General features: G+C 62.7%; 83 protein-coding genes, 1 tRNA gene, 3 other RNA genes and 13 pseudogenes (2 of these 100 only partly in view). 58 read left to right on the top strand and 42 right to left on the bottom strand.

Features of this window, described 5'->3' with window-relative positions:
- Positions 1-244, bottom strand: partial view of a biotin synthase BioB gene (bioB, locus tag PD885_RS01860; protein WP_002804542.1) — the start only. It extends 791 nt beyond the left edge of the window; 244 of the gene's 1,035 nt are visible here — the first part of the coding sequence; its start codon is at positions 242-244; its stop codon lies off the left edge, out of view.
- A gap of 49 nt (positions 245-293) precedes the next feature.
- Between bioB and PD885_RS01865 the strand changes: the two genes are divergently transcribed.
- Positions 294-1,019: a ComF family protein gene (locus PD885_RS01865; protein WP_172404488.1), complete on the top strand. Its 726-nt coding sequence runs from the start codon at positions 294-296 to the stop codon at positions 1,017-1,019.
- 228 nt (positions 1,020-1,247) lie between these two features.
- Here PD885_RS01865 and ubiA read toward each other — a convergent pair whose 3' ends face one another.
- Positions 1,248-2,153 (bottom strand): 4-hydroxybenzoate octaprenyltransferase, encoded by a 906-nt coding sequence (ubiA, locus tag PD885_RS01870; protein ID WP_002804547.1) that lies wholly within the window; start codon positions 2,151-2,153, stop codon positions 1,248-1,250.
- A 357-nt stretch (positions 2,154-2,510) separates the two neighbouring features.
- Between ubiA and PD885_RS01875 the strand changes: the two genes are divergently transcribed.
- A tRNA-Arg gene (locus PD885_RS01875) sits at positions 2,511-2,587 on the top strand.
- A gap of 251 nt (positions 2,588-2,838) precedes the next feature.
- Here the strand turns inward: PD885_RS01875 and PD885_RS01880 are convergent.
- Positions 2,839-3,180, bottom strand: coding sequence for an HPF/RaiA family ribosome-associated protein (locus tag PD885_RS01880; protein ID WP_002804548.1), 342 nt, complete (start codon positions 3,178-3,180; stop codon positions 2,839-2,841).
- Positions 3,181-3,537: 357 nt separating this feature from the next.
- On the opposite strand from PD885_RS01880, the gene PD885_RS01885 reads away from it, so the two are divergent.
- The gene (locus PD885_RS01885; protein WP_040762384.1) at positions 3,538-5,964 is read left to right on the top strand and encodes a DUF3772 domain-containing protein; all 2,427 of its coding nucleotides are present in this window, start codon (positions 3,538-3,540) and stop codon (positions 5,962-5,964) included.
- 184 nt (positions 5,965-6,148) lie between these two features.
- On the opposite strand, the gene PD885_RS01890 is transcribed toward PD885_RS01885, so the two are convergent.
- The gene (locus tag PD885_RS01890) at positions 6,149-7,873 is read right to left on the bottom strand and encodes an ABC1 kinase family protein (protein ID WP_002804552.1); all 1,725 of its coding nucleotides are present in this window, start codon (positions 7,871-7,873) and stop codon (positions 6,149-6,151) included.
- A 242-nt stretch (positions 7,874-8,115) separates the two neighbouring features.
- On the opposite strand from PD885_RS01890, the gene PD885_RS01895 reads away from it, so the two are divergent.
- On the top strand, positions 8,116-9,054 hold the full coding sequence (locus tag PD885_RS01895; RefSeq protein WP_002804553.1) for a DUF808 domain-containing protein: 939 nt from the start codon (positions 8,116-8,118) through the stop codon (positions 9,052-9,054).
- Positions 9,055-9,512: 458 nt separating this feature from the next.
- Positions 9,513-10,826 (top strand): glycoside hydrolase family 10-like protein, encoded by a 1,314-nt coding sequence (locus tag PD885_RS01900; protein ID WP_162138779.1) that lies wholly within the window; start codon positions 9,513-9,515, stop codon positions 10,824-10,826.
- Between the two features lie 104 nt (positions 10,827-10,930).
- Here PD885_RS01900 and PD885_RS01905 read toward each other — a convergent pair whose 3' ends face one another.
- On the bottom strand, positions 10,931-12,559 hold the full coding sequence (locus tag PD885_RS01905) for a GGDEF domain-containing protein (RefSeq protein WP_002804557.1): 1,629 nt from the start codon (positions 12,557-12,559) through the stop codon (positions 10,931-10,933).
- A 490-nt stretch (positions 12,560-13,049) separates the two neighbouring features.
- Here PD885_RS01905 and glgA point away from each other — a divergent pair, with 490 nt between their 5' ends.
- The 12 genes from glgA (at position 13,050) to PD885_RS20325 (ending at position 30,909) form a co-directional block, all read left to right on the top strand.
- Complete coding sequence (gene glgA / locus PD885_RS01910) at positions 13,050-14,633, top strand: glycogen synthase GlgA (protein WP_040762358.1); 1,584 nt, start codon at positions 13,050-13,052, stop codon at positions 14,631-14,633.
- Complete coding sequence (locus PD885_RS01915; protein ID WP_002804560.1) at positions 14,630-16,861, top strand: 1,4-alpha-glucan branching enzyme; 2,232 nt, start codon at positions 14,630-14,632, stop codon at positions 16,859-16,861. The genes glgA and PD885_RS01915 overlap by 4 nt, the downstream gene beginning before the upstream one ends.
- A gap of 2 nt (positions 16,862-16,863) precedes the next feature.
- The gene (gene treZ, locus PD885_RS01920; protein WP_002804561.1) at positions 16,864-18,621 is read left to right on the top strand and encodes a malto-oligosyltrehalose trehalohydrolase; all 1,758 of its coding nucleotides are present in this window, start codon (positions 16,864-16,866) and stop codon (positions 18,619-18,621) included.
- The gene (gene malQ / locus PD885_RS01925; protein WP_002804562.1) at positions 18,618-20,552 is read left to right on the top strand and encodes a 4-alpha-glucanotransferase; all 1,935 of its coding nucleotides are present in this window, start codon (positions 18,618-18,620) and stop codon (positions 20,550-20,552) included. The genes treZ and malQ overlap by 4 nt, the downstream gene beginning before the upstream one ends.
- Complete coding sequence (treY, locus tag PD885_RS01930) at positions 20,549-23,152, top strand: malto-oligosyltrehalose synthase (RefSeq protein WP_002804563.1); 2,604 nt, start codon at positions 20,549-20,551, stop codon at positions 23,150-23,152. The genes malQ and treY overlap by 4 nt, the downstream gene beginning before the upstream one ends.
- A gap of 13 nt (positions 23,153-23,165) precedes the next feature.
- Positions 23,166-23,351, top strand: coding sequence for a DUF2934 domain-containing protein (locus tag PD885_RS01935; RefSeq protein ID WP_002804564.1), 186 nt, complete (start codon positions 23,166-23,168; stop codon positions 23,349-23,351).
- A gap of 251 nt (positions 23,352-23,602) precedes the next feature.
- Positions 23,603-25,765: a glycogen debranching protein GlgX gene (gene glgX / locus PD885_RS01940; protein WP_002804565.1), complete on the top strand. Its 2,163-nt coding sequence runs from the start codon at positions 23,603-23,605 to the stop codon at positions 25,763-25,765.
- Positions 25,766-25,781: 16 nt separating this feature from the next.
- Positions 25,782-26,414: an NAD(P)H-binding protein gene (locus PD885_RS01945; RefSeq protein WP_040762385.1), complete on the top strand. Its 633-nt coding sequence runs from the start codon at positions 25,782-25,784 to the stop codon at positions 26,412-26,414.
- A 135-nt stretch (positions 26,415-26,549) separates the two neighbouring features.
- A protein-coding gene (locus PD885_RS01950) for an IS3 family transposase (protein ID WP_088056617.1) occupies positions 26,550-27,694 on the top strand; the annotation gives its coding sequence in 2 pieces (ribosomal slippage) (positions 26,550-26,787 and positions 26,787-27,694; 1,146 coding nt in all).
- A gap of 106 nt (positions 27,695-27,800) precedes the next feature.
- Positions 27,801-29,705, top strand: coding sequence for an RHS repeat-associated core domain-containing protein (locus PD885_RS01955; protein ID WP_231895764.1), 1,905 nt, complete (start codon positions 27,801-27,803; stop codon positions 29,703-29,705).
- Entirely contained in the window at positions 29,692-30,498 is an 807-nt protein-coding gene (locus PD885_RS01960) for an IS5 family transposase (protein ID WP_002801519.1), read from the top strand. The genes PD885_RS01955 and PD885_RS01960 overlap by 14 nt, the downstream gene beginning before the upstream one ends.
- A 21-nt stretch (positions 30,499-30,519) precedes the next feature.
- Complete coding sequence (locus PD885_RS20325) at positions 30,520-30,909, top strand: hypothetical protein (RefSeq protein WP_108772804.1); 390 nt, start codon at positions 30,520-30,522, stop codon at positions 30,907-30,909.
- Positions 30,910-31,345: 436 nt separating this feature from the next.
- On the opposite strand, the gene PD885_RS01965 is transcribed toward PD885_RS20325, so the two are convergent.
- The gene (locus tag PD885_RS01965) at positions 31,346-32,713 is read right to left on the bottom strand and encodes an IS5 family transposase (protein ID WP_088056618.1); all 1,368 of its coding nucleotides are present in this window, start codon (positions 32,711-32,713) and stop codon (positions 31,346-31,348) included.
- Between the two features lie 143 nt (positions 32,714-32,856).
- On the opposite strand from PD885_RS01965, the pseudogene PD885_RS01970 reads away from it, so the two are divergent.
- Both PD885_RS01970 and PD885_RS01975 read left to right on the top strand, forming a co-directional pair.
- Positions 32,857-33,948: pseudogene (locus tag PD885_RS01970) on the top strand (IS3 family transposase).
- A gap of 205 nt (positions 33,949-34,153) precedes the next feature.
- Positions 34,154-34,229: non-coding RNA, sX9 sRNA (locus tag PD885_RS01975), on the top strand.
- A gap of 89 nt (positions 34,230-34,318) precedes the next feature.
- On the opposite strand, the gene PD885_RS01980 is transcribed toward PD885_RS01975, so the two are convergent.
- Entirely contained in the window at positions 34,319-36,652 is a 2,334-nt protein-coding gene (locus tag PD885_RS01980) for a protein-disulfide reductase DsbD family protein (RefSeq protein WP_088056619.1), read from the bottom strand.
- 5 nt (positions 36,653-36,657) lie between these two features.
- Positions 36,658-36,990: a divalent-cation tolerance protein CutA gene (cutA, locus tag PD885_RS01985; RefSeq protein WP_002804280.1), complete on the bottom strand. Its 333-nt coding sequence runs from the start codon at positions 36,988-36,990 to the stop codon at positions 36,658-36,660.
- 197 nt (positions 36,991-37,187) lie between these two features.
- On the opposite strand from cutA, the gene PD885_RS20330 reads away from it, so the two are divergent.
- On the top strand, positions 37,188-37,607 hold the full coding sequence (locus PD885_RS20330; protein ID WP_108817064.1) for a hypothetical protein: 420 nt from the start codon (positions 37,188-37,190) through the stop codon (positions 37,605-37,607).
- A 75-nt stretch (positions 37,608-37,682) separates the two neighbouring features.
- Here PD885_RS20330 and PD885_RS01995 read toward each other — a convergent pair.
- A pseudogene (locus tag PD885_RS01995) lies at positions 37,683-39,365 on the bottom strand (endonuclease).
- Here PD885_RS01995 and PD885_RS21260 point away from each other — a divergent pair.
- The 4 genes and pseudogenes from PD885_RS21260 to PD885_RS02010 form a co-directional block, all read left to right on the top strand.
- A complete protein-coding gene (locus PD885_RS21260) occupies positions 39,268-39,633 on the top strand; it encodes a hypothetical protein (protein ID WP_002804277.1) in 366 nt (121 codons plus the stop codon). The pseudogene PD885_RS01995 and the gene PD885_RS21260 overlap by 98 nt on opposite strands.
- Positions 39,634-39,773: 140 nt before the next feature.
- Entirely contained in the window at positions 39,774-40,061 is a 288-nt protein-coding gene (locus tag PD885_RS02000; RefSeq protein ID WP_002804275.1) for a co-chaperone GroES, read from the top strand.
- Between the two features lie 141 nt (positions 40,062-40,202).
- Positions 40,203-41,843, top strand: a complete 1,641-nt coding sequence (gene groL, locus PD885_RS02005; protein WP_002804273.1) for a chaperonin GroEL — start codon at positions 40,203-40,205, stop codon at positions 41,841-41,843.
- 197 nt (positions 41,844-42,040) lie between these two features.
- Positions 42,041-42,436 (top strand): annotated as a pseudogene (locus PD885_RS02010) (IS4 family transposase); the annotation flags it as partial.
- 86 nt (positions 42,437-42,522) lie between these two features.
- On the opposite strand, the gene xopX (PD885_RS02015) reads toward PD885_RS02010, so the two are convergent.
- Positions 42,523-44,658 (bottom strand): XopX family type III secretion system effector, encoded by a 2,136-nt coding sequence (xopX, locus tag PD885_RS02015; RefSeq protein WP_065975441.1) that lies wholly within the window; start codon positions 44,656-44,658, stop codon positions 42,523-42,525.
- A gap of 259 nt (positions 44,659-44,917) precedes the next feature.
- A complete protein-coding gene (xopX, locus tag PD885_RS02020) occupies positions 44,918-47,038 on the bottom strand; it encodes a XopX family type III secretion system effector (RefSeq protein WP_065975440.1) in 2,121 nt (706 codons plus the stop codon).
- Between the two features lie 234 nt (positions 47,039-47,272).
- Here xopX (PD885_RS02020) and PD885_RS02025 point away from each other — a divergent pair.
- The 4 genes and pseudogenes from PD885_RS02025 to PD885_RS02035 form a co-directional block, all read left to right on the top strand.
- Positions 47,273-47,507, top strand: a pseudogene (locus tag PD885_RS02025) (TonB-dependent receptor plug domain-containing protein); the annotation flags it as partial.
- 341 nt (positions 47,508-47,848) lie between these two features.
- Positions 47,849-48,064, top strand: coding sequence for a hypothetical protein (locus PD885_RS20335; RefSeq protein WP_134656574.1), 216 nt, complete (start codon positions 47,849-47,851; stop codon positions 48,062-48,064).
- A 22-nt stretch (positions 48,065-48,086) separates the two neighbouring features.
- Positions 48,087-49,160: a 3-deoxy-7-phosphoheptulonate synthase gene (locus tag PD885_RS02030; protein ID WP_002804263.1), complete on the top strand. Its 1,074-nt coding sequence runs from the start codon at positions 48,087-48,089 to the stop codon at positions 49,158-49,160.
- A 280-nt stretch (positions 49,161-49,440) separates the two neighbouring features.
- A non-coding RNA gene (locus PD885_RS02035) (sX9 sRNA) lies at positions 49,441-49,516 on the top strand.
- Positions 49,517-49,537: 21 nt separating this feature from the next.
- Here PD885_RS02035 and scpC read toward each other — a convergent pair.
- Positions 49,538-51,052 carry a succinyl-CoA:acetate CoA-transferase ScpC gene (gene scpC, locus PD885_RS02040; RefSeq protein ID WP_002804262.1) on the bottom strand — a complete coding sequence of 505 codons (1,515 nt, stop codon included), beginning with the start codon at positions 51,050-51,052 and terminating at the stop codon, positions 49,538-49,540.
- 231 nt (positions 51,053-51,283) lie between these two features.
- Here scpC and PD885_RS02045 point away from each other — a divergent pair, with 231 nt between their 5' ends.
- Complete coding sequence (locus PD885_RS02045) at positions 51,284-53,491, top strand: hypothetical protein (protein WP_002804261.1); 2,208 nt, start codon at positions 51,284-51,286, stop codon at positions 53,489-53,491.
- Between the two features lie 223 nt (positions 53,492-53,714).
- On the opposite strand, the gene PD885_RS02050 is transcribed toward PD885_RS02045, so the two are convergent.
- On the bottom strand, positions 53,715-54,632 hold the full coding sequence (locus PD885_RS02050) for an SMP-30/gluconolactonase/LRE family protein (protein ID WP_002804254.1): 918 nt from the start codon (positions 54,630-54,632) through the stop codon (positions 53,715-53,717).
- A complete protein-coding gene (locus tag PD885_RS02055; protein ID WP_002804250.1) occupies positions 54,632-55,150 on the bottom strand; it encodes a cupin domain-containing protein in 519 nt (172 codons plus the stop codon). The genes PD885_RS02050 and PD885_RS02055 overlap by 1 nt, the downstream gene beginning before the upstream one ends.
- 163 nt (positions 55,151-55,313) lie before the next feature.
- Here PD885_RS02055 and glnE point away from each other — a divergent pair, with 163 nt between their 5' ends.
- Positions 55,314-58,130: a bifunctional [glutamate--ammonia ligase]-adenylyl-L-tyrosine phosphorylase/[glutamate--ammonia-ligase] adenylyltransferase gene (gene glnE / locus PD885_RS02060; RefSeq protein WP_002804248.1), complete on the top strand. Its 2,817-nt coding sequence runs from the start codon at positions 55,314-55,316 to the stop codon at positions 58,128-58,130.
- Between the two features lie 104 nt (positions 58,131-58,234).
- Here glnE and PD885_RS02065 read toward each other — a convergent pair whose 3' ends face one another.
- Together PD885_RS02065 and PD885_RS02070 are read right to left on the bottom strand one after the other, a co-directional pair.
- Positions 58,235-58,741 (bottom strand): queuosine precursor transporter, encoded by a 507-nt coding sequence (locus PD885_RS02065; RefSeq protein WP_052032101.1) that lies wholly within the window; start codon positions 58,739-58,741, stop codon positions 58,235-58,237.
- 182 nt (positions 58,742-58,923) lie between these two features.
- Positions 58,924-59,871 (bottom strand): mitochondrial fission ELM1 family protein, encoded by a 948-nt coding sequence (locus tag PD885_RS02070; protein ID WP_002804243.1) that lies wholly within the window; start codon positions 59,869-59,871, stop codon positions 58,924-58,926.
- Between the two features lie 136 nt (positions 59,872-60,007).
- Between PD885_RS02070 and PD885_RS02075 the strand changes: the two genes are divergently transcribed.
- The gene (locus PD885_RS02075) at positions 60,008-60,598 is read left to right on the top strand and encodes a malonic semialdehyde reductase (RefSeq protein WP_088056620.1); all 591 of its coding nucleotides are present in this window, start codon (positions 60,008-60,010) and stop codon (positions 60,596-60,598) included.
- Positions 60,599-60,825: 227 nt separating this feature from the next.
- Positions 60,826-61,554 carry a YceI family protein gene (locus PD885_RS02080; RefSeq protein WP_088056621.1) on the top strand — a complete coding sequence of 243 codons (729 nt, stop codon included), beginning with the start codon at positions 60,826-60,828 and terminating at the stop codon, positions 61,552-61,554.
- An 82-nt stretch (positions 61,555-61,636) separates the two neighbouring features.
- Here PD885_RS02080 and PD885_RS02085 read toward each other — a convergent pair.
- Positions 61,637-62,032: pseudogene (locus PD885_RS02085) on the bottom strand (IS4 family transposase); the annotation flags it as partial.
- A 479-nt stretch (positions 62,033-62,511) separates the two neighbouring features.
- Positions 62,512-63,300, bottom strand: coding sequence for a siderophore-interacting protein (locus PD885_RS02090; protein WP_002805850.1), 789 nt, complete (start codon positions 63,298-63,300; stop codon positions 62,512-62,514).
- A gap of 178 nt (positions 63,301-63,478) precedes the next feature.
- Here PD885_RS02090 and mdcA point away from each other — a divergent pair.
- The 9 genes and pseudogenes from mdcA (at position 63,479) to PD885_RS02135 (ending at position 71,869) form a co-directional block, all read left to right on the top strand.
- Positions 63,479-65,100: pseudogene (mdcA, locus tag PD885_RS02095) on the top strand (malonate decarboxylase subunit alpha).
- A gap of 9 nt (positions 65,101-65,109) precedes the next feature.
- The gene (gene mdcC, locus PD885_RS02100) at positions 65,110-65,427 is read left to right on the top strand and encodes a malonate decarboxylase acyl carrier protein (protein WP_002805848.1); all 318 of its coding nucleotides are present in this window, start codon (positions 65,110-65,112) and stop codon (positions 65,425-65,427) included.
- Between the two features lie 154 nt (positions 65,428-65,581).
- A complete protein-coding gene (locus PD885_RS02105; RefSeq protein ID WP_172402142.1) occupies positions 65,582-66,484 on the top strand; it encodes a biotin-independent malonate decarboxylase subunit beta in 903 nt (300 codons plus the stop codon).
- Positions 66,475-67,179, top strand: coding sequence for a biotin-independent malonate decarboxylase subunit gamma (gene mdcE, locus PD885_RS02110; protein WP_088056623.1), 705 nt, complete (start codon positions 66,475-66,477; stop codon positions 67,177-67,179). Before PD885_RS02105 ends, mdcE begins: the two co-directional genes overlap by 10 nt.
- Positions 67,180-67,181: 2 nt before the next feature.
- Positions 67,182-67,823 (top strand): malonate decarboxylase holo-[acyl-carrier-protein] synthase, encoded by a 642-nt coding sequence (gene mdcG / locus PD885_RS02115; RefSeq protein WP_002805842.1) that lies wholly within the window; start codon positions 67,182-67,184, stop codon positions 67,821-67,823.
- Between the two features lie 161 nt (positions 67,824-67,984).
- A complete protein-coding gene (gene mdcB, locus PD885_RS02120; RefSeq protein WP_040762536.1) occupies positions 67,985-68,821 on the top strand; it encodes a triphosphoribosyl-dephospho-CoA synthase MdcB in 837 nt (278 codons plus the stop codon).
- A gap of 259 nt (positions 68,822-69,080) precedes the next feature.
- Entirely contained in the window at positions 69,081-70,001 is a 921-nt protein-coding gene (gene mdcH / locus PD885_RS02125; protein ID WP_088056624.1) for a malonate decarboxylase subunit epsilon, read from the top strand.
- A gap of 87 nt (positions 70,002-70,088) precedes the next feature.
- Positions 70,089-71,354, top strand: coding sequence for an SLC13 family permease (locus PD885_RS02130; protein ID WP_002805837.1), 1,266 nt, complete (start codon positions 70,089-70,091; stop codon positions 71,352-71,354).
- 42 nt (positions 71,355-71,396) lie between these two features.
- Positions 71,397-71,869, top strand: a pseudogene (locus tag PD885_RS02135) (GntR family transcriptional regulator).
- A 266-nt stretch (positions 71,870-72,135) separates the two neighbouring features.
- Here PD885_RS02135 and PD885_RS02140 read toward each other — a convergent pair.
- Genes PD885_RS02140 through PD885_RS02150 form a run of 3 tightly spaced genes read right to left on the bottom strand, consistent with a single transcriptional unit; the run spans position 72,136 to position 75,061 of the window.
- On the bottom strand, positions 72,136-72,555 hold the full coding sequence (locus tag PD885_RS02140; protein WP_002805834.1) for an STAS domain-containing protein: 420 nt from the start codon (positions 72,553-72,555) through the stop codon (positions 72,136-72,138).
- Positions 72,552-72,983: an ATP-binding protein gene (locus tag PD885_RS02145; protein ID WP_002805832.1), complete on the bottom strand. Its 432-nt coding sequence runs from the start codon at positions 72,981-72,983 to the stop codon at positions 72,552-72,554. Before PD885_RS02145 ends, PD885_RS02140 begins: the two co-directional genes overlap by 4 nt.
- On the bottom strand, positions 72,980-75,061 hold the full coding sequence (locus PD885_RS02150; RefSeq protein ID WP_002805830.1) for a SpoIIE family protein phosphatase: 2,082 nt from the start codon (positions 75,059-75,061) through the stop codon (positions 72,980-72,982). The genes PD885_RS02145 and PD885_RS02150 overlap by 4 nt, the downstream gene beginning before the upstream one ends.
- Positions 75,062-75,226: 165 nt before the next feature.
- Between PD885_RS02150 and PD885_RS02155 the strand changes: the two genes are divergently transcribed.
- On the top strand, positions 75,227-75,826 hold the full coding sequence (locus tag PD885_RS02155; RefSeq protein WP_172404505.1) for a hypothetical protein: 600 nt from the start codon (positions 75,227-75,229) through the stop codon (positions 75,824-75,826).
- A 66-nt stretch (positions 75,827-75,892) separates the two neighbouring features.
- Here PD885_RS02155 and PD885_RS02160 read toward each other — a convergent pair whose 3' ends face one another.
- Positions 75,893-76,699, bottom strand: coding sequence for an IS5 family transposase (locus tag PD885_RS02160; RefSeq protein ID WP_002802516.1), 807 nt, complete (start codon positions 76,697-76,699; stop codon positions 75,893-75,895).
- A 39-nt stretch (positions 76,700-76,738) separates the two neighbouring features.
- Between PD885_RS02160 and PD885_RS02165 the strand changes: the two are divergent.
- The 4 genes and pseudogenes from PD885_RS02165 to PD885_RS02180 form a co-directional block, all read left to right on the top strand.
- Positions 76,739-78,004 (top strand): annotated as a pseudogene (locus tag PD885_RS02165) (XVIPCD domain-containing protein); the annotation flags it as partial.
- A gap of 463 nt (positions 78,005-78,467) precedes the next feature.
- Positions 78,468-81,155 (top strand): pyruvate dehydrogenase (acetyl-transferring), homodimeric type, encoded by a 2,688-nt coding sequence (gene aceE / locus PD885_RS02170; protein ID WP_040762529.1) that lies wholly within the window; start codon positions 78,468-78,470, stop codon positions 81,153-81,155.
- A gap of 440 nt (positions 81,156-81,595) precedes the next feature.
- Positions 81,596-83,032 (top strand): AAA family ATPase, encoded by a 1,437-nt coding sequence (locus PD885_RS02175; protein WP_157276294.1) that lies wholly within the window; start codon positions 81,596-81,598, stop codon positions 83,030-83,032.
- Positions 83,032-83,892 carry an HNH endonuclease gene (locus tag PD885_RS02180; protein ID WP_002805822.1) on the top strand — a complete coding sequence of 287 codons (861 nt, stop codon included), beginning with the start codon at positions 83,032-83,034 and terminating at the stop codon, positions 83,890-83,892. Before PD885_RS02175 ends, PD885_RS02180 begins: the two co-directional genes overlap by 1 nt.
- A 154-nt stretch (positions 83,893-84,046) precedes the next feature.
- On the opposite strand, the pseudogene PD885_RS02185 reads toward PD885_RS02180, so the two are convergent.
- From PD885_RS02185 to PD885_RS02200, 5 genes and pseudogenes are all read right to left on the bottom strand, one after another.
- A pseudogene (locus PD885_RS02185) lies at positions 84,047-85,172 on the bottom strand (IS3 family transposase).
- Positions 85,173-85,220: 48 nt separating this feature from the next.
- Positions 85,221-85,979, bottom strand: coding sequence for a hypothetical protein (locus PD885_RS20345; protein WP_145954074.1), 759 nt, complete (start codon positions 85,977-85,979; stop codon positions 85,221-85,223).
- A gap of 359 nt (positions 85,980-86,338) precedes the next feature.
- Positions 86,339-86,770 (bottom strand): hypothetical protein, encoded by a 432-nt coding sequence (locus PD885_RS02195; protein WP_002804036.1) that lies wholly within the window; start codon positions 86,768-86,770, stop codon positions 86,339-86,341.
- Positions 86,771-86,872: 102 nt separating this feature from the next.
- Positions 86,873-87,001, bottom strand: a complete 129-nt coding sequence (locus PD885_RS22375; RefSeq protein ID WP_257784593.1) for a hypothetical protein — start codon at positions 86,999-87,001, stop codon at positions 86,873-86,875.
- Between the two features lie 18 nt (positions 87,002-87,019).
- Positions 87,020-87,496 carry a transposase gene (locus tag PD885_RS02200; RefSeq protein ID WP_002804040.1) on the bottom strand — a complete coding sequence of 159 codons (477 nt, stop codon included), beginning with the start codon at positions 87,494-87,496 and terminating at the stop codon, positions 87,020-87,022.
- 344 nt (positions 87,497-87,840) lie between these two features.
- Here PD885_RS02200 and PD885_RS02205 point away from each other — a divergent pair.
- Both PD885_RS02205 and PD885_RS02210 read left to right on the top strand, forming a co-directional pair.
- Positions 87,841-89,625 (top strand): annotated as a pseudogene (locus PD885_RS02205) (chloride channel protein).
- Positions 89,626-89,859: 234 nt separating this feature from the next.
- The gene (locus PD885_RS02210; protein WP_002804044.1) at positions 89,860-91,338 is read left to right on the top strand and encodes a SulP family inorganic anion transporter; all 1,479 of its coding nucleotides are present in this window, start codon (positions 89,860-89,862) and stop codon (positions 91,336-91,338) included.
- On the opposite strand, the gene PD885_RS02215 is transcribed toward PD885_RS02210, so the two are convergent.
- The gene (locus PD885_RS02215; RefSeq protein WP_087946413.1) at positions 91,291-91,533 is read right to left on the bottom strand and encodes a hypothetical protein; all 243 of its coding nucleotides are present in this window, start codon (positions 91,531-91,533) and stop codon (positions 91,291-91,293) included. The two genes, PD885_RS02210 and PD885_RS02215, sit on opposite strands and share 48 nt — an antisense overlap.
- Before the next feature lie 203 nt (positions 91,534-91,736).
- On the opposite strand from PD885_RS02215, the gene PD885_RS02220 reads away from it, so the two are divergent.
- Positions 91,737-91,949 (top strand): hypothetical protein, encoded by a 213-nt coding sequence (locus tag PD885_RS02220; protein ID WP_002804047.1) that lies wholly within the window; start codon positions 91,737-91,739, stop codon positions 91,947-91,949.
- A gap of 89 nt (positions 91,950-92,038) precedes the next feature.
- A non-coding RNA gene (locus tag PD885_RS02225) (sX9 sRNA) lies at positions 92,039-92,115 on the top strand.
- Between the two features lie 17 nt (positions 92,116-92,132).
- On the opposite strand, the gene PD885_RS02230 is transcribed toward PD885_RS02225, so the two are convergent.
- A complete protein-coding gene (locus tag PD885_RS02230) occupies positions 92,133-92,321 on the bottom strand; it encodes a hypothetical protein (protein ID WP_065975429.1) in 189 nt (62 codons plus the stop codon).
- Positions 92,296-92,720, bottom strand: a pseudogene (locus PD885_RS02235) (M14 family zinc carboxypeptidase); the annotation flags it as partial. The gene PD885_RS02230 and the pseudogene PD885_RS02235, both read right to left, overlap by 26 nt.
- Before the next feature lie 314 nt (positions 92,721-93,034).
- On the opposite strand from PD885_RS02235, the gene PD885_RS02240 reads away from it, so the two are divergent.
- The 4 genes from PD885_RS02240 to PD885_RS02255 all read left to right on the top strand — a co-directional run bounded on the left by PD885_RS02240 (position 93,035) and on the right by PD885_RS02255 (position 98,686).
- Positions 93,035-93,757 carry an ABC transporter ATP-binding protein gene (locus PD885_RS02240; protein ID WP_040762254.1) on the top strand — a complete coding sequence of 241 codons (723 nt, stop codon included), beginning with the start codon at positions 93,035-93,037 and terminating at the stop codon, positions 93,755-93,757.
- Positions 93,754-95,190 (top strand): ABC transporter permease, encoded by a 1,437-nt coding sequence (locus tag PD885_RS02245; protein ID WP_002804052.1) that lies wholly within the window; start codon positions 93,754-93,756, stop codon positions 95,188-95,190. Before PD885_RS02240 ends, PD885_RS02245 begins: the two co-directional genes overlap by 4 nt.
- The gene (locus PD885_RS02250; RefSeq protein ID WP_002804053.1) at positions 95,190-96,458 is read left to right on the top strand and encodes a DUF3526 domain-containing protein; all 1,269 of its coding nucleotides are present in this window, start codon (positions 95,190-95,192) and stop codon (positions 96,456-96,458) included. The genes PD885_RS02245 and PD885_RS02250 overlap by 1 nt, the downstream gene beginning before the upstream one ends.
- Positions 96,459-96,541: 83 nt before the next feature.
- Positions 96,542-98,686 (top strand): TonB-dependent siderophore receptor, encoded by a 2,145-nt coding sequence (locus PD885_RS02255; RefSeq protein ID WP_002804055.1) that lies wholly within the window; start codon positions 96,542-96,544, stop codon positions 98,684-98,686.
- 172 nt (positions 98,687-98,858) lie between these two features.
- On the opposite strand, the gene PD885_RS02260 is transcribed toward PD885_RS02255, so the two are convergent.
- The 6 genes from PD885_RS02260 to PD885_RS02290 all read right to left on the bottom strand — a co-directional run bounded on the left by PD885_RS02260 (position 98,859) and on the right by PD885_RS02290 (position 105,161).
- The gene (locus PD885_RS02260) at positions 98,859-99,530 is read right to left on the bottom strand and encodes a DUF2894 domain-containing protein (RefSeq protein ID WP_002804057.1); all 672 of its coding nucleotides are present in this window, start codon (positions 99,528-99,530) and stop codon (positions 98,859-98,861) included.
- The gene (locus PD885_RS02265) at positions 99,527-100,201 is read right to left on the bottom strand and encodes an OmpA family protein (RefSeq protein ID WP_002804059.1); all 675 of its coding nucleotides are present in this window, start codon (positions 100,199-100,201) and stop codon (positions 99,527-99,529) included. The genes PD885_RS02260 and PD885_RS02265 overlap by 4 nt, the downstream gene beginning before the upstream one ends.
- Positions 100,198-102,669 carry a DUF802 domain-containing protein gene (locus tag PD885_RS02270; RefSeq protein ID WP_002804061.1) on the bottom strand — a complete coding sequence of 824 codons (2,472 nt, stop codon included), beginning with the start codon at positions 102,667-102,669 and terminating at the stop codon, positions 100,198-100,200. The genes PD885_RS02265 and PD885_RS02270 overlap by 4 nt, the downstream gene beginning before the upstream one ends.
- A gap of 10 nt (positions 102,670-102,679) precedes the next feature.
- Positions 102,680-103,417 (bottom strand): DUF3348 domain-containing protein, encoded by a 738-nt coding sequence (locus PD885_RS02275; RefSeq protein WP_002804063.1) that lies wholly within the window; start codon positions 103,415-103,417, stop codon positions 102,680-102,682.
- A 1,267-nt stretch (positions 103,418-104,684) separates the two neighbouring features.
- Positions 104,685-104,900 carry a hypothetical protein gene (locus PD885_RS02285; RefSeq protein ID WP_002804065.1) on the bottom strand — a complete coding sequence of 72 codons (216 nt, stop codon included), beginning with the start codon at positions 104,898-104,900 and terminating at the stop codon, positions 104,685-104,687.
- Positions 104,901-104,909: 9 nt separating this feature from the next.
- Positions 104,910-105,161 (bottom strand): YkgJ family cysteine cluster protein, encoded by a 252-nt coding sequence (locus PD885_RS02290; protein ID WP_002804067.1) that lies wholly within the window; start codon positions 105,159-105,161, stop codon positions 104,910-104,912.
- 242 nt (positions 105,162-105,403) lie between these two features.
- On the opposite strand from PD885_RS02290, the pseudogene PD885_RS21860 reads away from it, so the two are divergent.
- Positions 105,404-105,768 (top strand): annotated as a pseudogene (locus tag PD885_RS21860) (transposase family protein); the annotation flags it as partial.
- A gap of 92 nt (positions 105,769-105,860) precedes the next feature.
- Here PD885_RS21860 and PD885_RS02295 read toward each other — a convergent pair.
- Positions 105,861-107,303 carry a hypothetical protein gene (locus PD885_RS02295; protein WP_065975427.1) on the bottom strand — a complete coding sequence of 481 codons (1,443 nt, stop codon included), beginning with the start codon at positions 107,301-107,303 and terminating at the stop codon, positions 105,861-105,863.
- Positions 107,304-108,187: 884 nt separating this feature from the next.
- Between PD885_RS02295 and PD885_RS21265 the strand changes: the two genes are divergently transcribed.
- Complete coding sequence (locus tag PD885_RS21265) at positions 108,188-108,355, top strand: hypothetical protein (RefSeq protein WP_002803050.1); 168 nt, start codon at positions 108,188-108,190, stop codon at positions 108,353-108,355.
- Between the two features lie 87 nt (positions 108,356-108,442).
- Here the strand turns inward: PD885_RS21265 and PD885_RS02300 are convergent, their stop codons facing one another.
- Positions 108,443-109,606: a zinc-dependent alcohol dehydrogenase gene (locus PD885_RS02300; RefSeq protein ID WP_002803052.1), complete on the bottom strand. Its 1,164-nt coding sequence runs from the start codon at positions 109,604-109,606 to the stop codon at positions 108,443-108,445.
- 259 nt (positions 109,607-109,865) lie between these two features.
- Here PD885_RS02300 and PD885_RS02305 point away from each other — a divergent pair, with 259 nt between their 5' ends.
- Both PD885_RS02305 and PD885_RS02310 read left to right on the top strand, forming a co-directional pair.
- Complete coding sequence (locus PD885_RS02305; protein ID WP_002803054.1) at positions 109,866-110,498, top strand: DUF4142 domain-containing protein; 633 nt, start codon at positions 109,866-109,868, stop codon at positions 110,496-110,498.
- A 46-nt stretch (positions 110,499-110,544) separates the two neighbouring features.
- Positions 110,545-110,741: pseudogene (locus PD885_RS02310) on the top strand (DUF3606 domain-containing protein).
- Between the two features lie 141 nt (positions 110,742-110,882).
- On the opposite strand, the gene PD885_RS02315 reads toward PD885_RS02310, so the two are convergent.
- From PD885_RS02315 to PD885_RS02330, 4 genes are all read right to left on the bottom strand, one after another.
- Entirely contained in the window at positions 110,883-112,634 is a 1,752-nt protein-coding gene (locus PD885_RS02315) for an ABC transporter ATP-binding protein (protein WP_040762130.1), read from the bottom strand.
- A 23-nt stretch (positions 112,635-112,657) separates the two neighbouring features.
- A complete protein-coding gene (locus PD885_RS02320; protein ID WP_002803059.1) occupies positions 112,658-113,809 on the bottom strand; it encodes a glycoside hydrolase family 1 protein in 1,152 nt (383 codons plus the stop codon).
- A 93-nt stretch (positions 113,810-113,902) separates the two neighbouring features.
- Positions 113,903-115,090, bottom strand: a complete 1,188-nt coding sequence (gene glf / locus PD885_RS02325; RefSeq protein ID WP_002803060.1) for a UDP-galactopyranose mutase — start codon at positions 115,088-115,090, stop codon at positions 113,903-113,905.
- Positions 115,087-115,343 carry the end of a glycosyltransferase family 1 protein gene (locus PD885_RS02330; protein ID WP_002803061.1) on the bottom strand. 928 nt of this gene lie beyond the right edge of the window, so the window shows 257 of its 1,185 coding nt (coding positions 929-1,185); its start codon lies off the right edge, out of view — the gene reads right to left on this strand; it ends in the stop codon at positions 115,087-115,089. The genes glf and PD885_RS02330 overlap by 4 nt, the downstream gene beginning before the upstream one ends.

Consider the following 115,343-nt stretch of genomic DNA (forward strand, 5'->3'; position numbering starts at 1 on the left):
CTTCGGTTTCCATCAATTTCTGCGCGGTCACGCCGGTGTCGTAGCGCTGCGCCTGCGGGCAGTAAGCGCAGTCTTCCGGGCAGCCGCCGGTCTTGACCGACAGCAGCGTGGACACTTGCACCTCGGCTGGATCGAAGTGGGCGCGGTGCACGCTGGCGGCGCGGTGCAGCAGCTCCGGGAACGGCAGATCGAACAGTGCCTGCAGCTCTTCGCGATCCCAGTCATGGCGGACGACAACAGACATCGGAGTTTCCTGACGGTCAGCGGCTTGGAAGCCAGGCAGTCTGGTGAGCATGGAAGATGCTGTCAACTTCAAAGAGGTGCGATCGGTTTACAAGTGGCCGCGACGGGTGTTGCGGCTGCTGCTACCGAGCTTGTGCCTGGTCTGCGCAGAAGCCGGCACTGCCGATTACGATCTGTGCCTCTGGTGTCGTGCCGCCTTGCCGGATCACGGTCACGCCTGCCCGCGCTGCGCCACCCAGCTGTATGCCCCTGATGGGGTGGCGCTGTGCGGGCAATGCCTGCAGCATCCGCCGCCGCTGCAGCATGTGCATGCGTGCTTTACCTATCGCTGGCCGGTGGACGGTTTGCTGCGGCGTTTCAAGTTTCATCAGGACCTGGCGGCGGGCCTCCTGCTCAGCGAGTTGATGGCCAGACGCTGTGCGGGCCTGCCACGCCCGCAGGCGCTGGTGCCGGTGAGCCTGCATCGGCAGCGCTTGCGTCAGCGTGGTTACGACCAGGCGCTGGAACTGGCCAAGCCGCTCGGTCGCGCGCTGCAACTGCCCTGCCTGCCATTGCTGCAACGCGTGCGCGCGACCGCGCCGCAATCCGAATTGGATGCGGCCGAGCGCCAGCGCAATCTGCGCGATGCCTTCGTCGTGCGCGGCGCATTGCCGGCGCACGTGGCGTTGGTGGATGACGTGATGACCACCGGCGCGACCTTGCATGCTGCTGCGCAGGCATTGCGTCGTGCGGGTGTGCAGCGGGTGGATGCGTGGGTGTGCGCACGGGTGCCGTGAGGATGACGACGAGGCTTCGCCTGTACACTCACCGCAACCCCTTATCCTCTACATTCTCTTTGCGATGTGTCAGATGCGGTGTCGATAGCCGACGTGGTCTACCGATGACCCACCGGACTGAGCGGCCGCGGAAGAGCGAGGTTGCCACGCCGGACTCTCCTGGCAAACGCCCGAACAGTTGCTGGAATTGGCACGCGTGATGCACACGTGCCGGCGATGATGGCGCACCTAGCGCAACGCCAGCGAGGCAGCGATGCTGACGAAGATTGCCAGACCAACCCAGTTGTTGTGCAGGAAAGCGCGGAAGCAGGGGCCGCGTTCGCGATGGCGGGCGATGTGGAATTCATAGATCACCAGCAGCGCTGCGACGCCCAGGCCGGCCCAATACGCCGCGGTGAGGCCGGCACGCACACCTACCAGTGCCAAGGTTGCAAACATCAGCGCATACAGCACGCCTTGTGCGACCAGGTCGAACTCGCCGAACAGGATGGCGGTGGATTTGCTGCCCATGCGAATGTCGTCTTCGCGGTCGACCATGGCGTACCAGGTATCGTATGCAGTCGCCCACAGGATATTTGCCGCGTACAGCAGCCACGCAAGCAGCGGCACGCTGCCTTGCACTGCGGCAAAACCCATCGGGATGCCCCAGCCGAATGCCATGCCCAGATAGACCTGAGGCAGGTGGGTGTGGCGTTTGAGATAAGGATAGCTGGCGGCCAGGAACACGCCGGGCACGCTCAGCGCCACGGTCAGCCAGTTGAGGGTGAGCACCAGCGCGAACGCCACCAGCATCAGTAGGACGAACAACCATAGCGCTTCGCGTCCGGAAACCGCGCCAACGGCCAGCGGACGCGACTTGGTACGCTCCACGTGCGGGTCCAGCCAGCGGTCGGCGTAGTCGTTGATCACGCAGCCGGCCGAGCGGGTCAGCCAGACCCCGGCGGTGAACACCAACAGCGTCCACAATGGCGGCATGCCGTCTGCGGCCAGCCACAATGCCCACCAGGTGGGCCAGAGCAGCAACAGGCTGCCGATCGGGCGGTCGCCACGCACCAGCTTCCAGTATTGCCCCAGTCGCTGCTGCCACGTCAGCGCGGACGCTGCGGGTATTTGTTCAACACCATGCTTGCTCATGCTGCGAAGGGTAGCAGCGCGGCTCGGCTGTGGTCATGCGTAGCCTGGAGATTGCGCCGTGCCGTTGACCTCCAAAGGTACTTAAGCAGCCTTGCCGGTGAATTGCTCCATCAACAACAAACGACATCGATGTCCGTGCCGTAAAGTGTTTTCACCGATTGCGATATCGGCATAAAGCTTGAGCAATCTGCGGCGAATGTGCGATCAACGTCGACCTGATGCCACGCATCCAATAACCGCAGTCCGCGCAAGCCCCAAGCTACGGCACGCTACTGCCTATTGCACCTGTGTGGCACGCCCAGCGTCGCCAAGCGCAGTCACGCGCGCGACGGCTGTTCTGGCATAATGCGCGGCCAGGCGCTCGTAGCTCAGCCGGATAGAGTAGTGGCTTCCGAAGCCATTGGTCGGGGGTTCGAATCCCTCCGGGCGCACCAGATTGAAGCAGTCGGCCTGCTGCCACGCATTCCCATGGCAGTGGGCCGAAGTCGTTTCTGGGCTGTGACGGCGAGAGCATCAACACGGTCGACGTGCATTGCAGGCGCCTGCCGTGCAGGCCGTCGGATGGGGGTCTCGCGAATCTGGGTGATTCACACCGGCGGCGTGTTGATCTTGGCGCTGCTGGCGATCACGGCCTGGATGAGCGCCAGCGGGCGAGCAGCCGCGGCGCCACCTTGCCAGGGGCCAATCAGATGTGTTCCGGCGGCGGGGCAGCCGCTTTGGACTGTTGCTTGCCGCGTGCGTGTTCGATGGCCGCGCGCAGCTTGCGGGCGGCTCCAGTGACGGCAGAGGCGGTGGTTTCGGCACTGTTGGTGGCCGCGATCGGCGGCAGGCCGGCGATGTGGGCTTCGATGCTGCAGGTTCGATCCGCTGCGCCGCCGCGCTGACCGTTCTCATCGCGTAAGTGCACTTCAACGCGGGTGATGTCGCTGGCGAAATGCGCCAGCTGGGCGGAGCAGGTCTTCTCGACATGCTGCACGACAGAGGGATCGTGCGGCACGTGCTTGTCGGTTTGGATCTGAATCTGCATAGAAGTGTCTCCTTCGCGGTCATCCGCTGCGTCTGCCGTAGCGGTAGCTGGATTCTGCGACAGCGGCGTGTTTTCGCAAAGTGACAAACGCTCGTCCCCATTCATGCGTAACTTGGGGTAGGGAGGCGAAGTAGGGACACCGCCGATGCGAGCGCGTCGTTGGATGTCGAAGACCAGTCACACTGCGCGTGCCGCCATCGGCTCACGCATGCCTGCCGTGGCTGAATCGTTGGTGCCGGTTGCTCGGCTCGACCGCGAGCGGTGGCTTAAGATGCCCGCACCCGCGGCGGTCCCGCGCCTGTCCGATGCCTGCCTGTGTCCGAATTTCGATGTGTCTTGGGTGCCCATCGTGGCGTGTTGCGGCGTGTGCTGCTGATTGCCGCGCTGTGGATGGTGAGCGTGGGCGCTGCGGTGGCGCAGGACCAGGACACGCTGCTGGAGGATGCGCAGACCCAGCTGGACAGTATGCAGAAGGTGCTGACTCAGGCCGAAGCGGGGATGGACGAATCCGACACCGACCAGCTGCGTAAGCTGGCCGACGACGTCATAGGCGCGCAACGGCAGGCGCAAGATCTTGCGCGCACGCTGGAGCCGCCGCTCAAAGAGCTCAGCGTACGACTGGAAGGGCTTGGGGTCGAACAGAAAAATGAACCGCCCGACTTACATGACCAGCGCCAGTCACTGACCAAAGAGCGCGATCGGCTGGATGCCGAGTTCAAACGCGCCAACCTGTTGGCATTGGAAGCCAAGGATCTGGCCGATCGGCTCGAGAGCGAGCGCGCGCACCGCTTCAGCGAGCTGTTGTCCACGCGGGTGGCTTCGCCGCTGTCGCCAAAGCTGTGGAACCAGATCGCACAGCAATGGCCCGACGACCGCGCACGCCTGCAGGGACTTTCCGACAAGGCGGTGCAGGTGGTGCGCACGGGAGCACCGGCCAACGGCATCGCAGGTCTGGTGACCGGTACGCTGGTGGCGCTATTGCTGGCGTTTCCGCTGCGCATCTTCCTGCGGCATCTGGGGCGGCGTTATGCGGCTTCGCGTGCGCCCGGCGGGCGCTTGCGACGCTCCGGGCTCGCCCTTTGGTTCCTGCTGGTCGGCACGCTGAGCCTGGGTACGGCCGTATGGGCGCTGGCCGAAAGCGTGCGTGCGCTAAGCGAGCTCCCTGCGGATCTGGAGCAGTTGCTGAGTGCGGTTGTGGTAATCAGTTATGTCGCTGCCTTCGTCGGTTCGCTCACCGCCAGCCTGTTGATGAAGCATCAGCCCACCTGGCGGCTGTTCCCGCTGGACGATGCCACGGTGGATCGTTTGCGTGTGCATTGCCTGGCCACGGCGGCGGTGAGCTGGTGCAGTGGCATGGCGATCAGGATCAACGATGTGGCACGCAGCAGTAGCGCGTTGACCACCGCCACCGATGCGGTCGCGGCACTGCTGTATGCCGGGTTGATCCTGTCTGCCTTGGCTGGTTTGAGTCTTTCATTACGCGCGCACGCCGCCAATGTGGGCGCAGCCGATCCCGGCAGCAGCGCGCCGCCGCCGGTGGTCTCGCGCGGCGGTGGTTACATCGTGCTGATCCGTCTGCTTGGCCATCTGGCAGTGATCGTGGCGCTGGTGGCGGCCTTGTTCGGCTACATCAATCTGGCGCTGTTCGTGGAACAGCAGATCATCTGGATCACCTTGGTGTGCAGCGTGCTCGGGTTGCTGGTGATGTTTGCCGATGATCTGACCACCTGGGTGTTCAAGCCGGAGAGCCGTTTCAGCCGTGCCCTGTCGCATGCGTTGAGCATCAGCAGCAGCCGGCTGGTGCAGGTGGGATTGCTGATGTCCGCGGCGGTGCGTGTGCTGCTCGTGCTGCTGGGCATTGCAGCGTTGGTGACGCCGTACGGTGCCAACCTAGCCGCCGTGACCGGCTGGCTGGAGAACGTCTCGCACGGCATCACTATCGGTAAGGAGCTGATCATCACGCCCAGCGACGTGGCCAGGGCGCTGTGCGTGTTCCTGCTCGGCATGGGCCTGGTGCACGTGGTGCAGAAGTGGTTGCTCAACACCTATCTGCCCAAGACCGAGCTCGATGCCGGCGCGCGCAATTCGATTAGCACGGTGGCGCGATATCTGGGATGGTTGATCGTGGTGGTGTGGGGTCTGACCGCGTTGGGACTGGACTTGAAACGGCTTGCGCTGGTGTTGAGCGCACTGTCGGTGGGTATCGGTTTCGGTCTGCAGGCGATCACGCAGAACTTCGTGTCGGGGCTGATTCTGCTGGCAGAGCGGCCGGTGAAGATCGGCGACTGGGTCCGTATCGGCGACCAAGAAGGCGACGTGCGCAAGATCAGCGTACGTGCGACCGAAATTCAAGTGGGCGACCGCTCTACCTTGATCGTGCCGAATTCGGAATTGATCACCAAGAGCGTGCGCAACATGACGCTGTCCAATCCGATGGGCCGGGTGCAGCTGCAGTTTTCGGTGCCCCTGGAAACCGACGTGGCCAAGGTGCGCGACATGCTGCTGGCATTATTCTCCGAGCATGCGAAGGTGTTGGCCGATCCGGTGCCGTTGGTGTTCATCGATTCGGTGGCCGGCGGGCACGTCAACTTCAATTCGTTTGCCTACGTCAGCAGTCCGCGCGATTCGTATGGCGTACGTAGCGAGTTGTTCTTCACGCTGCTGCAGCGGATGGGCGCCATGGGAATTGCGTTGCAGTCGCCCCAGGAGATCCGCTTCAGTCGTGCGGGCGCGGCAGTGGCGCGCGATGCCGGAGATGGGGAGTCTTCGACGTCCTCGCAGTGACGCTGCCGGATACGCGAGGCGACCAGGCACTGACGACGTTGAGAGCGCCTGCTGCGTATACGCCTGCGACGCGTACTATGGCGCGTATCAATAACGCCACGTTGCACGATCGCACTTAAGCGCCTTATTGAAGCGGTATCGTCAAGCGATACCGCCTTGCGTCGTGCTACCTCTGCCAACGCATCTATCGATGCCCACGCTCTTCGCGCGCACGCACGCGGCGGTCGAACAACAATGCGCTGAGCACGATGCCCAAGCCAAGCACGACGCCGAGCAGGAACAGCGCTAGCGCTATCGCCGGATAGCCCCACAGCTGCAAGCCGGTTTCGATACGCATCATCTGCGCCGAGGCCATGATCAGCGCTGCAGTCACGATGCCGGCCGCAACGCGGTTGGCGATCTTTTGCAGGCTTTCCATGAGGTGCGACTCTTCAAGGCCGGTGACGCGCATCTGCAATCGGTTTTCCGCGGCCAGCGAAAGAATTTCGGACATGCGGCGCGGCCCTTCGCGCACAAGATGCTGCAGTTCCATCGCTTCGCTGGCCAGGTTGGCAGCGGACAGCGATTTTTTCAGGCGCGCGCGCATCACGTGTTGCAGGTGGCGCTCCACGACGCGACGTGTATCCAGAGTTGGCGACAACGCGCGACAGACGCCTTCCAGATTCAACAGCGTCTTGCCAAGCAGACTTAGTTCTGGTGGCGTGCGCAAACCGTTGGAGGTGGCGATGCGCACCAGGTCCAGCACTATGCGGCCTTCGGATGTCGTGTCATGCGCGGCGTAGCGCGCGATCATCTGCCCGGTTTCGCGCTGATGGCGGTCTTCGTCGTAATCCTCCAGACGCGTGCTAAGTGCGATGGTCTCTTCGGCGACTTCCTCGCCGCGGCCATCGACAGCCGCAAACAACAGCTTGAGCAGGCGCTCGCGCAAGCGCGGCGGGACGTGCGCGACCATGCCCAGGTCGAAGATCGCCAGGCGCCCGTCTTGCAGGACGCGCAGGTTGCCCGGATGCGGGTCGGCATGAATTTCGCCATGCACAAACATCTGGTCCAGATAGCCCTTGACCAACTCGGCCGCCAGCTTGTCCATCGGTTGTTCGGTACGGCGCAGGCCCGAAATCCTGTCCACGCGCACGCCTTCAGCCAGCTGCATGGTCAGCACCTCGCGGCTGCTCAGGTCCCAGACCGGTTGCGGAACCCACAGCAGCGGGAATGGCTTGAGATGTTGACCGAAGCGCAACAAGGTTTCCGCTTCGTCTTCGTAGTTGAGTTCGGCGCGCAGGGTCTTGCCGAATTCGCCCAACCAATCGGCAAAGCGCACGCGCCGCCCGATGCCGGTCAGCCGATCGGCAGCGGTGGCAAAACTCTTGAGCACGTCCAGATCCGAGCGCACCTGCGCAGCGACCTCGGGTTTTTGTACCTTGATCGCCACCGGCGTGCCATCGCGCAACGCAGCGCGATGCACCTGCGCCAGCGAGGCGCAGCCCAGCGGCACCGGATCGAAAAACGAGAACGCTTTTTTGACCGACACGCCCAGCTCTTCTTCGATGATCTGGCGGATGCGTTCCACGGCTACCGAGCTGGTGTTTTCCTGCATGCGCTCAAGCGCGGTGGCGAACTCCGGCGGCACGATGTCCGGGCGCGTTGACAACATCTGACCCAATTTGACGAAGGTGGGGCCGAGCGATTCCAGGTCGGAGACGAACTGGTCCGGCGTACCTTCTGCGGGGACTTCGTACTCGTTGATCGCTGCCGGATCCAGACTCATGCCGGCAAATACGCCCGACCCGCGATACCGCAGCAACAGGCGCAGGATCTGCGTCCGCCGGCTCATGCCGCCTACCACGGAAGTATCTGCCGGGCTCGCGGGCTGGGCCGGTGCGCGGTACGGGTCGTTCGGACTCAAGGCCATCTCCGGTACGTCTTGCAAGAGGCGAGTTTGGCCAGCGCCGGGTCGTTGCGTGGTGAATCCAACCGCTCCAGCGTGGTGCATGCGAGCCCTGCCGGAACCAGCCACCACCGGGCGCAAGTGTTGCTACGCCGATGCCCGCATCACCCCTGTAACAGCGGTCAAACGCCGTGCAATGGCCGGTCATCACCCCACACAAGCGCTGGATCGGCGAGACTTCACAGCCACCAACGAAGGAACTCCGCATGGCCGGTGCCAGCCTGTTCACCCTGCTCGACGACATCGCCGCGCTGCTGGACGACGTTTCCGTCCTTACCAAGGTTGCGGCCAAAAAGACCGCTGGCGTGCTCGGCGACGATCTAGCGCTCAACGCGCAGCAGGTGACCGGCGTCAGCGCGGACCGCGAATTGCCGGTGGTGTGGGCCGTGGCTAAGGGCTCGCTGGTCAACAAGGTGATCCTGGTGCCGGCGGCGCTGGCGATCAGTGCTTTGGAAGCCTGGCTAAGCGGACGCGGTTACAGCGTCCCGTTGGTGATGCCGCTGATGATGATCGGCGGCGCCTATCTGTGCTTTGAAGGTGTGGAGAAACTCGCGCACAAGGCCATGCACGACGAGGAAGAACAAGCGCAGCGGCATGCCGAACGCACCCGCGCGCTTGCCGACCAGAACGTGGACTTGGTGGCGCTGGAAAAGGACAAGGTCAAGGGCGCGATCCGCACCGACTTCATCCTGTCGGCAGAGATCATCGTGCTGTCGTTGGGCGTGGTGGCCGGCGTGTCGTTCGGGCAGCAGATCGCGGTGCTGGTGGCGATCGCGCTGGCGATGACCATCGGCGTATATGGCTTGGTCGCGGCGATCGTGAAGCTGGACGACCTGGGCCTATACCTGGCCAAGAAGGGCGCCGCGCTTGCCGCGTTCGGTCGCGGTATCCTGGTGGCCGCACCATGGCTGATGAAGTTCCTGTCGGTGGCCGGCACGCTGGCCATGTTCCTGGTCGGCGGCGGTATCCTGGTGCACAACATCCCGGCGCTGCATCACCTGGCGGTGGATCTGGCCACCTCGTCCGGCAGCCTGGGCTGGTTAGTCGAGGCGCTGAGCAACATGTCGGTTGGCGTCGTTGCCGGTGCGCTCGTGCTGGGCGCGGTGACGCTTTTCCAGAAGCTGCGTGGGAAGAAGCCTCATTGAATAGTGATTGGGCTTTATCGGGGTCATGAGGGCAGTGGGTAGCCTCGGCTCGATGTGGCTGTCGATTGGGCGCCTCCGGGCGGAGTGACAGGACGCGCAAGCAGTTGTCAGCGATGCGCGAACAGTGCGCGGGTCTCCTCGGGTGGCCGCACCGCCGTTTCTCCGCCTGCACCACGGCGGCACCTTGGCGGCACCTTGCGAAGTGGCGTCCCCAATTCCGATCCTGCCTCCTTGAGCGACTATCGCGCTTGTTAAGCTGGCTGCGAGGCCATAAACGGATTGCTGCTCATGCCAAACCTGCTGGCAACCAAGTCTGACCGGGCGCGCAGACTATGCAATGACCTCGCCCCTCGCTTGTGCGACGTAGGTCAATGCGCATGAAGAAGACGACTGAAAATCTCGATCTTGCGCAGACCACCCAGGCCGCCTCGCAGCCACCGTGCGACGAGCAGCTGGCGATGCGAGCGCCGCATGAACCGACTGCTTCCAGCGCAGGGCGCTATGGCATCGGTAGACGGCGCTTTCTTGGTTTGGGCTCGGCAGCGGTGGCGGCCGGGATCGTGGGTTCTCCGGCATGCGCGGCGATTCCCTTCGTTGGCCAGATGCGCGCAACCTGGGTGACCAGCGCTTTCAATCTCGATTGGCCAAGTGCCGCGTCTGTCCAGATTGTCGACCCTGCCGAGCGCGTCAGGGTGCAGCAGCAGGAACTGCTGGCAATCGTCGACCAGGCCCAGGCGATGCATTTGAATACCCTGGTCTTTCAGGTCAAACCCTGTGCCGACGCGTTGTACCGCTCGCGCATTCTGCCGTGGTCGCCGGTGTTGACAGGCGTGCTTGGAAAGCACCCAGGTTTCGATCCGCTGGCATTCCTGCTGCGGCATGCGCATGCGCGCGGCATCCACGTGCATGCCTGGCTCAATCCCTACCACGTGTCGACTCGCCTGGATCAGGCCACGCTCAATGCATTCACGACCGCATCGAATGATTCGCCGCAGAGCGTCTATGTGCGGCATCCGGACTGGGTTGGCGTTGCTGCTGATCGGCTGATGCTCAATCCGGGACTTCCGGCCGTGCGCCGCTGGATCTGCAAAGTGGTTGCTGAACTGGTGGCCTGCTACAACGTCGATGGCGTGCAGTTCGACGACTACTTCTACACCGAATCGGCGCAGTCCCCATTCGACGACGCGCAGACTTACGCCACGTATGGGTCCGGGTTCGCCGACAAAGGCGATTGGCGTCGGCACAACACCTATCGTTTGATGCGCGAGGTGGCCGGGACCATTCGCGCGATCAGGCCGGGTGTGGCATTCGGGGTCAGCCCGGCTGGCGTATGGCGCAATCGGCAGGATGATCCGCTGGGGTCGGACACGCAGGCAGGTGGGCCCGCGTTCGATACCGTGTACGCCGATACTCGCCGTTGGGTACGCGAAGAAATCGTCGACTACATCGTGCCACAGATCTACTGGCCGCTCGCCCGCCAAGCAGTGCGCTACGACACCCTCGCACGCTGGTGGGCGGACACCGTGCGCGGTCGTCGCGTGCAGCTTTACATCGGCATGGCGTTGTACAAAGTCGGGACTGCCAGTGCGCTGGAGCCAGATTGGACAGTCGACGGCGGCGTGCCGGAGATTGCCCGCCAGTTGGATGTGAATGCATCACTGCCGGAGGTTGGTGGGTGCATGCTGTTTCGACAGGGATTTCTCGCTGCAACCCAGACCCAACAGGTCGTGGACTATCTCAAGCTGCGTTGGCAAGATCCTTCGCGCAACTGACCAGACGGGCGCCGCTGCCGAGTGGTTGTGCTAGCTACGCCAAGTTGTCGTGTCTCCATGCGTGCTCCGGGTTCTAGCGGTGTCCGCACCCTGGGGGCCGGCCTCTAGTCGGCGCTGATCACGCGATTCTTGCCGGCCGCCTTGGCGTCGTACATGGCGCGGTCGGCGCGGCGGATCAGCTCGTCCTGAGCTTCGTCGATGTGCCGTAGCGCCACGCCAGCACTGAAGCTGATGAACACGCGCGCATCGTCGTACAACAGCGAGCGCTGCGACAAAGCGCGTTGCAGGCGGATCACCGCTGCGCTGGCCTCGAAAATGGTCGAGTCCGGCAGCAACAACACGAACTCCTCGCCGCCAAAACGGGCGATGGCGTCGGTGGTGCGCAACACCGCTTTAGCCACGTCCACGGTGTGGCGCAGCGCGGCGTCGCCACCGGCATGGCCATGGGTCTCGTTGAGGCGGCGGAAGTCGTCCAGGTCCAGCATCGCCACGCACAGCGGTTGGCCGCTGCGCTGGGTACGTACGGCTTCGCGCTGGAACAGTTCTTCAAAGCCGCGCCGGTTGAGCGCGCTGGTGAGCTGGTCTTCGCGCACGAGGCCGGCGACGTCTTTGAGCTCTTGTTGGAGCGAGGCGATGCGCTGTTCGGACTCTTCGACCTGACGGCGTGCCGAAAGCAGTTCATCGCGGGCGGCCAATGCCTGCGCCTGCACGCCGGCGGTGTCCTGCAGCAGATCCTGCAATAGCCGGTTGAGGTCAGGAATGCCGCGAGCGTCGCCGATCGCTTGCGAATACCCGGCAACGCGATCATGGTATTCGCCGGTGCTGGTGGCCATCCCATCGAGCCGGTCGACGAAGGACACCATCATCTCGCGCATGGCGGTCTTGGAATCGGCGATGCCTTGCTTGAGCACGCCTTGCTTGTAGATGACCCCGCGCAAGGTGCCGCGTGCCTGTTCGATCGAGCTGACGTCCAGCGGGCCGGAGATCAGCTGCCGCACCACCGAAATCTGACCCTGCAACCAGCTGCGATCGTCCAGAAGTTCGCCGACGTTTTCCAATAATAGATCGAACAAGCCGAACAACAGGTTCTGCTGTTCGCTGGCGTCTTCGGCACACAGCCCGATCTGATGGCTCAGCTCGCGCAGCCGTTGTTCCAGCGTGATCAGCTCAAGCCCCGGGCGCCAATGGCGCAGCGCCGATGCCAGCGTCTGCGCCTCTGCGGCCAGCTCCGGGCTGCGTTGCAGCAGGGTGGCTAGCGCATTGCCCAGCGCATGACGCAGCAGGTCGCGCAATTGCTCGGCTTCGGTGCGTCCTTCGGCCAGCGAATCGCCGATATCGACGGTGCGGATGTATTTGTCGATCAATTGACGCAGTGCGCGACCGTAGCCGGGCCAGTCGCCGGCCGCATACGCCGCGCTCAGGCGCCCCCCCATGTCGCCGAGTTCACCGTGCAGGCTGGTGATGCCTTCGGCAAACGCCAGCAGCAGCGCTTCCGGGTGGGCGGCATGCGAAAACAGATGCATCAATAGTGCCGTGGCAGCAGCTGGATCGTGCGTGCCGGACTTGGCCTTGGCCGGGACCAACTGATGCGCCGCTAAATCTTGCCCGTCGCGCCCGCTGTTCATTACGCTGGGCATCGCAGCGGCAGGGCGCGCGGTATCCCCGCCGCCCCAAGACAGCAGGCGACGCAGCCCGCTACGCGGGCGGCTTGGGTGTTCAGGCTGGTCCGCCATCCGCCAGGGTCTCAAAAGATCGTAGTGCTGACTTTTGTTATCGGCGCGCATGCGGGTCGCTTGAGCAAGCCGAGCCATACCGCGCAGCAAAAGTATGCAGACAATGAGCAACGCAACGTTGCGACTGACGACGCGAAAGCGCGAATGAACAAGTTATACAGGTGAGAACGAATGCAGCTCCAATCTCCCGCATTCGGTGCGTTTCACTCCTGACGCACCAATAGAGGGATGTCATCGCCCTGCTAATGTCTGGCGCATGCCTGCCTGTATGCGCTGTTGTGCATCAGCGAATGCGGGCTGTCTCAGAAAAGTCAGCACGTGTTCACGCGTATTTTATTTGGTCGGGGTGTAGATTCACCGGCAAGGGCAACAGTGGGACACGCGCGTTGCCTCCGCTCCTCATTCGTAGCAGGTTGTCTGGCTGAATTGGCAGACGATGGTTTTCGCTTCGCTGTTTTCCGTCTCCATCCACTTTACGACGGGCGTTTAGATGGTTGCCACGATGCCGCTTCACGCTACCACCGCACGCTTAGAGCGCAGCACGATGCTCCCTACTCTGAACAAGAGCGGGCGACCGCGTGATGCACGCGGACGTTTCATCCGTCACCACGAGCGGTTGCCGGTGTCGCTGGCCGACACGCGCGGTGCCTTGTTCGTGGTATCGGAGATGGCCGACTTCATCAAGGCCGGTGGTCTGGGCGATGTGGCGGCCGCGCTGCCACGCGCGCTGCGCCATCGCTACGACGTGCGGGTGTTGATCCCCGGTTACCGTGCGGTGCTCGAGCGCGCCGGCAAGGTGGAAATCGTTGGTCGCGTGTTGGCGCATGCTGCGCTGCCGGCCTGCGACATCGGTCGCATCGTGCAGTCCGACGGCCTACCGATCTACATCCTGTTGTCCAAGGAACTGTTCGAACGGGACGGCTCGCCATACGTGAGCACCAGCGGGTCGGAGTTCGAAGACAACGCGATTCGCTTCGCCACCTTGTCGCATGCTGCCGCGCAGATCGCCGCCGGCCATGCCGGGCTGGGCTGGAAGCCGCGCCTGCTGCATCTCAACGATTGGCCATGCGCTTTGGCGGCGGCGTATGTGCGTTGGTCCGGTGGCACCACGCCGTGCCTGCTCACCATCCACAACCTGGCCTATCAGGGCCTGGTGCCGTATTCGATGGCCGCTGCGCTGGGCATTCCCGCCGAGCATGTGGCCGACCTGGAGTTTTACGGGCAGATGTCATTTCTGCGCGGCGGCATCGTCAATGCCGACCATGTCAACACGGTCAGTGTCAGCTACGCCAAGCAGATCATCGGCCCGGCGCAGGGTTGCGGGCTGGATCGTTTGCTGGCCGCTCGTGCGGCCAAGGGCACACTCACCGGCATCGTCAACGGTATCGATGCCAGCTGGGACCCGCGGACCGACCAATACCTGGATTCGCATTTCAGCGTGAACCAGTGGCATGGCCGTCAGGCCAATGCTGCGCAGGTGCGCAAGGCGTTCGGGCTACGCGAGAGCACCGGCCCGTTGTTTGCGGTGGTGTCGCGGCTGGTGCATCAGAAGGGCCTGGACCTGATCTGCGAGGTCGCGCCGCAGATTGTGGCGGCCGGTGGCCAGATCGCAGTGATCGGCGGCGGCGAGCCGGAGATCGAACAACGTGTTGCCGAGCTGACCCGGCGCTATCCTGGCCAGGTCGGTGCCTTCATCGGTTTCGAGGAAGGTCTGGCGCGGCGTATGTTTGCCGGTGCCGACTTCCTGCTGATGCCCTCGCGTTTCGAGCCCTGCGGCCTGAGCCAGATGTACGCGCAGCGCTTCGGCTGCCTGCCGATTGCGCACGCCACCGGTGGACTGATCGACACCGTGGACGATGGCGTCACCGGTTTCCTGTTCCAGCACGCCAGCGTGGAAGCGTTGCGCCGCTGCCTGGAGCGCGCGTTCCGCACCTTCCGTCTGCCCAGCCTGCTGGCGGCGATGCGGCGTGCGGCGATGCTGCGTCCCAGTGGCTGGGATGTGGCCGGCAAGAAGTATCTGTCTCTCTACGAACGCACCGCCGCAACCGCGCCCGCGTTTGCGACGGTGTCATGAGCGAACGGCTGGGCGTGCAGGGGCGGGACACGGAAGCAGACGGTGGGACCACGGCAGACATGTCCGAGATCTCGCAGACCTTGCAGGCACTGGCCGATGGACTGCCCGCCGACGCGTTCGCGGTGCTGGGCCCGCACCCACAGGCCGACGGTCGCCGCCACGTGTGCGTGCTGGCCCCGGGTGCCGAGGCGATGGGCCTGATTGATCCGCGCGGCAAGCTGCTGGCGCGTATGCAGGCCAGCCCGATCGAAGGAGTGTTTGAAGGCACGCTGGCGGTCGAAGGGCCGTACCGGCTGCGAATCGTCTGGCCGGACGTGGTACAGGAGATCGAAGACCCCTACGCGTTTGCGGCCAGCCTCGACGAATCGACCTTTCTGCAGATCGCTGCAGGCGATGGTCAGGCATTGCGCAGCGCCTTGGGCGCGCAGCATCTACGCTGCAACGGGGTGCCGGGCGTGCGCTTCGCGGTCTGGGCGCCGCATGCACAACGCGTCGCGGTGGTCGGCGATTTCAATGGCTGGGACGTGCGACGGCATCCGATGGGTCAGCGCATCGGTGGCTTCTGGGAACTGTTCCTGCCCCGCGTGGAGGCCGGCGCCCGCTACAAGTACGCCGTCACTGCCGCCGATGGTCGGATCCTGCTCAAGGCCGACCCGGTGGCGCGTCAAAGCGAACTGCCGCCGGCCACCGCTTCGGTGGTGCCGGGTGCCGCCGCGTTCGCGTGGACCGATGCTGCCTGGATGGCCAATCGCGATGCGAGCGCGGTGCCGGCGCCGCTGTCGATCTACGAGGTGCATGCCGCCTCCTGGCGGCGCGATGAGCACAACCAGCCGCTGGACTGGCCGACTCTGGCCGAACAACTGATCTCGTACGTGCAGCAACTCGGCTTCACCCATATCGAATTGCTGCCGATCACAGAGCATCCGTTCGGCGGCTCGTGGGGCTATCAACCGCTGGGCCTGTATGCGCCCACCGCGCGCCATGGCAGCCCGGACGGTTTTGCGCAGTTCGTCGATGCCTGCCATCGCGCCGGCATCGGCGTGATTCTGGATTGGGTCAGCGCGCACTTCCCCGATGATGCGCATGGCCTCGCGCAGTTCGACGGCGGCGCCCTGTACGAACATGCCGACCCGCGCGAAGGCAGGCATCGCGACTGGAATACGCTGATCTACAACTACGGTCGGCCCGAAGTGACCGCCTACCTAATGGGCAGCGCGCTGGAGTGGATCGACCATTACCATCTCGACGGCCTGCGCGTGGATGCGGTGGCCTCGATGCTGTATCGCGACTACGGTCGCGCCGAGGGCGAGTGGTTGCCCAATGCGCATGGCGGCCGCGAAAATCTCGAAGCAGTGGCGTTTTTGCGCCAGCTCAATCACAAGATCGCTGCGCGCTTTCCCGGCGTGATGACGATTGCCGAAGAATCCACCGCCTGGCCGGGTGTGACCGCGCCGATCGGCGACGGCGGCCTGGGCTTCACGCACAAGTGGAACATGGGCTGGATGCACGACACGCTGAGCTACATGCAGCGTGATCCGGTCGAGCGCGCGCAGCACCACAGCCAGCTCACCTTCGGCCTGGTGTACGCGTTCTCCGAACGGTTCGTGTTGCCGATGTCGCACGACGAAGTGGTGCACGGTACCGGCGGCCTGCTCGGTCAGATGCCGGGCGACGACTGGCGGCGTTTCGCCAATTTGCGCGCCTATCTGGCGCTGATGTGGGCGCACCCGGGCGACAAATTGCTGTTCATGGGCGCCGAATTCGGCCAGTGGAGCGATTGGAATCACGATCAGTCGCTGGACTGGCATTTGCTCGATGGCGCGCCGCATCGTGGTGTGCAGCAACTGGTGGGCGATCTCAACGCCGCACTGCGTCGTGTGCCGGCGTTGTATCGCGGCACCCATCGCGCCGACGGTTTCGACTGGAGCGTGGCCGACGATGCGCGCAACAGCGTACTGGCTTTCATTCGCTACGATCCCGATGGCGGCGCGCCACTGCTTGTGGTGAGCAACCTCACTCCGCAACCGCATCACGACTATCGCGTGGGGGTGCCGCGTGCCGGCAACTGGCGCGAGATCCTCAACACCGACAGTGCCCACTACGGCGGCAGCAACCTCGGTAACAGCGGTCGTCTTGCGACCGAGCCGATGGGCATGTATGGGCATGCGCAACGCCTGCGCCTGACCCTACCGCCGCTGGCCACAACCTATCTGCAAGCGGAGAAATAACAATGAACGAGCGCAACGTAACCACACCGGCCTGGGGCGCCTGGCCGGCGGGTGAGGGACAGGTGCGCTTCGCGCTCTGGGCACCGGATGCCAACAGCGTGGATGTGGTTTTCGACGATGCCGCGCGGGTCGCGCTGCAAGCGGGACAAGACGGTTTTTTCAGCGCAGTGATCGACTGCGCGGCAGATGCGCGTTATCGCTACAGCGTCGATGGCGGCGAGCCGGTGCCGGATCCGGCCTCGCGCTGGCAGCCCGACGGCGTGCATGGCTCCAGCGCAGTGCAGCGCACTGACGGCTACCGCTGGAACAACACCCAGTGGCAAGGACGACCATGGGATGAGGCGGTGATCTACGAATTGCATGTGGGCACCTGCGGCGGCTATGCCGGTGTGCAGGCGCAGTTGCCGCAGCTGGCGGCGATGGGCATTACCGCAATCGAGTTGATGCCGTTGAGCGCGTTTCCCGGCGCGCACAACTGGGGCTACGACGGCGTGCTGCCGTACGCACCGGTCCAAGCCTATGGCACCCCGGACGAACTGAAGGCGCTGATCGACGCCGCACACGGGCATGGCCTGATGGTGTTGCTGGATGTGGTCTACAACCACTTCGGCCCGGACGGTAATTACCTGCACAGCTACGCCGCTGCGTTTTTCAACGAAGACAAGCCCACTCCGTGGGGCGCGGCGATCGATTTCCGCAAGCTTCCGGTGCAGCGTTATTTCCTCGACAACGCGCTGATGTGGCTGCACGAATACGGCTTGGACGGCCTGCGCATGGACGCAGTGCATGCCATCTCGCCGAACGCATTCCTGGACATCTTGCGCGAGACCGTGGAGGCCAGCCGGCCGCCCGGCCGGCATGTGCATCTGGTGCTGGAAAACGAGGCAAATCAGGCGTCGCAGCTGCAACTCGGCTACACCGCGCAATGGGACGATGACTTCCACAACGCCTTGCATGTGTTGCTGACCGGCGAAGAAGAAGGTTATTACGCCGCGTTCGCCGATCAACCGACCCAGCATCTGGCGCGTGTGCTCGGTGAGGGCTTTGCGTATCAAGGCCAGCTGGATCCGCGCGGACATGTGCGTGGCGAACCGAGCGGCGCGTTGCCGCCGTACAAGTTCGTGGTGTTTGCACAGAACCACGACCAGATCGGTAACCGTGCGCGTGGCGAACGCTTGAGCGTGTTGGTATCGCAACAACGGCTGCGCGCCGCGTTGGCGTTGACCGCGTTGACCCCGATGATTCCGCTGTTTTTCATGGGCGAACCATGGGGTGCCAAACAGCCGTTCCTGTTCTTCACCGACTTTGGCCCGCCGTTGGACGATGCGGTGCGTGAAGGTCGCCGCCGCGAGTTCTCCCATTTCGCTGCGTTCGCCGATGAGGCCCAGCGCGCCACCATTCCCGACCCGAACAGCCAGGCCACCTTCGCGGCCTCGCGTTCGCCAATCGACGATGCTGCGCATGGCGATGGCGCGCAGTGGACGGCGTGGTTCACTGCACTGTTGGCTGTGCGTCGCCAGTGGTTGGTGCCGGGTCTTGCGCAAGCGCGCGCCGTGCGTGCCAGCGTGCTGGCCGATGGCGCGGTGACGGCCACGTGGGAGTTGCCGGACGGGCTGTGGCATATCGCCTTCAACGTGGGCAAGGTGGCAGTGCCGCTGCCGCCGTTGCGCGGGTGTGTGGCGCATGCCGAAAACGTCGATGCCGATGCGCAGCAATTGCCGGTCGATGGCTTTATCGCCTGGCACGAGGATCGGGCATGAGCGCGGACGCATTGCACGCCCTGGCCGCTGCGGCCGGGGTGATGGTGGATTGGGTGGACGCCAGCGACCAGCCGCGTCAGGTCTCCGAGCAGTCGATACATGCGGTGCTCACCGCGTTGGAGTTGCCTGCTGCGACCGCGGCACAATGCGAAGACAGCCTGCGCCGCCGCAAGGCGCAAGCCGCCGAGCCGGTCCCGCTGCTGACCGTGCAAGTGAGCGAACGCTTGCCGCTGCGCGTTGCTGCCGATGCCAGCGGCCGCTGGACTGACGACAGCGGCGCCAGCGAGCAAGCGCGTGCAGATGCGCAAGGACAGCTGCGCGCGCCGCAGCGCTATGGTTACTGGACGCTGCAGATCGGCAATGTCGTTCAGCAGGTCGCGGTCGCACCGCAACGCTGCTTCAGCGTGGCCGATGCCTGTGGGCAGCCGTCGCCGCGTGCCTGGGGCATGGCGTTGCAGGTGTATTCGGCGCGTAGCCCGGATGATGGGGGCATCGGCGATGCCGCCGGCACCGTCGAATGGTTGCGGCAAGCGGCATTGGCCGGCGCCGATGCCTTGGCATTGAGCCCGGTGCATGCCTCGCGTCCGGTCACCGGCGCTTACAGCCCGTATTCGCCCAGCGATCGGCGCTTTCTGGACCCGTTGCATGCTGCGCCGGTGCGCATCATTGGCGAGTTGGCGCTGGACGCGATCAACGAGGTGCCCGGCCTGCGCGAACGCTTCGACACGTTGCACACCGGTGCATTGATCGATTGGCCTGCGTCCGCGCAAGCCAAGTGGGCGTTGCTGCGGCATCTGTACACCCGCGTGCCGTCCGATCACGCCGATCTGGTTGCCTTCCGTACCCAGGCCGGCAATGCGCTGGATGGCTTTGCACGTTTTGCCGCGCAGGATTTCGGCGACAACGATCCGCAGTTGCATGTGTTCACGCAATGGCTGGCGGCGCGTAGTTGGTCCGATGCGCAACGCGAGGCGCACCAGCGCGGCATGAAGATCGGTTTGATCGCCGATCTGGCGGTTGGTTTCGATCCCAATGGCGCCGAAGCCGCGGCCGCGGCAGACACCGTATTGCGTGGGCTGGTGCTGGGCGCGCCGCCGGATGCCTTCAATGCCGATGGTCAGCATTGGGGCATCGGTGCGTATTCGCCCACCGCGTTGCGACGTAGCGGCTATGCGCCGTATATCGCGCTGTTGCGTGCAGTGCTGCGCGATCGCGGCGGCATTCGTATCGACCATATTCTTGGCCTGATGCGGCTATGGGTGGTGCCGGAAGGGGCCAGCTCCAATGAAGGCGCGTACCTGGCCTATCCGCTGCACGATCTGCTCAATCTGCTCGCGCTGGAATCGTGGCGGCATCGCGCCATCGTGATCGGCGAAGACCTGGGCGTGGTGCCGCCGGGCATTCGCGAAGAACTGTCGCGACGCGGGGTGATGGGCATCGATGTGTTGATGTTTACCCGCGACGAAGACGGTGCATTCGTATCGCCAGCCTTATGGCGCCCGGATGCGATCGCCACTACCACTACGCACGACCTGCCGACGCTGACCGGCTGGCGGCAAGGCCGTGACATCGCGTGGCGACGCAAGCTGGAATTGATCCAGCCCGACCAGGCAACCGACGACGCCAAGGCCCGTACCAAGGACTTGGCGCGTCTGGATGCCGCAGTCGAACGCGCCGGTCTGACCAGTGCCGACGATCCGCTGCTGGGCGCGCTGCGTTTCATCGCCACCAGCATCTCGCCACTTGCCTTGTTGCCGGTGGAAGACGCGTTGGCGCTGGAAGAACAACCCAATCTGCCGGGCACCGTCGAGGTCCATCCCAACTGGCGTCGACGCCTGCCCGACCCCTTGCCGCATGCGCGCCTGAGCACGGCGCTGCAGGGCGTTGCCGAGGCGCGTCGCGTCGCGGCCGTATCGGAACCGCATCCATGATCGATCTACGTGCCACCGCCCGCCTGCAACTGCATGCCGGCTTTACCCTGCACGCTGCGCTTGCGCAGGTGCCGTATTACGCCGGGCTCGGCATCAGCCATCTCTACCTGTCGCCAATCGGCACGGCGGTGCCCGGCTCCACGCACGGGTACGACAATATCGACCCGACCGTGGTCAATCCCGAGCTCGGTGGCGAAGCGGCGTTGATCGCCTTGTCGCAGGCAGTACGCGAACACGGCATGGGCCTGATCGCCGACATCGTGCCCAACCACATGGCCACGCATGCCCAAAACGCGTGGTGGTGGGATGTGCTGCGCAATGGCCGCAGCGCCAAGCATGCCGATTGGTTCGATATCGATTGGCGCGCCCCGGGGCGCGACGGCAAGTTGTGGCTGGCGGTGCTGGATCGCCCATATGCGACTGCGCTTGCCGAAGGCCTGATCACCCTGGTGGTCGAAGACGATGGCAGCGCGGCACTGGCCCATTACGACCAGCGTTACCCGATCCGTCTGCAGACGCTGGAGATACCGGAAACATCCGCGCGTGCGCAATGGTTGCGCGACTACAACGACGGCGCCAAGCGTGGCGATGGCCGTCTGCACAAGTTGATCGAACGTCAGCCGTATCGGTTGAACTGGTGGCGCGTAGGCAACGACATGCTCAACTACCGCCGCTTCTTCGACATCACCTCGTTGGTGGCGTTGCGCGTGGAACTGCCGGCAGTGTTCGATGCCGTGCATGCATTGCCGCTGCGGCTGGTGGCCGAAGGCCATCTGGATGGTCTGCGCATCGACCACGTGGACGGGCTCACCGACCCCACCGGCTACGTGCGCAAGCTGCGCAGCCGGCTGGATGCGGCTGGCCGCACGCGCGGGCTCAAGCCCGGCACGCTCGGCCTGTATCTGGAAAAGATTCTCGCACCGGGCGAGCACCTGCCGGCCGACTGGCCCTGCGATGGCACCACCGGATACGACTTCATGGACCAGGTCGGCGGCCTCCTGCATGACGCGACCGGCTTCAAGCCGTTGGCGCGTGCCTGGCAGCGCGTAAGTGGGCGCAGTGGCGACTTTGCACAGGAAGAACGCGCCGCGCGCGACGAGATGTTGCGCGGCCCGTTGCAGACTGAGTTCAATCGCGCCGTTGGTGCGTTGTCGGCATTGGCGCGACTGGAACCGCCGACGCGCGAGTTCAGCCCGCAGATGCTGGCGCGCGGCCTGTGCGTGTTGCTGCGCTGGTTCCCGATGTACCGCACCTATGCCGGCGCCAAGGGCGTGGCCGGCAGCGAGGCAGAACGCTTGCGCGCCACCGCCGCGCGTGCCCGCGAGAGCATGCCGGAGACCATCGTGGCGGCAGTGGATGCGATCGAGCGCTGGTTGCTCGACGACGCGGGTGCCGACCGCGCACAGATCGCCTTGCGTCGCATCCTGCGTCGCCGCGTGGAGCAGTTGTCCGCACCGTTGAATGCCAAGGCAGTGGAAGACACCGCCTTCTATCGACATGGTGTGCTGTTGTCGCGCAATGAGGTCGGCAGCCATCCGACCCATTTCGCCAACGAAGCTGCCGAGTTCCATGCGCAGAATCAGGAGCGCGCCAAGCACTACCCGCGCGCGCTGCTGGCGACTGCAACCCATGATCACAAGCGTGGCGAAGACCTGCGCATGCGGTTGGCGGTGCTGTCCGAGCAGCCGCGGTGGTGGATCGAGCAGAGCACCCAGTTCGATGCGCTGACCGAGACACTGGAATCGCCGGCCCTGGCTGGTGGCGACCAGCAGATGCTGTGGCAGACGTTGGTGGCAGCCTGGCCGATCGGCCTGGGCGCCGATCAGCCCGAGCCGCTCGCCGCCTACGCCGAGCGCGTCTGGCAATGGCTGCTCAAGGCGGTGCGCGAAGCCAAGCTGCACACCAGCTGGACTGATGGTTCGCCGGCCTATGAACATGCCGTAGAAGCCACCGTGGAGCAGGTGCTGTGCAGCCGCGCCGGACTGCCGCTGCGACGCGCGCTGCTGCGCGCCAGCAATCACATTGCCGCTGCCGGCGCGCGTAATGCGCTGGTGCAAACCACACTGCGCCTGACCGTGCCCGGCGTGCCCGATCTGTACCAGGGCACCGAAGGCTGGGATCTGTCGCTGGTGGATCCGGACAACCGCCGCCCGGTCGATTACGCGCAGCGCCAACAGTGGCTGGAACAGGCACGCGACTGGAATACCCTGCTGCGCAGCTGGCGCGATGGTGCGGTCAAGGCACGTCTCACTGCGCTGCTGTTGCAGCTACGCGCCGAATATCCGTCGCTGTTTGCAAAGGGCGACTATCAGCCGTTGAACGCGGCCGTCCGTGGCGATGCGCAGGTGCTGGCGTTCCGTCGGCAGTACCGCGGGCAGTCGCTGGTGGTCGCAGTGACGCGGCTGGGTGCCGGCGATGAGAGCGACGGCGATCTGCCGCTGCTGGTGCCGTCGGCGACCTGGGGTCAGGCGTCGTTGGCGTTGCCGGAGGGCACGTATCGTAATGTGCTCGATGGCAGCACGCTGCAGCCGCAGCGAGGCCGCGTGGCGGTATCCACGCTGTTTGCACGTGCGCCAGTGGCAGTGTTGTTGACCCCCTGAGAGAACCTAAGCAATGAACGACACGGAACGGCAGGCGCGGCTTCGCCAGTTGGCACAGGAGATCTGGGAGGCCGAAGGGCGCCCGGATGGGCATGCAGACCGCCACTGGGCCATGGCCGAGCGGTTGGTGGATGCCGAAGAACGCGCAGCCGAGCAAGCCGCCGAGCATGCTGTCACGCCGATCACTGCACGCCAGTAACGGTGCCGTTGTCACCTTGTACAGCTTAAGAGCGGCTAGCAACGACAGCGGTCACTATCAGGCGGGCGCGGTCGGTACTCGGAATCGCCATTACCTCCGTACACTCCTGTTCCGAGCGCGCCATCCGCACATGCCTGGCGACCGCCCGCCATGTGTTGTCAGCCACTGTTAGCCGCAGGCCGATCCATGCAAGCGTGGACAGGCATCCGCAATCGCACATCGTTTGAGTTCAATGTTCTGAGGAGTTATTGATGGCCACTCGCAAGTTCACGCAGCGCTCGCGCATCCGCGAAGGCCGTCCCAATCCGCTCGGCGCCACCTGGGATGGCCTAGGCGTCAACTTCGCGCTGTATTCGCGCAACGCCACCCGCGTGGAACTGTGTCTGTTCGACGAACGGGGCCGTGAGCAGGAGCGTCTGGTGCTACCCGAATACACCGACGAGGTCTGGCACGGCTATCTGCCCGACGCGCGCCTCGGCCAGCTGTACGGCTATCGCGTGCATGGGCCATACGCGCCCGACGCCGGTCATCGTTTCAATCACAACAAGTTGTTGCTGGACCCGTACGCCAAGCAGATCGTCGGTGAGCTCAAATGGGCGCCGCATCTGTTCGGTTACACCATCGGTCATCGCGATAAGGACCTGAGCTTCGATCGCCGCGACAGTGCCGCGTTCATGCCCAAATCTGCGGTGATCGATCCGGCGTTTACCTGGGGCCAGGATCGCCCACCGCAGACGCCTTGGAATCGCACGGTGATCTACGAAGCCCACGTACGCGGATTGAGCATGCTGCACCCGGCGGTGCCGCCGGAAAATCGCGGCACCTTCTCGGCATTGAAGACCGACGAGCTGATCGACCACATCAGCTCACTGGGCGTCACCGCGGTGGAACTGTTGCCGGTACACGCCTTTGTCGACGATCAATATCTACTGGAAAAAGGCCTGCGCAATTACTGGGGCTACAACACGCTCGGCTTCTTCGCGCCGCAGGCGCGCTACATGTCAACGCGCAAAGTGGCCGAGTTCAAACAGATGGTGGCGCGTCTGCACCACGCCGGGCTGGAAGTGCTGCTGGACGTGGTCTATAACCACACCGCCGAAGGCAACGAACTCGGGCCCACACTGTCGTTCAAGGGAATCGACAACGCCAGCTATTACCGTCTGGCCGACGATCGCCGCTTCTACATCAACGACACCGGCACCGGTAACACCTTCGATCTGACCAATGCCGGTGCGCTGCGCATGGTGATGGATTCGCTGCGCTACTGGGTGCAGGAAATGCACGTGGACGGCTTCCGCTTCGACTTGGCCAGCATCCTCGGCCGCGAGCGTTATGGCTTCGATCCGTCGGGCAGCTTTCTCGATGCGGTGCGCCAGGACCCTGTGTTGAGTCAGACCAAGTTGATCGCCGAGCCCTGGGATATCGGCCCGGGCGGCTATCAGGTCGGCAATTTCCCGCCCGGTTGGGTGGAGTGGAACGACAAATTCCGCGACAACGTGCGGGCGTTCTGGCGTGGCGATGGTGGCCAACTGGCCGAGTTGGCCACGCGCCTGACCGGCTCGGCGGACCTGTTCAACCACAGCGGTCGCCGTCCGACAGCATCGGTCAACTTCGTTACTGCGCATGATGGCTTCACGCTGCGCGATCTGGTCAGTTACGCAGGTAAGCACAACCTGGCCAACGGCGAAGAGGGCAGGGACGGCAGCGACCACAATATCTCGGCCAATTACGGCGTCGAAGGCGACACCGAGGACCCGACCATCAAGCAGCTGCGCCGTCAGCAGATGCGCAATCTGCTCGCCACGTTGCTGCTATCGCAGGGCACGCCGATGCTGCTGGCCGGTGATGAATTCGGCCATAGCCAAAATGGCAACAACAACGCGTATTGCCAGGACAACGCGCTGACCTGGATCGACTGGACGGCGGTCACCAAGGCTGCGGCCGCCGATCAAGCGGCGTTCGTGCGGCGATTGATCCGCATCCGTCAGCGCTACCCGTTGCTGCATCGTGCGCGTTTTTTCGACGGCAAGTTCGATGAAACGCTGGGCCTGAAGGATCTCACCTGGCTGGCGCCGAACGGCAACGAAATGGACGAAGCCGGCTGGCACGACCCGGAAGCACGCGCACTGATGCTGCGTCTGGACGGCCGCGCGCCAGCCACCGGCCTGCGCGAGATCGCCGCCAACGTCACCCTACTGATGCTGATCAATGCCGCCTCCATCAGCGTGTCGTTCACGCTGCCGACGATGCACGATGAGCATTGGCGCGTCCTGGTGGATACCGCGCGGCATGGCGGCCGTGTGGTGGCCGGCGGCAGCGAATGGAAGGCGCCTGCGCATTCGCTGACATTGCTGGCGGTAGAGCGCGATCGCATCGCCAGCAGTGCGCGCATCGTCTCCGACGGTGCGCGCTGATGGCGGGGGTGGTCTGATGGATGTGTTGTTGGCAGGCGCAACAGGCCTGGTCGGCAAACATGTCTTGCAACAGCTACTGGCCGATACACGCTGCACCGGCGTGGTGGCGATCACACGTCGGCCTCTGACGCAGTTCCATCCCAAACTGCGCAACCAGGTGATCGATTTCGATCGCCTGGACAGCTGGACCGCACCGCGCATGGAAGCGGCCATCTGTGCGCTGGGCAGCACGATGAAACAAGCTGGCTCGCGCGAGGTGTTCTATCGCATCGATCACGATTATCCGATAGCGCTGGCCCGCGCGGCCTGCGCACAGGGTACTTCGGTGTTCGTGCTGAATTCGGCGGCCCGTGCGAATGCGCAATCACGCATCTTCTACAACCGCGTCAAAGGCGAACTGGAACGTGACCTGCGCACGGTCGGCTTCCCCTCGCTCACCTTCGTGCGCCCCGGCCTGATCGGCGGCAAACGCGAAGAACGCCGCAGCGGCGAGCACATCGCCAGCCTCGTGCTGGGTGCGCTAGCTCCGGTTCTGCCGCACCGCTTCCGCATCAATCCTGCCGCAGGTATCGCCGCAGCGATAGTGAAAGCCGCGCTGGCGCCGGCGCGCGGCGAGCACAGCGTTGAGGCGGCGGAGCTGGTTGAATAACGCTAGGTTGCCTACCCAAGTCAGCTAACGCCTCTGGTTCCTGATAACCTTGCGTCGTCCGCGACAGGTTCGTGATAAGCCCAGGGTTTCCTAGACATCTCAAGGCCATGGAAAATGGTCAATTCGGAGGTGTCTATGAGCAGCAAGCGGTATACGGATGAATTCAAGATTGGGGCGGTCCGGCAAGTGACCGATCGTGGTTTCAAGGTGGCAGAAGTCGCGGAGCGACTGGGTGTCACCACGCACAGCCTCTACGCCTGGCTGCGCAAGTTCGGCAAGCCTGGCGTGGTGCAGCGCGCCGAGGTGGACCAGAGCGCCGAGGTTCGGCGGCTGAAGGCAGAGTTGCGTCGAGTGACCGAGGAGCGCGACATCCTAAAAAAGGCCGCCGCGTACTTTGCCAAGGGGTAAGGGCAAAGTACGCCTTCATGCAAGCCCACTGTGGGGAATTCAGGGTGTGTGCGATGTGCCGGGTATTGCGGGTCAACCGGTCGGGCTATTACGCCTGGTTGTGCTCGCCCAACAGTGAGCGCGCCAAGGAAGATGAGCGCTTGCTTGGACTGATCAAGCACCACTGGCTGGCCAGCGGCAGTGTCTATGGGCATCGCAAGATCACCAGGGATCTGCGCGATCTGGGTGAGCGTTGCAGTCGCCATCGGGTGCATCGGCTGATGCGCACCGAGGGACTGCGTGCCCAGGTGGGCTATGGTCGCAAACCGCGCTTCCATGGAGGAATGCAGTGCAAGGCGGCGGCCAACCTGCTTGACCGACAGTTCGACGTGACTGAGCCGGACACGGCCTGGGCGAGCGATTTCACCTTCATCCGCACGCATGAAGGCTGGATGTACCTGGCTGTTGTGATCGATCTGTTTTCCCGGCAGGTCGTCGGCTGGGCGATGCGCGATCGGGCCGACACCGAGTTGGTCGTGCAGGCCTTGTTGTCTGCGGTGTGGCGGCGCAAACCCAACGCTGGTTGCTTGGTTCATTCGGACCAAGGGTCTGTCTACACCAGCGATGACTGGCGCAGTTTCCTGGCGTCCCATAGCGTGGTGTGCAGCATGAGTCGGCGTGGCAACTGCCACGACAACGCACCCGTGGAGAGCTTCTTCGGACTGCTCAAACGCGAGCGGATCAGGCGGCGGACCTATTCCACCAAGGACGCCGCTCGCGCCGAGGTATTCGACTACATCGAGATGTTCTACAACCCCAACCGCCGCCACGATTCAACTGGCGACCTGTCCCCTGTAGAGTTTGAACGGCGCTACGCGCAACGAGGGTCTTGAGGGTCTACGGAACCCTGGGCGTATCAGATCACCAGGCCGGACGGTAGCAAACGACGGGTGGTGTTTGATCCAGCGACCCGTTATCCGAAGACCGATACTGCCGCCTATGGCACGCCGCGCCCAAATCGACCCGCTCGGGTGGCGTACCGACTATGCCTACGATGGCAGCGGTCGTCAGACGCAGATCAAGGCGATGGCAGGCACCAGCGAGGCGCGCACCACCACATTGGTTTACAACGCCGATGGCGATGTTGCGTCGATGACCGACCCGCTCAACCGCACGACCCGTTTTGGTTACACGGCCTGCTGTCTGACCTCGGTGACCGACCCCCTGGGCAACGTGACCAACGCCACCTGCAACGCTGCAGGGCAACGCCTCACACTGACCGATGCTCTGAATCACACCACCACCTTCATTTGGACCGGCGAAGACCTGACCCAGATCAGCGATCCACTCGAGCGCAATGTGTATTTCCGCTACGACGTGCTGGGGCGGATGATTGCTGCCCAGGACGTGCAGGGCAACCTCTCGCGCCTGGAGTACGACGTGCTGGGTCGGGCGGTAAAGTCGATCGATCCGTTGGGCAATACCGTGCAGACGGGCTTCGATGCCAACGGCAATGTAGCGGCAATCCTGTTGCCGCATGGCAACGGCGTGACGTCTACCTACGACGCGCGTGATCGTCGCGTAACCCGCACCGACGCACTGGGCCAGGTGGAGCGTTGGACCTACGACAAGATGGACCGTGTCACCCACTACACGGACCGGCGCAACCGTGTCACCACCTATGCTTACGACGCGCTGGGCCGGTCGACCACGACCACGTTCCCAGGCATGGGCGGCAGCGTGACGGCTAGCTACGACGCCGGTAACCGGATGGTGGCGTTGGCCGACAGCGTGTCCGGCACGCTGGGCTGGAGCTACGACAGCTTCGATCAGATCACGGCCGCCAACAGCCCGCAAGGGACGATCACCTACGGCTACGACGCAGCGGGCCGTCGCACGAAGATGCAGGCGGCCACCCAGGCGCAAGTCGTCTATGGTTACGACACCGCCGACCGCCTGACGGAGATTACCCAAGGCACCGAGAAGGTGAGCTTCGCCTACGACCCCGCCAACCGACGCATCACCCAAACCCTGCCCAACCACGTGCAAACGGCCTACACCTACAACAACGCCAATCAGGTCACCGGCCTGGCCTGGGGCAAGGCCGGGCAGGCGGCGCTGGGCAGTTTGGGTTATGGCTATAACACCGTGGGCCAATTGGTTGCGCAGACCGGCACGCATGTACCGCAGTCACTCCCAACGGCGAGCAGTGGCAACAGCTTCGACGACAATAACCGGCAGACCAAGGCCAACAACGTTGCGTTGAGTTATGACGAAAGCGGCCACCTGCTCAACGACGGCAGCCGCAGCTACATCTGGGACGACCGCGACCGGTTGAGCAAGATCCAGCAAAGCGGCACAACGATCGCCAGCTTCAGCTATGACGCGCTGGGACGGCGGACGGTCAAGACGGAAGGCGGCACGAGCACGCAGTATCTGTATGACGGCCAAGACCCCGTGCAGGAAACACAAGGCAGCACGGTGAATCCGATCCTGACCGGTCTTGGCATCGACCAGCGCTATGCACGCAACGACACGGGCGGCAGGACGTACTTCCTGACCGACCACCTTGGCAGTACGCGCCTGCTGACGAATGCAGCGGGCAATGTCGTGCAGCGGTACGAGTATGATCCGTATGGTGCGACGACGCAGAGCAGTACGGCTTATACCAACCCATATCAGTACACGGGGCGGGAGAAGGATCTGAGTGGCCTGTATTACTACCGGGCGAGGTATTATCGGCCGCAGTGGGGGCGGTTTATTAGTGAGGATCCGATTAAGCTAGCTGGAGGAGTAAACGGATATATCTATGTCAAGGATAGTCCGCTGCAATACAATGATCCATTAGAGCGTGTTATGAACTTTGCCCTTGTCACGCTAACGTATACGGATGAAGCCTCGTAAGCCTTATTCCACCGATATTTCCGACGAAGAATGGGCCTTTGCGGCTCCCTATTTGACGCTGATGGACGTGCAGGCACCGCAGCGCAAGTATGAGCTACGCGCGATGTTCAACGCACTGCGGTGGATCGCGCGCGCCGGCGCACCATGGCGATTGCTTCCCAACGATTTTCCGCCCTGGGAAGCGGTGTATCAGCAAACACAGCGCTGGCTGCAAGCGGGCTGCTTTGAGGCCATGGTCAGTGATCTGCGCTCACTCTTGCGTGTGGCGCAAGGGAAAAAAGGCCAGCCGAGCGCGGTCATTTTCGATGCTCGCACGCTGCAGTCCACCTGCGAAAGCGGGCCGCGTGCTGGATACGATGGCTATAAACGCAAGAAAGGCAGCAAGGTACACATGGCGGTCGATACGCTTGGACATCTGCTCGCTGTCCAGGTGACGCCGGCTAATGAGCAGGAGCGCGCGCAAGTCCGATCGTTGGCACAAGAGGTACAACACGTGACCGGTGAAACGGTCAAGATCGCCTTTGTTGATCAGGGCTACACCGGTCAAGAACCGGCGCAGGCGGCCACGGAAGAAGGCATTGAGTTGCACGTGATCAAGCTGCAAGAAGCGAAAAAAGGCTTTGTCTTGCTGCCGCGCCGTTGGGTTGTCGAGCGCAGCTTCGGATGGGCCAATCGTTTCAGACGGCTGGCACGCGACTACGAGCGATTGCCGGAAACCTTGGCCGGTTTGCACTTCGTCGTCTTCACGATCCTGATGCTTGGAAATGCAGCCACCCTCTTTCAAAGTTCATAACACGCTCTAGGGCTCTGGAAAGTGACTATATCAATATTTGATTTTTTTGGAGGAGCTCTTTTCTTTGGTAAGGATGAAAATTCCGGTGGTTTTATTGGCATACGTGCCGGTGTCGGTATAGGCGGTGGTATTTCATTTGAACCTCTTGGAAATGCGTCAGGATCAAATCCCTGTAGCAATGGAGGCTTTGGCCTTGGTGGGTACGGTGAAGTCGGTTTTCATGCACTCTTTATACAAGCAGGAATTGAGCTATATGGAGGAGGGAAGTGGACGCCGTCAGACAAATCGAAATTGACACCATATGGTGATTTTCAGCCATCTGGCTCTCTGGGAGATAGCGGAGGAATAAATGCAGAAGCTTCCGCAGGCGTCGAGTTAACTCTACATGGCGGGCGCCCTTACAGACATTAAAGGTTAATTATGAAGAAAAAATAAAAATATTTTACTTAATTTCGGTACTTATAATATTTTTCGCGGGGGTTTTGATTGTAATAATTAATGGAAGGGCGGCAGAAACTTCCATTAATTATATTAAAAATGAATCTTTGGCAATATGTGGCAGTGGAGGGGCGACCTCTGTCCGTGTCAAAATATTTCCCGTTCGTATCAAAGTTATCGGAGATAGCGGGTACGCCGAATTTCATCTATCTGCGGAATGTAGTAAAAGTCACTCCGTCGCGGTTAAAATAACTTTAAAAAAGAAAGTTGGGCGATGGTGCGTCACTGATTCATCTGTCGATGGTTCTGTGATTCATCTGTCGATGGTTCTGTAAAAAGAAATTTAGATTTCTGCGAAAGGTGAATTTTACAAATTTTGTTCTGATTAGTCGTCCCTGAAAAATCCCCGTCAAGCGCCAAGTGCCGTCGGTGACAGCGGCACGGCACTCAAGGATGACCATCCCATCGCCCGCATCCAGGCACGCAAAAACGCGATCCAGCGCAGCAGCCAGCGCAGGTTGTAGCCGGCCGCGCAGCCGAGCACGTGCAGCGCATCGCCTTGGGCACCTTTCAGCCTGCAGCGACGCAACCGGCAGTCGTCTTTCAGATGTCCGATCACCGGCTCCACCGCCTGCCGTCGCTTGATCCAGCGCCATTGCCGTCGCGTCAGCGTCTTGGCCTTGCCGCGATGCAGGACCTGCACGCCATCGACTTCGCGCCCGCGATCGCCCAGGTCCACGATCGCCACCGTCGGTTCTACGCTCACATCCTGCAGCAACCCGCGTGTCTGCTCCAGCTGCTCGGCCAAGGTATCGCCGTCGTACGGGTTGCCCGGGAAGCTGCGCGCACCCACGACCAATCCCTTGCAGGCGGTGACCGCAATGCCGACCTTGACGCCGAATTCGTACGCTTGACGCGCCTTGCCCTTGCCGATGCATTCCACTTCCGGGGCATGCAATGCGTAGAGTTTTTGTTTGTCCTTCGGACGCTGCGTGTACAGCCGTTGCGCACGTTCCAGCCAGACAGCGATGCGCTCGCGCACGCCGGTGTTTACCTGATCGAGTTTGCGTTGGATGTCGCGCACGAGCCGTCCCAGCACTGTGCGTTGACGTCGCAGGACGCGCCGCATCCGCTTGAACTGGCACGCATGCGCATACCGACCTGCCTTGCGGCTCAGGGCCGGGCCTTGCCGCGCGTAGCTCTGCCGCAATCCGATGCTGTGCCGCTTGGCCAGTAACACCAGCTTCTTGCGTGCCACCTCCAGCAAACGGCTGTCGGTCGGATAGGCGATCGCCTTTTCCTGCACCGTGGTGTCCACGATCACCCGCGACAACTCGCGTGCGTCCACCGCCTGCATCGCATGCGCGGCGTTGATGGTGTGCGCCAGCAGCTCTTCCATCCCGGCCTCACCCAGGCGCTGCCGCCAGCGCGTCAGCGAGCTGGCATCGCACGGCAAACGCGTCTGGAACACGACCTCACCGGTGAAAAACTGCCAGTACGGATTCTCCAGCCAGCGCTCGCACACCGCTTCATCGGACAGGTCGTAGGCGTGTTTGAGGTAGAGCAAACCGGCAATCAGCCGCACCGGCAATGCCGGCCGACCGCCACCGGCCTGGGTGGCCGGCAAGCGCGATGAAAGTGCTTGCTCCAACGCCGTCCACGGCATCCGTTGGCGCAGCCGCGCCAGCGGATGACGCAGATCGATCTGGTTCTCCAGCCACGAACGAAACAACTCGGCGGCGGGTCTGTCTTCGGCAGCAGGACGGCGTGTACGCATGAGTGAAAATTGCCAGAAACCAGCCTTCAGCGTAGCGAACACTGGTAGTTTTGGCACGCCGGTGCAGACATCAAGGCCTTGCGGTCGTTGGGTGGTTGGGGTTTTTCAGGGGCGACCAATTCCCTACCCCGAGGAGATTGGACGTGAAGAAGCGCTTTACCGAAGAGCAGATCATTGGCTTCCTGCGCGAAGCCGAAGCAGGCGTGGCGATCAAAGACCTGTGCCGGCGCCATGGCTTCAGTGAGGCCTCGTACTGCCTGTGGCGCAGCAAGTTCGGCGGGATGAGCGTGAAACGCGCGGCTGAAGAAGTTGTTGGCCGAGCAGCTGTTCGAAAACGACCTGATCAAGGATGCACTGCGAAAAAAGTGGTGAGCGCACCCGCGCGTCGTGCGCTGGTGCGCGAGTGGATCGGGTGCGGTGCCAGCGAGCGTCGCGCCTTGGCGGCGATCGGCATGAGCGCCAGTGCGCTGCGCTACTGCCCGCGCGAAGACCGCAACGTTGAGCTACGCGAGCGCATTCTTGCGCTGGCGCATCGCCATCGCCGCTATGGCGTGGGGATGATCTATCTCAAACTGCGACAGGAAGGGCGCATCGTGAACTACAAGCGCGTGGAGCGGTTGTATCGCGAGCAGCAGCTGCAGGTCCGGCGCCGCCAAGCGCAAAAAAGTACCGGTGGGCGAGCGTCAACCGCTGCTGCGGCCATCGCAGGCCAACCAGGTGTGGTCGATGGACTTCGTGTTCGACCGCACCGCCGAAGGCCGGGTGATCAAGTGTCTGGTGATCGTGGACGACGCAACCCACGAAGCGGTCGCCATCGACGTGGAGCGCGCGATCTCGGGACACGGCGTTGCGCGCGTGCTGGACCGACTGGCACACAGCCGTGGCCTGCCGCAGGTGATCCGCACTGAGCGCGAAGCCTGCCCTCGGGGCACAACGGCAAGGAGTTTTGCGGCAGGGCGATGGTCGCCTGGGCGCACGCCCGTGGTGTGCAGCTACGGCTCATCCAGCCGGGCAAACCGAACCAGAACGCCTACGTTGAATCCTTCAACGGCCGGCTGCGCGACGAATGCCTCAACGAACACTGGTTCCCGACGTTGCTGCATGCACGCACCGAGATCGAGCGATTGCGACGCGAATACAACGAGGACCGACCCAAGAAAGCAATCGGCGGCATGACACCAGCTGCGTATGCCCAACATCTGGCCAACACCGATATCATTACCCCCGGACTCTAAACCCGGCTGCCACTCAGGGCGGGGGGGACGTCGTGGCTTCTGAATTTCTCAGCATACGCAGCGCGCATGAAGGTCCCAAGCTCTGATCCAGGATGACACTTTTAGATAACGAAACCCCGTCCTAACCGGCGGGGTTTTTGTTTAGATTAGCTAACAAAACTACTGCGCAGCCGCCAAGTGGGCGTGGTCGGTGCTCGGAATCGGCATGTATCACGCGGACACTCCCGCTCGTGCGGGCCGTCTGTACCCACCCGACGGCCGCCTGTTACCTGGTGTGAGTCGCTCTTAGCCGGGCTTGTCTCTGGCGACGCGGCGTGATTGCCGTAGCCAATTGCCGTATCCAAAATTTGCACTCGGGCAATGCGTACAATCAACGCGCAGCGCGCAGCAACGCATCTTCGGTGATGGCGTTGGTCAGTACCGTTGGCAGCACCGCCGGTGGTGCGCCGGGGCCGTATACCACGTAGAGCGGGACGCCGACGGCCTGGTGCTGGTCGAGGAAGGTGCTGATCTTGGGGTCGACGTTGGTCCAGTCGCCTTTCATGTAGACCGCATCGACCCGGCGCAGCGCGTCGCGGAAGTCGGCGCCGCTCAGCACGTTCTTTTCGTTGGCCTTGCAGGTCACGCACCAGTCGGCGGTCATATTGACGAAGACCACGCGGTTGTCGGCGCGCAGGCGGTCCAGCAGCTGCGGCGAGAATGCGACTACGCCTTCGGCAGCGGTGGTGACTGGCAGGCTGAGGCGGGTCACCGCGATCACCGGCACCAGGGTCAGCACCAGCATCACGCTGGCCAGGCGCATGCCCAGACGATTGCTCTTCCAGCGGCTGCGCTCGAAACACCACAGGCCCAGGGCAAGCAAGGTGGCGCCGACCAGCATCAACGCCAGCGCATCCACGCCGCGTTGTTTGCCCAGCACCCACAACAGCCAGATCGCGGTGAGATACATCGGAAACGCCAGCACCTGCTTGAGCGTTTCCATCCACGCACCGGGCGTGGGCAGGCGGCGCGCCAGCGAAGGGATGAAGCCGATCAGCAGGAACGGCAGCGCCAGACCCAGGCCCAACGCCAGGAACACCAGCATCGCCAGCAGCGCGGGCGCGGTGAATGCGTAGGCCAGCGCGGTGCCCATGAACGGGGCGATGCAGGGGCTGGCGACCACGCAGGCCAGCACGCCGGTGAAGAAGTCGCCCAGCGGCCCGTTACGTGCAGCCAACGATTGGCCGATGCCGCCCAGGTTGCTGCCGAGCGTAAACACGCCCGACAGGCTCAAGCCAACCGCAAACATCAGATACGCCAGCGCGGCCACGAACCATGGCTGCTGCAGCTGGAAGCCCCAGCCGGCAGCCTGGCCGGCCGCACGCAGACCAATCACCAATCCGCCAATGGCGGCGAACGACACCAGCACGCCTAGCGAATACCAGATGGCATGGCTGCGCGCGTGGCCGCGGCTTTCGCCGCTGTGGGCCAGGCCCAGCACCTTCAGCGACAGGATCGGCAGCACGCAGGGCATCAGGTTCAGCACCAATCCGCCCAGCAGGGCCAGCGCTAGCATCGCCAGCAGGCCCTTGTCGGTATGCGGTGGCTGGGTGCGCTGCGGATTGTCTGCCGAAGCGTCTGCGGCGAGGTTGGCGTTGGTGCCACGCGTCGGCACAGGCGCAGGTTCGGTCGGCGCCTGCCCGGCTGCCAGCGGTGAAATCATCAGCGGTGCTGCCTGCGCCTGGTTCTGTGGCGACACCGTGCCGGCCGGCAGGTCCAGCGCCACACGGCGGGTCATCGGCGGATAGCAGATGCCATCGGTCTGGCAGCCCTGGAAGGTGGCCACCAACGTCACATGGGCTGGGTCGGCGTGGTCGCGCAGCAGTGGCAGAGTGACTTCTGCCTGGCCGAAATACACCACCACATCGCCGAAATGTTTGTCGCGATGCGACTCGCCTTGCGGCCAGCGCGGTAGGCCGGTGCGTACGCCACCGACGCCTTCCAGTGCCAGCGAGGTGCGGTCGCGGTAGATGTAGTAGCCGGGCGCCGGAGTGAAGCGCAGCAACAGGCGGTTGCCGTCGCCGACGATGGCCTCGAAGGTGAAGGCCTGCTCGGCCGGTAGCGGCAATGCGTCCACGCCGGCGGCCCGCCCGGGGCTGCCGAACAGGCGCGGGCCTGCTGGAGCGCGCGGCACCAACGCCCCCAGGTTTTCGCGCTGTTGACCGAGGTTAGAGGTTGCAGCCGACGCCCTGGCGGCGGCACCGCCGCCTTGCGCATTGGGCAAGCTCACGCGGATCTCGCGCCGCTGCGGCGGGTAGCACACGCCGGCATCGGCGCAGCCCTGGTATTGCACCTGCAAAACAGCGGTCTGCAAGGAAGGTTCGGCCTTGCCCGCCAGCGTGGCCTGCAGCTGCTTGCGGTAGATCTGCACCTGGCCGAAGAACTCGTCGTGCTTGCTCTCGCCTTCCGGCAGCGCCAGCTCACCGGCGGTAAAGCCTTGCCCGGATTTGACGCTGATGCGGTGGCGATACAGGTAATAGCCCGGCGCGATTTTCCAGCTCAGCGCGATACTCTCGCGGCTGTTTGCCGTCGCGCTCGGCGTAAAAGCCTGGTCCACCGGCAGCAGGTCGGCCTCGGTCACCGCGGCCTGTGCCGGGGGGGGCGCCACGAACAAGGGGGCGGTCAGTAGAGCGCAGCGGGCGATCCAGCGGGACAGAGACTTCATGGATGTCAGGATTCCTTGCGGGTTTCAGCCCGGACCCAATCGAGATACGCCGACAGCCCGGCGCTGGCTTGGACAGCGACCGCTTCCGGCAGTTCATACGGATGCAATGCTTGCAGCCGCGCAATGGCGTCGTGCAGGCGGTCTTCACAGGTCTTGATCAGCAACTGCACTTCCTGGCTGCGCTCGATCGCCCCGTTCCAGCGATACAGCGACTGCGCGCCGGGGAGCTGGGTGACGCAGGCAGCCAGCCGCTCGTCCAGCAACGCATGCGCGATGTGATCGGCGCTGTCGGCATCCGGACAGGTGCTGAACAACAAATGGAGGGGAGAGGCATTCATCGGGCCGATCAGTGTAATCCCCTGCCTGCTGGGGATCGACCACCGATTCCGGAACACGCCGTTACCTTTTGTTGCCCCTACTGTCTGGCAACCGGTGCCAACAGCGCACCGGCATCATTGGTCAGTGAAAGAATCAGCATGTCGACATTCAGGATGCAGTGGTTGGGCGTGATCGCAGGCGTGGTAATGGTGGCGTCATGGCGCAGGCACAAAGCGATCGGGACGTGGGCGGGCAGGCGTTGGCGATGTCGGCGCGGATCTGCCCGGCGCATTCCACCGAACGAACGCGCCCGGCGGTGCGCACGTTGCCTGTCGGTGCGCTACGGGTGCTGGTGCAGCGCGATGGACACGCTATGCCCGGACCGGTGTTTGCCCGCCGAGATACCGGTGGCGTGGTACGGCCAAGTCGGGGTGCTCGCTTGAAATCCCGATGCGCCCAACGTGGTGAAGCTACTGACCACAAGGTCGGCGTGATGACCCGTAGCGAGGAATTCCACACCGCAACGGTGGTCTGGGACGCGAACGGGGAGCCGGCCAAGAACGTCGCCGTGCCGGCCTTCGAGCCGCGTGCAAGGCCGGTCGGTCGATACGCCGAACCTGCCGTCCCGACGCACTGAGCGTCGGGACGGAGAGGATCAATTGGCCAGCTGGCAGCTGGCCGGCTTGGCCGAGGTGAACAGGCTCGAGCTCGTTCACACGGGGTGATCGACGAACGGGTTGCGGTTGCCCTGGAAGCTGAAGATCACTTGGTTACGGGCGCGCTCGGCATCGTCCGGTGGGTCGGCCTGGTGCCAGGCCAGCAGCGTGGACGGCAGGCCCATGTAGGCTGGCGAGGACGAGGTCTGCACGATCTTGCTGCGGTCCTCCTTGCTGCGGTCGTCGGTGAGCTCCAGGTCTGGTTCGGACTGCCCGGTGGCCGCGTCGGTGCCGCCTTCGAAGCGAATTGCCATGTACATTACCGCACGCGCCATGTCGCCCTTGCGACGTGGCCACACTTCGAACGTGCCCCTGTTGCCGACAGGCGTGCGCACCCAGTTGGAATTGCCCGGGTACCGCGCGCTGCCGCCGCCAGTGCCGTTTTGATCTCGGTCACCCGCTCGCCGCAGCTGCTGGTGCAGGCGGCGTAGGGCTTGTTGCCGCGGTCGGCGTTGAAGGTGGTGTCGGTCAGATACAGCATGTGGGTGTCTGTGTAGGGCGCATACGGCAGTCCCTTGTCGCCGCTGGCGCTACCGAAGCCCAGCGAGTCGGGCCAGGTGTGCTCGCGGTTGTAGGTCAACCCGCTGCCGGTGCCGGCTCGGTCGCTGACTTTGGCGTAGCTGCGGTTGCGGTAGGCGTCCAGGATCCGGCCGCTTTTGTTGGGATCCTCGTCGGCCATTTCCAGGATGGTCCAGGTGTTGGTGCCGGTGCCGCTGTGCGGGTATACCGTGTGGCTTTTGATGAGGGTGTGCAGTGAGCAACGCAACTGACTGGCGTTGGCGGTGTTGACGCGCGTGTAGTAGCCAGTGCCGCCGCTGGTCGAGGCCACGGTGAAGACGAGGGACTGGTTGGCGGCCGGGCTCAACCCGGCGGCATCGCGGATGGCACTGGCGGTGATTGCCAGGGTGCAGTGTTCGCCACCGACCAGTGCGGTGTTGCTGGACAGGGTGAAGCGGGTGCCGTTGGTCGGATAGCTCAACGCCACCGTGCCGGAGCTGGCACAACTCAACGCGAAGGCGCCGCTGCTCAGCGTCACCGCCTCGCTGAAGCCGACTGCCAGATCGCCCGCAGCCGGGAAGCCGGTGGCGCCTTGAGTTGGCGCGCCGCCGGTTTCACCGCCACTGCCGTTGAAGGTCTGGCCGCGGTTGCAGGCATCGAAGGTCTGCGCCGACGAGCCGGCCCAGCTGAAGTTGGCTGGGCTGCTGCCGGTACCTGTCAATTGCAACGAACTGCCGACCGCGCTGCTGTTGCTCTCGCTGACCGGCAGATTCTGGCTGGTGACGCCGGCCGCCGGGCCGTCGCCGCCGGTGATGGCGCCTTCGTAACTGAGAAACTGCACCAGCTGCCCGTTGGGATCGACCAGCGCCACCCAGTCGTCTGGTCCGTTCTGGACACCATTGCTGGTGTAGCGCACGATCGCGACGCGCACCTGATCTGCCGCAGGTGATCAGGCTGCCGGCCGGCACCGTCGTCGTTGCGTAGACCGTGGCCGCGCTCGGCGCGCTGCCGTTGTACAGATAAATGCGGTAGTCGCTCAGCGATTCGTCGGCGGCGCTTGCGTCGTCATAATGCAGTTCGTTGATGAACACCGTCGCGTTGGCGGAGGTGGCGGTCAGCGCAAGCGCGCAGGCCAGCGGAAGCCAGCAGCTCAGGGCAACACCACCGGACGTCAACCTCATCAACAGTTCCTTTTGGTCGGGGAATGCATGCCTGACTCTAGAGCCTGTGCATGACAAGTGGTGGAACCTGGTTCCATTTTTAGGGCGCCAGCAAAACGGCTGCGCTCACCGCCAGGCGGGCACGGTCGGTGCGGTATCCCGCACAAAAACCATTAGTGCTGAGCGCACGATGCGCATTCACCCGACCACCAGGCCGCACGGTTTTGGCAGCCTCTATGGTCTCCGGATGCAACCGTCAAAGCGAAAAAATTTTGCCCTCAGCCCTTGAAAGTCGCCCACCCAGCACAATCTTTGGCCCGCACCCGTTCTGTCGGGTTTTCCGCGCGCTGTGCTGGCAGTCGTCACATACGAGTGCTAACATCGCCGATAATTTCCAGACTAATCAATCATTTAAGAGGGTCTTTCTCTATGAGCATCAAGCCGCTTCACGACCGCGTTGTAGTCAAGCCGATCGAAGCCGACGAAGTTTCCGCCGGTGGCATCGTGATTCCGGATTCGGCTAAGGAAAAGTCCACCAAGGGCGAAGTCGTCGCTGTTGGCGCCGGCAAGCCGCTGGACAACGGCAGCCTGCGTGCGCCGGTGGTCAAGGTGGGTGACAAGGTCATCTACGGCCAATACGCCGGCAGCAGCTACAAGGCCGAAGGCACCGAGTACAAGGTGCTGCGCGAAGACGACATTCTGGCGGTCATCGGCTAATCAGGCGCTACGCGCCGGAATCGGGAGTGGGAATCGGCAGGGCGGCTAACGCTCTCACCATCCGATCCCGTCCCGATATCCGCCCTTGCTCTACCGATTTTCCTTATCCCCCTAATCCCCTAATTTCCGGAGTAATAACTAATGGCTGCTAAAGACATTCGTTTCGGTGAAGACGCACGTACCCGTATGGTTCGTGGCGTCAACGTTCTTGCCAATGCCGTGAAGGCCACCCTGGGCCCGAAGGGCCGCAACGTCGTGCTCGAGAAGAGCTTCGGCGCACCGACCATCACCAAGGACGGCGTCTCGGTCGCCAAGGAAATCGAACTGGCCGACAAGTTCGAGAACATGGGCGCGCAGATGGTCAAGGAAGTCGCTTCCAAGACCAACGACAACGCTGGCGACGGCACCACCACCGCGACCGTGCTCGCCCAGGCCCTGATCCGCGAAGGCGCCAAGGCTGTGGCCGCCGGCATGAACCCGATGGACCTCAAGCGCGGTATCGACCAAGCCGTCAAGGCCGCTGTCATCGAGCTGAAGAACATCTCCAAGCCCACTACCGACGACAAGGCGATCGCTCAGGTCGGCACCATTTCGGCCAACTCGGACGAATCGATCGGCAATATCATTGCCGAAGCGATGCAGAAGGTCGGCAAGGAAGGCGTGATCACCGTTGAAGAAGGTTCGGGCCTGGAAAACGAGCTGGACGTTGTCGAGGGCATGCAGTTCGATCGCGGCTACCTCTCCCCGTACTTCATCAACAACCAGCAGAGCCAGTCGGCCGATCTGGACGATCCGTTCATCCTGCTGCATGACAAGAAGATCTCCAACGTGCGCGACCTGCTGCCCGTGCTGGAGGGTGTCGCCAAGGCCGGCAAGCCGCTGCTGATCGTGGCTGAAGAAGTCGAAGGCGAAGCGCTGGCCACCCTGGTGGTCAACACCATCCGTGGCATCGTCAAGGTCGTGGCCGTCAAGGCGCCTGGCTTCGGCGATCGTCGCAAGGCGATGCTGGAAGACATGGCCGTGCTGACTGGCGGCACCGTGATCTCCGAGGAAGTGGGTCTGGCGCTGGAGAAGGCGACGATCAAGGATCTGGGCCGCGCGAAGAAGGTACAGGTCTCTAAGGAGAACACCACCATCATCGACGGCGCCGGCGATTCGGCCACGATCCAGGCCCGCGTTGGCCAGATCAAGACCCAAATCGAAGACACCTCGTCCGATTACGACCGCGAGAAGCTGCAGGAGCGCGTGGCCAAGCTGGCTGGTGGCGTTGCAGTGATCAAGGTCGGCGCCTCGACCGAAATCGAAATGAAGGAAAAGAAGGCACGCGTCGAAGACGCCCTGCACGCCACCCGTGCAGCCGTCGAAGAAGGCGTGGTCCCGGGCGGCGGTGTGGCCCTGGTGCGTGCGCTGGTGGCCGTCGGTAACCTGACCGGTGCCAACGAAGACCAGACCCACGGCATCCAAATCGCCTTGCGCGCCATGGAAGCCCCGCTGCGCGAAATCGTGGCCAATGCCGGCGAAGAGCCGTCCGTGATCTTGAACAAGGTCAAGGAAGGCACCGGCAACTACGGTTACAACGCGGCCAACGGCGAGTTCGGCGACATGGTCGAGTTCGGCATCCTGGACCCGACCAAGGTCACCCGTTCGGCGCTGCAGAACGCAGCCTCGATCGCCGGCCTGATGATCACCACCGAAGCCATGGTGGCCGATGCACCGAAGAAGGACGAGCCGGCTCTGCCGAGCGGCGGTGGCATGGGTGGCATGGGCGGCATGGATTTCTGATGTAAGCCAGCAGCTGTTGCAGCAGAAAAACCCCGGCGAATGCCGTAATGCTGCTCACTTAAGCAATTGAGTCACCGAAAATCCGATACCAGACTTCTGGTATCGGATTTTTTTGTGTCCCTTCACCAGCAGCTGTTTGACCTTGGCGACCTGTTCAACTTCTGTGACCTGAGCACCTTTACGCAGAATATTCCGGTTGGGAAATCGAACTGGGTTTGCGCGACATCAAAAGCTCGATGCAGCACAACGCGACAACGTTGCGTAGCAAAAAGATCGACTTGGTATACCAGCAAGTCTGGGGGTTGCTGCTGGCTTACAACAGCATTCGGCGTGAAGCCAGCCAGACAGCTGTGGCCTTTGGCAGAACGCCTTCGGACATCCGATTCAAACCGGTCTGCCAGTACATCGCAGTGCAACTCATCGTGATGGCCGCAGCCAATCCGGCTTCCGCCACAGGCAGACGCCTATCCCAGCTTCGCTCAGGCACCGCGAGCCTGTTCCTCTATCACCGGCCGAGGCCTACGCGGCCAAGGACGGTGAAGATCTCGAAGACCCGCTATCCGGTAGATCCAAAGGCTGCTCCGCTTAAGTGAACAGCATTACGCCGAAAGGTGGGCTTTTTTTGCGGTCCATTACCGCGCAGGTGGGTCCAGGTAGCTCATTGCTGCTGGTCGCAACATCAGGGCGAACGTGCTGTGCTTGTTGTGGCGTCATCGTTGGATGGATGCGGTTGCGCAGGCGCTGCCGGTTCTGGGGATGCGGTCTGCATCGCAACCTCGGAGTTGTCGTCCATCTCGGCGACTTCGGTGATTTCGGTAAGTGTGACGCTGCTAGGCCGCGTCTGCGTAGTCGCACCCGCACCCGCATCTTCGATCACTTGCAGCGCGATATCTCCGACCATCTGCTCGTACTGCTGCGCCTGTTCCGACGTCAGACTTTCCACATATCTCGCTGTGCTTTGTACGGTCTGGCTTAGATCTTCGAGCGAGGAAGGCATTCGGGTTGCGAGTGGGGTGCCATCGGGCCCCTTGAACACCCGCATGACCTGCTGCCCGCCCCAGTTCATTGCCAGTTCCGCGCCGCGCGCCATTGGGCCAGGCATCGTCATCGACATCAGCGACATGATGGCGCCGGCGTAGTAGGGCGATGAGGACGAGGATTCGATCAGACTCTTGTCTGCGAATGTCTTGGACAGTTTCTCCACACCCAGCGCCAGCGCCATGACCATGCTGCCGGAGCACATTGACTTGAAGCGTTCCATCGCGTCCTGCCGGGTCGCTTGCTTGTTCAACGCCGACTGCATCATCACCGTCGTCAAGATGGCTGAGTCGGCCATCAGTTCCACCGTTCCGATCCGATCCGGCTGGATCAGGTAGACGGTCAGCCCGGTCACGCCGGCGCCCAACAACGTCAATGCCAATTTGGAGGAGAAGTCGTGGTTGGTCGCCTGGCGTGGGCTGGCTGCTGGCTGGCTCTGATCAAGTTGCAGCGCCGTGCTCAGTCGCTTGCTGCACTGATCGAGCGTCTCCAGCAGATGCGTGCATTGGGCATTCAGCGTCCGGGTGAGTTCGTGTCCTGCGCCGGGTCCGGCGAAGTTTCGGCGTGCTTGTTGGAAGGCGTCGTGGCCAGTCTCCAGAGCGGCGCAGATCTCGTTGAGTTGCCCACGCAGTTGGCCGCTGATCTGGCCGGGTGTCAGTTGCTTGCGCAACTGCTCTGCTTGCGAGCCGTAGCCCAGCGTTTGCATGGCCTTGGCGCTCATTTTCGAGGCACCGCTGTGTAGCCGATTCCCCATTGCATTGAGGCTGTTCCAGAAGAAGGGCGTGAGTATCAACGCCGCGCAGGCGGTCGATGCGGCTGCGGCAAATCCCACGTTGTTTTCCATTGCTTCGGCCTGACGTTGCACGGACGGGTTGCCGAATTTCTTGGGTAGTTCGGTTGAGAGAAATATTCCTTTGAGCAGGATGGAGTAGAAGTGCATTTCATTGGCTTCGCGTCCCAGCTCGCCACCCATCAGCGGGAACGGAAGTCCATCGGCGGTGGGACGTAAGGCCGATGCAGAAATGCTCAGGACGTTTTTGGTGGAAGCAGCGACGGTGTAGGCGAAGGTCTTGGCCTGTTTGCCCAGCAGCGGACTTGGCACGGCAATTGGCCAGAGATTGACCAGATTGACCAGCGAATTCAGCGCACGCCTGGCTGCGGGTGTCCCGTGCTCCAGCGGCTGCAGCGCGTCTTCTACCGCTTTGATGTCGGCGAGCAATTGCTGACGGAAGCGTGGTTCCAGGCCGTTGTCGAGAGGTGCGATAGTTTGGCGCAGCTCGGTAATCTGCTGGCGGCACGCGGCCAGGCTGTGGGGGGCGACTTGTTCCGGGTCGGTGTGGCGCATCATCCGCAAAAACGCGGGATCGTCTGCATGCATCTGCAGCATGGTGCGCAGATCCGTCAGAGACCAGAGATTGGACGCGGCCTTGGACACCGCAGCGGACGCCTGCTGTACGCCGGTTGCCAGCGCGGAGTTCGCGCGCGAGGCCAGCGTCGCCGCAATGGATGAGGCAGTTGTCCGAGCCGAGTGTCGCGCCCGCGGTGCGGGCGATGATGGTTCGGCGGGCGACGCCGACCTAGAGGACGCCGACGCGGAGCCGGCAGGCGAGGCGCCTGGGCGATTGCGCGCGGCAAGCGGCGCTAGCGCCGGGTCGACCGAAGTTTGCGGCAGTGTCGAAGGTGGTTGCAGTGCCACAGTCTGTTCTTGGTCATCGCGTACTTCCTGCAGCACGCTTGACGAAGATGGACCGGCCACCTTGGCTTCATTAATCTTCATCGGATGTCTCCGTTCGGTGGGGGGCACCAAATCGCAATGTTTGGTGCTCTTTGATGATCTGCACAAACGCCCCCGGCCCAAACCGCAGACACGAACTGGTGGGCTGCCACCGGAAGTGGCAGCGAGAACAGTGGCTGAGGTTCAGCGAATTGATTCCTGGGGCCACAGGCTGCGCGCGCTGTGACGCAATCAGACGCATGGAACACAGATCTGCATGGATTGATTTGCAGCTGCTCTTACGTGACTGCTGGTCGCAATATCAGGGCGAACGTGCTGCGCTTGTTGTGGCGTCATCGCTGGATGGGTGCGGTTGCGCAGGCGCTGCCGGTTCGGGGGCTGCGGTCTGCATCGCAACCTCGGCGCCGTCGTCCATCCCGGTGATTTCGCTGATCGTGACGTTGCTGGGCCGCGTCTGCGTACCCGCGCCCGCATCATGGATCGCTTGCAGAGTACTTTCTGCAACGATCGTCCTGTAAGCATACAACTCCGCTTCTGTCAGACCTTCCAGATACCTCAATGTGTTTTCTATGGTTTCGTCCAGCTCATCGGGCGAGGAAGGCATGCGGGTTGCGAGCGGAGTGCCATCGGGCCCCTTGAACACCCGCATGAGCTGATGCCCGCCCCAGTTCATCGCCAGTTCGGCGCCGCGCGCTATCGGGCCAGGCATCGTCATCGACATCAGCGACATGACGGCGCCAGCGTAGTAGGGCGATGAGGACGACGCTTCGATCAGGCTCTTATTCGCGAAGATCTTGGACAGTTTCTCCACACCCAGCCCTAGCGCCATGACCATGCTGCCGGAGCACATGGCCTTGAAGCGTTCCATCGCGTCCTGATGGGTCGCTTGTTTGTTCAACGCCGACTGCATCATCACTGTCGTCACGACGGCTGAGTCGGCCAGCAGGTCCACCGTGCCGATCCGATCCGGCTGGATCAGGTAGACGGTCAGCCCGGTCACGCCGGCGCCGAACAACGCCAATGCCAATTTGGAGGAGAAATCCTGGTTGGTCACCTGGCGTGGGATGGTTGCTGACTGGCGTTGATCATGTTGCAGCGCCGTGTTCAGTCGCTTGCTGCACTGATCGAGCGTCTCCAGCAGATGCGTGCATTGGGCATTCAGCGTCCGGGTGAGTTCGTGTCCTGCGCCGGGTCCGGTGAATTTTCTGCGCGCTTGCTGAAAAGCGTCGCGGCCGCTCTCCAGAGCGGCGCAGATCGTGTTGAGTTGCCCACGCAGTTGGTCGCTGATCTGGCCGGGTGTCAGGCGCGTCCGCAACCGCTCTGCTTGCGGGCCGTAGCCCAGCGTTTGCATGGCCTTGGCGCCCAGTTCCGAAGCACCGCTGTGTAGCCGATTCCCCATTGCATTGATGTTGTTCCAGAAGAAGGGCGTGAGTACTAGTGCCGCGCAGGCGGTCGCTGCGGTTGCGGCAAACCCCAGATTGTTTTCCACTGCTTCGGCCTGATGTTGCACGGACGGGTTGCCGAATTTCTTCGGAAGTTCGGTAGCGAGAAACAGGCCGTTGAGCAGGGTGGCGTAGAAATGCATTTCATTGGCTTCGCGCCCCAGCTGCCCGCCCATTAGCGGGAACGGAAGCCCATCGGCGGTAGGGCGTAAGGCCGATGCTGAAATGCTTACGGCATTTCTGGTGACATAGGCGATGGTGTAGGCGAAGGTCTTGCCCAGGTTACCTAGCAGCGGACTTGGCACGGCCACTGGCCAGACATTGACCAGATTGACCAGCGAATTCAGCGCACGCCTGGCTGCGGGTGTCCCGTGCTCCAGCGGCTGCAGCGCGTCTTCTACAGCTTTGATGTCGGCGAGCAATTGCTGACGGAAGCGTGGTTCCAGGCCGTTGTCGAGAGGTGCGATAGTTTGGCGCAGCTCGGTAATCTGCTGGCGGCACGCGGCCAGGCTGTGGGGGGCGACTTGTTCGGGGTCGGTGTGGCGCATCATCCGCAAAAACGCGGGATCGTCTGCATGCATCTGCAGCATGGTGCGCAGATCCGTCAGAGACCAGAGATTGGACGCGGCCTTGGACACCGCAGCGGACGCCTGCTGTGCGCCGGTTGCCAGCGCGGAGTTCGCGCGCGAGGCCAGCGTCGCTGCAATGGATGAGGCGGTTGTCCGAGCCGAGTGTCGCGCCCGCGGTGCGGGCGATGATGGTTCGGCGGGCGACGCCGACCTAGAGGACGCCGACGCGGAGCCGGCAGGCGAGGCGCCTGGGCGATTGCGCGCGGCAAGCGGCGCTAGCGCCGGGTCGACCGAAGTTTGCGGCAGTGTCGAAGGTGGTCGCAGTGCCACAGTCTGTTCTTGGTCATCGCGTACTTCCTGCAGCACGCTTGACGAAGATGGACCGGCCACCTTGGCTTCATTAATCTTCATCGGATGTCTCCGTTCGGTGGGGGATACCAAAATCGCAGTATTTGGTGATCTTGACATGATCTGCACAACGGCTTTCGGCCCAAACCAGAGACAACGGTGGCTGAGGTCCGGCGAATCGATTCTGGGGCCACAGGCCGTACACGGATAGGGCTGCTGAGACGCATGCAATGCAGTTGGATAGGTTGATTTGCGGCAGATAGCATACATTTATGTTGGACATTGATATCGATGTCATCGGATGCGGTGGCCGGCATGGTCAACGTGATCCTCAAGCGCGACTACCAAGGCGATCAGGTGCGTCTGCGCGGCGGCACCGCGAGCGACAGTTTCGACGTGTCACGGGCGCACCGGCGAAAACTGGAGCCTGACCTACGCACTGCAGGCCACCCGGCGCGACCCGTTGAGTGGGTGCGATCGTCCGCTGCTGGACGACTCCGATGACATGTCCTATTCCAACTTGACCGGCCAGACCGGCGATCTATTGGAACCTCAGCATCGACTATAAGATCACTGACCACCCCAAGGCTAACGTCAACAACGTGTTCAACGAAGTGGGTTACGAAAATAAGGAAAGTTTCTACGGATACGGTTTCTACAACACCACATTGTTCAACCCGATCGGCTGCGAAGAAGTGGCGGCGTAATACGCGTTTACGTTCTGATCGAGCGCTGTTGCTGCATCACGCGTCATCGCGTTATCGCCGTGGCGTGTGGTGCGTTCGATCAAGTTGCGCGGGAACGGTTAGGGCGGGTTTAACGCAGGCTGGCAGGCATGATCCCCGATCACATGGCTGCGACGTTCCGTTGCCGATGAAACAGTGGCAACGCACACATGCGCGTGTTATCAATGCAACCGATGAACGCACCCCGCAGCCAATTCTATTTTTGGTACTACGGTTTTCCGATGCCGCTGGCGTAGGAAGGATTGCGCTCAACCTGAAGGAAACTTCAGCAGCATTCCCGAAAAGCCGCCAGCGCATAACTGGCGGCTTCTTTGTTGCCGCCTCGCCTGGTTCCCCGACGTAACCGCCTACCCGAGACACTCGTTATGCCGCCTGTGACCGATGACCTGCGTATCCGCAAAATCGACGCCGTCGTACCACCTTCGCAGCTGCTCTCGCTGCTGCCCTGCGATGAAGGTGCCTCCGAGACTGTGACCAATTCGCGCGCCGCGCTGCACGAAATCCTGCACCGACGCGACGACCGCCTGGCGGTCGTGATCGGGCCGTGCTCGATCCACGACCCGGTCGCTGCGATGGACTACGCGCACCGTCTGCGACCGCTGCGCGAGCAGCTCGGCGATGCGCTGGAGATCGTGATGCGGGTGTACTTCGAAAAGCCGCGCACCACCATGGGCTGGAAGGGCCTGATCAACGATCCGGATCTGGATGGCAGCTTCCAGATCAACAAGGGCCTGCGGCTGGCGCGCAGTCTGCTGCGCGACATTAACAACCTCGGCCTGCCGGCGGGCGTGGAATTTCTCGATATCATCTCGCCGCAGTACATCGCCGATCTGGTGGCCTGGGGCGCGATCGGCGCGCGTACTACTGAAAGCCAGGTGCATCGCGAAATGGCGTCCGGGTTGTCGTGCCCGGTGGGCTTCAAGAACGGCACCGACGGCGACGTCAAGATTGCGGTGGATGCGGTAGGCGCGGCCTCGCATCCGCACCATTTCCTGGCCGTGACCAAGGACGGCCACACGGCAGTTGCCGCAACTGCGGGCAATCCGGATTGCCACGTGATTCTGCGTGGCGGCAAGCAGCCCAACTTTGATGCGACCAATGTGGAAGCGGCCAGCCAGTTGCTCAAGAAATCCGGCTTGCCGGTACGCCTGATGATCGACGCCAGCCACGCCAACAGCGGCAAGAATCCCGAGAACCAGCCCAAGGTCATCGACGACATCGCCAGCCAATTGGAAGGCGGTGAAACGCGCATCGTCGGTGTCATGGTGGAGAGCCACCTGGTCGGTGGACGCCAGGAGCTGGTGCCAGGCTGCGAACTGACTTACGGCCAAAGCATCACCGATGGCTGCCTGGATTGGGACGCTTCGGTGCAAGTGCTGGAGCGCTTGGCGACGGCGGTGCGTGCACGTCGTGCAAGGCGGATTGCCGAGGCTGCGTGATTGCCGAGGCAGCTCGCAGTTCAGGCCATAAAGCCCTCTCCCCCTCGGGACCTCGCTCCCCTTCATGGGGGAGAGGGTGAGGTTGCGGCGGAAGATAGTCATCCAAAACCGCAGGTTCGTAACGACGCGATGCACTCACAAGGACGTTCTCCATCACACGCGTGCCATTGCGAGGTCGCAGCATGACTCCGATAGCAATGAAGTTCGAAAAGCATCAAGAGCGGCTGACAAAACGGCTGCGCTCACCGCCAGGCGGGCGCGGCCGGTGCTCGGAATCGGCATGTATCACGCGAACACTGCGGTTCCTCTGCGCCGTCCGCACCCAGCTGGCGACTGCTTGCTGCGTTTAATTAGCCAATCTAATCCCCAAGCCCGATTCACCCCAACATATCTCCAGTCTCCAACCAACGCTGATGCCACGTCAGCGCTTCAGTCAACAGATGCGGCGTATGTTTGCCATAACTATGGCGATTTGCCCGCGCCACATAGTCGTCCAACGTATCGCGATAACGCGGATGCACGCAGTGGGCGAGCAACTGGTGCGCACGCTGCTTGGGCGTCAATCCGCGCAAATCGGCCAGGCCTTGTTCGGTGACGATGACCGAGACGTCGTGTTCGGTGTGATCGACATGGCTGACCATCGGCACGATCGACGAAATGCTGCCCGCTTTGGCGATGCTGGGGCTCAAGAAAATCGACAGGAACCCATTGCGTGCGAAATCGCCCGAGCCGCCAATGCCATTCATGATGCGGCTTCCCATCACATGGGTGGAATTGACGTTGCCGTAGAGGTCGGCTTCGATCATGCCGTTCATGCCGATGCAGCCCAGCCGGCGCACCAATTCCGGATGGTTGGAAATCTCCTGCGTGCGCATGACGATGCGTTGCCGATAGAACTCGATGTTGCGCTTTAACTCCTCGTTGCCCTCCGGGCTGAGCGCAAAGCCGGTGCACGAGGCATAGCGCAGCACGCCGTCGCGCAGCAGTGCGAGCATGCCGTCCTGAATCACTTCGGTGAACGCTTCCAGATCGCGGAATCCGCTGCGTGCAAGCCCGGCAAGCACCGCGTTGGGAGTATTGCCGACACCCGATTGCAACGGCAGCAGATTGGCCGGCAGCCGGCCCTTGCCGACTTCATGACGCAGAAACGCGATCAGATGTTCGGCAATGCGTTCGCTGCTTTCATCGGCAGCGGCAAACGGGCTGTTGCGGTCCGGGCCATGCGTGCGCACCACCGCTACGATCTTGTCCGGATCGCAGCGCAGGCTAGGCTCGCCGATGCGGTCGTCGCCATGCAATAGCGGAATCGGTTTGCGCTGTGGTGGTAACGCGGTGCCGTAGTAGACATCGTGCATGCCGTCCAGGCCGGCCGGTTGCCAATCGTTGACCTCGATGATCACTTTCCTGGCCAGATCCAGCCAGGTCTTGTTGTTGCCGATCGAGGTGGACGGCACCAGGCTGCCATCGGCGCGGATTGCGGAGACTTCCACCACCGCAGTGTCGATCTGCCCATAGAAACCGAACCATACGTGCTGGGCGACGTGGCTGAGATGGATGTCGATGTAGTCCAGCGTGCCGGCGTTGATGCGTTGGCGCGCATCCGGGTCGGACTGGAACGGCATGCGCATGGCGATGCCGTCGGCCTTGGCCAGCGCACCGTCGAGTTCCGGTGCGGTCGAAGCGCCGGTCATCAGCTTGATTTGGAACGGTTGGCCCTGCAGATGCGCCGCTTCGATACGCTGCGCCAGCGCCATCGGTACCGCCTTGGGGTAGCCGGAGCCGGTGAAACCGCTCATCGCCACGGTCTCGCCGGGCTGAATCAGCGCGGCAGCGGCCTCGGCAGAAACCAGGCGGTCGCGCAGCGGCGCGTGCAGGATGCGTTCGTTGGACATGGGCGGCCTAGCGGCAACGGGGGAAGCGCAATTATCGCCGCTGCACGCACCGGCCTGGGTGCGACCTTGCGCGATTGGCCCTGGCCATGGTGTCGTGCAATGGGTGTGCTGGGCGCGCTGCATGCGGTGTACCCGCTCGCCGGCAACCTGTGAGACCGCTGCGCATCGCACTCACGGCTGGCTTGGCACACTGCGCCGGGCCGCGTGCGCGGTCTTCAGGAGCCTGCCGTCATGACGATGCCTGTTCGCGCCCGCTGGCGCGGGTTGCCCCGCGCGGTGCGTTGGCCAGTGCTGGCCCTGATTGCGCCGTACGCGAGCTATTTGCTGCTGGGCAACCTGCTGCTTAACACGCCGCTCGGACCGGCAGCGCTCAATCGCAAGCCGGACACATTCGCAATGCATTGGGGCCCCGGGCTGACCTGGTGGCCCGGGCGACTGGTGCTATGGGACGTCGATCTGCAGGGCCATTCGACGCGCAATAGCTGGAATGTCAGTGCGCAGCGCATGAGCGGGCAGATTCGCTTATTGCCATTGCTGCATCGGCAGTTGCTGGTGCCGCAGCTGCATGCGCGCGGTGTGCGTGGTGGCATGCAGGCGGCCGTCGCGATCCAGGCCGCCGACTCACCTGCCCGCCCCCCGTCGACCGCTCCCGCCTGGACCCTGCAATTCGACCGCATCATCGCCGAGCAAGTGCAGGCCTTATCGCTACGTCAGCTGCACATCGAAGGCGACGGCCAATTGCAGCTAGGCTTGTTCAAACAGCTGCGCGGCGGGCCGATGGAACTCTTCCCCTCGCGTGCAGTGTTCGAAAAAGCACGCGTGCGTTGGGGCAAGGACGAAGTGATGCGCAATGGTCAGTTGCGCATCGAAGCCAGCATTGTGCGACATGCACCGGATCAGGCACGCGGGCTTGCATTGCTGCAGATCACCGACGCGTTGGTGGCCGTGCATGGCGATACGGCGGCGCTGGATGTCACACGCAACGCGCAAGGCCGGCATACGGTGGCAACGCGCGCCGGCAAGGGCCGCGTCGATGGCGAGCTACGTTGGAGACGCGGTACGTTGCAACCCGGCAGCCAACTGCAATGGCGTGCGCCGCTGCACGACAGCACCCGAGCGCCCGCTGCATTCCTGGGCGAGCTTGCAACGCAGCTGCAGGTCGAGGAGAACATGCGTTTGCAGGTGAGCATGCCGGAGCCGGCCGATGCCGGATTGACGCTGGATGCCGACTTGCGCGTGCGAGGCCGGCAGCTGCCGCTGCAGTCCATGCGCAGCCTGTTGCCGCGCACCTCCGGGCATGCGCGGCTGCATTGGCAACTCTCCTCGCTCAGCTGGATTCCAGCGCTGTTTCCGGATGTGGACTGGCTGACGCTGGAAGGCGATGGCTTGGTCGATGCCGATCTGCGCATCGATCGCGGCCAGCTCGGTGCCGGCAGCCGTCTACAGGTGCCGCATGTGCGTGCGCAAGTCGGCGTGATGGGGCATACGATCAACGGGCAAGCCACTGCCGATCTGCGCGTGGATGCCGATGCGAAAGGCCAGTTACTGCCTGCACTCGCATTGCAGATGCAGCAGTTCTCGATTGCGCATCGCGATGCGCCGCAGCGCCCGTTCGTGCAAGGCCGCGATCTGCGCCTGGATTTGCAGACGCGCGCCGATACACACACGCTGAGAACGTTGCGCGATGCCACGCGTGCGCATCTGGTATTCGACAACGCACGCGTGCCGGATCTTCGCGCATATAACCGTTATCTGCCGCAACAGCAGCTGCGTTTCGATGGCGGCAATGGTGTGCTTAGCGGGGATCTGCAGATCGAACCCGGCGGTCGCATCGGCAAGGGTGGTCTACGCATTGGTGCGCGTGCGGCGCGGCTGCAGTTTGCCGGTCTTGCATTGCGTGGCGATGTGGATGCCGATCTGCGTCTGCAGCGCGGCGATCTGCGCGCTGAAACTTTCAGCCTCGATGCCAGCAGGATCCAGCTAAGCAATGTCGGATTCACCGGCCCGAATGGACAGCGGCGCGATGGCTGGTGGGCGCGTGTCGTGCTGGAGAACACGCGCATGCAATGGCGTCAGCCGATGGCTGTGGATGGACGCGTGCGCATCCAGGTGCGCGACTTGGAATTTTTGATGTCGTTGTATGCGCGCGACAGTTGGATTCCGAATTGGATGCTGCAACTGATGGACGCAGGCCAGGCGCAAGTGACAGCGCGCGTGCAGTGGCAGGGTGAAACGGTCATCGTCGACCGGTTGCAGGCGCGCAATGAACGCTTCCAGGTCGATGCGCGCCTACGTTTGCAGGGCACTCAACGTAGCGGAAGCCTGCTTGCGCGCTGGGGGGTATTGAGTGCGGCGGTGGGTCTGCGTAACGACACCCCGCAATGGCATCTGCTGCGCGCGCCGGAGTGGTACCAGGCGCAGCCGGATCTGCTGCGGTGACGGCGGGATGCGGCGCCTTGGCGTGAAGGAAAAAGCTCCAGTTCTGTACTGCCTGGTGTTGTTTTGCAGTGCAGCGTGCAAGTCGTGTTCGGGGCGCGCACTATGCTCCTGCATCCCGACGTGGGGGAGGGAGCAAAGCCCGCTGGCAGTTCGCTGCAAGCGGGTTTTTTTATTGTCTGGGGTCTGGCAGGTCAAGCCCGGGAGCCGGTCTACGACGCGGTTTTTAACTCAGTTCAAGCAGCCACAACGAATTGCCGCCGGTAATGAATAACCGCCGCCGCTGCTGGTCGAACGTGCAGTTGGATGCGGTGGCCGGTGTTGGCACCAGGCCAAGCAATTGCCCGTGGTGATCGAACACACATACGCCCGCGCCGAAACTGCTCCATAGCCAGCCTTTGCGATCCACGCAAAACCCGTCCGCCAGGCCCTCCGGCACCACCGCAAAGCGGCGTTGATCGTGCAGTGCACCATCGCGCCAATCGAAGGCGGTGATCTCCGGCTCGCCCTGGGCGTGCTCGGGTGTCTGCGACACGTACAGCACGCGCTCGTCGGGCGAGAATGCCAACCCGTTCGGGTGATCCAGGCTGACCATGCGCTGCAACGCACCGCCATCGGGCGGCAGTCGGTAGACGCTATGGTGGTCGAGCTGCTGCGGCGCGGGGCAACCCTGGCTGGGTTTGAGCAGGCCGAAGGGCGGGTCGGTGAACCAAATCGCGCCATCACGCGCCACGATCAGATCGTTGGGCGAATTGAGCCGTTTGCCCTCGAAGCGGCCGACCAGCAGATGCGCCTGGCCGTCGGTGTCGCTGCGAGTGATCGCGCGCCTCCCATGTTCGCAATGCACAAGCCGCTGCTGGGTATCGACCGCATTGCCGTTGGTGAAGGCGGTGGCGTCCAGCAGCACGTCCACCGCGCCGTCCTCGCGCCAGCCAAGCACGCGGCGGCCGACCACATCGCTCCACACCAGGGTGCGTTGCGCCTCCCACCAGGCCGGGCCTTCGCTCCAGGTGGCTTGGTCGTACAGCGTGTGCAGGCGCGCGTGGCCAAAGCGCGCGGCCAGCGCGGCGTGCTGCGTGCTCGGTGGCGCGCAGTCGGTTGGTTGCGCCGGGCCGGGCGGGCGCACGCGGCAGTGGCTGTCCATCATTGCGGCGCCTCGTGGCCGAACGGATGCGCGGTGGCAGCGCCGGGCGATTGCGCAAATTGCACCAGCATTTGCAGGCATGGGGTCTGGCCCAGCTGTCCTGAGCGGTGGCCGTGCGCGTCGGTGGTGCCCTGATCCTGGCCGAAGTGGATGTCGCCAGGGCCCATTTCCACCCGCGTGCCGTCGCCGGTTTCGATGAACCAGCGGCCACGCAGCGGAATCACCCATTGCGGATGCGGGCTCTCATGCCAGTCGCCGACCCAACCCACCGGCAGCACTGCGAACTGGACGCTGAGCACCTCGCCCGGGAACGGCCGCAGCCACTGCGGCGCCGCACCGCCGCCTATGCTCTTGCTGCCGAAGCCTGGCAACTGCGAGGGATTGAGGCGGCTCTTGCCATCCGGCCCGGTCCACAGATGCAGGAACGGCAGGCTGGGTGGCAACTCCAGGTCGGTGCCGTCGTTGTCGAGCGGGATCTGGGACGGCAGCACCTGCGCGGGCAGGATGATGGGCGACATGGCTGAGCCTCGTGGGAAAGCCGCAGTGCAGCACGGCTATCGTCAGGGTTGCGTAAGCGATGCGTTCAACGCATCGAAAGCTCTCACAACGGCGGCGCGATGCGATGATCGACTACGAGCACAGGCACGTGCCGCGTCCGCGCAGTGATGCAAGAATCCAGGCATGTCGCAGCCCATCCCATCCGTGTCTCCTGCGTTGGCCGCTCTGATCGAGCGTGCCGTGGCGCGTGTCCGTCATGCCCTACCGGCCGGGCAGCGCTGGCCAGGCGGCGGTTTTGATCGGCAGCTCGAACAGGTCGCGCTCGCCAGCGAATTCGCCCTCGACACCTTGGCGCGTCAGCCCGCATTGGTGCATCACTTGGCGCAGGCCGATCCGCCGCCGCTACCAGTGCCAGTGCTCGATCCTGCGCAACCGCAGCTGTGGCCCGCGCAATTGCGGCGTTATCGCAGTGCCGAATCCACCCGCCTGGTGTGGCGCGATGTGCTCGATCTGGACAGCGTGGACGCCACGTTGGCCGGTGCGACCCGGCTGGCCGACAATTGCCTGCAATGCGGCTTGCAGGCGCTTGAGCAGCAATTCCATACCCGCCACGGCCATGTCATTGCCGAAGACGGCAGCGTGCAGCAGATGGTGGTCTTCGGGCTGGGCAAGTTGGGCGGCGGCGAGCTGAATTTTTCCTCGGACGTGGACGTGGTCTATGCCTATCCGCAGGGCGGGCAATCCGATGGCGCCCGTCCGCTTGCAGCCGAGGAATACTTCGCGCGGCTGGGCCAGCAGCTGGCGAAACTGCTCGACGAAACCACCGCCGATGGCTTCAGTCATCGCGTGGATCTGCGCTTGCGTCCGTTCGGCAGCGCCGGGCGGGTGGCGTTGTCATTTGCCGGCATGGACCAGTATTTCCAGCGCGAAGGGCGCGATTGGGAGCGTTACGCCTGGCTCAAGGCGCGCGCAGTGGCCGGCGACATCGACGCTGGCGAAGCCTGGCTGGAAACGCTGCGGCCATTCGTCTACCGGCGCTATCTGGATTTCACCGCACTGGATGGCTTACGCGAGATGAAGGCGGCGATCACTGCCGAAGTCGCGCGCCACGATCGTCTGGATGACATCAAGCGCGGGCCGGGTGGCATTCGCGAGATCGAGTTTCTGGCGCAATCGCTGCAGGTGATTCGTGGCGGACGCGAACCGACATTGCGCGAGCGCCGCTTGCTGCCTGCCTTGCAGGCGCTGGTGGCCGCGGGCCAGATCGATCCTGATAATGGTCAGGCATTGACCGAGGCGTATCGCTTTTTGCGTCGGCTCGAAAATCGCCTGCAAATGCTGCGCGATGCGCAGACCCATGCCTTGCCGCAGGCACCGCTGGATCGCGCACGCATTGCGCTAGGCCTGGGCTATGCGGATTGGTCGGCATTGCTGCAGGCGCTCACCCCGCAACGTGTGCGCGTGGCGGCCGAATTTGCCGAACTGTTGGCACCACGCGTGCGCGCCGCCGCACCGGACGCGCTAGCCGACTATTGGTGCGCGCTGCCGGACGGCGATGCCACGCCATTGGCGGGGATTGGATTGCACGATCCCGGCGGCGCGCATCAGGTGCTGGCCGATTTTGCCAACGCCTCCGGCGTGCGAGCGCTCTCCGACAATGCACGCGCACGGCTCGATCGCGTGATGCCGGCGCTGCTGCATGCAGCCACCCGCGCCAGCCAACCCGATGCCGCGGTGCGGCGCATGCTCGGCCTGTTGCAGGCCACCTTGCGCCGCACCAGCTATCTGGCGTTGCTGGACGAACAGCCCAGCGCGCTCGCGCGCGTGGTTGACGTGCTCTCGCGCAGCGCTTTGCTGGCCGAGCGCCTGGCTGCGCATCCATTGTTGTTGGACGAATTGCTCGACACCCGCATCAGCGGCCCCTTGCCCGATCGTGCAGCCTTGCACGCAGCCTGTGCGCAGATGCTGCATATCGACGATACCGAAGCAGCGCTGCGCGAGCTCAACGAACGCCGGCTCGCGCTAAGCTTTCGGATTGCATTGGCCACGCTCGATGGCCGTCAGCAGGCGGTGCAAAGCACGCAGCAACTCGCCTGGCTTGCCGAAGCCGTGGTGCAAACCGTGTTGCAGCTGGCGCGCAGTGCACTGGTCGCATCGCATGGGCAAGTGCCCGGAGGCAGCTTCGCCATCATCGGCTATGGCAGTTTGGGCGGCTTGGAACTGGGCTTCGGTTCAGATCTGGATCTGGTGTTTCTCTACGATCACCCGCGCGCGGTAGAAGCCTCCGATGGCAAGCGGCCGCTGGAAGCCGGGCGCTGGTTTGCGCGGCTTGCGCAAAAAGTGATGGCACTGCTCGCCGCCGAGACAGGCGCCGGCAGCTTGTATGACATCGATGTGCGGCTGCGCCCGGATGGCGGCAAGGGCGCGTTGGTGTCGTCGTTGGCCAGCTATCGCGAGTACCAGCGCGCGCGCGCCTGGACCTGGGAGCATCAAGCGTTGGTCCGCGCACGGGCAGTCGCCGGCGATGTTGCGCTATGCGATGCCTTTGCGCAGGTGCGCGCCGACACGCTGACGCGCGTGCGCGACCCCGCGCAGGTGCACGAGGACGTGCACAAGATGCGCGCACGCATGCGCACCGAACTGGATCGCAGCGATGCCGGTCGGCTGGATCTCAAACAAGGCGCCGGTGGCTTGGTCGATCTGGAATTCGTGCTGCAGGCCGGCGTGCTTGGCCAGGCGGCGCAGCACCGGCAACTGCTGCTGGCCTGCGATACGCCCGCGCTGATCGATGCGCTTGTTCAAGCGCACTGGCTACCGGGCGACAGCGCAGCACCGCTGCATCAGGCACACGCCGCGCTGGTGGAGGCCGGCCTGAGTTGTACGTTGGACCGCCGGCCGCGCTTGATCGCACCCACGCCGGTGGTTCGGGATGCGCGCCTTATCGTTGCAGCGATCGCAGATGCGCAGCAGTTACGATTTCCGCCAGGAAAAAGCCTCTGAGATTGTCCGTGGTACCAGCTGTTTTTCTGCGGCCCAGTAAGTCAAGCGGTGCTGTCTGCGGTAGGCATTATCGCTTGCGTTGGTCTAGCCGCTGTTGGCCACGCTTAGCGGCTCGGGCGTGGCGCATTCCTCCACAGCAACGCACGAAACGGGCCCAACAGAAACACGCCCATGCCCAGTTTCACCGCCAGATCGCCGGCAGCCCAGCTGATCCATGGCAGGCCCACGCCGGCAAAGGCAATGCTCCAGAAGATCGCCGTATCCAGCGTGGCACTGCAGGTGGTGGCCACGATCGGCGCGCGCCACCAGCTGCCATTGCGCAGGCGGTCGAACACGCTGATATCCAGCAACTGTGCAGCAATGAAGGCGGTGCACGAGGCCACTGCAATCCGCGGCGTTGCCAGCCAGATCGACAGCAGTACTGCCAATGCAAACCCGCACCAGGCTACCTTGCGCGCTGCACGCGGCCCGAAGCGGCGATTGATCAGGTTACTCACCAGAAATGCCACCGGATACGAGAACGCGCCCCACGTCAGCCAGTCGTTGATCGGGTACTGCACCAGGATGTTGGACACAAGCACCACCGCACCCATAGCCAGCACCGCCCACATCAATGCGCGTGCGGTGAGCGGAGCAAACAAGCTTGGAGGCGTGGCAGATATGGCGGTGTGTCAGTGGCAGTGCAGCGCGATTATCCGCGTTTAGACGCATGCGGGCCAGTGCGGCTGGCGGGACACGGATAACGCGCTTCGATGGTGGTCCGGATCGTCCGGTGCCCCTCGCGGCAACACCATCATATGTGCATGCGCTCACGCACCAGTGTAGCAACGCGTTGGGTTTCGCGCAGTGGAGTGAGTTCTGACTGTGCTGCGAAAATGTCGGCCGTGTCGCATAAACGTCGATGTGCCTGCAGTGCTCGAACATACTGCCGAACGCGTCCTCGCGCGCAATCGCAAAACGCCGCCGCCACCGGCACGCGCGTGGCGCACGCCTCGGACAGCAGGTTGACCGAGTCGGCAGTGGCCACGATCGCATCGGCCCAGCCCAGCAGGCCGGCATAAGGATTCGGGCCATCGCGTTCATCGCACCACATCAGGCCGGGCAAGTCTGCGCACAACGTGCGCAGCGTTGTGATTGTCTCGGGCGGGGTACGTCGCGACGTAGTGACCAGCAGGCTGCCGCCGACCGAGTGCAGTTGCTCGCGCAGGTGCGCGCACAGCGTTGCCAGTGCCTGGGTGGTCCAGGGCACTGGTGCGCTCGGGCCGCCGATCAGCAGCGCCAGACGCGGACCGGGCAGGGAGCCGAGCGTGGCAAAGGCGGTGCGCCCGGCCGTCAGCCAGGTATCGTCCACCGGATGCAGGCTGCCGAGCAGGGTGATGACGTTGGCGCCACGCAATGCGTCGTGCTCGGGCACGATCAGCAGATCCCAGTGACGTGCATCCAGGCGCGGGTCCAGGATCTGCACCGTCCGGCTACCGTGCGCGCGCAGCAGCCGGGTTGCCAGCGCAGCTTGGCGTCCGCAGCCGATAGCCAGCGCCGGCGGCTGCCCTAGTTGCCGGGCGAACTCCGCGCCAAAGGCGGCGTCAGCGCCGGGCAACAGGTGCGGCGCGGCCCAGCGCCATGGCGCGCGGGCCTGCAGGTGCAGTGCCGTGATCGGCGCTGGCTGCAGTGCACGTGCCAGGGCCTCGGCCTGGCGGGCATTGCCGGCCAGGCCATCGCTGACCGCACAGGTCAGCGCCATCGTTTCAGATCCGACATAGATTTGTTTCAGATTGAGCGTGTGTTGCAGCAATGGCTTCACTCTACACTGCGGGTCTTCACACCAGCGCCCGTGCAGCATCCTACTGTCGTCCATTCCTCAGCCTCACGGAGTCGCCATGTCCGACCTGCTCAACGCTGCCGCACTGGATCAGCTGTTTCGCACTGCCCGCACGCAAAACACCTTTCTCGACAAGCCGGTCAGCGAAGATCAGCTGCGCCAGCTTTACGACCTAGTCAAGTGGGGCCCGACCGCAGCCAACGGTTCGCCGGCGCGTTTCGTGTTCGTGACCAGCCCGGAGGCCAAGCAGAAGCTCACCCCGGCGCTGTCCGAAGGCAATGCTGCCAAGACGCTGGCTGCGCCGGTCACAGTAATCATCGGGTCGGATGAGGATTTCCACGAGAAACTGCCGTACCTGTTTCCGCACGCCGATGCCAAGAGCTGGTTCGACGGCCCGCGCGAGGCGCGCGTACCTTCTGCGTTCCGTAACAGTTCGTTGCAGGGCGCCTATCTGATCCTGGCCGCGCGTGCGCTGGGTCTGGATGCCGGCCCGATGTCCGGCTTCGACAATGCCAAGGTGGATGCGGCGTTTTTTGCCGGCACCTCGATCACATCCAATTTCCTGGTCAATCTCGGCTACGGTGACCCGGCCGGGTTGTTCCCGCGCTTGCCGCGCCTGAGTTTCGACGAAGCCGCACGCATTGAATAAGATCGATAACGGCTGCGCTCACCATCAGGCGGGCGCAACCGGTGCTCGGGGCGATCTGCAGCCACGCACACGCCGGTTCTGACACGCGGTCCTTGGTTGTGTACAGACCGCTCGCTATGTGCACTAGTCGCTTTGGGCGTGCGGTTTCACATTCCTGCAGTCTTCGTCCGTCTGCGTTTCGTCCCATCTGCGTTGATCCAACGCGTCTCTCATCACGAGGAATTTCAATGAAGACCACCCATAAACTGCTGCTGCCGCTCGCCCTGACCCTGGCCATTGCCGCCTGCTCCAAGCCGGCCGACAATGCCGCTCCGGCCGCCGAAACCCCGGCTGCCACCGCACCGGCTGCCACCGCTGCTTCTCCGGCACCGGCTGCTGCCGAGTCCACCGCTTCGGCCGCGCCTGCCGTGCAAGTGCAGTCCGGCACCTACACGCTGGATCCGGACCACACCGACGTGCTGGCGCAGTGGAGCCACTTCGGCTTCTCCAACCCGACTGCGCACTTCGGCAATGTCAACGGCACCCTGGTGTACGACGCGGCCGACGTGACCAAGTCCACCGTGCAGGTCACCCTGCCGCTGACCGGCTTGACCAGCTTCACGGCCAAGTTGGACGAACACCTGAAGAGCGGTGACTTTTTCAATGCGTCCAAGTTCCCGACCGCCACCTTCAAGAGCACCAAGGTCGAAGCCGCTGGCACCAATAAGCTGACCGTCACCGGAGATCTGACCATCAAGGATCAGACCAAGCCGGTCGTGCTGGACGTCACCCTCAACGGTGCCGGCGAGCACCCGATGAAGAAGGTGCTGGCGGCCGGCTTCGACGCCACCACCACGATCAAGCGCAGCGACTTCGGCGTGGACCAGTACGCCCCGAACGTCAGCGACGAAGTCAAGATCCGCATCACCACCGAAGCCCTGCAGGCCAAGGCCGGTGACGCTGCTGCTGCCAAGTAATTGGCCGCGCGGTTGATGCGTCGGTGCGTGTAATCGCACCGATGTATGGAATGGAAAACCCCACCTTTCGGCGTAGTGCTGTTCACTTAAGCGGAGCAGCCTTTGGATCTACCGGATAGCGGGTCTTCGAGATCTTCACCGTCCTTGGCCGCGTAGGCCTCGGACGGTGATCGAGGAACAGGCTCGCGATGCCTGAGCGAAGCTGGGATAGGCGTCTTCCTGTGGCGGAAGCCGGATTGGCTGCGGCCATCACGATGAGTTGCACTGCGATGTACTGGCAGACCGGTTTGAATCGGATGTCCGAAGGCGTTCTGCCAAACGCCACAGCTGCCTGGCTGGCTTCACGCCGAATGCTGTTGTAAGCCAGCAGCAACCCCCAGACTTGCTGGTACACCAAGTCGATCTTTTTGCTACGCAACGTTGTCGCGTTGTGCTGCATCAAGCTTTTGATGTCGCGCAAACCCAGTTCGATTTCCCAACCGGAATATTCTGCGTAAAGGTGCTCAGGTCACAGAAGTTGAACAGGTCGCCAAGGTCAAACAGCTGCTGGTGAAGGGACACAAAAAAATCCGTTACCGGAGGCCTGGTATCGGATTTTCGGTGACTCAATTGCTTAAGTGAGCAGCATTACGCCGATTGGCGGGCGTTTGTTTGGGCGACCTATCAGTTGCATGCACTGCTGTCGCCGCTGCGTTGAGTAAATAGAGTTTATGCGTCGATGTCGATGTCGCTGCCCAAGCCTGAACTTTCCGCGTCCCGTCGACACGTACCAGCACGTCGGCCTGCTCCCGCAAGCGGGAGAAGCTGCCCGAAGCGCGGATGAGACCACGCGCCTGAGCACAAGCCCCGCACATGTTGTGCAGTGCTCTTGACGTAAAGTCGGTGCCAACGTTGCGTGTTGTCCGCACGCGCTGCTTGCACGTCAAACGTCTGCATCCAGCGCCGCCGTGGTGTCTGTCAGCCGGCGGCTGACTCGGCCTTCCAATACCCCTTGGCCCGCACCGACGCCTTGTCCACGCCCAAATGCTCTTCGATAAACATGCGCATGGCACGGGCCCGCATCGATTCTGTGCCGATCCAGTAGAACGTGTCGCCGTCGTGCGGCTCGTAGTCGCGCAGGCCGTCTTCCAGCAAGGTGCTGCTGGCGGCATCGATGCCGTTGCGCTCCAACCAGTACACATCGACGTCGGCTGCAGTGACCAGATCCTGGCGCTCGGCGGCATCGGCGATTTCGATGAAGACTTCGGCATGCATGTCGGCGGGCATCGATTCCAGCCAGCGACCGATTGCCGGTAGCGCGGTGTCATCGCCGATCAGCACGTAGTGATCGTAGTCGTCGGCGACCAGGAACGAACCGCGCGGGCCGCCGATCTTCAGCGTTTCGCCGGGCTGTGCTTGCGCCGCCCAACTGGATGCAATGCCGTCGCCATGCAGCACGAAGTCGATGCTCAGTTCGCCGCTCTGCGGGTCGAACGCGCGCGGTGTGTAGTCGCGGCCGGGCGAGGGCAGCGCGCCTTCGGCATAGCGCGGGCCTTCCGGTGTCATGGTCGGCAGCACGAAGGCGCCGTCGGCATTGGGGAAGAATACTTTGATGTGATCGTCCGGTGCCTGGCTTTGGAAGCCGGCAAGCTCGCTGCCGCCAAACACGATGCGGCGCATGTGCGGAGTCATCGATTCGCAGCGGACCACCAGCACGGAGCGCAGGGGCGGATCACGGCGGATTTGGGTGTGGGTGTGTGCAGCCATGGTGGTGCGATTCCTGGAGTGCCGTGCAGATGTGTGGCGGGGTAGGGCACGAGCGAAGCGGCGTGCAGTTGCATAACACGCTCTAGAGCAATGCTGCAACGCGGTTGGACATCGCGCGTTTTCATAATTACGTTATAGTTAATATGACATTAATGGCTCAGCCCGATGAGGCAGCAGCATGAGTCGACAGTGGGACACTCAGGCCGAAAGCCGGCGCCTGCTGCGCGCGGCCGCGCTCGCGCCGCAGGGGCGCGTCGTGGCTGCCGATGCTGTGGTTGCCCTGCTGGAAGCGGTGATCGAGCCGGGCGATCGCGTCTGCCTGGAAGGCAATAACCAGAAGCAGGCCGACTTCCTGGCGCGCTGCCTCACCGAAGTGGACCCGGCGCGCGTGCACGACGTGCACATGGTGCAGTCGGTGTTGTCGCTGGCCGCGCATCTGGACGTGTTCGAGCGCGGCATCGCCAAACGCCTGGATTTCTCGTTCTCCGGCCCGCAGGCCGCGCGCCTGGCCGGGCTGGTCAGCGAGGGCCGCATCGAGATCGGTGCCACCCACACCTATCTGGAACTGTTCGGCCGCTACTTCATCGATCTGACCCCGCGCAGGCCGCCGACCGCCACGGCAATCTCTACACCGGCCCCAATACCGAAGACACGCCGGTGATCGTGGAGGCCACCGCGTTCAAGGGCGGCATCGTGATTGCGCAGGTCAACGAGATTGTCGACACGCTGCCGCGCGTGGATATTCCGGCCGACTGGGTGGACTTTGTCACGCAGGCGCCCAAGCCCAATTACATCGAGCCGCTGTTCACCCGCGACCCGGCGCAGATCTCCGAGATCCAGGTGCTCATGGCGATGATGGCGATCAAGGGCATCTACGCCGAATACGGTGTGGACCGGCTCAATCACGGCATCGGCTTCGACACTGCGGCAATCGAATTGCTGCTGCCCACCTATGCCGAATCGCTCGGACTGAAGGGCAAGATCTGCCGGCATTGGGCGCTTAATCCGCACCCGGCGCTGATCCCTGCGATCGAGTCGGGTTTCGTGCAATCGGTGCATGCGTTCGGCTCGGAACTGGGCATGGAGACGTATATCGCCGCGCGCCCGGATGTGTTTTTCACCGGTGCCGACGGCAGCATGCGCTCCAACCGCGCGCTCTCGCAGACCGCCGGTTTATATGCCTGCGACATGTTCATCGGCTCCACCTTGCAGATCGATCTGCAGGGCAACAGCTCCACCGCCACGCGCGACCGCATCGCCGGCTTCGGCGGCGCGCCCAATATGGGCTCGGATGCGCGCGGCCACCGGCATGCCAGCGATGCGTGGCTCAAGTCCGGGCGCGAAGCGGCGCGACCGGGCGCAATGCCGCGTGGACGCAAGCTGGTGGTGCAGATGGTGGAAACCTTTCGCGAGCACATGGCGCCGGCCTTCGTCGACAAGCTCGATGCGTGGGAGCTGGCCGAGCGCGCCAACATGCTGCTGCCGCCGGTGATGATTTATGGCGACGACGTCAGCCATGTGCTGACTGAAGAAGGCATCGCCAACCTGTTGTTGTGCCGCAGCGCCTAAGAACGCGAACAGGCGATTCGCGGCGTGTCCGGTTACACCGCCGTCGGCCTGGGCCGGGACAAACGCATGGTCGAAAACCTGCGCGATCGCGGCGTCGTCAAGCGACCGGAAGACCTGGGGATTCGTCCACGCGATGCCACGCGCGATCTGCTCGCCGCGCGCACGGTCAAGGATCTGGTGCGCTGGTCCGGTGGGTTGTACGACCCACCGAAACGTTTTCGCAATTGGTAGGGGCACAGCATGGAAACCCTGCGGTATCGCTTCGATGGCCGGCAAGACGCGCGCGCTGGGCTGGAACATGCGCTGGTCGGCGTGGTCGCCTCCGGCAATCTGGAAGTGCTGGTAGAGCGCGTGCCGCTCGATGGCGCGATGGAGGTCCAGATCCTCACCGCCGCACGCGGTTTCGGCGCGATCTGGCACGCAGTGTTGGATGACTTTGCCGCGCGCCACCGGCTGCGCAATGTGCACATCAGCATCAACGATGTCGGCGCTACGCCCGCGGTAGTGAGTTTGCGTCTGGAGCAGGCGATGGATGTGCTGCAGGGAGCCGACGCATGAGCCGCTGTCACCTCACGCAGGTCATCAGCGCTGTCGGAGCGAGCGCTGTCGGAGCGCGCCCGCGTGCGGAGGACCTTTTCGATAATGTCTGGATCGCGCACACGTGCGCGCCTGCCTACGGCGTCAGGAGCTACGCATGAGCACCACCGTCCCCATGACCGAGCGCAGCTATTACGAAGCCGACGCACGCGAACGCATCGACGGCTTGCTGGATGCCGGCAGCTTCCACGAACTCGTCGGCCCGCGCCGTCGGTTGATCAGCCCGCATTTGGCCCAGCTCGACACACCCGGCGCATTAGATGACGGCATCGTCGTCGGCGAAGGGGCACTGCGCGGTCGCAAGGTGGTGATCGCCGCGCAACAAGGCGCCTTTCTGGGCGGCGGCGTGGGCGAGGTGCACGGCGCCAAGCTCACCGGCTTACTCGAACGTGCCGCAGCCACGCAGCCGGCTGCGGTATTGCTGTTGCTCGACACCGGCGGCGTGCGCCTGCACGAAGCCAACGCCGGCTTGATCGCCATCTCCGAAATCATGCGCGCAATGTTGAACGCCCGTGCCGCCGGCGTGCCGGTGCTGGCCTTGATCGGAAGCGGCAATGGCGCGTTCGGCGGCACGGGCATCGTGGCGCGCTGCTGTAGTGCGGTGATCATGTCCGAAGAAGGCCGCCTGTCGCTGTCCGGCCCGGACGTTATCGAAACCGTGCGCGGCGTGGAAGAGTTCGACGCCCGCGACCGCGCATTGGTGTGGCGCGTCACCGGCGGCAAGCATCGCTATCTGCTTGGCGAAGCGCAGACCCTGGTGGCCGACCGCATCGCCGCGTTCGCCGATGCCGCGGTAACGGCGCTCGACACATGCGCAGAACCCGAAGGCGATGCCGCACTGCACACACTGGAGCGCGCGCATCGGCAATTGTCCGCGCGCATCGATGCCTATGGCGATTGCCGCGATGGTCTGCAGATTTGGAAGCACCAAGGCATCGTCGATGCGCAGCGCTTGCCGCTGTTGGATACCGAAGCTTTCCTCGCCGCGACCGCCGACCGGAGCGTTCCATGGAACTGAGCCGACTGCTGGATCAGCTGTTTCCGCTCGGTCACGCCATCGCGCGCAACGATGATGTCCTCACCGGCAGCGCGACAACCGCGGCCGGGGAAGTCACCGTGATCGGCACCGCCAACACGCTGGAAGTAGGCGTGGACCACGCGCTTGCACTGGCTGCCACCGTGTTGGCGAGTACGCGCGCATATCTGCAGCGGCCGATCGTGATGCTGGCCGACACCGCCGGGCAGCGGCTTGCACGTCGCGATGAATTGCTAGGCATCAACGGGTATTTCGCGCATCTGGCGCGCTCGCTGAATCTGGCACGCACGCGTGGCGCGCGGCTGGTCACGTTGGTGTATGGCGAATCGGTCAGCGGTGGATTTCTGGCGTTCGGCTTGATGGCCGACCACATCCACGCGCTGCCGGATGCGCAGATCCGCGTGATGGATCTGCGTGCGATGGCGCGTGTCACCAAACAATCGGTAGACACTTTGCAAGCGCTGAGCAAGAGCTCGCCGGTGTTCGCGCCGGGCGTGGAAAACTACGTGCGCATGGGCGCGGTGGAATCGCTGTGGGAGGGCGATCTGGCGCAGGCGCTGCTCGAAGCCTTGGCTGCGACCAGTCAAGGCGATCAGCGCCGCGCACTCGGCGCGCAGCGCGGCGGTCGCACCTTGGCGCGCGATGTCGCCGCCGCTGTGGCAGCAGGCGAGGGCTGAGGATGGTCGGCCGCCACGCACTGGTGTGGTTGCGCGCCGATGCGCGTTGGCAGGCGCTGACGCCGGGCGCGCAGCTGCGGCTGCAGCAGTGGTTCGCTGCCGGATTGCCGGCAGTGGTGGCGCGTCGCGATGACGGCCAGGCACCCGGCACATTGCGGCTCGGAGTGCCGCTGCCGCCTGGCGAAGGCAAGCAGCGTCTGGCACTCATTGCCAGCAGTGGCGATATCGCGCGCATCACTGCACCCTTGCAGTTGGGTACGGTGATCGCACACGCACCCGGTGAGATGCAGGCCGCATTGCGGGCCTTGCAGACGCAAACCCAAGCCAGTGCATTGCAGCCGCGTGTGTTCGGCAGCTTTGCATGGCAGGCGCTGACCGGCCTGGCGTACATACACGCGCAGTCGGATCTGGATCTGTTGTGGTTCATCGAAACTGCCGAGCAAGCGCGTGCGGTGGTCGCACTGTTGCAACGCTGGGAACAACGCTACGGCCTGCGGGCAGACGGCGAATTGCTGCTGCCCGACGACAATGCAGTGAGCTGGCGCGAATACGCCGGCAACGCGCAACAGGTGTTGGTGAAATCCAATCACGGCTGTCGGTTGCTGCCGCGCACTGCAGTGTTTCCAGTGTGGAGCGCGGCATGAGCGTGGATGCGCGTCAGCAAACGGTTGGAGCGATGTCTTGCGGTGCCGCACCGGACGAGGCGTTCGCAAGCAACGCTGCATTCGCAGCGCAGCCAGGGCCGCAGGATGCGTTTGCGCATGGTCGCGCCCCGCATGGTCCAACGCAATTCCATCCATCCTCCATCAGCCAGGCCACTGCAAGCCGGTTAGCACATCGACTTGGCCGCCTTGCCGTCGGCGCTTTGCACGCTGAACTGACCTGCGCACCCAAACCCGGTCTGGTCACACCGTTCGATACAGGCAGCCACACCGACATGGATGCCTCGACCTTTTTGCGCAGCCTGTTCGCATTGCGTGGCTATTTTGTCGCGGTTGCGCAAGCGGGCATCGACAACGCCCCGTTCGAACGACTACGTCAGCTCGGCATCGATGCCGAAACGGCGATGCTGCACGCCACCGGTGGCGTCAATACCCATCGCGGCGCAATTTTCAGCCTGGGGCTGCTCACGGCACAGGCCGCACATCTGCGTGCCGCGTACAGGCGGCGTCTGTCAGGCGAAGCAGTCTGCAACGGCGTGCAGCTTTGGCGCGATGCCTTGCAGGCCGCACCGTTGAATCCACACAGTCATGGTCAGCGCGTACGAGCGCATTACCAGATCAGCGGCGCTCGCGAACAGGCGGCAGCCGGCTATCCGTTGCTGCGCGAGATTGCGCTGCCATGTCTGCGCGCTGCGCGGACCAACGGCGCCACGCAGCAGGCCGCATTGGCGCAAACTTTGATGCACCTGGTTGCCGAGGTCGATGATCTCTCCCTGCTGCATCGTGGCGGGCGTGCAGGGTTGGCTTACGCCAGAGCGCAGGCACACGCGTTCCTTGCCGATGGCGGCATTACACAGCCGCAATGGCGCGAACGCCTCGACTGGGTTGGCAGGCAGTTCGTTGCACGTCGCCTGAGCCCGGGCGGCAGCGCCGATCTGCTGGCCTGTGCGTGGTTCCTGCACCGCCAGGAGACGGCATGAACACGCGCCGCCGGCTTGCAACCGCAAAGACACGGTCCATGCGTGCGCGCAGCAGCGTTGTCCTTCCCGCTGTCGCAGAAGCAAGTGTTCTTACCGTTGCAGTGGCAGATCCACAGCCGGCCTGCGCGCCTGGCAGTGTCGCCCTTCCCGCAGTCGCAGGAACAGGTGTCATTCTCCCGGTTGCGGAAGAAGGCGCCCGCAGGGCGGATGAGGGCAGTTTTCGCCCAAGGCGCATCGCTGCACCCAAGCAGGTCGCCTCATGAGCCTGGTGATGCTATGCTCAGGGCAAGGTGGTCAGCACGCCGAGATGTTCGCGCGGGTTGCTAACGTACCCGCTGCAGCCGCCGTGCTGGCTAGCGCAGACCAAGTGCTCGGCACGTCAGCGCAGACACTTGCCGCAGACCCAAGCTGCTATGCAAACGCTGTCGCACAGCCGCTGGTGTGTGCAGGCACATTGGCGCAATGGCAGGTAGTGCGCGAGCAACTCCCCACGCCGCTGCTGGTACTCGGCTACAGCGTCGGCGAGCTTGCCGCGCACGCAGTGGCTGGCAGCGTGGACATCGACACCTGCCTGCAGTTGGCCGCCACGCGCGCACGCTTTATGGATGCGGCCAGTCCAGACCATGCCGGATTGATGGCCGTCGTCGGCCTGCCGCGAGGTGTGCTTGAAACGCTATGCCGAACGCATGGTGCAGCGCTTGCCATCATCAACGGCGACGACCATGCCGTGCTCGGTGGCCCGCGCGATGCACTGCAAGCCCTTGGCGATGCTGCACAGTGGCAAGGCGCACGCATCACCCTGTTACCAGTGAGCGTGCCCGCGCATACGCCGTGGTTACGCGCGGCCGCCGACGCCTTCGCCACAGAACTGAAGACCGCAAACATCACTGCGCCCAAGTTGCGCGTGCTTGCCGGTGTCGATGCTCGTGCGGTCACCACGCAGGCAGTGGTGATCGACACATTGTCTGCGCAGATCGCACAGACCGTTCGCTTGCACGACGTGCTGGTGCAGGCCACCGAACGTGGCGCGCGCGCGTTCCTCGAACTTGGGCCCGGCAGCGCATTAGCGCGCCTGGCGCGCGAGGCTGTGCCGGACTGCCAAGCGCGTTCGGTGGACGAATTCCAGAGCATCCAAGGCGTTGTCGAGTGGGTCAACGCCGAGTGCGAGCGCGCGGCATGACGATCAAGCAAGTAGTGCACACGGCGTGAGCCTTGGGTGGCGGGTGGCCATCCGTGGTGCACGCGCACCAGGTGTCCGGGAGGGCGCATGACCCCGCAAATTGCAACCATTCTCGGCTTGGTGATCATGTTCATCGCCGCCACCGCATTGCCCATCAACATGGGGGCTGTGGCCTTCGCGTTGGCGTTTGTCATCGGCGGTGTGTGGGTGGGGCTGCAGGGCAAGGAGGTGCTGGCCGGCTTTCCGGGCGACCTGTTCCTCACCCTGGTCGGCATCACCTATCTGTTCGCCATCGCGCAGAAAAACGGCACCGTCGATCTGCTCGTACATTGGGCGGTGCGCGGGCGCATCGTGGCCATCCCGTGGGTGATGTTCGTCATCACCGGCCTGCTCACCACGTTCGGTGCGCTCGGGCCGGCGGCGGTGGCCATCATCGGCCCTGTGGCGCTGCGCTTTGCCAAGCAGTACCGCATCAATCCGTTGATGATTGGCCTGTTGGTGATCCATGGCGCGCAAGGCGGCGGGTTTTCGCCGATCAGCGTGTATGGCGGCATCACCAACAAGGTGGTCGAAAAAGCCGGGCTGGACGTCGCCGAGATGGCGGTGTTTCTCACCAGTCTGGGCTTCAACCTGATGATGGCGATCATCTGCTTTTGCGCATTCGGTGGGCTCAAGCTGATGCGCCGGCAGGAACTGTCGCTGGCCGACGCGCACTACGTGCCGATGGCCGATGACCGGGCCTCCACGCGCCCAGTCGCGATCGAAGGCCATGGCTCGCTGGTTGCCGCTGGCGGCGGCAGATTGCCGGCCAATCCGCGCGCGCTGGACGCTGTGGCGCTCACCCCCGACCGGCTGATCACGCTGGGTGGCTTGCTCGGCCTGGGTATCGCCGCGCTGGTCTACAACCTCAACGTCGGGCTGGTGTCGATCACTGTCGCCGTGGCGCTTGCGCTGATCTGGCCCAACGCGCAAAAGGGCGCGGTGGACTACATCGGCACCGGTGTGTCGCACATCGGCATGCCGCTATTGGGCGCGCTGCTGCTGTGCTATGTCGGCGGCATCGTCTCCGCATTCGCCTCATCGGCGGCGGTGCTCGGTGCCACCATTCCACTGGCGGTGCCGTTCCTGATGCAGGGCCAGCTCGGCGCGGCCGGGGTAATCTGCGCGCTCGCGGTGTCGTCCACCATCGTCGATGTCAGCCCGTTTTCGACCAACGGCGCACTGGTGGTGGCTTCGGCCGCGAAAGGGGAGCGCGACGCGCTGTTCCGCCGCTTCCTGGTCTACAGCGGACTGGTGGTGCTGCTTGGGCCGCTGGTGGCCTGGCTGCTGTTGGTGGTGCCGAGCTGGCTGTGATCCGGCCCGCGTTCGGCGGGGCCGGGGGATGCCTCACCTGCCGTGACCCTCGCTCCTGATTAGCGCACTGCCAAAAAGCGCGTACCGCTTTACTGAGGAAGTGGCCGAGCGCCTGCGTCAGAAGATCTACGACTACGCGCTGCCATCGGGCGAATGGATCGACGAACCGGCCCTGGCCGAAGAACTCGGCATCAGCCGTACTCCTTAACAATTATCTGGTCCACGAAACCGTGCAGCGTTACGCAGGCAATCCGTGGTTGATCCGGGTCACCCATGATCTGCATCGCATCCTGAAAATGCACCGCGGCCGACAGCTGCCGACGCCGGAGCGCATGGCGCCGTCGATGGCGGGACATCGCGAGCTGATGGCGTGTGTGCGACGCGGCGACGCAGAAGGTGCGGAGCGGACGATGCACACGCATCTGTTGAGTCAAGGGCAGGCGTTGGCAGCGTATGTGGCGGCGGGAGGAATGTTGAATGTGCCCGCGCCGCTGCCGCGGGCGGGTGGAGTGTAGTTGTTGGTGCATCGTTTATAGGGGCCAACCGGCGTACGGCAGATGCTCGAACGCGTTTCCCTGCCCCCCTTGGGGACAGGCTCCCCTTCATGGGGAGAACGAAGCCAAACGAATCGGCCACAGTGAAACGGCCAGGGTGCCGTCGAAATTGAAGATGGAGCAGTGCAGCCATCGCGACGCAAAATGTCAGCGCGTCATAGCCTACCCAAGGCCGCTCACGCGCCGCACCCACCCACACCCACACATGTGTGCGCAGATGGTGCGATTTACGCTTCGGCGAAGTGCGGCACGATCAGCGTGTCGCCGTGCGCGTGCTCTTCGATCACTTTGCGCTGCATCGCGGCTAGATACGCATCCAGCTCTTCGGTGGATGTGAACACATCGTTCAGCGGCACGGCCTTGACCATGTCGAAGACCTTGCGGATCTGCGGTTGCGGGTTGGCCACCAGCACCTTGCCCTGGCGCGTCGTCAAGGCTTTGCGCGCCTTGAAGATGCAGCGGATGCCGGCGCTGGAGATGTATTCCAATGCGCTCAGATCCAGCACCAACGTGGTGATGCGGGTGCCCAGCAGCGGCGACAGCGCCGCGTCCAGCTCCTGATAGGTGTGGGTGTCCAGGCGCCCGGTCAGGATGACGCGTTGGCTGGTGTCTTGCGGCGGGTCGATCTGAATGGCGAGCGTGGTCATGACAAAGCCTCGGGGATAGGGGCGTACGGGTGGAGCAGGGTGACGCGCACGATGTTGTATGCACCATCGCGGCTGTAGCCGATGTGATCGGCGAACTGATGTACCAAAAACAGTCCCAAACCGCCGGTTGCGCGCTCGTCGAGCTCGGCATTCAGATCGGGCATGGGCGCCGCACACGGGTCGAATGCGCTGCCGGGGTCGTGCATCTCCAGCACCAGCGCCTGCAGGTCCAGTTGCAGTTGCAGGCGCAGCGGCTGGGCGGCGCACTGGCCGTGGGTGATCGCATTGCAGCCGAGCTCTTCCACGATCAGCCGCACCTGGCCGATGCGCTCGGCATGCAGGCCTTCGCGCGTCAGCGATTCTTCGAGCGCGTCGTTAGCGCCGGCCAGCTGGGCCAGCGACGGCACGATGGCCAGATCGAACTTCATGGGGTCGTTGCATTTCCGGGTGTGTCCCGGCCAGTTTCTGCGACCGATCCAGCATGCTCCTGGCGCAGCCGGATCGCCAGCAACGTGATGTCGTCGTACGGATCGGCCTTGCCGGTGAAGCGGGCGATGTCGGCAACCACTGCCTTGCACTGCGCCGCAGCACTGCGGCGCGGGTGCAGCGCGGCCAGCAGCCGGTTCAACCCGAAGCTGGCACCGTGTTCGTTCATCGCCTCGGTCACGCCATCGGTATAGCCCAGCAAGGTCTGCCCGGCCGTCATGCGGCCCTGCAGCACCGGGTAGGACACCTGCGGCTCGATGCCCAACGGTGCACCGGTTTCCAGCGGCAACGGACGTGCCTTGCCGTCGATATCGATCAACAGCGGCGGCTCGTGGCCGGCGCTGGCCAGGCAGTACTCGCCGCTCATCACATCGATCAACCCGCACAGCACCGTGGCGAACATGCAGGTGTCGTTGTTCTCGGCCAGGCGTGTGGAGGCGGCGATCAAGATGCTGTCCGGGCGCGTGTGCCGGCGTGCGGCAATTTCCAGCATGCTCACCGCCCGCACCATGAACAAGGCTGCCGGCACGCCCTTGTCGGACACATCGCCTATCACGAACCACAACAATCCAGGTTCGGTTTCGACGAAGTGGTAAAAATCCCCGCCCACCGCCTTGGCCGGTTCCAGCCACGCGCAGGTTTCCAGATGCGAACTGGCGCGATCGAAGGTGCGCCCAGATGGCAACATCGCTTGCTGGATTTCGCGCGCAATCTGCAATTCGCTGTGCATGCGTTCGCGTGCGGCGGTCATCTCGCCGATCTCGGCGATGTGGTGACCGATCGCATCGCGCGCGCTATCGAACGCACGTGCCATCACGCCTACCTCGTCATTGCGTTCGATGTGTTGCAGCGGATACTCGAATTGGCCGCGTCGAAAATGCTCGGCGGTATCGGTCAATTCTTCGATCGGCCGGGTCAACTTGCGCGTAATCCGCCCCATCAACCACCACCACACCACCGCGCCCAGTAGCGCCGCCAATGACACCCATGCAGCCAGCCAGTTCAGGCCGGCCAACACATAGCCTTCCGATGCGGATAAGACGAAGGTCCAACCGCTGCGCCCCACCGCCGCGCTATGGGTGAGAAAGCGCTCGCCATCGGGGGCCGTGTGCGAGAACGAGATCGGCTGGCCTGCAGCGACCGCGCGCTGCAACGGCAGCAGGTCCGGTCGCGAACGCGCCACGTAGGCATCGAGCGTGCGATGCAGATTGAGTGCCGGATTTGGGCTGAATACCAACATGCCTTCCGGCGATACCAGCATCGGCTGGATATTGGTATCGCGCGGCAACTGGTCGATGATGTTACGCAGATGGTGCAGCGGCAGTTCCACGCTGACCATCCCCACCGGCACCGCGTCCGGCGCATCCCCTGGCCGCCGCAGCGGCAGGTTGTAGCTGGTGTACAAGCCACCGCCATTCGCATCGATATAGGGCTCGGACCACCACGCGCGCCCCTCGCGCCGGGTGCGTAGATACCACGGCATCGCGCGGTAGTCGTAGCCCAATGCCAATGCCGACGTCTCGACGGTACGCGTGCCATCGCGATGCACGTACCAGACAAACCCGGCGTCGCCGGCTTTTTGCGTGCGCGGCTCGATGATCAGGCGCGCCGCGCCGATATCCGGGTCGCCAGTGAGCGTCGCCAGCAACAACGCACGCAGATTGAACGGCTGCAGGCCAACGCCACCACTGCTGGCCGCCAATGTGCGGCCACTTACCTGCGCCGAGTCCAGCATCGCCGCCAAGCTGCGCGCGGTCTGCTCGGTCAAGCTATTCACCTCGGTGCGCGCGGCCTCCACCAACTCGGCCCGCGCACCCAAATAGAATACCGTCCCCAACACCGCCAGCAACACCACCAACACGGCGGTGGTCGCCAGCAGCACACGCATGCGCAAGCTGTTGCGCCAGTGCACGCGTGGGGTGACCGGTGTTGGTTGTGGCAGTGATCGAGGAAGGGTGGCGATGGCACGCTCTCCCTGGCGGCGGATGCGCTTGATCATGGCAGCTTTGCTGTCGTGCATAACAGGTTGCAGCGGTCGCATCCCCAGGCGCGGTACCTTGACCTGCCGGGCGCCAGCGGACTAGGTTGGCTTCCCCTATCGCCATGGAGGCCGGTCTTGCGCCAGACTCTCACACCGAGCCTGCTGGCCCTTTTGCTTACGGCCTGTAGCGCCCCGGAGACCAGCATGACCCAGACCCCATCCCCCGCTACCGAGGCTGCCGCAGAAGCCGATGTGGAAGCAGGCGGGCGCGGCCTTGTCAAGTTGAATCCCAGCCCGCGCAAGGCATTCGAGGTCACGCTGACCTTGGACAAGGCGCCTAGTGCGTTCGGTCTCGTGCGGGGTGCGGCGCAGTACGACGTCGTCAACGAGCAGGAATGCGGCAAGATCCAGCACGAAACCGGCACCGCCGGGCGCATCACCAGCCAGGAAGACTTCGTGCTCAAGAAGATCTCCGACACCGAATACCGCGGCACCGTCTATCTGGACCTGATGCAGGACGAAGACTATTACGGCCGCGGCGTCTGTCATTGGGAATTCAGCGGTGCCAGCGTGCTGCTCAAGGCCACCGGTGCGGAAGCGGAGACGCGGTTTCTGTCGTTTATCGAAGCGGCCACCGTGACCGGCCAGCAGGCTTCGACCAAGCATTACTGGAGAGAGCGCTATCCGCGTTCAGAAATGAGCGATTTCCCGGACATGGGTAAGCGCGACGTTGAAGAATTTAAGCCGGAGATTCGCGATAATCTCTTCATCATCACATTGGCCGCCAAGGAAGCCGCGCCATGACCATCCCGTCTCAGCAATATGCTGGCTTGTCGGAAGATGTTTATAAGGACCGCGCCCTAGAGCGTGTTATGAACTTTGAAAGAGGGTGGCTGCATTTCCAAGCATCAGGATCGTGAAGACGACGAAGTGCAAACCGGCCAAGGTTTCCGGCAATCGCTCGTAGTCGCGTGCCAGCCGTCTGAAACGATTGGCCCATCCGAAGCTGCGCTCGACAACCCAACGGCGCGGCAGCAAGACAAAGCCTTTTTTCGCTTCTTGCAGCTTGATCACTTGCAACTCAATGCCTTCTTCCGTGGCCGCCTGCGCCGGTTCTTGACCGGTGTAGCCCTGATCAACAAAGGCGATCTTGACCGTTTCACCGGTCACGTGTTGTACCTCTTGTGCCAACGATCGGACTTGCGCGCGCTCCTGCTCATTAGCCGGCGTCACCTGGACAGCGAGCAGATGTCCAAGCGTATCGACGGCCATGTGTACCTTGCTGCCTTTCTTGCGTTTATAGCCATCGTATCCAGCACGCGGCCCGCTTTCGCAGGTGGACTGCAGCGTGCGAGCATCGAAAATGACCGCGCTCGGCTGGCCTTTTTTCCCTTGCGCCACACGCAAGAGTGAGCGCAGATCACTGACCATGGCCTCAAAGCAGCCCGCTTGCAGCCAGCGCTGTGTTTGCTGATACACCGCTTCCCAGGGCGGAAAATCGTTGGGAAGCAATCGCCATGGTGCGCCGGCGCGCGCGATCCACCGCAGTGCGTTGAACATCGCGCGTAGCTCATACTTGCGCTGCGGTGCCTGCACGTCCATCAGCGTCAAATAGGGAGCCGCAAAGGCCCATTCTTCGTCGGAAATATCGGTGGAATAAGGCTTACGAGGCTTCATCCGTATACGTTAGCGTGACAAGGGCAAAGTTCATAACACGCTCTAGGTAGACGCGTACCGGGCCAAGAAGAGATTGTCACGATCGAGGGGCAGCGTTACGCCGTTCTCGACCACGTCAACAACAAGTCCACTTGCTATCAAGGCACGATCTATCGCCGCAGAGGCAGTGGCGAGATCGTGGTTGCGCATCGAGGCACCGAGGGCGCTGTCAATGACATTCTCACCGACACGACCATGATCACCTCGCGGACCAATCCGCAAGCAGCCGATGCGTTGGCGCTGACCAAAAACGCTTTGGGCTACGCAAAGGAGCTCGGCAAGGAAGAGGGGCGCACCCCCGAAGTCACCGTCACCGGCCATTCCCTCGGCGGTGCACTTGCCCAGGTCTCCGCGCACCATTACGACCTCAAATGCGAAACCTTCAATTCGTATGGCGCAGTCAGCCTGAGCTATCGGATTCTGGAAGGCGGCAATAGCGTAATCAACCATGTGATGGCGTCGGACCCGGTGAGCGCAGCGTCGCCGCATTTCGGACAGGTTCGCATTTACGCCAAGCCAGATGAAATCGCCACGTTGAGTGGTGCCGGCTACAGCAACAGCAAGGCCAACTTCCTGATCCCGGACTATCCGTTGGTGGCTGCCGGCGCCTCGCTGGGCGCGCACAAGCTGGGCAACTTCCTTGGCGAGCATTCGGCGCTCACCGATCCCAACGCGCGACCGCTTGCCGAGCAGAACAAGCGCATGATCGACGAATACCGGGGCGATGTGGATGGGCTCCGTACCGGCACCACCATCCTGACGCGCAGCGCGCGGGGTCTCGGCCAGGACGCCATCGACGCCTTCCGCGGCCCGCTTGCACCGGGCGAACCCGCCAAGCGCGACGCGCGCGAGCACGGCAACGAACACACCTTCCTGCGCATCGATCAGCCAGGGCATGTGGGTAATGCGTTGTTTCAGGATGCACAACGTGGCGTGCACGCGCAGGACGCACGTGTAGGACGCACTCCCGACCAGCACAGTGCCCAGTTGTCCGGCGCGCTGGCATCGGAAATGCACTCGGTGGGCGGCAAGCGCATCGACGAGGTGGTGATGAGCCCCGATGCATCGCGCACCTTCGCCGTGCAGGGTCGCGCGGATGATCCGGCCCAGTTGCGTGTTAACGTGGAGACGATAACCGCCATCAACATCTCGCTAGAGCAGAGCAGTCAGCGCGTCGCTGAAAATGTAGCGTGTCAGTCGGCGGCGTTGGAACCGCAGCAATCACAGCCCCAGCAGCAACAGCAGTGTGCACGCTTGATGTGCTGAGCGCGTTCACCCGTTAGCGGCGTAAGGGTGTTGCTTTACCCGGCCAGCATCCGGCACGCGGCGTTGCTTCAATCCTCACAACTGTCTCCATCGAAGGTTGCAAAAAAACGCCGGCCAGCCCGGCGTTCTCCCTTCCATCGCGCAATGATGCGTTGATTTCCTGCTGCAATCGCACAACAACGCGCTGACGAAAATATCGCGCGCTCGCTATGTCAGCATTTTTTCGCTTTGAGAATCGCCAAGGGCGCCGACGTCAGCCAGCTCAATCAACCTGAGCCGGTCATTTGGTCGCGCAGCTCAACCCGGCCCGCCGCCGCCCGCCATCCCACGCACAACACCGCCTCCCCTCCCATTCCATACGCACCCGTAGCGAGGTGTGCCAATAGGTGCGTGCGGTACACTTGGGGGTTCACGAATTCACGATGTCGACACACCCGCGGGGTGTGTCCCCCCGGGAGCGCTAATGAACTGGTTGAACGAAGTGCTGCACAACGATCCGAACCCGCTTGAGACGCAGGAGTGGCTCGAATCGATCAAGGCCGTCATCGACGTCGAAGGCCCGGAGCGCGCCCATCAGCTGCTGGAAGGCATGGTCGAACAGACCCGCCGCGCCGGCGCTTACCTGCCGTTTTCGCCCACTACCGAGTACGTTAACACCATCGCACCGGTCAACGAGGCCAAGCACCCCGGCGACTCGGCGCTGGAGTGGAAGATCCGCTCGATCATCCGCTGGAACGCCATGGCCACGGTCGTGCGGGCAAACCGCAAGCCGGGCGACCTGGGTGGCCACATCGCCTCGTTCGCTTCCAGCGCAACGCTCTACGATGTGGGCTTCAACCACTTCTGGCGTGCGCCCTCGGACACGCATCCGGGCGACCTGCTGTTCATTCAGGGTCACAGCGCCCCGGGCATCTACGCACGCGCCTTCCTCGAAGGCCGCATCACCCAGGCCCAGCTGGACAACTTCCGTATGGAAGTGGACGGTCAGGGCATCTCGTCCTACCCGCACCCGTGGCTGATGCCCGAGTTCTGGCAGACCCCCACCGTGTCGATGGGCCTGGGCCCGCTGGCCGCCATCTACCAGGCGCAGTTCATGCGCTACCTGGAAAACCGCGGCCTGATTGAGAAGTCCGACCGCAAGGTGTGGTGCTTCATCGGCGACGGTGAGAGCGACGAGCCGGAAACCCTCGGCGCCATCGCACTGGCCGGCCGCGAAGGCCTCGATAACTTGATCTTCGTGGTCAACTGCAACCTGCAGCGCCTGGACGGCCCGGTGCGCGGCAACGGCAAGATCATCCAGGAACTGGAAGGAGTCTTCCGTGGCGGCGGCTGGAATGTCATCAAGCTGCTCTGGGGCGGTTACTGGGACGCCCTGCTGGCCAAGGACAGCGACGGCGTGCTGCGCAAGCTGATGATGGAAACCGTCGACGGCGAATACCAGAACTGCAAGGCCTTCGGCGGCGCCTACACGCGCGCCAACTTCTTCGGTAAATATCCGGAGACCGCGGCCATGGTCGCTGGCCTGTCCGACGAAGACATCTGGCGCCTGAACCGTGGCGGCCACGATCCGCACAAGGTGTACGCCGCCTACCACCAGGCCGTGAACACCACCGGCATGCCCACCGTGATCCTGGCCAAGACCGTCAAGGGCTACGGCATGGGTTCGGCAGGTGAGGCGCTCAACCCCACCCACCAGACCAAAAAGCTGGACGACGCGGCGGTCAAGCACTTCCGCGACCGCTTCAACATCCCGGTCACCGACGCACAGCTGGAAGACGGCCAGGTGCCGTTCTACCACCCCGGCGAAGATTCCCCGGAAGTGCAGTACCTCAAGGAACGCCGCAATGTGCTGGGCGGCTTCCTGCCTTCGCGCCGTCCCAAGGCCAGCAAGTCGTTTGTGGCGCCCACGCTCGACAAGTTCGAGCGCCTGCTCAAAGACAGCGGCGAGCGCAGCTATTCCACCACCATGTCGTTCGTGCAGAGCCTCAACATCGCCCTGCGCGACAAGGAACTTGGCCCGCGTATCGTGCCGATCGTGGCCGATGAAGCGCGTACGTTCGGCATGGAAGGGATGTTCCGCCAGATCGGCATCTACGCCCCGTTCGGCCAGAAGTACAAGCCGGTCGATGCCGACCAGTTGATGTACTACCGCGAAGACCAGACCGGCCAGGTGCTGCAGCAGGGCATCAGCGAGCCGGGCGCAATCGCCTCCTGGATGGCCGCCGGCACCAGCTACTCGGTGTCCGATGTACCGATGCTGCCGTTCTACATCTACTACTCCATGTTCGGTTTCCAACGCGTGGGCGATATCGCCTGGCAGGCAGCGGACATGCGCACGCGTGGCTTCCTGCTCGGCGGCACCGCCGGCCGCACCACGCTCAATGGCGAAGGCCTGCAGCACGAAGACGGCTTCAGCCAGGTCATCGCCGGCTCCATCCCCAACGTGCGCAGCTTTGATCCGACCTTCGGCTTCGAAGTCACCGTCATCATGCAGCATGGCATGAAGGCGATGATGGAAGACCAGATTGACGAGTACTACTACATCACCCTGATGAACGAAAACTACGCCCACCCCGGCATGCCGGACGGCGCAGCCGAGGGCATCATCAAGGGCATGTATCTGCTCAAAGACGCCGGCAAGCCTAAGAAGGGCGAACTGCGCGTGCAGCTGCTGGGCAGCGGCACCATCCTGCGCGAGGCCATTGCCGCGGCCGAGCTGCTAGACAAGGACTTCGGCGTCACCGCCGACATCTGGTCCTGCCCCAGCCTCAACGAAGTGCGCCGCGACGGCTACGCCGTGGAACGCTGGAACCGCCTGCACCCGGAAGCCGAACAGCGCAAGCCCTACGTCACCCAGCTGCTGGAAGGCCGCCAGGGCCCGGCGATTGCCGCAACCGACTACGTACGCGCCTTCGCCGACCAGATCCGCGCCTTCGTCCCGATGACCTACACCGTCCTCGGCACGGATGGCTTCGGCCGCTCGGACACGCGTGCGAATCTGCGTCGCTTCTTTGAGGTCGATCGCTACTACATCGCGCATGCGGCGATTGCCGCGCTTGCTAAGGATGGGAAGATGACGGGTAAGGATGTGGCGCGGGCGATTGAGCAGTACGGGATTGATCCTGAGAAGGGGAATCCGGTTGGGGTTTGATTGTAAAAAGAAGGCGCCTTAGGGCGCCTTTTTTATAGCTAGTGGCGATTTAAAGGTTTACAGGAGAATGTAGGATGGGTTTAGTGCCGTGCCGCAGGAGGTATGACGTGGCGTTTGAGTTGCAGTCGCGAGTTACCCAGGTAAATAAGATTGTATGCTGCCAATTGCTAGAGGTTAGGTAAGAAACATAATTTCTCTGCTCCAATCAGTGTCGGATTGCACACTTCAAGCGAAGTGGCGGTTTGGTCAGTGGTCCTCTGCAGTGCTTATGGGCTATCCTTTACTGATCGAACCATATCCATTTGAGCCACAACACAGGAAGTCGGCAGCGTATGGTGATGCACTTTTGCAAAGTCGCTAAAGATTCATATAATCCGTCAGATATGAGGTCGTGCTTTACTCTCAGAGAGGATAACTGGGACGATTACTCTTACAAGACAATGTTTCACCTTGCCTATCACGATCAAGATGGTCAAAAAACTGAGATTGGGGAAGTGAAGATTGGCTTCGCCGGTCAGCAGTCTGGACGAACAACCGACAGTATTCCCCAGAGATTTACGTCCCTTCCCAGTGAATACTTCTCGATCGGTCAGAGTACTGAGTACTACAGCAAACTTGTAGCAATTCAAGGGTATGAGAGAGCATGGCTGGAGAGCTTGGGTGACTTGGCGGTCATGCCTGCCAAGCGCTCCGTGGCATATGGTGAGAAGGTTTTCATTGACTCATTGACGCGAACAGTCAGTGAATCCGTAATCGAACAACAATTCGCTAGAATTGCCGCGGGTCTTCCCGCGCTGACATCTTTTGATTTCGAGTTCTCCCGAGAGTTAAGTTATCAGCTCTCTGAAGTCCGTCTTAGGTTCAAAGTCTCTCCCGAATCAAAGCCTCCGTCGAACATTCATGTGCTAATTGGAAGGAATGGTGTCGGCAAAACAAAAATTCTCAATGGGATGATTGGGGCTGCCTTAAGGACCGCCGACAACGTATCGGCTACAGGCTGCTTCATTGAGCACCGCGATTGTTATCAATCGCAGATAATAAATGAAAAATACTTCAGTGGTGTTATCTCTGTTTCGTTTAGTGCCTTCGATCCTTTTAACCCACCACCCAATCAAAACGATCGAGAAGGGGGCGTGCGTTACTCTTATATTGGGCTGAAAGACAACTCCGTATCCGGGGTCAACGCGGAGCCCAAGGGGATGCAGACTCTCGCTGACGAATTTTACCGAAGCCTGTTAGTCTGTTCGAGTCAAAACAAGAAGAGGGCTCAATGGCTAGAGTGCATATCAATTTTGGAGTCGGACCCCAACTTTGCCGAGATGGGACTCGCTCGACTGTTTGAAGTCAAAAACCAGACTTCTGAAGTGATTACAACGCTCTTCATGTTGAAGATAAGTTCCGGTCACGCCATCGTGCTGCTCACACTGACTAAGCTAATTGAATCAGTGGAAGAGAAGACGCTCGTTCTAATCGACGAGCCAGAGAGCCACCTTCACCCACCCCTGCTGTCAGCCTTCGTGCGAGCGCTATCTCATCTGCTTACGACGGAGAATGCGGTCGCCATCGTTGCTACCCACTCCCCAGTATTGCTCCAAGAAGTCCCAAGAGACTGCGCATGGATACTATCGCGCTCCAGACTGGTGAGCTCTGCCGATCGGCCAGCAATCGAGACGTTTGGTGGAAATTTGGGTGTTCTCACACGAGAAGCATTCAAGTTTGAGGTATCAAAGTCGGGCTTCCACTCGATGCTCGCAACCTCAGTCGCGAGCGGCAAAGGATTTGATGAGCTGATGGCTGAATACGAAGGTAAGGTGGCCATGGAAGGTCAGGCCATTTTGATGTCGATGATCGGCTCTAGGGATGGAGGTAATGTCTAATGCGTCAAGTTCAAATGTACAGCGAGTCATTCACAGGCGTGTATGCTAGTTGCGTGGGTGGCGTGGGAAATCCTGCAAAATTGGCGGACTATAATGCGGCGATGCCAATGATGCAGGGCGAGGCTATCATTTATGAGCGTCTTGCGAGACAGTCGGCGATCTATCAGATTCAAGGCCAAAAAACGAGATTGGATGACATTGTACGAGGAGCTCTGACAAGAAGGGATCTCACGGATCTTTATGAGGTTCAGATGGTGGGCTTGGCAAAGCACGCCCGTTTTCATTATGACAAAATATTGCTCTCTCCCCCGCACAAGAAATGCCCGTACTGCAGCCTTGGCCAAGCTACTACCTTAGATCACTATCTTCCAAAATCCAGGTTTCCTCAGTTCTCTGTTGCTGTATGTAACTTGGTTCCGTGCTGTAAGGACTGTCAATCTAAAAAGGGGAAAAAGTATGCTGCGACTAAATCCAGCCAGACGCTTCACCCTTACTTTGATGATCCCACATACTTTCAGGTTAACTGGGTTTATGGCCATGTCGTTCGGGCAAGAGCAATTACAGTAGAATTCTACGTAAAGCCACCTTCAGGCTGGCCAATGAATATGCAGCAGCGAGTGGATGCGCACTTTAGTTCGCACCGGCTCGCGGAGCGCTACGGAATTGAGGCTGCGAGTGAACTGGCGTCGGTTCGCGAGATATATGCAGATTTACGCGCATCTGGTGATTTTAACCAGATTAGGATGTTGCTACAGCGGCAGGCGAAAGGACACATAGCTAACTGCCCCAATTCGTGGCAAGCAGCGTTCTATTCTGCTCTTGCAGCAGACAACTGGTACTGCAACTCTCCGGTCGTGTAGTCGATTGACGGCCAGAAAGTAGTGGGGTCAGGTTCTAAGGTATCCCCAAATTTTACGAATAACGGGGTCAGGTTCACTTATTGTACCAAGTAAAGTAACGGGGTCAGGTTCACGTATCAATCCGACGTCCCCCCGCCCTGAGTAGCGGCCGGGTTTAGAGTCCGGGCCTGATGATATCGGTGTTTGCCAGATGTTGGGCATAAGCGGCCGGCGTCATGCCGCCGATTGCTTTCTTGGGTCGGTCCTCGTTGTATTCGCGTCGCCAACGTTCGATCTCGGTGCGTGCATGCAGCAGTGTTGGGAACCAGTGCTCGTTGAGGCATTCGTCGCGTAGTCGGCCGTTGAACGATTCGACGTAGGCGTTCTGGTTCGGTTTGCCCGGCTGGATGAGCCGTAGCTGCACACCACGGGCGTGCGCCCAGGCGACCATCGCCCTGCCGCAAAACTCCTTGCCGTTGTGCCCCGAGGGCAGGCTTCGCGCTCGGTACGGATGACTTGCGGCAAACCGCGACTGTCCGCCAGCCGATCCAGCACCCGCGTCACGCCGTGGCCGGAGATCGCGCGTTCCACCTCGATGGCGACCGCTTCGTGGGTTGCGTCGTCCACGATCACCAGACACTTGATCGCCCTGCCTTCGGCAGTGCGGTCGAACACGAAGTCCATCGACCACACCTGGTTGGCTCGCAATGGCCGCAGCAGCGGCTGACGCTCGCCCACTGGCACCTTCTTGCGCCTGCGGCGCCGGACCTGCATCTGCTGTTCGCGGTACAACCGCTCCACGCGCTTGTAGTTCACGATGCGCCCTTCCTGTCGCAGTTTGAGATAGATCATCCCCACGCCATAGCGGCGATGGCGATGCGCCAGCGCAAGAATGCGCTCGCGTAGCTCAACGTTGCGGTCTTCGCGCGGGCAGTAGCGCAGCGCACTGGCGCTCATGCCGATCGCCGCCAAGGCGCGACGCTCGCTGGCACCGCACCCGATCCACTCGCGCACCAGCGCACGACGCGCGGGTGCGCTCACCACTTTTTTCGCAGCGCATCCTTGATCAGGTCGTTCTCGAACACCTGCTCGGCCAGCAACTTCTTCAGCCGCGCGTTTTCGGACTCAAGGTCCTTGAGTCGCTTGGCATCGGGCACGCTCATCCCGCCGAACTTGCTGCGCCACAGGGAGTACGAGGCCTCACTGAAGCCATGGCGCCGGCACAGGTCTTTGATCGCCACGCCTGCTTCGGCCTCACGCAGGAAGCCAATGATCTGCTCTTCGGTAAAGCGCTTCTTCACGTCCAATCTCCTCGGGGTAGGGAATTGGACTCCAAACTGAGGCGCTACTCAAAATTGGGGGGACGTCGCCACTACGCCAACGATGCCGCCAATCGCACCTGTGACCAGCAAGCCCGGGCCAGACTCCACGCCTAGCGCTGCGCCCATGGTGCCGCCAAGCGCGGCTCCACCGGCCGCGCCCAGATTGCGTGTGGTGTAGCGAGTGACCTCTGCATCGGCTGCGGTGCTATTGCCCTGCGCGTCGAGTCGTTGGGTGTTTTTTGTGGTGACGCCCAGGTCGTAGACTGCCGCCGCCGCGCCCACAACGCCCAGCCCACGTATTGTTCCAGTAGCGAGCCTGCGTGATGCCGCTGCTTCTGCGCTGAGCGCTGTTTCCGCAATGCTTGCGGCTGGCGCATCGAGCCCGGTCGGCGCACGGACCATGCCCGATGCACTGAGTTCTGCTGAAGGTCGAAAGTGTGTTTCCTGTAATTCAAAGCTTTCCGCGAACTCACGTGAGAACGTGACATTCTTGATTTCCGTCGCGATGCTCGCGGGCGTTACAAAGATGCCTTTTGGCGCAGTCTGGATAAAGTGCGTTTGTACTTCCGGCAGCACAGCGCCTGCGCCACCTTGTGCGTACAGTGCCTGCAACTTGGAAATCGGTTGCCCACCCAGTGAAGTGACATTGGGGTTGTTCAGGACAGCCGGTACTTCAACCTGGCCGAAGACACGTTCGAGGTTGGCAGCCGAAGCAACGACTTTGATATCACCACGTAGCGAGCTTGCGAACTCGTGGGAGGCTTCGCCCCATAGGCATTTTGACAAGGAGGTGGGGCTATCAGCTGGAACATTTGGGTCACCAAACAGAAATGCATTTGCAGAAAGCCTCGCTGTGGTTGAGGGCTGCCCAAGATCTTCAAAAATAGCTCTGGCTTTTTTCTCGATTGAATTGCGAACATCGTCGTCGTCTAGAAATTTCGCGCGTGGGGTGTCATTGATTATGGGTAAGCCGGTCTCTTTAGATAATTAGACCGAAAGTGTTCCCGAAGAAACCTCCCCGATTCTCCCGCTATAGAGGATGCCGCCGTCCTTCGTTGCTTTAGCAGAGTAGCGCTTTGCGATACTCGCTATCTCGTCCAAGCTTCTAGAATTTTTTATGAGCTCTACATCGCTGCTGTAGTCGTTCATTCGTGCAGACTCGACGCATCGTTCGATGTGACCAAAGCCCAATTCTGCTCAAAGATAACTTTTCCAATAAATGACGACTTTTTCGTCTCCATCAGAGAAGAAGGCCTATCTTCAAATTGCAAGCCTGCTACAATAAGCTTTTTGACTAAGACTTTGACCGTCTCCAGTTGGTCATTCGTGAATGACCTGGTGGAAAATGATGGGAGTGGCATTCCAACCTCTATTCTGTTTAGGTATCCAAAGCTAATAATATGGATGCTAAAATGGACATCGTCTTCCAGCCACTTTGGTTCTAATTCCCCAAAAACTTCCGCTTGGTCGATTTCGACAGCGAATGTTTCATGGCCGAGCTCATCAAACCCACGGATTCCTCCAGAAAAACGTGCGCGGCCTTCGGGGAAGCTTATCCATTCAAATGTCTCTGACATCTCAATTCCCTCTTTCTGTTGAATATAATTTGGTGCATAATAACGGGGTCAGGTTCACGTATCAATTGACGGCGCTCGGCTTGCGTGGCCGATGAGCGGGCCTCACGCCCGCAAAGCGGCGGGTTTTGGTTTCGACCATCGCGCGAAGGCATCGTGGCTCAGGACTCGCTGCTGCTTGAGATGAAGGCCGATGTCGGCGAGCAGGTCGTCGGACAGTGCTTCATCGAGCAAGGCACGGTAGGCGTTGGATTATTCAATTGGGTCGTTGCCAAGCGCAAGCCAACCCGGATGTGGCGCCAGTGCCGAGTATCTGCGCTGACCCAGATTGGCTGGGCAGCTGGACCAGCGATACGCCATTGGGTCGTCGGTCATGCGAGCACGCGCCGGGTTGAGTTCAATGTAGCGATAGCAGCGACGTACGTAGTCAGCACTGTTCACCAGGCAGGCTTTGTAGCGCCCTTCCCATAGCGTGCCGGTACGCCCGTGGCGGCCATTGAACAGCGCCACGTAGTTGCGCCCAAGCCGCTGCATCATCTGCCCGATCCGTCCTTTTGCAGGTGGCATGGCAAGCAAGTGCACATGTTTGTCCATCAACACATAGGCATGCAACTGGCAGCCTGTGGCGTGTAGTGCCTCATGCAGCAGATGCAGGTAGCGCAATCGGTCGCCATCATCCAGAAAGCACGGCAAGCGGTTGTTCCCGCGCTGGACGATGTGCTGCGGCATTCCGGGAATGTCGAAGCGCGCGAGTCTGGCCCTATCGCAAGACTCGCAGCGAGGCGTTGATGCTGATATCGAGGAGACCTCCCGAAAGTCGAGGCCGTAGCCTGAAATTTGCGTAGGAAGTGAACCTGACCCCGTTATCCCCGTTAGCCGACACTATGGCCAGGAGAGACGCCGCTGTGTCGGATCGATTGATGTGGGGTCTCATGACTCCAAATGCAGCTGCCAGATTGCGTCAGGTCAGGAACGCGCCTGCACACTATGCAGCACCGCTGACGTCTTTCGTGTGCCACCGCTCTGATTCTGCGGATCACTGGTTTCCCATGCAGCCATTTCCTCACAACGATATGCAGTCGCCGCATTCGGCCACCGCGCAGCTGCGCTGGCCGTTGGATTGGTTGCGCCGGCAACTGCGTGCCAACGATTTGTGGCTCATCGGTTTGGCAGCGCTGGTGGGATTGATCGCTGCCGCGCTGATGGTGCTGCAGGCCGGCATCGCTCATGGGTTGCAGGCATGTCTGTACTGGCTCGGCCCGGATGCGCGGCTCAGCACGGCTGAATCGATCACGCCCGGCCAGTTGTTGGTGTTGCCGTTGGGAGGATTATTGGTCGGTCTGGTGGCGTTGATGGCGCGTCGGCGCAAGCGGCCGCTGGTGGACGCGGTGGAAGCCAATGCGTTGCATGGCGGACGCATGTCGATGCGCGACAACCTGATCGTTGCGGTGCAGACCTTGTTATCCAACGGCGTTGGTGCGTTGGTGCGTCGGTGGGGCTGGAGGCGAAGTATACCCAGATGGGGTCGGGGGCAGGGTCGCAACTCGGTCGTGTATTGAGGGTACGGCGTTCCGATCTACGCACCCTGGTCGGTGCAGGTGCGGCAGGCGCGATCGCAGCCGCGTTCGGTGCGCCGCTGGCGGGTGCGTTCTATGCGTTCGAGATCGTGATCGGTGCCTACACGCCGTCGGCATTGGCACCGGTCGCTGCTGCAGCATTGGCAGGCGCATTTATGGCGAACACGTTGGGGGCGGCGCCGTATTCGCTCCCCGCTGCGGTGGCCTACCAATTGCTGCCGCGAGACTATGCGATCTACATCGCGCTCGGTTTTATCTGCGCCTTGATCGGCATCGCGGTGATGCGTCTGGTTGCCGGCATCGAGCGCGGTGTGGGCCGATTCAATCTGCCGGTCTGGGGTCGCCCTGTCATCGGTGGGTTGTTGTTGATTCCGATGGCGATGTATTTGCCGCAGGTGCTGTCGTCGGGGCATGCCGCGTTGCATCTGGATCTGACCAGCAGCAGCACGTTGCAGGTGCTCGCCACTTTGTTGGTGCTCAAGTGCATAGCGTCTGGTATTTCGCTGGGTTTCGGTTTCCGTGGCGGTTTGTTTTTCGCCTCGTTGTTTATGGGTTCGTTGGTGGGCAGCCTGTTTGCGTTAAGCCTGAATCTGCTGATGGGCGCTGCGGCAGTGGACACCACCAGTGCGTCGCTGGTGGGCATGGCTGCACTAGCTGCGGCGATTGTCGGTGCGCCGATGACGATGACCATGCTGATCCTGGAGGGCACGCACGATTTCGTACTGGCCAGCGCGGTGATGGTTGCGGTGTTGGTCGCCAACACCGTGGTGCGCCAGGTGTTCGGTTATTCCTTTTCCACCTGGCGGCTGCATCTGCGTGGCGAAAATATCAGCAGCGCACGCGATGTAGGCTGGGTGCGCAATCTTTCGGCCGGCAAGATGATGCGCAAGGATGCCAATCACACGGCGCACGACACCAGCGTCAGCGCGTTTCGCAAGCGTTTCCCGCTGGGCTCGACCCAGCGCGTGGTGCTCGAAGACGCCACCGGGCATTATGCCGGCGTGGTGCCGCTGGCGGTGCTGTATGCAGACAACGTGCAACTGGATGCACCGGTCAGCGACTATGCCAAAGCATCGTGATGCAGCGCTGCTGGCGGACACCGACATCGTGGCGATCATGAAGGTCTTCGATGCAACGCAGGCCGATGAGTTGGCAGTGATCGATACCGAACGCAATGTGCTTGGCGTGTTGTCCGAAGGCTTCGTACGCAAGCGCTATGCCGAAGAGCTGGAAAAGCGCGAACGCGAGTTGATGGGCGAGCGTTCGGCTGACGAGGAGTGATGCGTTGTCCTGCTAGGCTGTCGCTGTCGTTGACGCGTCCCCTTTGCCGCCTGCTGTCTTGTCCCTCCTTGCGCGACGCGTTAGCATCAAGGCTCATTTTCAATCTTCTCTGTCCGTCACCATGACGCCACCTTGACCTGACGCATCACGCGCTCGCTGTCCTAGCGAAGGTCCAGGAGTTTTTCGTGTTCATGTGCTCGCTCCGGGTGTTTGCCGGTGCGCGGAGTTATTTCAATGTCAAAATTGTTCTCGTTGCGCCAGCAATGGCTTGGCAACGTGCGTGGTGATGTGCTCGCCGGCATCGTCGTTGCCCTGGCTCTCATCCCCGAAGCCATCGCGTTTTCGATTATCGCTGGTGTCGACCCCAAGGTCGGGCTCTATGCGGCGTTCTGTATTGCGGTGGTGACGTCCATCGCCGGTGGCCGCCCCGGCATGATTTCTGCCGCCACCGGCGCGATGGCGCTATTGATGGTGAATCTGGTCAGGGACCACGGCCTGCAGTATCTGCTGGCGGCCACGCTGTTGGCTGGCGTGCTGCAGCTGATTGCCGGTGCATTGCGGCTGGGCGCGTTGATGCGCTTTGTCTCGCGCTCGGTCATCACCGGCTTCGTCAACGCGTTGGCGATCCTGATTTTTCTGGCGCAGCTGCCCGAGCTGACCGGCATGCCGTGGCCGGTCTATGCAGTGTGTGTGGCGGCCTTGGCCATCATCTATTTGCTGCCGCGGTTCACCACGGTAATCCCATCGCCGCTGGTGGCCATCGTGGTGCTTACGGCGGTGTGCGTGTATTGGCGGATCGATATCCGCACCGTCGGCGACATGGGCCACCTGCCAGACAGTCTGCCGACGTTCTTGCTGCCTAATGTCCCAATGCGTTGGGACACGCTGCGCATCCTGCTACCGGTGTCGACGACGTTAGCAGTAGTCGGGTTGCTGGAATCGCTTATGACGGCGCAAGTCGTCGAAGACCTGACCGATACGCCATCGCAACGCAATCGCGAATGTGTCGGTCAAGGGCTGGCAAACATCGTCGCCGGTTGCTTCGGCGGCATGGCCGGGTGCGCGATGATCGGGCAGTCGATCATCAATATCCGCTCTGGTGGCCGTGGGCGCTTGTCGTGCCTGGTGGCTGGCTTGGCGCTACTGCTGATGGTGGTCTACGGCGCCACATGGGTGCGGCAGATCCCGATGGCCGCATTGGTGGCGGTAATGATCATGGTCAGCATCGGTACCTTCAATTGGAGCTCGTTGCGTGATCTGCGCACGCACCCCAAGAGCTCGTCGGTGGTGATGATCGGCACTGTCCTGGTGACGGTATGGACCCACGACCTGGCCCAGGGGGTGCTTGCCGGCGTGCTGCTGTCGGCGCTGTTCTTCGCACGCAAGGTCGGTCGCATGTTGCACGTGGAAAGCAGCGATCGTGACGACGGCGTGCGCGTGTATGCGGTGCGCGGGCAAGTGTTCTTCGCCTCTGCAGGGCAGTTCGCTTGCAGCTTCGATGTGTTGAACGCACCGTCGAACGTCGTGATCGATCTGAGCCATGCGCACGTCTGGGACATCAGTGCGGTCGGTGCATTGGACCGTGTTGTACTCAAGTTGCGCACACATGGCGCCGAAGTCCAGGTCATCGGCCTCAACCAGGCCAGCGATACGCTGATCGAGCGGTTAGGAACCCATAGGCGCGATGGTGCGCGCTTGCACGTTGGGCATTGAGCCTTGGTGGGTGCTCGCAACGAGCGCGGTTGTTGGTGCGGTCTGCGCCGTATGCTCGCCGAGCAGCGCAGACAGGCGACGGTGGCAGTTGCGGAAGGCCAGCGCGGAGGCCGGCACATCGCATGCGTCGAACGCGCGTGCCTCGGCCTTCCAGAAGGCGAGCAGGTCTTTCAGATCGAAGATCAAGCGCAGTATGGTGATTGCTCGGCAGGCGTGCTGGCATCTACAGCATTGCGCACCGGCCGGATGCAGGTCGATGCAATGTGGGTTATCGGCCTCATGCGGCCGCGGTTTTTAAGTGGACGCGACGGACGTTCACACGTAGGCGCAGGACACACGTGCGCATCACATGGCCGGGAGGAGGGTGACCATGCGGTCTTCTGCCGCTGGAGCTGACCATGAGTAACAACCAGAACGGCAATCAAGGCATCGACGATCCGCGTCCGCCGAATGGTGTCAAGGCACCCGGCAAGAATGAGGACCTGCTTCAGGATGGGCCTGCGCAGGTCAGCGAGATCGATGACGACGACGGCATTGAAGACGACGTGGATGAGGAGGACGACGAAGAGGATGACCAGACGTCACTCCAAGAGCGGCGAAGGAACCTCTGAACAACTCACGACGTAGCGAGTGAACTTAGAGTGGATAACAAAACGACCGCGCTCACCATTAGGCGGGTAGGTCGGTGCTCGGAATCGGCATGTCCTACGCGTCCACTGCGGTTCTATGCGAGCCGTCCGCACCCACCTGGCGACTGCTCGCTGGGTTGTGGTAGCCACTCCTAGGCGTCGCGCTTACTCGGCAAGTTCACGCCGCACCGGATAGCGCCAGCCGGTAATTGCCGCGTACGGCGCGCGCGCATGGATCCACTGCAGGCGCGCGTCGCTATCGGCACGGAATGCGGCATCGCTGGCGAGCTTGCGTTCGAACCCGGCACGTGGGGTGATTGCTGCGCAACTTGCCCGATTTGCCCTTGTGCGCACGCACCAGCCGCAGCTCGCGTTCCTCGCTGGTCCTGCCGACCACCTCCAGGGCAACAGCGGCGAGGCAGCGACCAGACGTTCCAGCTATACGCGCGTCTCCTCGTAACCGGGCGTGCTGGCGAAGTCGCTGCGCTCCAATGGCGTGCTCCACGGATCGCCTGGCGCGACGATCAACGCTTCGCTCGCACCATGCCATGCACGCACCGGCGGCAACGGCGCGGCCGTGTCGATGGGCTGTGTGTTGAGCTGCGCGGTAATGAACAAGGCTGCTCCGAGCAAGGTGGCCGCGGCCCGCTTGGTGCGGCGCGGTTTGCTGGCGGCATCGACGGTGTCGGGAGCGTACCGATCGAATATCTGGACGATCGAGGCGTGCGGGAGAGGGGGCGTATTGGAAGTCATGTGGGGCGTGGGTGATCTCATCAGGGGCAGCACCGGTTGCAAATGCCGGATGGCATCGTCTGCACCGTGAAGCCGGTGATTGCGCCGGTGATTACAAAGCGGAGGTCCTGATCAGAGACGCGGCAGGAACCGCAGTTTTTCGAGCGATCATTTGGATGCGGGTGTCGCCGAAGAAGGCGTAGGGGAGCACGCGCGCCGCTCCCGCCGGCGTGCCGCAGGGCCAATTGCATCGGCCCACCCGAATCAGATCTCCAGGAAATGTGATAACGTATCATTTTGTAATGCGTTGCCTAGCCATGCTTGCCAGCTCCCAAGTGCCTCCCGCAATTTCAATCTCCGACCTGCACGTAGCCTATCGCGGCCGCGCCGTGCTGCAGGGTCTTGATATGCAAGTCGCGCCAGGTACCGTTTACGCATTGCTGGGTGGCAACGGCGCTGGCAAATCATCCACGCTTTCCACGCTGTTGGGTTTCGTCAAACCCACCTCCGGCAGCTTGCTGGTCGACGGCATCGACCCGGTCGCCCATCCGGGCAAGGCGCGTTCGCGCCTGGCGTATTTGCCGGAAAACGTCGCGCTCTACGAACACCTGAGTGCGCTGGAAAATGCCGACTATCTGCTCTCACTTGCCGGCCAGCGCCGCAGCCAGGCAGAGATTGGCCAGGTGTTTGCAGCCGCAGGCTTGCAGCGCGAGGCTTGGAACCAGCGGTTGGCGGGGTTTTCCAAAGGCATGCGGCAGAAAGTGGCCATCGCGGTCGCCACGCTGCGCCAGGTGCCGGTGCTGTTGTTGGACGAGCCCACCTCCGGCCTGGACCCGCGCGCCATCGCCGATTTCAATCGATTGCTCAGCAGCGTGCGTGAGCGTGGCGGTGCGGTGCTGATGGTGACGCATGATCTGCTTGGCGCGGTGGAGGTGGCCGACCGTATCGGCTTTCTCGAAAACGGTCGCATTGCCGATGACATTGGCGCTGGCGACAGCGGTTTGGACGTGCGCGCCCTGCATGCACGCTTCGCACGTCCGCAGAACCAGGCCGCATGAGCGCTGTGCTGTTGGTCGCGCGCGAAGAATTGCGCTTTCTGGCGCGCAATCGCTCCGCTGCCATCGGTGTGGTGCTGTTGATATCGATCACGCTGGTGGCGACGTTAACGGCGGCGCATCATCAGCGTGAGGTCGCCGAGTTCCGCGCGCGTCAGCAACAGGCCGCACAGCAGGCATTCGAAGCGCAACCGGATCGCCATCCGCATCGCGTGGTGCATTACGGCCACTTCATCTATCGCCCGTTACCGGCGCTGGCCGCGTTCGATTCCGGCGTGGATGCGTTCACCGGCAACAGCATGTTTCTGGAAGGGCATCGCCAGAACACCGCCAACTTCGGCGACGTGCGTCAGAGCTCGTTGCTGGTGCGCTTCGGCCAACTGACGCCTGCATTCGTGCTGCAGGTGCTGGCACCGCTGATGCTGGTGTTTTTGGGCTACGGCGTGGTGGCGCGCGAGCAGGAGACCGGAACGCTGCGCGCACTGTTGCTGCAGGGTGCGACACGCTGGCAATTGCTTGGTGGCAAATATCTCGCACTGGCTGCAGTGGCCGGCGCCTGCCTGTTGCCGGCACTGGTGGGCCTGGTGCCTATCGCAGTGCTGCCGGGTCAGACGCTGCTGGTTGCGCTGCTAGTGCTGGCCTACAGCGCTTATCTGTTGGTGTGGTGCGCGTTGGTGCTGGCGGTGTCCATGCTGTGCCGTCGCGGCCGCGATGCGCTGCTGGTGTCGCTGGCCCTGTGGGTATGGCTGGCATTGCTGGTGCCGCGCGTGGCACCGGATGTGGCCAGTGCCGCCTGGCGTTTGCCGACGCGGTTGGAAACCGATGTGGCGATCCAGCGCGATCTGCGCACGCTCGGCGACAGCCACACTCCGGACGACCCGCACTTTTCGCACTTCAAGCAGCAGACGCTCGATCGTTACGGCGTGCAGCGGGTGGAAGACCTGCCGGTGAACTACAAAGGTCTGCTTGCGCTGGAAGGCGAGCGGCTCACCTCAAGCTTGTTCGAACGCTACGCGGCGCGCGATTCGCGCATTCAGAAGGAACAGAATCTGCTAGCACGCACCTTCGCTTTGCTGAGCCCGACAGTCGCGTTACGCGAACTGTCGATGACGCTGGCAGAAACCGATCTGCATGCGCACGAGCGTTTTCTCGCCCAGGCTGAGCGCTACCGCTACACGCTGGTGCAGCAGCTCAACCAACTGCAAGCCGATGCAGTGAGCATGGCCGACGACACCGCGCAGGATGCCGGCGCCGACCAGCGCAAGCGCATTTCGTCTGAGCATTGGCACAAGATTCCGGTGTTCGCGTTCCAGCAGGCGTCCGCCGCTGAGGTGGTACACGCGGCAAACGCTGCGCTTGGCCTGGTCGGAGCATGGTTGCTCGCTGCGCTATGCATGGTGGTGGCGGCCGGGCGAGGTGTGGGAGTGGCGCGCTGATGGTGCTGTGGAAGTACGAACTGCTGTTGTTGCTGCGCACACGCGCGGCGCTTGCCGGATTGCTGCTGCTTACCTTGTTGACGGCCTGCAGCCTGATCTCCGGGCAGCATGCGATCGATGCGCAACGCGACAACATCGCACGTATTGCAGCGCTGCAGCAGGAAGACGATGCTGCGGTGGCCGATTATGTGGCGCGCTCCAGCGATGCCGGCAGCGCGGCTTACTACAGCTTCCACCCCACCTGGGACATGCCATCGCCGCTGGCGTTTGCAGTGGTGGGAATGCGCGATGTGTCGCCGTACATTCTGCGTGTGCGGGCCCTGGGCCTGGAAGCACAGATCTTTGATGGCGATAGCTACAACCCCGAGCTGGCCTTGGCCGGACGCTTCGATTATGCCTTCGTGCTGGTGTTCTTGTTGCCACTGTTCGTGATCGCGTTGCTGTTCGATCTGCGCTCCGGCGAACGCGAGGCCGGGCGTGCACGCATGCTGGCTGCGTTGCCCGGTGCCGGTACCGCTTTATTGGTGCGGCGCGTGGTAGTGCGTGCGGCGGCGGTGCTGGTGTGCCTGAGTGTGCCGTTTGCGGTTGCTGCAACCCTCAACGCGGTGCCGCTGCTGCAGCAACTGGCCGTATTGGCATTGAGCTGCGTCTATCTGCTGTTCTGGGTGTTGCTGGCGGTGCTGGTCGGGCGCAGTCGCTGGCGGCCGGCCGCGCATGCCACTGCATTGGCGACCTGCTGGGTGGTGCTGGCCTTGGTGGCACCGGCGTTTGCACATGTAGTCATCAATCAGGCGGTGCCGGTCAATCAAGGCACCGAGATCGCGCGGCTGCAGCGCGAGGCGGTCAACCATGCTTGGGATATCCCGCGTGCGGAAACCATGCAGGCGTTCTATACGAAGAATCCGCAATGGGCCGATTCGGCGCCATTGACCAGCGCGTTCCATTACAAGTGGTATTTCGCTTTCCACGAAAACGGCGATCAACAGGTGGCGCCGCAGGTCGCAGCGTATCGCCAAGGATTGCAGCGACGCGAAGCGCTGGCGCAGCGCGTCGCCAGCGTATTGCCGCCGGTTGCGTTGCAGGCAGCGTTGACACGCCTGGCGGACACCGATCTGCAAGCGCAGTTGGCCTATCAAGACCGCATCCGCGCCTATCACCAGGCGTTGCGGGCGTTCTATTACGGCTATCTATTCCGCGACCGGCCATTCACGCGTGACGATTTCGGGCGCGCACCACGATTCGATGCGACGGCTGATCCGGCGTCATAGCGGCAGCTGTGTTTTACTGATTGCCTCGGTTTTTTTAATCTGCGACTCGGCCACCGCGCCGTGCCCTTCAGGAGTTCTGCCCGATGTTCGTGTTAACGCCACGCCGCCGTATGGCGCACACACTGCCCTTGCTCAGTGTGCTGACCTGCGCCGGCATCGGTCCATTTGCCGACGCCGCCGAGCCGCAGGCGCGCGATCTGGATGCGGTGCAGGTGCGCAGCCAGTACACGCCGTATCGCGCGTTGAGCGTCACCGGCGCCACCAAGACTGATACACCGTTGCGCGATCTGCCGATCAGTGCGCGTGTGCTCGATCAGACCTTGCTGGACGATGCAGGTGTCACCGATCTGGCCGGCGCGCTGGAGATGGCCAGCGGCATCACCAAGGCCAATAACCTGGGCGGCTTGTGGGACAGTTACTCGATACGCGGCTTCACCGGCGACCCGAATTTCAGTTCGGATTACATGGTCAACGGCTTCAACGCCAGCCGCGGGTACAACGGCCTGCGCGATGCGGCCAACACGCAAAGCATCGAGGTGATCAAAGGCCCGGCCTCTGCGTTGTACGGCCGCGGCGAGCCGGGCGGGGCGGTCAATATCGTGACCAAGAAGCCGTTGTTCCAGCCTCAGCACAGCGTGGATCTGTCGGCTGGTCGCTTCGACAGTTATCGCGCGGCGGTGGACAGCACCGGCCCGCTGGGCAAGAACGTGGCCTATCGCTTGAACGTGATGCACAAGGATCAGCACAGCTTCCGTGACACCGTAGACAGCGACAACACCCTGTTGGCGCCGTCATTGCTATGGATGCCGACGCCCGATACTACGGTGTCGTATGAGCTGGAATTGGTGCGCATCCACGCGCCGTTCGATCGTGGCGTGACTGCCATCGATGGCGATGCCAATCGTCTGCCGGCATCGCGTTTTCTGGGCGAACCGCGCGATGGCGATATCGATCTGCATTCCACCGGCCATCAGGTATTTGTGGTGCATGGTTTGAATCAGACCTGGTCGCTGCAGGGTGGCGCAACCTATCGCGACAGCGGCATGCGGGGATTTTCGACTGAACCGTGGACGCTGCAGGCCGACGACCGCACGCTGCGGCGCGAGCACCGCTACCGCAATTATCAGGGCCGCGATATCGCTACGCGTGCCGAATTGCTCGGCACCTTGCAAGCGGGCAGCGTCACCCACGACGTGTTGTTCGGCATCGACGGCAATCGCTTCGACGACAGCCGTTTTCAGCAGCGCGCCCGCTCGGCGGCCGCGCCGTACAGCATCGACGTGCTCGCACCGCAGTACGGCGTTGCCCAGCCCGGCCGGCTGGCGACGATCACCGATACCGATGAGCGCCAGCAGGTGTGGGGCGTGTATGCGCAGGATCAGATCGGTCTGGGTACGCGCTGGAAAGCCTTGCTTGGTCTGCGCTACGACCATTACCAGCAGGATCTGAACGACCAGTTGCGCGGCGCCACGCAGCGCGCTTCCGATGGCGTGGTCAGCCCACGTGCGGGGCTGATCTTTCATGTCGACGATGCCTTGTCGGTGTATGCGAGCGCGGCGGCGGGTTTTCGTCCCAACAGCGGTGTGGGCGCGGATGGGCAGAGCTTCGCACCCGAGAAAAGCCGCTCGCTGGAGACCGGGTTGAAATACGTACGACCCGGCGATGGTGTGGAAGCGACCTTGGCCGCGTACCGTATCGACAAGAAGAATGTGCTGAGCCTGGATCCGGCCGACACCAGTTTCTCGTTGCCGGTGGGCGAAATGCGCAGTCAGGGCGTGGAGCTGGATCTGCTCGGTCGCTTGACCCCGCGCTTGGCCGCATCGGTGGGCCTGGCCTTTACCGATTCGCAAGTAATACGCAGCAACGCCGCTGCCGCCAGCACCGGTTTGGCCGAGGGCAGACGCTTTCCGAATGTGCCGCGCTTCAGCGGCAACGCCTTCGTCAACTACGAGCAGCCGCTGACCGGCAAGCGCAGTGCTGCCGTCGGTGTGGGTGTGTCGCATACCGGCGAACGGCTGGGGTCGGTGGATAGCAATACCGATTTCGTGCTGCCGGCCTATACCGTCTGGCGGCTGGTGGGCCATTACGATCTGAGCGAGCGCCTGCGCCTGTATGCCAGGATCGAGAACCTTACCGACCGCCGCTACGCCGCGTTCTCTTACAGCGAGCAATGGGTGTATCCCGGCGCGCCGCGCAGCTGGACGGTGGGTGTGCGGTTGCGGTTTTGATCGGCGAGTCGATGTCATCGAGACCGACGCTCGACAGCTGCGCACGTGGCGTGATGGATGTAGCGAACGCTGGTCTTGAGCGTGCGAACCAGGCCCAGCAATCGCGATGGGCGCGTGTCGCTACAGGCAGGGGCCGCATCCGTGCAGAGGCAGCATGGTTCGATTGGTCGATCTAACCGCGACGCGTGGGCGGACGCTTGCTGCGCTTTTTGCCGGGTACGACCGGTACGACGTCATCGTTCGCCAAGGCGCGAGCGGTGTGCATCTGTTCCAGCCACGACAGTGCATCAACATAGCCCAGAAAGTGCTGCAGATAACCGGGCGAGCGCTCGCGCATCAGGCTGACGCAGCGGTGCACCAGTACGCTGGAATTGAGCGGGCCGGCATCCTTGGGCGCATCCTGCAGCGATTGGCGCACCTGGCTTGCGGTACGCACGGTGGCCCAGGTGCGGCGGAACTCGTCCAGTGCCGGCAACTCGGGGAACAACGTTGCATCGGAGCGGGAGGTTTTTCTGCTGTTCACTTCCATCAGTGCCGCATGGCCTGCCATCTGGTCGGTCAGTGCGCCGAGTGCGCTGCGTTGACCGCCCGCGCCAGGTTGCGATGGACTCGGCGCATCTGCACCGGTTAAGTAACCGGGTGGCGTTTTTTTGAGCGTCGCCGCATATGCATCGACCAAACGCGCCAGCTTCTCTTCCAGTACCGCGCGTACCGCATCGGCCTGCGTCTGCGCACGCGTCGCCAACGTCTGCATCAAATGGAAACGCACCGGGTCGATCTGGTCGGCACCTTGGCTGCGCCAGCTGTCCAGTCGCGCGCGTGCGGATGTCGCTTGCGTGCTCATCGCGTCGCTGCGGCCGGGGCTGGTTGTGCGGAAGAAGACGCGCGCGAGGAGGACAAACGCGCGATCGGCGCGATCTCCACGCGCCGGTTTCTTGCGCGGCGCGTTTCGTCGGCATTGGAATCCACCGGCTGTTGCGAGCCGAAGGCCGCAGCGAACACCGACGCTGCCGGCACGCCTTCGGCAATCAAGGCACGCGTCACGGTGAGCGCGCGCTGCGCGGAGAGTTCCCAGTTGTCGGCGTAGCGCCGGTTGCCGCCCAGCACCGGGCGGTCGTCGGTGAAGCCGCTGACCATCAGGATCTCTTCGCGCGAGCGCAGGTACTGCGCTAACGGAGCAGCGAGCGTCTTCAACACCTCACGGCCTTGCGGCTGCAATTGATCGGAATTGAAGGCGAACAGCACATTGCCGCGAATGCCGATGCGGCCATCGACCAGCGTCACGCGGCCGGTGGCCAATGGTGCGGCAAGCGCTTGCTCCAGCGTCTTGCGGCGCTGCGCTTCGGCCTGACGTTGCTTGACCTCTTGGTCCAGGCGGCTGGAAAGTTGCAGTTGCACGCCGATCATGCCGACCAGGATCAGCACGAACGCGCCCAGCAGCACCGACATCAAGTCGCCGAAGGCAGCCCAGATCGGTGTGCCCGATTCGCCGTCGATATCGATCTCGTCGTTCATGCCGTTTGTGCTTCGCCGGTATCGCTGCGGCCACGATCGAGCTGGCGCAGTTCTTCGATGATCTGCTTTTGCGAGAGCATGCTGAGGTCGACCACCTCGCGTGCCTGCGCGACGTAGTAGGCCAGCTGGTCGTCGCTGCGGGCGAGCGAGGCATCCAATGCAGCGGCCACGTGCTGCAGGCGCTCGTTGAGCTCACCGGTGGCGCCGCTGAACACCTGCACCGCCATGCCGAAGGCGTCGCCCAGGCTGGCCACTTCCACTGCGCTGCCGCTGACATGCGCGGCGACTGCGCCAAGCTTGCCGGTCTCGCTGCCGATCTGTTCGGTGAGCTGGCTGCCCACGCGTTGCAGCAAATCCGCCGAGGTGGTGACCAGCGCATCCACCGCTTCGCGTTGTTCGGTGGAGGCGTGATTGACCGCGTTGAGCAAGGTATCCAGCGTGGCCAGCAAGCGGCTGTGTTCTTCCAGCATGGCGGTGTCGCGCGCCATGCTTTCGGACAGGTTCTGGCGCAGCTCGGCGACCACATCGGCAGCGGCCTTGGGCGCTTCGGAGGCGATCTGCATCAGGCGCGCCACTTCGGTAATGGCGGCGCTGGCCTGTGCGTGCGCTTGCGTGGACAGCTCGCTGGCAGTGATGGACAGGGTGTTGCAGATCGCCTGCTGTTGCTGGGTGACGCGTTCGTCGGTCTGCTCCCACTGCGCGGTCAAGGCAGCGCTCATCGCAGTGAAGCGCTCGCTCCACAGCGTCAGGCGCTGGGTGTCGCGCGCTTCCAATGCAGCCTGCAAGTCGGTGTGCGATTGCTGCAAGGTGCCGACCAAGGCCGCGGCGTGCGTATCGAAGCTGGCGGTTGCCGCAGCGAGCGCGCGTTGGTGCTGGCTCGCCAATGCCGCGCTGGCCTGTTGCTGCTGTGCCAGCGCCACACTCCATGCGCTGGCGGTGTCGTTGCCGGACTGATCCATGCGCTTGGACACCGCATCGACCAACGCGGCCGAACGTGCGTCGAAGGTGCTGGCGAACTGGGTGAGCGTGCCCTGCAACTCTTGCGTGAGTGCGTGATTGGCGCGTTGTTGCTCGGCCACGGCCGCAGCCCAGGCGGCTGCCGCAGCAGCCGTGCTGGCTTGGAAACCGGTGCTCAGGCCAACGAGTTGTTGCTGCACGGCCTGGTGCAGACCGTCCTGCACGGCGGTGGTCTGCTGGGCCAGTTGCTCCAGCGTTGCATGCAACTGCGTGCTGAGCGATTGGGTTGTGCGTTGCTGCTCGGCAAGCACCGCTGCCCAGTTGTCGGCGGTGGCGGCATTGCTGCGTGCAAAGCCATCACTGAGCGCGTTCAACTGCTGCTGCACGGCCGTGCTCACGCCATCCTGCAATGCAGTGGTTTGCTGGGCGATCTGTTCCAGTGTGGTCTGTAGCTGCGCGTTGTGCGTTTGCTGCGCGCGTTCTTGTGCGGCAAGCGCGGTGCTCCAGTGCTCGGCCGCGTTGCTGGCGCTGTGTTGAAAGCCGCTGGTAATGCCATCGAGCTGTTGCTGCACGGCCTGGGTCACACGCTCATGCAAGGCCGCGGTGTCGCGCGCGATGCTGGCCATTGTGGCTTCCATCGCTGGCTGCAACGCCGCACCTACGGCGCGTGCGCTTTCTGCAACGCCGGCCTGCAGCGATTGCTCCATCGAGGTGGCAAGGCGTGCATACGCCGCCTCGCTGTTGGCGTAAAACTCGGCTTGCTGTGCGGCAAGACGTGCGTCGGCCGCAATGCTCTGCTGCTCAATGTTGCTCATCAGCGCTTGCAGACGATCGATCAACGCCGGCATCAGGGCGCTCTGCTGCTGTTGCAGCTTGAAGGCCTCGCTACGCTGGTGCGCATCTGAATGCGGATGCAGTTCGGATGCGATCTTCAGATCCAGCCGCTGCATCGTCTGCAGGCGCTCGCGCCGGCACAGTGCCGATAACAGCCCCAGCATGGCCGATGTCGCAACACCGGCAATCGAGGTGCCAAACGCGAAGGCCAGGCCTTCCACTGGCGCCGCCAGCGAACCACGAATGGCCTGCAGGTCGGTGGCGCTTTGCAGCGCAACGCCGGTGCCCTTGAGCGTGGCCATCATGCCGAGCAAGGTGCCGAGCATGCCGAGCAATACCAGCAACCCGACCAGGTATGGCGTCAGCACCGGTGCCGGCAACGCGACGCGCTCGCCCTTGATGCGCAGGCGCACCGCATTGCGCAAGCTCGGATGCAGGCGTTCCAGCCATTGGCTCAACGCCGATGGCGCGGTGGTCAGCGCGGTGACCGCATCTTCCAACGTCGCACTGGCCTGGCGATAGCGGTGCAGCTCCAATGCACCGGTCGCATAACAGGCGCCAATCACCGCTGCGACGCAGGCGCCCAGCGGATTGGAGCCGAGATAACCGATGCCGACCCAGTAAACCGCCCACAGGCCGACGAGAAACACGCATACGTGTACAAGAGTTCTGAACATGACGTCCCAGTTAGCGGGTACGAAGCGCTGCAAGCAGGCCTTCGATCGGGTGAAAACGAACATCCAGTTCGGCGAGCAACACGCTCTGCACGTCTTTGCGAAAGACATCTAGCCAGCCATCGGACACCGGGCGCGGTGCGGCATCGCGGTCGGTTGACGGGCTGGACGCGTACGCGGCATCGCGTAGGCGCTCGAAGTGCGCGCCGAGCAGGTTCGGCACGGTGTTCAACAGGGTCTGCTCGTGTGGGCTCAAGGTCAGCTCCATTACCGCATCCACTTCGGCCAGCCGCGCCATGTCGCTGGACACCAGCGCCAGCAGGTCGCGCAGACGACCACGCAGATCGCCGGTAGCGGTGCGCATGCCGCGTTGCATGGTCAGGTAGTGCTGCCGGAATGGAGCGTAGTCGAGCACGGGTGTGGGCGCATCGGCCTGGGCTGCGGTGCGTGCATCGTCACGCGCGCGCGCGACCACTGCGTCCAGATCGGCCACGCTGCTGGTCGCCAGCGCAGTGCGTACGCGCGTGCAGGCTTCGACATCGAGCGGGCGCGGCTCGGGCAGGTCATCAGTATCGGGCAGCTTGCCATCCAGTGCCTTGGACACCGCGACCGCGCGCGTCCAGTCGATCCACTGGCTCAGCCGATCGGCCAGCGCATGATTGGACTGTGCGAGGTGGGCATCGCTGAGGCGAGCAAGCAGGCGAATGAACGCCGGGCCCGACAGGGACGCCCGTGGAGAAACTTTCGCCATTCTTCCGGTCAAAGACCGCGCATTTTACACGGGAATGTGTGCGCTTCGGCGCTTTGCATGGCGCCTGCGGGTCTGCCGGGCAGGCCGGATCTGGCAGCATTCAGCCTGCCTGATGTGGTGTGTTGCGGGGGATTTCGGTCTCTGATGGCGTGATGTCGGGTGTGAGTAACGCCGGGGTAGACCTCCAACCGCAGTCTGCATCCGACCCTGCACGAGCGCCAACCTCACGGGGCGCCTGCTTGGCCACGGGCACTCACAGCGGCGAGCGATCCACCACCCTGGCAAAAGGGCTTGGCGCAATCGATCTCGCGCAGTTGCTGTCACCAGCGATTGCACTGCGTGCTGGCAACGCCAGCGTGCATGCCGAACACGGCCGCTTGCCGTACGTGAGGATGGCCGTGGCTGAGTTCACTCGATCTTGCCGCGGAATTCACGCACATCTGCCGTCCCTGTTTTTATCGTCGATGCGTCGATGGCAGCGCATGGTTCCGGTGATCACGCACTGCCCGTCGGGGCGCCGTCGGCGATGCGCTGGGCAAGCTGGATCGGTCTTGCCTGACGCGCGTCGCTCGGCATTGCAGAGGCGGGCCAACAACCGTGCAGGATGCAAGTGATCCGGCACCACGTCGAGGAGCTTGGTCGTGAACGAACAAACAGCTTGCGTGCGTCTGCATGTCGTCGGTGGTCCGCAGGACGGGCAGATGCTGTGTGCATCGTCGCCGCCACAGTTGGCGATCCCCGAGGGCTACCAAATCGCGCCCTGGCCCGGCGAACAAGCCGGCATCCACTGGCACCATGAACTCAATCTGGCCTGTGCGCATGAATCTTTGTCGACATGCGCGGTGTATGCAGCGCTGGGCGCGTGTTGGCGGTGCTTTCTGATAATGCGTCGGCAGGAGGCGGCGGCGCGCGTTGGTCAGTGTGTTACGAGTGACCGGCACAAGGTTGCGGTTGTATGAGCGTGCAGTCTTGGCAGTGTGATTTGCAGCGTAAGAACGCCAAACACAACGTCGTAGACCGATGTCAGCCGTGTGCACCTAGCGCGTTCGGGATCGGACTGCTTGAACAACTGCCGATTCTCGGCACCAATCGAGGCTGCTGAGCGATTGCGCGCCAGTTGCGTGGGTTGCTCGCTTGCGACTGCTCGAACTCGGCGGCTGTGCGCGACCCAGCCCTGCGTGATCGCCGGCGGTCGCTCGGCAGGTCTGGGCTCTGCAATTGCTGCACCATCAAGCGACAGCCGCACTGTGGCGTGCTGCTGCGCTGCTTATTCGGCGTCGGTGGCCGGCTTGTCAGCTGCAACGGGAGCGGCATCCGGCGCACCGCGCTTTTTTTCGCGACGCAACGGCGTATCGCCCAGACGCTCGATTGCACCACCGGACTGCTGGAATGCTTCGAGGTCGGCAGCCAAGCGCTGTTCGGACAAGCGGGGTTTGCCTGGCTGGTTGCTCACGGTCATCGACTGGCGGCGTGAATTATTCATCGCGAATCCTCATGCGTTGTAAAGCGTCAAGGGAATGCCCCGGCGGCGTTGGTCGTCGTAGGTGGCACGCACGTCGCGGCAATACGCGCCGGACATGACGAAGCGGCGGCAGATCGCCGGCCGCGTGTCGTAGATCGAGCAACACATGCGAGCAGCGTCGATGGCCACGCACCAACCTTCCTCGTCGCGCGCCATCACGTGCCAGCCTTGCGGTGTCACGCTGGTCAGGTGGTTGGGGATGCGGTCGGATGGGTCGACCATAACGGTGAGCCGGCAACAGACGGCGTCGCAGCGTTCGCAGAGATTCTTGATGGAAAAGGCCAGATAGAGTGGAGGCGACACCGGACTCCGGCCGCCCCTTGCACCATACACCTTGGGTATGCCGGGGTGTGAACCGATCCCCCTTGTGTGCGGCGTCGCTTCGAAAAGCATGCTGGTTTGTGCGTGCGATGCTGCTTGCAGGGTGTCTTCAAGGTGCGTGTCAGGTCATTGCGTGCTGCCGGCAGCACGCCCTCAATAGCATCGTCTATGTCCTGCGCACCGGCATTCCGTGAGAGGAACTGCCCCTGCCACTGGGCGATGGCAGCGGCATGATCTACTGGCTCCGGCTGCGTGATTGGCAAGTCAGCGGTGTGTGGCATCGCCTGCATCGGGTCTTGCTTGCCGAACTGCGTCCAGGCCAGACGCTAGACCTGAGGCGGGCGCCTGGACGCCGCTAGCTGGCGTGGCCCCCCGGGCGGCGCGGCGCCCGGGCCCGACCCAACCAACCGCGGCAAACTCGGCAGGCAGCGGCATTCGGATCGTCGAGCGCAATGGCGTGCCCTTGGCGGTGCGTGTCACTGGCGCCCATAACCACACCTCGGGGGTTTGTTAGCCGCGCCTGGCGGGAACGTCAGCGCACTGCATCGACGATGCGCCATGCAACGTGTTCACACGCATAGGGCGAATCGATCAGCCACCTCAAAATTGTTCTGGATTAAGCCAAAGTTTGGCCTGGTTCACCCCGTCCGCCTCGACCTGTTTGGTGAAGACGCGATACGCAATGCCGCAGATACGAACCATCTGATTATCGCGAACATCATGCTGCAATAGCCATTGGGGAACCTGCTGTGTACCAGGCTTCCAGTTGGGCCCGGTGTCCTTCTCGTCGAAGCTCAGTGTTGACGCTTGCGACATCTCGGTGATGTGCTGCGGCTCTGTCGTTGCTTGATACAGTGCCTCCCAGTCGAATGGAATGTTGTAACTCGACGCCTCGGGCTGGGCTGACGACGAAGGTCCTGTCACCTCGTCCTCAAACATATCGGGATTCCAGTCGCCTTCAGGCGCCTGCGGCCAACCACCCTCAGGAGTGCGTGGAATCATGGAAGAGTAAGAAGAACCCGTTGGTTCAGCTATGCCTCCCAGGTCGGGCAACTGCACGTCAGGAGGATACATCTTGCGCACTTGCATCAGCATGGATTTCATGGAGCTGACATATTTTGGTTTTCTGTGCTGGGTCCAGAGATCCAAATCGCGATCCAACGTTGGGTCGTGCAAACGCCACGCCATTGGCTGCTTTTTATTCTCCTTTAGCCAAGCGGTGAATCGGCCCAGGCGGGATGACATTGCACTGGCGTAGGTTCCCCCGTCAGCATATCTCTTCCCACCGCTGGACTCCCATAAATCATTTTTATATTTCTCTTTGAATTGGTGGTCGACCTCGTAGATTCCACGCCTATTAATTCTCTGCACGAGGTCCGTCGTTCCGGGGTTGCAAAAGTCCCGCAGTTTCCGCAGCGCTCTAACCGACTTTGCACTGCCCGCCATGCACGTGTTCAAGAATTCTTTGGCGTCATCCATCAAATTTTGGGAGTGCAGTCTTCCTGTTTCGCACAATCCCTCTTTACCCTCGGCATGGAGCCATGCACTGAGGGCGCGCAACGAACTTGCATAATCATCCTGGAGAACACTATGCGCACGTTTGATGAATTGTGCATCACCGTCAGGAGCCTTATGGTTGCGATAACCCCGAATATTTACCACTCCGTGGGGGGCGGATTTCGCGTCATGCATATGGTTCAGTGCCGAGAGCAGAGAATAATTTTTATTCACTTTCATGAACGTCAAGGCATCGCTTCTCAGCTTGTCTTTGTCGTTGAAGACCCGTTGTAGACCACCCTTTTTCTCCTGCCTGAGCCAATCGCTAAAACGTATCAACAAATAGGCGTACTGTATTGTGGTCCCGAATTTGGCATCTCCTTTATTGGCACCGTCTACAAACTGCGCGATGAGTTCCAGGTCGGCTGGATGGGGTGTTTCCGCGTTTGGCGAGCCGGTCCCGCGTCGAATCGCGTCGCTTAGCTCGGCGAACGTACTGGGCCTACCGTGCAAGGCTGGACGATTAACTGGCGCCGGACGTTTCACATGAACTGCGGCGTGTGCAACTGCAGCGTCTGCAAGAGCAGGCTGCTGCTCTGTTGTCCCTTGGGACTCAGGCGCAACCGCACGCCAAAGTTGAGGATGATGAGCACGACTGTTGGGGGTCGGGCCGTCGTAATGCAGCGCGGAGGAGGGAGTCGGCGTCGATGTGACGTTCGGGGCCGGATGCGCGCCCGATCCCGGCGCCGAACGCACAGCACATGCTTGGGTGCGACGGCGCTTATTCGGTCGAGCTGCCAGTTCGCTGAGGACGCCAGAGGGCGTTGAGGACGACGGCATTCCGGACGGACCGGCGCCCAGGCTCGCCACCTGGCCAGTCGCCTGCTCTGGCACGCTTTGGTAGGTGCTCTGGGCATGCGTCCGACGATTGCTGCTCTTTGTGCTCCGCATTTTTTCGCTCGCTTCATGATGAAAAAGACGGCTCGTTGTTGGATCTGGTCAAGCTGATGCGGCTCAGGGATATCCACTGAACACCGCCAGCTCTCGCGCATCGGCGCCAATGATGAGCTTGCTTCCCGTCTGTTCGAAGCGCTGCCGATCCAGTTCTCAAGTATCGAACATCGTGATCGATCGATCGCAAACCCGGTGCGCAGATGGCGAAGGCGTAGCGAGTTTGCCGAACACAAACATGAGCGTTCAAGGGGGACGCGCGCTGGCACCGTCATCTGCCTTCGGCTCCTTCCTGGGTTTTGTTAGATGCTTTTAGGTGATTGACCATGCACTGCGTTGCCGCACGGTGCATGGCGCGCGCGCAACGGCGCTTCTGCAACGCGTTGCCTTTGTCGTGCCGATGCGAAGACGGCTTTCATCTGTGCTATCGACAAGGCGCCGTAACGTGAGGCATTCCCCACCGCGCAGCAGCAGATCCCATGAGCATATCCAACCAGATGCCGTCAGCGCACGATCAGGCCAACGGTCACAACGACGCGCACAACGACAAGAAAAAGCAGGACACGCTGCAGGACGAAGCTGCGGAAGAAACCTTCCCGGCCAGCGATCCTGTGTCGCCGTTCGTGCCGGCCAAACCGCTGGACTGAGCAACCTGTGCGGTTGTATCAACGCAGACGGCGCGGCCAAGGACCGCGCCGTCTGCGTATTAGCATCGCCATCGCCATCGCCAACGCTTACGGAGTCAGCACCACCTTGCGGCAATCTTCCAGCTTCTTGTCGAACACCTCATAGCCGCGCGCTGCCTCGGCCAGTGGCATGCGGTGCGAAATGATTGAAGTCGGCTTGAGCTCGCCATTGCCGATGCGCTCCAGCAAGTGCGGCATGTGTTTTTGCACATGCGTCTGGCCCATCTTGAAGGTCAGGCCCTTGTCGAACGCATCGCCGAACATGAAGGCATGGATGAAGCCGGCATACACACCCGGCACGCTGACCACGCCGCAGCGCCGCGTTGCCGCAATGCACTGACGAATCGCGACGCCGCTGCTGCCTTCCAGCTTCAAGTTGGTAAGCGCGGTTTCGATCGAGCTGCCTTCGGCCTCGAAGCCCACCGCCTCGATGCTGGCATCCACGCCACGGCCATCGGTCTGCGACACGATCACATCGGCCGGGTCGTCGATCTGGTCGAAATTGATCGGAATGACGCCGTAGGTTTTGGAGGCGAAGTCGAGCCTATACGCATGCCGATCGACCATGAAGATGCGTTCGGCACCGAGCATGCGGCAGCACGCTGCAGCCATCAGGCCGACCGGGCCCGCGCCGAAGATGGCCACCGTCGAGCGTTGTTTGACGCCGGCATCGACTATCGCCTGATAGCCGGTCGGCAGGATGTCGGACAGAAACAGGACTTGTTCGTCGTGCAACGCATCGGGCACCACCAGCGGACCGACATTGGCCTTGGGCACGCGGACGTATTCGGCCTGGCCGCCGGACAAACCGCCATACAAATGGCTGAAACCGAACAGGGCCGCAGGCGGGCGCATGTCTTTGTGATTGAGCGCCGCCCCCTTGCCGCTGTTGGTGGTCTCGCAGGCAGAGAACTCCTGCAGCAGGCAATGAAAACACCGCCCGCAGGCAACCACGAATGGGATTACCACGCGGTCGCCCGGCGTCACTGCAGTGACATCCGGCCCAACCTCTTCGACGATGCCCATGAACTCGTGGCCGAGAATATCGCCGGGCCGCAGGTCGGGAATCTTGCCGTGATACAGATGCAGATCCGAGCCGCAAATGGCAGTGGCGGTGACACGCAGGATCAGATCGTCGCGTTCGACCAAGTGCGGATCGGGCACTGTTTCGACCCGTACATCGCGTGAGCCGTGGTAGTTGAGGGCAAGCATGTCGATCTCCTGAAGGCCGTCGGTACGCGGCAACGCCATGCAGTGTTCGTTCAACCCCGTTAAACCCATCAGCACGGTGCGTGCGCACGGTGTGGACGCGCACGATCAGCGACGCCGCGTTGATGCCCAGGTCACATCTGGATAACCCACGCCCTCGCACCCTGGCTGCACGTGCTGGAACGCATGCAACTCGGCATGCATCGCCCATGTGAACTCAACAATCAACGATCGCCAAGCAACGATCACTCAGGAGGCAAGAATGGAAATTTTCAAGATGGTGACCGCCGGTGCGGTCGGCTATGTGGCCTACAAGGCGTGGCAGCGTCGTCAGGGTCAGGCCGAGGACACCCAAAACGCGCAAGGCGCGCCGCATGACATGCACAAGGCACCTGTCGCCCTCGGTGCCACACCGCCGCACGGTGACCCGCTGCGTGACAGCGTGGGTGGTGCCCGCGACCGCAAACAGATGCTGGGTGCGCTGGCGGCGTTCAATGAGCAGGAACGCACTCTTGCGCAGCTGGCCGTGGCCAAAGGTGTCGAAGGGGAAGTGCTCGACTTCGCACGCAAGATGGACGAAGCACATAGCGCTGCGCTGACCGACCTCAGCCGCTTTGCCCCTGATCGCAACGGTACGCTGGGCCAAGCTGCATCCGCGCGCTCTGAAGGCACGCGCAAGCGTTTGGAAGACCTGCATGGGCAGCAGTTCGAATCGCAATACCTGCAAGCTAGCGTGATCAGCCACGAACAGGCGCTGGCGTTACTCGATACGCAGCTGAGCAGCGAGCCGGGCTCCAGCGATCTGGGCGAGGAACTGCAGCGTGCGCGCGAAACCATCGCCGAGCATCTGGAACACGCCAAAGCCTTGCGTGCCAAGCAGGGCCAGCCGCACTGACACTTGCTCCACCGGCTGCAGACTCGGCAACGCATCAGAGATCGCCATGGGCGAACCACAGGACGCAAATCGTCAACCCACCGACCTTCATAAACCGAAATGCATAACGTGAGCATCAACCAGGAATGGCAGTTGCAGTGCTGGGCGCGCGAACTGCCGATCTCCGAGGACGACCTCAACAACGCGGTGCAGAAGATGGGCAACCTGATCACCACGTTGCGCGACTATCTAACGCCGCATTGAGTATCAGATGTCGACCACGAAAGCAGGCAGCACGCGCTGCCTGTTTTTGTTGATGCCGATGATCGATCCAGTCTGATGCCAGTACCGTGTATCGAACCGTGCAGCGCTGCAATCGAGCGCGCATCACGCATCGCAATCGGACTATAGCCCCTCCGGCGCAGCCTGCTCGAATCCCGCCGCCTGGCGCTGCCACAAGCCATCGAAGACGCCGCCGCGGCCGCGCAATTGCGCAGGGTCGCCGTCTTCCACCACGCGGCCTTCCTGTAACACCACGATGCGATCGAAGCCGATCACGGTGGATAGGCGATGGGCCACCGCAAGCACGGTGCGGTCGCGCATCAGATGATCCAGCGCGGCCTGAATTTCCGCTTCCGATTCGGTGTCCAGCGCCGAGGTCGCCTCATCCAGGATCAGGATCGGCGCATCCTTGAGGAATGCGCGTGCAATGCCTAGCCGTTGCCGCTGGCCACCGGACAACATCACCCCACGCTCGCCGACCTGGGTGTCATAGCCTTCGGGCAATTGTCGAATGAAGCCATCGCAGAATGCATGGCGCGCTGCTTCGTGCACCTCCGCATCGCTGGCGTCCGGCCGGCCATAGCGGATGTTGTCGCCGATGCTGCGGTTGAACAGTGCGGTTTCCTGCGGCACCACGGCGATCTTCTCGCGCAGGCTGTCCTGGCTGACGCTGCGGATGTCTTGCCCGTCGATCAGCACGCGCCCGGACTCCACATCGTCCAGCCGCTGGATCAGCGCGATCAATGTGGACTTGCCGGCACCGGACGGGCCGACGATGCCCACCTTTTGGCCTGCCGGAATATGCAGGTTCAATCCGTCCAGTACCGCTGCCCGATCGGGATAAGCAAATCGCACCTGTTCAAAACGCACATCGCCCTCTGCCAGCGCCAACGGTGCATCCGAATCGACGATGGCGTGTGGTTGCAGAATGATATGCAGCGTATCGGCGATGGCGCCCAGTTGCTGGGTGGTATCCAGCAGGGTCAGCGCCAGATCGCGCGAGCCTTGCAGGATGCGGAAAGTCAGCGCGCTGACCAACACCACATCGCCTGCACTCACTGCGCTGGCGCGCCACATGCTGATCGCCCAGATCAACATGCCGCCGGCCATGAGCGACAAACAGAGGTCGTGGATCACGCGGGCTTTTTCCACGTACATCCAGCTGCGCCGATGTGCGACTGCCTCGTGCCCGATCTGCTCGGCCAGCCGCGCGCTTTCGCGATCGCGCGCGGCAAACGCCTTGATCGTCCACACATTGGACACCGCATCGACCAATTCGCCGCCCACGCGTGCAGCCTGTGCAGCAAAGCGCTGATGTTTGGCGCGACCACGGATGCCGAAGCTGGTGATGATGGCCGCCACAATCCCGATGAAGCCGACCAGGGTGGCCGCCATGCGCCAGTCCACTGTCAACAGCAACACGATTGCGCCGATGAAGTCCACGATCGGCGGCACGATTTTCCACGCCAACCCGCCGAAGATCTGCCCGGAAGCGCTGCCGAGCGCGGTGATGCGGTTGCCCAGTGCACCGCCGAAATGCTCGGTGAAATAGCGCATCGGGTGGCCGGTGAGATGGCGGAACAGATCCACGCGGATATCCACCACGCTGGCCACCACGGTGCGGCAACCCAGCCAGCCGCCAAGCCGCCATAACAGGTTTTCGATCGCGATCAGGCTGATGAAAACGCCCAGCGGCAGCCATACATCGGCTTGGCTGCGTCGGTCGGTGGCCATCGCGTCCACCAGTACCTTCATGCCGTATTGCACGCAGACCGCGCAGCCGGCGGCGCCGACGATCAACAGCAGCAGACCACCAAAATGCCAGGGAAGTTGGCAGACGTAATGCCAGAGGAAACGTACCGGTGTGTCCGGCAAGAGATCGGGTTGTGCGGCGATTTTCACGTGCCGATGTCGGCCAGCGCGGACTGCGGTGCGCGCTGGCCGAAGCGGTCATGCTCGCGCCGCAACTGTTCGGCCAGGCCGGCATGCAGCGGCCGCTCCCCGTGCTCATCCGCGTAACCAAACAGGCCTGTCGGACAATGGCGATAATTTTCCCAGCCCGGATAGTCCAGCACCGGATACAGGCAGATGCCTTCCATGGCCACGCCTTGCTGCAAGGCCAGCGCGACTTCGCTGCCGACGTGCTCGAGCCACGGGCCGCGTTGATCGGCTTCGGCACCGGTTTCGGCGACGAACATCGGGCGGCGATAGCGCTGCCAGAACTCCTGCATGATGGTCGAGAACGGGCGGTGGTCGGCAGAGCTTCGCAGGATCGGCACGCCGCCGAGATACCACTGATTGTCCGAGTAATAATTGACGCCGATGATGTCCAGATACTGCGGCGCCCCACCCAGGCCGGGCCACTGTTTTCCGAACAGCATGTCCCAGGCTTCGAACTGCGCCAGGCGCAAGCGTTCGGCTTCGCGTCGCGGGCCGGGGCGATCGTTTGACGGCACCACATGGATCGCAGGATCCACCTGCACGAAACGCGCGCGCGGCTCGACCTGCCGCATTGCGTCGATCGCGGCAATGGTGGCACGCACCAGTTGATGCTTGAGCTCGAAGCCGCGCCCGCGTCCCATCGGATGCATGTGTGCGTGATCGCCGCCATTCCACGCCCAGAACGAGATCTCGTTGAGCGGCGCATAGAATGGCACCGCGTCGGTTTCGTTTTTGATGCACTGCGCGGCCGCCGCGGCGAACCGCGCGAAGCGGTCGACGAATTGCGGCGTCCAGATATCCACATCATCCGGCCAGCCGTAATGGCACAGGTCCCAGATCACCTGCATGCCGGCCGCATTGGCGGCATGCAGCATCGGTAAAAAGCTGGACCAATCGTAATGCCCGGGGCGTTGCTCGATCAGGTGCCAACGCAAGCCATCGCGCACAGTGCGCAAGCCGTGCGCGGACACCGCCTGGTAATCCTTTGCGGCCCAACGGTCGTGCTTGGTGCCGGCGATCAGGTCCAGCCGACGCCCATCGCGGCGACGGTGGCTCGAACACTCGAATCCGGCCATGAAAAAACTCTCGAACACTGTGGGGGTATGCATCTGACATCCTGCTGCACGCTCGGCTGCGCGTTGGCAGCCGAGCGTCAATGACTGCCCCGCAGCGGGACTGCTGCAGGGGCGGGGCGTTGTCGATCACATCGCCGGTTCGGCGCGACGCTGCTGTTCGGCGTCTTCGATGCGCTTGTACAAGGCCAAGGCCTGACCGACCACTTGATCCATGTTGTAGTACTTGTAGGTGCCCAGCCGCCCAAGGAAGGTGACCTTGGGCGTCTCGGCCGCCAAGCGCTCGTAGCGCCGGTACAGCTCGGTGTTCTCTGCGCGTGGAATCGGATAATACGGATCGCCTTCGGCCGATGGATACTCGCGGGTGAGGCTGGTCTTTGGGTGTTGCTGACCGGTCAGGTGCTTGTATTCGGTGATGCGCGTGTAGGCGACATCTTCGGCCGGATAGTTGATCGTGGCCACCGCCTGGAAGTGCTCCTGATCCAGCGTGCTGTGCTCGAACTTGAGCGAGCGATACGGCAGCTTGCCGTAGCAATAGTCGAAGTATTCATCCACCGGCCCGCTGTAGACCAGCTGGTCGTAGTCCAGCTCGTCGCGGATCTCGCGGTAGCAGGTATTGAGCATCACCTTGATGTTGGGATGATCGAGCATGCGCTCGAACATGCGCGTGTACCCGTGCAATGGCATCTGCTGGAAGGTGTCGGTAAAGTAACGGTCGTCGTCGTTGGTACGCGTCGGCACGCGTGAGGTCACCGATTTGTCCAGCTGCGACGGATCCAGGCCCCATTGCTTGCGCGTATAGCCGCGGAAGAAGGTCTCGTACAGCGCGTGGCCCACCTGGTTGATCACCACATCTTCGCTGGTCTGGATGTCGGCCACCGGCTCGGCACGGCTGGCCAGAAACGCGGCGGCCTCTTCTTCGGTGGTGAGCTGCAAGCCGTACAAGCGATTCAATGTGGTCATGTTGATCGGGATCGGCACCTGCTGCTCGCCCACCTGCGCGAGCACGCGGTGCTCATACGGGCGCCACTGCGTGAAGTTGGACAGATAATCGACGATGCGCTGCGCATTGGTGTGGAAAATATGCGGGCCATAGCGATGGATCAGCACACCGGCATCGTCGTGAAAGTCATAGGCATTGCCACCGATATGGGGGCGACGATCGACCACCAGTACACGCTTGCCCAGGCCCGTAGCCAATCGCTCGGCCAGCACGCTGCCGGCAAAACCCGCGCCGACGATCAGGTAATCGAAGCCACGCCGCGTACTGCTGCGCGTACGCGTGTTGGCGAGCGGCGCAGCGCCGGAAAGCGTCATTGCATCCAAGAGAGGGTCTCCTTCATCAAGTCGTAGGTGTGGTCCCAGGACATATCGCCCAGAACCTGGTCGGCGGAGTGGAACAACTGCTCGCGATCGGCGCCGTCCTGCAGCGCGGTCTCGCAAGCGGCCACAAAGGCATCGGGAGTGTCGGCAATACGCACCACGCCGGAGTCGCCATAGGTGCGCACCACATCGTGGATCGGCGTGGACACGACCGGGCAGCCGCCGGCCAGATATTCGGGCGTCTTGG

Source organism: Xanthomonas fragariae (genome assembly GCF_900183975.1).
In the GTDB taxonomy this organism is placed as follows: domain Bacteria; phylum Pseudomonadota; class Gammaproteobacteria; order Xanthomonadales; family Xanthomonadaceae; genus Xanthomonas; species Xanthomonas fragariae.

What these genes read in the sequence shown, in the direction of transcription:
- PD885_RS02030 (WP_002804263.1), top strand. Translation starts at nt 48,087, where the DNA reads ATGCCGCCTGTGACCGATGACCTGCGTATCCGCAAAATCGACGCCGTC.
- PD885_RS02180 (WP_002805822.1), top strand. Translation starts at nt 83,032, where the DNA reads ATGCGTCAAGTTCAAATGTACAGCGAGTCATTCACAGGCGTGTATGCT.
- cutA (WP_002804280.1), bottom strand. Translation starts at nt 36,990, where the DNA reads ATGAATGCCTCTCCCCTCCATTTGTTGTTCAGCACCTGTCCGGATGCC.
- PD885_RS21265 (WP_002803050.1), top strand. Translation starts at nt 108,188, where the DNA reads ATGAGCATATCCAACCAGATGCCGTCAGCGCACGATCAGGCCAACGGT.
- PD885_RS02255 (WP_002804055.1), top strand. Translation starts at nt 96,542, where the DNA reads ATGTTCGTGTTAACGCCACGCCGCCGTATGGCGCACACACTGCCCTTG.
- PD885_RS01915 (WP_002804560.1), top strand. Translation starts at nt 14,630, where the DNA reads ATGAGCGAACGGCTGGGCGTGCAGGGGCGGGACACGGAAGCAGACGGT.
- PD885_RS02140 (WP_002805834.1), bottom strand. Translation starts at nt 72,555, where the DNA reads ATGACCACGCTCGCCATTCAGATCGACCCGCCGCAAGACACCAGCCAA.
- PD885_RS01890 (WP_002804552.1), bottom strand. Translation starts at nt 7,873, where the DNA reads ATGGCCTTGAGTCCGAACGACCCGTACCGCGCACCGGCCCAGCCCGCG.
- PD885_RS02285 (WP_002804065.1), bottom strand. Translation starts at nt 104,900, where the DNA reads ATGAATAATTCACGCCGCCAGTCGATGACCGTGAGCAACCAGCCAGGC.
- PD885_RS02320 (WP_002803059.1), bottom strand. Translation starts at nt 113,809, where the DNA reads ATGCATACCCCCACAGTGTTCGAGAGTTTTTTCATGGCCGGATTCGAG.
- PD885_RS02145 (WP_002805832.1), bottom strand. Translation starts at nt 72,983, where the DNA reads ATGAAGTTCGATCTGGCCATCGTGCCGTCGCTGGCCCAGCTGGCCGGC.
- glgX (WP_002804565.1), top strand. Translation starts at nt 23,603, where the DNA reads ATGGCCACTCGCAAGTTCACGCAGCGCTCGCGCATCCGCGAAGGCCGT.
- glf (WP_002803060.1), bottom strand. Translation starts at nt 115,090, where the DNA reads ATGACGCTTTCCGGCGCTGCGCCGCTCGCCAACACGCGTACGCGCAGC.
- xopX (WP_065975440.1), bottom strand. Translation starts at nt 47,038, where the DNA reads ATGAAGATTAATGAAGCCAAGGTGGCCGGTCCATCTTCGTCAAGCGTG.
- PD885_RS01960 (WP_002801519.1), top strand. Translation starts at nt 29,692, where the DNA reads ATGAAGCCTCGTAAGCCTTATTCCACCGATATTTCCGACGAAGAATGG.
- PD885_RS01905 (WP_002804557.1), bottom strand. Translation starts at nt 12,559, where the DNA reads ATGGCGGACCAGCCTGAACACCCAAGCCGCCCGCGTAGCGGGCTGCGT.
- xopX (WP_065975441.1), bottom strand. Translation starts at nt 44,658, where the DNA reads ATGAAGATTAATGAAGCCAAGGTGGCCGGTCCATCTTCGTCAAGCGTG.
- PD885_RS01935 (WP_002804564.1), top strand. Translation starts at nt 23,166, where the DNA reads ATGAACGACACGGAACGGCAGGCGCGGCTTCGCCAGTTGGCACAGGAG.
- PD885_RS01945 (WP_040762385.1), top strand. Translation starts at nt 25,782, where the DNA reads ATGGATGTGTTGTTGGCAGGCGCAACAGGCCTGGTCGGCAAACATGTC.
- PD885_RS02090 (WP_002805850.1), bottom strand. Translation starts at nt 63,300, where the DNA reads ATGGCTGCACACACCCACACCCAAATCCGCCGTGATCCGCCCCTGCGC.
- aceE (WP_040762529.1), top strand. Translation starts at nt 78,468, where the DNA reads ATGAACTGGTTGAACGAAGTGCTGCACAACGATCCGAACCCGCTTGAG.
- PD885_RS01965 (WP_088056618.1), bottom strand. Translation starts at nt 32,713, where the DNA reads ATGCGTACACGCCGTCCTGCTGCCGAAGACAGACCCGCCGCCGAGTTG.
- PD885_RS02260 (WP_002804057.1), bottom strand. Translation starts at nt 99,530, where the DNA reads ATGAGCACGCAAGCGACATCCGCACGCGCGCGACTGGACAGCTGGCGC.
- mdcE (WP_088056623.1), top strand. Translation starts at nt 66,475, where the DNA reads ATGGAACTGAGCCGACTGCTGGATCAGCTGTTTCCGCTCGGTCACGCC.
- PD885_RS02070 (WP_002804243.1), bottom strand. Translation starts at nt 59,871, where the DNA reads ATGGCGCTGACCTGTGCGGTCAGCGATGGCCTGGCCGGCAATGCCCGC.
- PD885_RS02305 (WP_002803054.1), top strand. Translation starts at nt 109,866, where the DNA reads ATGGAAATTTTCAAGATGGTGACCGCCGGTGCGGTCGGCTATGTGGCC.
- PD885_RS02300 (WP_002803052.1), bottom strand. Translation starts at nt 109,606, where the DNA reads ATGCTTGCCCTCAACTACCACGGCTCACGCGATGTACGGGTCGAAACA.
- PD885_RS02050 (WP_002804254.1), bottom strand. Translation starts at nt 54,632, where the DNA reads ATGGACAGCCACTGCCGCGTGCGCCCGCCCGGCCCGGCGCAACCAACC.
- treZ (WP_002804561.1), top strand. Translation starts at nt 16,864, where the DNA reads ATGAACGAGCGCAACGTAACCACACCGGCCTGGGGCGCCTGGCCGGCG.
- mdcC (WP_002805848.1), top strand. Translation starts at nt 65,110, where the DNA reads ATGGAAACCCTGCGGTATCGCTTCGATGGCCGGCAAGACGCGCGCGCT.
- PD885_RS02265 (WP_002804059.1), bottom strand. Translation starts at nt 100,201, where the DNA reads ATGAACGACGAGATCGATATCGACGGCGAATCGGGCACACCGATCTGG.
- glnE (WP_002804248.1), top strand. Translation starts at nt 55,314, where the DNA reads ATGTCGCAGCCCATCCCATCCGTGTCTCCTGCGTTGGCCGCTCTGATC.
- PD885_RS02075 (WP_088056620.1), top strand. Translation starts at nt 60,008, where the DNA reads ATGTCCGACCTGCTCAACGCTGCCGCACTGGATCAGCTGTTTCGCACT.
- PD885_RS02150 (WP_002805830.1), bottom strand. Translation starts at nt 75,061, where the DNA reads ATGCACGACAGCAAAGCTGCCATGATCAAGCGCATCCGCCGCCAGGGA.
- PD885_RS02065 (WP_052032101.1), bottom strand. Translation starts at nt 58,741, where the DNA reads ATGTGGGCGGTGCTGGCTATGGGTGCGGTGGTGCTTGTGTCCAACATC.
- PD885_RS02000 (WP_002804275.1), top strand. Translation starts at nt 39,774, where the DNA reads ATGAGCATCAAGCCGCTTCACGACCGCGTTGTAGTCAAGCCGATCGAA.
- PD885_RS02045 (WP_002804261.1), top strand. Translation starts at nt 51,284, where the DNA reads ATGACGATGCCTGTTCGCGCCCGCTGGCGCGGGTTGCCCCGCGCGGTG.
- PD885_RS02155 (WP_172404505.1), top strand. Translation starts at nt 75,227, where the DNA reads ATGACCCAGACCCCATCCCCCGCTACCGAGGCTGCCGCAGAAGCCGAT.
- malQ (WP_002804562.1), top strand. Translation starts at nt 18,618, where the DNA reads ATGAGCGCGGACGCATTGCACGCCCTGGCCGCTGCGGCCGGGGTGATG.
- PD885_RS02160 (WP_002802516.1), bottom strand. Translation starts at nt 76,699, where the DNA reads ATGAAGCCTCGTAAGCCTTATTCCACCGATATTTCCGACGAAGAATGG.
- mdcH (WP_088056624.1), top strand. Translation starts at nt 69,081, where the DNA reads ATGAGCCTGGTGATGCTATGCTCAGGGCAAGGTGGTCAGCACGCCGAG.
- PD885_RS01880 (WP_002804548.1), bottom strand. Translation starts at nt 3,180, where the DNA reads ATGCAGATTCAGATCCAAACCGACAAGCACGTGCCGCACGATCCCTCT.
- PD885_RS02200 (WP_002804040.1), bottom strand. Translation starts at nt 87,496, where the DNA reads ATGCCGCAGCACATCGTCCAGCGCGGGAACAACCGCTTGCCGTGCTTT.
- PD885_RS02250 (WP_002804053.1), top strand. Translation starts at nt 95,190, where the DNA reads ATGGTGCTGTGGAAGTACGAACTGCTGTTGTTGCTGCGCACACGCGCG.
- PD885_RS02105 (WP_172402142.1), top strand. Translation starts at nt 65,582, where the DNA reads ATGACCGAGCGCAGCTATTACGAAGCCGACGCACGCGAACGCATCGAC.
- PD885_RS02245 (WP_002804052.1), top strand. Translation starts at nt 93,754, where the DNA reads ATGAGCGCTGTGCTGTTGGTCGCGCGCGAAGAATTGCGCTTTCTGGCG.
- mdcG (WP_002805842.1), top strand. Translation starts at nt 67,182, where the DNA reads ATGGTCGGCCGCCACGCACTGGTGTGGTTGCGCGCCGATGCGCGTTGG.
- PD885_RS02275 (WP_002804063.1), bottom strand. Translation starts at nt 103,417, where the DNA reads ATGGCGAAAGTTTCTCCACGGGCGTCCCTGTCGGGCCCGGCGTTCATT.
- PD885_RS02290 (WP_002804067.1), bottom strand. Translation starts at nt 105,161, where the DNA reads ATGGTCGACCCATCCGACCGCATCCCCAACCACCTGACCAGCGTGACA.
- PD885_RS02220 (WP_002804047.1), top strand. Translation starts at nt 91,737, where the DNA reads ATGAGTAACAACCAGAACGGCAATCAAGGCATCGACGATCCGCGTCCG.
- glgA (WP_040762358.1), top strand. Translation starts at nt 13,050, where the DNA reads ATGGTTGCCACGATGCCGCTTCACGCTACCACCGCACGCTTAGAGCGC.
- PD885_RS01865 (WP_172404488.1), top strand. Translation starts at nt 294, where the DNA reads ATGGAAGATGCTGTCAACTTCAAAGAGGTGCGATCGGTTTACAAGTGG.
- PD885_RS20330 (WP_108817064.1), top strand. Translation starts at nt 37,188, where the DNA reads ATGGCGCAGGCACAAAGCGATCGGGACGTGGGCGGGCAGGCGTTGGCG.
- PD885_RS02175 (WP_157276294.1), top strand. Translation starts at nt 81,596, where the DNA reads ATGTTTCACCTTGCCTATCACGATCAAGATGGTCAAAAAACTGAGATT.
- PD885_RS02055 (WP_002804250.1), bottom strand. Translation starts at nt 55,150, where the DNA reads ATGTCGCCCATCATCCTGCCCGCGCAGGTGCTGCCGTCCCAGATCCCG.
- PD885_RS02195 (WP_002804036.1), bottom strand. Translation starts at nt 86,770, where the DNA reads ATGTCAGAGACATTTGAATGGATAAGCTTCCCCGAAGGCCGCGCACGT.
- PD885_RS01900 (WP_162138779.1), top strand. Translation starts at nt 9,513, where the DNA reads ATGCGAGCGCCGCATGAACCGACTGCTTCCAGCGCAGGGCGCTATGGC.
- PD885_RS21260 (WP_002804277.1), top strand. Translation starts at nt 39,268, where the DNA reads ATGAACACCGTCGCGTTGGCGGAGGTGGCGGTCAGCGCAAGCGCGCAG.
- groL (WP_002804273.1), top strand. Translation starts at nt 40,203, where the DNA reads ATGGCTGCTAAAGACATTCGTTTCGGTGAAGACGCACGTACCCGTATG.
- PD885_RS01895 (WP_002804553.1), top strand. Translation starts at nt 8,116, where the DNA reads ATGGCCGGTGCCAGCCTGTTCACCCTGCTCGACGACATCGCCGCGCTG.
- PD885_RS02210 (WP_002804044.1), top strand. Translation starts at nt 89,860, where the DNA reads ATGTCAAAATTGTTCTCGTTGCGCCAGCAATGGCTTGGCAACGTGCGT.
- PD885_RS02080 (WP_088056621.1), top strand. Translation starts at nt 60,826, where the DNA reads ATGAAGACCACCCATAAACTGCTGCTGCCGCTCGCCCTGACCCTGGCC.
- treY (WP_002804563.1), top strand. Translation starts at nt 20,549, where the DNA reads ATGATCGATCTACGTGCCACCGCCCGCCTGCAACTGCATGCCGGCTTT.
- PD885_RS02130 (WP_002805837.1), top strand. Translation starts at nt 70,089, where the DNA reads ATGACCCCGCAAATTGCAACCATTCTCGGCTTGGTGATCATGTTCATC.
- ubiA (WP_002804547.1), bottom strand. Translation starts at nt 2,153, where the DNA reads ATGAGCAAGCATGGTGTTGAACAAATACCCGCAGCGTCCGCGCTGACG.
- PD885_RS20335 (WP_134656574.1), top strand. Translation starts at nt 47,849, where the DNA reads ATGAAACAGTGGCAACGCACACATGCGCGTGTTATCAATGCAACCGAT.
- PD885_RS02270 (WP_002804061.1), bottom strand. Translation starts at nt 102,669, where the DNA reads ATGTTCAGAACTCTTGTACACGTATGCGTGTTTCTCGTCGGCCTGTGG.
- PD885_RS01955 (WP_231895764.1), top strand. Translation starts at nt 27,801, where the DNA reads ATGGCACGCCGCGCCCAAATCGACCCGCTCGGGTGGCGTACCGACTAT.
- PD885_RS01980 (WP_088056619.1), bottom strand. Translation starts at nt 36,652, where the DNA reads ATGAAGTCTCTGTCCCGCTGGATCGCCCGCTGCGCTCTACTGACCGCC.
- scpC (WP_002804262.1), bottom strand. Translation starts at nt 51,052, where the DNA reads ATGTCCAACGAACGCATCCTGCACGCGCCGCTGCGCGACCGCCTGGTT.